Here is a 112237-nt window from a genome sequence, read left to right as displayed (position 1 = left end):
GACGGTGTCGTGGCCCCGCAGTGCCGCCATGACACGGTCGACCATCGCCTCGATCGGCACGTCCACGCTGTCCACCACGAGGTCGGCGTCGGCGTAGGTGCCGTAGCGCTCGGCGATCAGCCGCTCCAGCGTGTCGCGCGGGTTGCCCTGCTTGAGGAGTGGCCTGTGGGTGCGCCGCGCCGTCCGGCGCAGCAGAAGCTCCAGATCTGCCCGCAGCCAGATCACGAGCGCGCTGTTCCGGATCAGCCGGCGCGTCTCCGGATCCATGTAGCTGCCGCCGCCGGTCGCCAGCACATGGACCGGCTCCTCGCGCAGCAGCCGCGCGATCACCTTGCGCTCGCCCTCGCGGAAGGCCGCCTCGCCATGCTGCCGGAAGATCTCCTCGACGGTCCGGCCGGCGGCGGCCTCGACCTCCTGGTCCACGTCACGGAAGGGCAGGCCGAGACGTGCCGCCAACCGGCGGCCGATGCTGGTCTTGCCGGACCCCATCAGCCCGACGAGCACGATCGTGCGGTCGGGCTTAGGGGAGACGCCGACCGCTGCGGCCGGGCTGGGACAGGATGACATCGCGACGCGTGGCACGCTTCCTCAAAGACTTTCCGGGATCAAAGGCTCTCCGGGTTCACCCGGAAGGGAGAGGATGCGCGCATCTGGGCCAGCGACGCAAGGCGGACGGGCGCGTTCGCCGCGCCATACTGGGCGTAGTTCCGGCGCTGGACGATCTCGAAGAAGAAACGGTCCTGGAAGGGCTGGGTGTAGACGTGGAAGAACTCCCCGCCCGCGGCGTCCCGGTCGTACAGCACGTTGGCCGCCGCCATGCGGTCGGTCAGGTTCTCGGGCAGGCCGAAGCGCGCGGCGATGTCCTCATAGTAATTGTGCGGAATGGGCAGGAAACGGATGCCGCGCGGGGTGAGCTCCTCCACGGCGGCGAAGATGTCGTCGGTGTGGAAGGCGACGTGATGGACGCCGGCGCCGCTGTAGGTCTCGACCGACCGCGCCGCCGCCGTGTAGCGGCTTTCCGAGATGTTCAGCGGGATGCGGATGGCGCTGTTCGGGCTGCGCATGGCGCGGCTGCGGATCAGCCCGTAGGGGTCGGGCAGCAGCAGCGCGTCGTCCGCGTCGAAGCCGAAGACGGACCGGTAGAACAGGGTCCAGGCGTCGAGCTTGCCGGGAGGCAGCGCGAGCGTCGTGTGGTCGATGCCCAGCAGGGGACCGGTGGGCTTCCCCGTCGCCGGGCGCACCGGCTCGAAATCCACCTCGTAGATCGATGGCCCATGGCGGTCCACGAAATAGACGAGGCTGCCGTCCGGTGCGCGGACGGCCGGAATCATCATCTCGTTCGGGCCGTTGTGCCCGACATAGGGCTTGCAGTTGTAGAGCCGCGCGCGGTCCAGCGCGTCGGCGGCGCTGTCCACCCGCAGCGCCATGGCGCAGAGCGACACGCCGTGCAGCGCGTGGAAGGAGTGGGCGAAGGATTCGCGCTCGGCGTTCAGGATCAGGTGGATTCCGCCCTGCTCGTAGAGGGTCACGTTCTTCGAGCGGTGCCGGCCGGCGGGCGTGAAGCCCAGCGCGTCCAGCCAGCCGGCCAGCTCGGCCTTGTCCGCGTCGTCCACCGCGAATTCCAGGAATTCGTAGCTCTCGAACTCGGTCGCGGGCGGCGGCGAGAAGAGATTCGCGCGCCGTGCCGCCTGGGTGCGCGGGAGGGCGGGCGCCTCGGCCGTGGGTGCGGCCGCCGGTGCGGGCGCGGCGGGGTTGCGCCCCAGCCAATCGGCCGTCATCTCCTCCAGATAAAGCAGCGAGCGCAGCCCGTCCTCGGCGGTGGCGCGGGTGGGGGCGGCGCGGAACTCGTCGTTGAAGATCTCCAGCGAGATCGGGCCGGCGTAGCCGGCGGTGACGATGGGGCCGAGGAAGCCCGGAAGATCGAACTGGCCCTGGCCGGGGAAGCAGCGGAAATGGCGGCTCCAGGACAGCACGTCCATCTGGAGCCTCGGCGCGTCGGCGAGCTGCACGAAGAACAGCCGGTCCGCCGGGACCGACGCCAGCCCGGATGGGTCGTCGCCGAGCGACAGGGTGTGGAAGCTGTCCACGAGCAAACCGAGATTGGGGTGGTTGACCGCCTGCACCAGCGACCAGGCGTGACGCCAGGTCTTCACATGGCCGCCCCAGGCCAGCGCCTCGTATCCGATGCGGATGCCGCGCCGGGCCGCGCGCTCGGCGACCAGCGCCAGGTCCTCCGCCGCCGCCTCGTCGTCGCGCAGCAGGTCGGAGGCGACGTTGCTGCACAGCAGCGCCATCTCGGCGCCGAGTTCGCCCATCACGTCCATCTTGCGCTCGACGCGGTCGAGCACGAGCTGCCGCCGCTCGCGCGGCGTGCCCTCCACGTCCCGGATCGGCTGGAACAGCGTGATCTGGAGCCCGAGATCCTCCGCCATGCGGCGGACGTCGCGCGGCGTGCCGTCGTAATAGACGAGGTCGCTGTCGAAGATCTCCACCCCGTCGAACCGTGCGGCCGCGATGGCCTCAAGCTTCTCCGGCAGCGTGCCGCTCAGGGAAACGGTCGCAATCGATCGCAGCATGATGGTCTCGCGTCAGCTCTGGTTGGGCTTTCCAATAATGGACTAAACGGTTAGTTTGTCAACGACGCGGGTGGGCGGGCGCCGTTCCGCAGCCTTATCGCGCGATGTGGAAGGCCGGCGTGGCCACGGGCCGCCCCCCTGGTGGATAAGGTTCCGGCCTTGGTGGTAGAAGGACCGGAACCGTGACCGTTCGTGGCCGCCAGCGGACATAGGCCGTGGCGACCGCCGAAGGCCAAGGACGATGAAAAGGCAGGATGCCCGCCGTGACTTCTGATTCGACTTCCGACGCGACCTCGGACCGGCAGCCGGCCGACGAGCCGGAGCTTCTCTCGCCCGCGCGCAAGCGGGACGCGGAGGAGACCCGCCGGAACATCCTGGCGGTGGCGAAGGAGGAATTCGCCAAGAACGGGCTGTCCGGCGCGCGCGTGGACGCCATCGCGGCGCGGACCCGCACCACCAAGCGGATGATCTATTATTACTTCGGCAGCAAGGAGGGGCTCTATCTCGCCGTGCTGGAGAAGGCCTACGCCGACATCCGCGGCATCGAGATCAACCTGCATCTGGAGGAAGCCGATCCGGAGACGGCGATCCGGACGCTGATCGACTTCACCATCGATTACCAGGACGCCAACCCCGACTTCATCCGGCTCGTCAGCATCGAGAACATCCACGAAGGGCGCTTCATCGCCCAGTCCGAGGCGATCCGGAACCTGAACGTCGCGATCATCGACACGATCCGGCGCATCCTCGCGCGCGGCCGTGAGACGGGTGCCTTCCGCGACGACGTCGATCCCGTGGACGTCCATTTGATGATCAGCTCCTTCAGCTTCTTCCGCGTCTCGAACCGCCACACCTTCGGCACGATCTTCAAGCGCGACCTGTCCGACCCGGAGCTGAAGGAGCGCCACAAGCGGATGCTGGCCGAGGCCGTCATCCGCCTGCTCCGGCCCGCCTGACGGGCACTCGCCCGCGTCAGCCTTCGCCCAGTCAGCCTTCGCCCATTGAGGCGAAGTGGCGCTGCATGCGCGCGGCGTCCGGCGTGATGCCGGTGAACAGGCGGAAGGCCTCCACCGCCTGGAAGACCGCCATGCCGCCGCCGGACACGGTCCGGCAGCCCAGCGCCCGGGCGGCCCGGAGCAGCTCCGTCTCCAAGGGGAAATAGATCACCTCCGACACCCAGAGGTCCGGGCGCAGCAGTTCCACCGGCAGCGGCATTCCCGGGAACTTCGCCATGCCCACGGGCGTGGTGTTGATCAGCCCGTCGGCCTCGGCCATCGCGGCGGCGAGGTCCGTGCCGGCGACGGCGCGGCCGGCGCCGAAGCGGGCGCACAGGCCGGCCGCCACGGTCTCGGCGCGGGACGGCTCGACGTCGAAGACGGTCAGCCGTTCAACGCCGAGCGTCAGTGCGGCGTGCGCCACGGCAGCACCGGCCCCGCCGGCGCCCATCTGCACGACCCGGCCCATCGGTGCGTCGGGCAGGCCGCGACGGAAGCTCTCGGCATAGCCCCACCAGTCGGTGTTGTGGCCGATGCGCCGGCCGTCCTTCAGCACGACCGTGTTGACGGCGCCGAGGTCGCGCGCGTCCGGCGACAGTTCATGCAGGAAGGGGATGATGGCCTGCTTGCAGGGAAAGGTGACGTTCAGCCCGGCATAGCCCATGCGCTCGGCGGCGGTCAGAAGCTCGGGCAGGGCGTCGGGGCCGAGGCCGAGCCTGTCCAGGTCGATCAGCTTGTAGACGTATCGCAGACCCTGTTCGCTGCCTTCCCGCTCGTGCATCGCGGGCGTGCGCGAGGCCTGGATGCCCTTCCCGATGAGGCCTACGAGGAAGGAGGGCTGGGCGGTCTGTGTCATGGCTTCGCCTTGTCGGGGCCGGCGCCGGACGGCGCGGGCGCGTTTTTCTTAGGGTCGCGTCCTTGGAGCGGCGGAACCGTTTGGCCGGGTCCGGCGGCACTCCAATTCCGTGATGGTTCGCATCACCGTTTGCATGAACAATGAACTATCTGGTACGTTCATGTCAACCGGCGCTGTCGGAGCCGTGTCCTGGCGCTGCCGGAACCGGGTCCTACCCACAAAGGCGGAAGCCGCTTACGTCACCCGTTGACTTGAACGTACCAGATAGTTCATTGTCGGAACAGATCGTGGGGGTGGGAAGCAATCCGGGGCGCGGCACAACGCGTGGACGGCGGCATTCCTCGGCCTCGCGGCCAGCCGCCACTCCGGCACCGCCATTCTGAAAGGGCAGGAACCCAATGAGCCGTCCCATCTACGTCCTGAACGGTCCCAACCTGAACCTGCTCGGCAAGCGCCAGCCGGAGATCTACGGGCACGAGACGCTGGCCGACGTGGAGGCGGAGTGCCGGCGGACGGCGGAAGAGCTGGGGCTGGGGATCGAGTTCCGGCAGAGCAACGCGGAGTTCCAGCTGATCGACTGGATCCACGAGGCGCGCGAGAGCGCCGGCGGCATCATCATCAACCCCGCCGCCTTCACCCACACCTCGGTCGCGATCCTCGACGCGCTGAACACCTGCGACTTTCCGATCATCGAGGTGCACATCTCGAACATCCACAAGCGCGAGGAATTCCGCCATCACTCCTTCGTCTCGCGCGTGGCGAGCGGGGTGATCTGCGGTTTCGGCACGCAGGGCTACCCGCTGGCGCTGATGCGGATGGCTCGCCTTCTCGAGCAGCAGACCGCCGTCTGACGGCTGGCAAAGACCCGCAGGGATTCCGGGAGGACCGCATGAGCAGGCTGATCGACGGCTATTTCTTCGCACTGAAAATCCTGATCGCCGCCTTCCTGGCGGCGATGGTGGTGCTGGTGTTCGGCAACGTGGTGCTGCGCTACGGCTTCAACAGCGGCATCACCGTGTCGGAGGAGCTGTCGCGCCTGTTCTTCGTCTGGCTGACCTTCCTGGGCGCCATCGTGGCCTTGCGCCAGCACGGCCATCTCGGCATGGACAGCCTCGTCGCCGCCCTGCCCAGGGCCGGCAAGACCGCCTGCTTCGCCGTCAGCCACGCCATCATGATCTACGTCACCTGGCTGCTGCTGCAGGGAAGCTGGGACCAGACCCTCATCAACCTCGACGTCGCCGCCCCCGCCACCGGCCTCTCCATGGGCTTCTTCTACGGCTCCGGCGTCGTCTTCGGCGTCTCCGCACTCGCCATTCTCGCCGTCAATCTCGCCCGCGCGCTGGCCGGGCGGCTCAGCGACGGCGAACTCATCATGGTCAAGGACTCCGAGGAGCAGGCCGAGCTGGAGGGCGTCCAGCACGCCGCCGCCGGCCGCACCCCGCCCGGCAAGGCCGCCTGACCCGACGCTCCAGAGGTTCCCTCCCATGACCATCACCGTCTTCCTGGGCTCGCTTCTCGGCGCCATGGCCATCGGCATGCCCATCGCTTTTGCCCTGCTGCTGTGCGGCGTGGCGCTGATGTTCCACCTCGACCTCTTCGACGCGCAGATCGTCGCCCAGAACGTCATCAACGGCGCCGACAGCTTCCCGCTCATGGCCGTGCCCTTCTTCATGCTCGCCGGCGAGATCATGAACGCCGGCGGCCTGTCCAAGCGCATCGTCACCGTCGCCATGACGCTCGTCGGCCACGTCAAGGGCGGGCTCGGCTACGTTGCCATCCTGGCCGCCTGCATCATGGCCAGCCTGTCCGGCTCGGCCGTCGCCGACGCCGCCGCGCTGTCGGCGCTGCTGGTGCCGATGATGGTGCGCGCCGGCCACGACAAGGCGCGCTCGGGCGGGCTGATCGCCGCGTCCGGCATCATCGCCCCGATCATTCCGCCGTCCATCGGCTTCATCATCTTCGGCGTGGCCGCCAACGTCTCCATCACCAAGCTGTTCCTGGCCGGCATCGTGCCGGGGCTGATGCTCGGCCTGGCGCTGGTCGTGGCCTGGTGGCTGGTGGTGCGCGGCGAGAACGTGACGCCGCCGCCGCGCGCCTCGAAGGGCGACATCCTGCGCGCGGTGCTGGACGGCTTCTGGGCCTTGCTGCTGCCGCTGATCATCATCTTCGGGCTGAAGTTCGGCATCTTCACGCCGACGGAAGCAGCGGTTGTGGCGGCGGTCTACTCGCTGTTCGTGGCGACGGTGATCTACCGCGAGCTGCGGTTCGCGCAGCTGTTCGAGCTGTTCGTGACGGCGGCGACCACGACGGCGGTGGTGATGTTCCTGGTGGCCGCGGCGATGGTGTCGGCCTGGATGATCACGGTGGCCGATCTGCCGAGCCAGGTGTCGGAGCTTTTGGGTCCCTTCATGGACAGCCCGACGCTGCTGATGCTGGCGATCATGGCGCTGGTGGTGGTGGTCGGCACGGCGATGGACATGACGCCGACGATCCTGATCCTGACGCCGGTGCTGATGCCGGTGATCAAGGAGGCGGGCATCGACCCGATCTACTTCGGGGTGCTGTTCATCATCAACAACGCCATCGGGCTGATCACGCCGCCGGTGGGCACGGTTCTGAACGTGGTGGCGGGCGTGTCCAAGATCAGCATGGGCAGCCTGATCCGGGGCGTGTGGCCCTTCATGCTGGCCCAGCTCATCGTGCTCGCCCTCCTCATCCTCTTCCCGTCCCTCGTCACCGTCCCGGCGCGCTGGTTCTACGGCTGAACCGGCCCCCTGACCGCCCCTTTCCCAAACACGAAACACCGAACCGGAGGAACCCATGTTGAAGAGCTGGAAAACCCTGTGCGCGGGCCTGCTGCTGCCCGGCATGCTGATGCTGGCGGGCGGCGCCAATGCCGCCGACATCCAGGAGCGGACCGTCAAGTTCTCCTTCCTGAACGCGAAGGAGCACCCGCAGGGGCTGGGCGCCCAAAAGTTCGCCGAACTGCTGTCGCAGAAGAGCGGCGGCAAGATCAACGTCCGTCTGTTCCCTGGCGGGACGCTGGGCGGCGACCTGCAGACGCTGTCGGCGGCGCAGGGCGGCACCGTGGAAATGACGGTGATGAACGCCGGCATCCTGGTCTCGCTGATCAAGGAGTTCGGCGTCCTCGATCTTCCCTTCCTCTTCGACAGCGCCGCCGAGGCCGACGCCGTGCTGGACGGCGAGATCGGCCGGCAGCTGCTGGAAAAGCTGCCGGAGAAGGGGCTTGTCGGGCTCGGTTTCTGGGATCTCGGCTTCCGCCAGCTCACCAACAGCCGCAAGCCGGTCACGAAGGTCGAGGACATCGCCGGCCTGAAGGTCCGCGTCATCCAGACGCCGATCTACATCGACCTGTTCAAGGAGCTGGGCGCAAACCCCGTGCCGATGGCCTTCACCGAGCTGTACACCGCGCTCGAGACGGGCTCCGTGGACGGGCAGGAGAATCCCGCCGCGACCATCGAGGGCTCGAAGATCTACGAGGTGCAGAAGCACCTGACGGTCACGCGCCACATCTACAACCCGCAGCTCCTCTTCATCTCGAAGAAGTTCTGGGACCGGCTGTCGGCCGACGAGAAGGCCCTGTTCCAGGACGCCGCGAAGGAGGCCACGGCCTACCAGCGCGAGGTCTCCCGCCAGAAGGACAGCGTCGCGATGGCGAACCTGAAGGCCGCCGGCCTCCAGATCGTCGAGCAGGCCCCGGAAGAGGTCGCGAAGATGCGTGCCAAGGCCAAGCCGGTCTTCGACAAATACGCCGCCGAATACGGCGCGCCGCTGGTCCAGCAGATGGTCCAGGAAATCGAGAAGGCGCGCGCTGCTAAGAAGTAACCCGGCGCCCGGTGCGATGGGTCCTTGAGGCGCCGCCCGGAGACGGGCGGCGCCTTTTTCGCCTCGGGCCGTCAGTCCCGGAAGACGACCGTCTTGTGGCCGTTCGGGACGACGCGGTCGTCCAGGTGCCAGGCCACTGCGCGGGCCAGCACCCGGCGTTCGATGTCGCGGCCCTTGCGCACGAGATCCTCGGCCGAATCATGGTGGCTGATGCGCTCCACGTCCTGCTCGATGATCGGCCCTTCGTCGAGGTCGGAGGTCACGTAATGGGCCGTGGCGCCGATCAGCTTCACGCCGCGGGCGTGCGCCTGGTGGTAAGGCTTGGCGCCCTTGAAGCCCGGCAGGAAGGAATGGTGGATGTTGATGCAGCGGCCGGAGAGCTTCGTGGACAGCTCGTCCGACAGCACCTGCATGTAGCGCGCGAGCACCACCAGTTCCGTCCCCGTCTCCTGCACCAGGGACCAGATCCGCGCCTCCTGCTCCGCCTTGTTGTCCTTGCCGACCGGCAGATGGTGGAAGGGGATGCCGTCGAAGTCGTGGTTCCGGAAGGTCTCGCGCGGGTGGTTCGACAGGATGGCGGTGATGTCCATCGGGATCTCGCCGATGCGCCAGCGGTAGAGCAGATCGGCCAGGCAATGGTCGAACTTCGACACCAGAAGCATGACCCGGCGGCGTTCGTCGCGCCGGCGCATGGTCCAGCGCATGGCGTGGGGTTCGGCGATGCGGGCGAAGGCCTCGCGGATGGCCGGGAAGCGGCCGCCGTCGCCGGACTGGTTGAAGACCAGCCGCATGAAGAAGTTGCCGGTTTCCGTATCGTCGTACTGGTGCGCTTCCAGGATGTTGCAGCCCTGCTCGAACAGGTAGGTCGAGACCGCCGCGACGATCCCGGGGCGGCTGGGGCAGGACAGGGTCAGGACGGCGAGGCTGGCGGGCATGGGGGTTCGTCTTTCCTGGAGGAGGGCCGCATTCTCTCCGATCCCCGGCCCCGCCTCATAGAACCGGGCGGCCATTTCCGCTGAAGGAATCCGACGGGCCTGGGCTGGGCCGTCAAGGCTGGGGAAAAGCTCGCTCCCGTCATTAAAGGTATGTTCAGAGGGCAGCGGCTACTGCTATGTCCCGGAACGGTGCGGCGAACGCACCATCCGTCCTTCGAACGATGAATATCCGCCCATTGCAAGCGGAACCCTGGGGGAGTCGTAAAAGATGCGCCGCTTTCTGAAATCCCTGCTGACGGGCGTCCTGGTGCCCTGCGCCCTGCTGGCCGGTGCCGCCAGCGCCGCCGACATCCAGCAGCGCACGCTGAGGTTCCCCTACGCCAACAACAAGGGGCACCCGCAGGATCTCGGCGTGCAGAAGTTCGCGGAGATCGTCGCCGCCAAGAGCGGCGGCAAGATCACGGTGAAGTCCTACCCGGGCGGCCAGCTCGGCCCCGACCTGCCGACCGTCTCGGCCATGCAGGGCGGCACCATGGACATGACGGTGATGAACGCCAGCCTGCTGGCCGGCAACGTCAAGGAAATGGCCGTCTTCGACTTCCCGCTGCTGTTCCGCAACGGGCGGGAGGTGGACGCCGTGGCCGACGGCGCCGTCGGCCGCAAGCTGCTCGACAAGCTGCCGGAGCGCGGCTTGGTCGGGCTGACCTACTGGGAGCTGGGCTTCCGCCACTTCCACGGCAGCAAACGCCCGATCAGGACCGCCGACGACATGAAGGGCCTGAAGATGCGCGTCATCCCGACGCCGATCTACGTGGACTTCATGAACGCGACCGGCGCCAACGCCGTGCCGATGCCCTACACGGAAACCTACACGGCGCTGGAAAACCGCACCGTGGACGGCATGGGCAACCCGCTGCTGAACATCCTCTACGGCAAGTTCTACGAGGTGAACAAGTATCTCACCATCGCGAACTACATGCACAACCTCCAGGCCGTCATCGTCAGCAAGAAGCTGTGGGACAAGCTGTCCGAGGACGAGCGCACGATCATCCGCGACGCCGCCAACGAGGCCGCCGTCTACCAGCGCCGCGTCGCGCGTGAAGAGGACGCCAAGGCGCTGGAGCAGCTGAAGGCCCAGGGCATGATCGTGAACGAGCTTCCGCCGGAAGAACTCGCCAAGCTGGGCGAGATCGCCAAGCCGGTGATCGCCAAGTACAGCAAGGACATCGGCGAGGAGCTGGTCAAGGAGCTCTACGCCGAGATCGAGAAGGTCCGCGCGAAGCCGTGAGGAAGGCGCGGAGGCCGGCACCCCGTCAGGCGCCGGCCTCCGCGATCATGCGCCGGCGGAGATCGGCGTCGGGGTAGGGACCCGAGCCGGCGGCGACGTTGTCGGCCATGTGGCGGGGCCTGCCGGTGCCGGGGATGGCGCAGGTCACCGCCGGGTGGGCGAGGACGAACTTCAGGAGCGCCTGCGCCCAGCTCGCCGCCCCGATCTCCGCCGCCCAGCCGGGCAGGGGGCGGGGGCTCAGCTCGCGCAGCAGGCTGCCGCCGCCGAAGGGCTGGTTCACCAGAACGGCGATGCCGCGCTCGGCGGCGAGCGGCAGCAGGCGGCGCTCGGCGTCGCGGTCGTTCAGCGCGTAGTTGAGCTGGACGAAATCCAGCGGCTCCGCCCGCATCACCGCCTCCAGCTCGTCGTGCGCGCCGGAATGATAGTGGGTGATACCGAGGTGGCGGATCCGCCCCTCGCGCTTCCAGCCGCGCAGGGTGGCGAGATGCGTGCGCCAGTCCACGAGGTTGTGGATCTGCATCAGCTCGATGCGCTCGGCGCGGAGCAGCCGCAGGGATTCTCTCATCTGTTCGATGCCCGCCGTCTCGCCGCGGGTCCAGACCTTGGTGGCGAGGAAAGCCTTGTCCCTGGCGCCCATGCCGGCGAGCACGTCGCCCACCACCGCCTCCGACGATCCGTACATGGGCGAGGAGTCGATCACCGACCCGCCCGCCTCGAACAGCACGCGCAGCACCTCGGCCCGTTGCGCCCGCTCCTCGGCGGAATCGCCCACGTCGAAGGTGCGCCATGTGCCGCAGCCGATCACCGGCAGCAGCTCGCCGGTGGATGGGATCGGGCGTTTATCCATCGTCCTGGTGTCCATCGTGGCCGCTCCTGCTGTTGCCATGGCCGGTCCGGCGGCCAGCGCCGCCGCGGCGCCGCCGGACAGCCGCAGGAAGGCGGCGCGAGTCAGCCCGCCCGGCCCGAAGGACAACCGCCGCTCCTCGCCCCTGTTGCGGCCCAAATCACGGTCCATGTCACGGCCCATATCACGCTCCCCGCTCGCCGATGCCGTCCTAACATGGCGCGCGCCGGCTCCATCAAACAGGGGCCGGTGTGGGATCGCCCACGTAATGCGGCTCGGGGCGGTGGTGCAGCTCCTCGTAATGGACCAGCACCGGCTCGCCCAGCGGCACCGGCTCGCCGTCCCGCCAGGCCCATTCCCCGCGGTCGCAGTCGGCGGCGGCGACGTAGCCGTTCACGTAGAGGCGCCGGTCCCGGCCGGAGCGGTTGGCGGCCGACCCGTGGATCATGTGCGGGTGCCAGAGCCCGACGTCGCCCGGCTCCAGCGCGAAATCCACCAGCCGGGCGGGGTCGAGCCCGTGCCGTTCCAGCACCTCCTCCATGATGCCGGAGCCGAGAATGCTGCCGCGCGGCTCCAGGTCCAGCTCGCCCAGGAGATGGCTTCCGGGATAGACGCGCATGGCCCCGCTCTCGGCCGTGTGGGGATCCACGGCGATGCCGGATTGCAGGTAGGACTCGCCGAGATTCCGGTAGGCCTCGCGCGGGCGGCGGAAGCGGCTGTCCTGGTGGAAGGCGTAGTCGCCGCCCGCCGCCCCGCTCGGCTTCCAGTGGAGCTGGTTGATGATCTGCTTGACGTCGCGCCCGATCAGCGGCTCCAGGATGCGGAAGAGCCGCCCGTCCTGGCGGAAGGCGTTCAGGACGGGATCGCCGTAGGAGGGCCACTGCACCATGCGGACGGTGTGGCCGATGGCGGCGTCCTCGGCAACGCGGACGTGGAAGTTTCCGTGGCGGAAGCTGCGGGGGTGCGTCAGCCCGGCCTGGAACTGCCGGTCGAAGGCGGCGGCGAGGTCGGCGACCTCGGCGGCGGAGAACACGCCGCGCAGGATGAGGTAACCGTCGCGGCGGTAGGCGTCGCGGATGTCGGACGGGCACGGCAGCGGCATGATCGGCGTCTCCGGAGGGCAACCGTCCCTATTCTTTGCACGCGGGTGCCCGGTTTCAACTTTTTCGGGTGTGACAAACGCGCCGGGCCGTTTCCGGCCGTTCCATCAATAGGCGACGGTCACGATGACCATGTCGGTGTAGCTGCCCGGCGTGGCAGCCTGCCGGGCGGGCATGCGGGCGTAGACCGTCACGGCCAGCCCGTCGGTCCAGTCGGCCCCCTTGACCTTAAACCCGATGCCGCCCCCGCCGCCGACGTCGTCCCACAGGGTGGTGCGGCCGTTGTCCTTGTAGAGGTTGTAGTCCAGCCGGTGAGGCCCGGCCTGGAGCTGGCGCCGATCGACGTCGCCGCTGCCGCCGGCCCCGAGCCCGATGACGATGTCGAGCTGCGGGTCGAAGGCCGCGTTGTGGCTGCACCGCACGGTCAGGGTCCCGGTGCTGTCCTTGGCCGTGGAGGACAGCGGGTTGTATTCCCCGAAGCTGATCTGCGTCGCCGTGACGGAGCAGGAACAGGTCTCGCAATGGTCCGCCGCCGATGCCCGCCCGGCGGGGAGCAGCAGCACCAGCGCCAGGGCCGTCCCGGCGAGGTGAGGGGTCAGGGTGCGCATGTCACGGGTCCGATCAGTGGCAGCGGGCCGTCGGGCTCGAAGGGTCCGATCACGGCGGTGCAGGGGATGCCGTCGATGGCGGCGATCAGGCGGGTGCCGTGCCTGGCGCCGGACACGAAGACGGTGCCGTCCATGCCGGCGATGGCGGTTCCGGCCGGCTCCTCCACCGTCAGCCGCAGGCCGGGAGGCAGCGGGCGGCCGTCCGGCAGCCGCATCGCGACCATGGCGCCGCCGCCCGTTCGGACCTCGAAGTCCACCAGCGCCGTGCCCCGGTAGGGCGGGATGACCGTCACCGTGTCGTTTCCGATGCTGGCCTCGAAGGGCAGCTCGTTGACCGCGACCGCGATGCGGTTCTCCTCGTAGGGCAGCAGGTCGGGGACGAGCGCCCGCCCGTCGCCGCCGATCGTGCCGGCCGGGCGGTTGTGGCTGTAGACGGTGACGCCGGACTGCCCCGGCACGCGCACCAGCGCGCGCCCGGCGCGGCTCTTGCGGGTGAGGAAGAAGCTTTCGTCGGCCAGCACGAGGCTGCCCGCGGCCGAGCCCCGCGCGGCGGACCCGCCGGGCGTGCGTTCCAGCTCCAGCGCGGTGGAACCGGTGCCGCCGTCCCAGCTCAGGCCCGCCTCGCTCCGCTCCCGCCAGCCGATCTCCTGCCGGGCGCGGTAGCCGAGGCCGAGGCCGTTCACCGGGCTGTGCTGCACGGCGACGGCGCCGCCGTTCCCCTCGCGCGCCCGGCGTGCTTCGGCCGTGGCGACGGTGCCGCCGCCGAGCGGCACCGTCAGGAAGGCGGCGACGGTCGTGTCCCCGGCGCGGAAGTCGCGCACGGCGCTGGTCGTCAGGTAGAGGTTCTCGGTGATGCGAAGCCCATGGGTCAGCGCGCCGACGGCGGACTGGCCCTCGCCCGCCTCGCGCCGAAGGGCCAGAGAGCCCGAGAGCGAGCCGAAACCGCCGAGCCGGGCCGACGCCGAGGCGGCGATCTGCTCGACCGTCGGCCGCAGGGAGGAGCGGCCAAGCTCCGCGAAGTCCTTCGACGTGCGTTCGTAGTTCAGGCCGGCGGCGTAGCCTCTGGCCGCGTAGCGGTAGGAGCCGGACAGCAGCCAGCCGAAACCGCGGCCCCGGCTTGCGGCGGCGTTGACCTCCAACTCGCCCAGCCGGGGCAGCGCCACGGCGAAACCGCCGCCGAGAAGCTGGGAATCGCGCGCCGTCTCGGCCGCGACCTCCACTGTCGTGCCGCCGGGCGTGCCACGCCGGTAGAAGCCCGAGGCGAAGGCGGTGCCGTAGGCGAAGCTGCGCAGGCCCCAGTCCCGGCGCAGCGCGCCGATCTGGACGGCGTAATCGTCCACCCCCTCGGCCAGCACGCGCGGCGTGCTGTAGAAGGGTGCGCTGATCACCCGCTCGCGCCCCAGCACGTCGCGCACCACCACGCGCGCCTCCCCGCCGCCGGTCACGATGGGAAGCCGTTGCAGGCTGAAGGGGCCGGGCTGGACGTCGGCGCGGTAGCGCATGACGTTGTCCACATAGACCTCGACCGTGGAGGGCAGGTCGGCCTGCCCCTCCAGCGCCGGGCCGGCGAAGACCGGGTTCGCGGGCTGGAGCCCGAAGGCCCGCGTGATCTGGATGCCGCCGAAGCGGGCGGGGCGCCCCCAGGCGCCGCCCCGGCTGATCGCGTCGCCGACGATGAAGCGGGCCGGGGCTTCGGGAAGGTCGCGCAGGTAGGCGCTGTCGAGCCGGACCGCACCCAGGTCCGTCCGGTAGAGGCCGGAGGAGGAGAGGAGGCCCCAATCGTCCGAGACGCCGAGATCGAACAGCCCGCCGGCGCGCCGGTCCCCCCGGTAGGTCTCGGCGTAGGCGTCGTAGTCGAGGAAGGCGGAGAAGATCTGCGGGCTCAGGCTCGGCGGGGCGCCGAGCGCCAGCGCGTTCACCTCCCGCAGCTCTGGATCCAAATCCAGCAGGAGCCGCTGGCCCAGCCGGTCCAGCCGGACGCCGATGCCGGGCGCGCCGCCCAGCACCGTGTAGGCACGGCCCTCGCGCGTGACCGACGGCAGCCGGTCGGCGCGGATCTTCAGGTCGCGGAGTTCGTGGGTGAGGGCGAGCAGGCGGGGCGCCTCGCCCGACTCCTCCGGCGCCGGTTCCTCCTCGATCAGCAGGACGGCCCCGGTATCGTGCCCGTTCACGACGGCGAGCAGGAGCGATTCCGCCGCATGGGCGGGTGAGGCGTCGGTGAGGGTGGAGGAGAGCAGGCAAAGTGCAGCCAGCGCGGCGGGCAGCCGCCGGCCCGGTCCCCCCAGGCCGCCGCCCGATGACCTGACATCACCGGACGTCGAGCGTAACCCGGCTCGTGCCATCGGTCGTGCGCACCTCGAGTTCCATGGGCCTGGAGCCCCCGCCAGGCGGCGGATCGACGCGGAATCGCCGGCTCTGGCCCGCCAGCACGTAGCCGCCGGCCCGGTCGGCGTCGCGCAGGGGACCGCCCTTCCAGCCCAGAGCCAGCCCGCTGACGCGGGCGTGGACGGGACCGTCGTTGCGGGCCTCCAGCAGCAGGCCCTGGCCGTCGCGCCGCGCCGTCCAGGCGAGCGCCGGCTCGCCCGCCGCAGCCGGCGCCACGAAGATTGGCACGCTGATCCTCAACAAGGTCTGAACGGCGCCCCCGCCCGTCGGCGAGGGCTCCGGCAATTCCTGGAGGAAGACGCGGTAGGCGCCCTCGCGGGCCGGCACCGCCCGGTCCAGCAGCCCGAGCCGGACGACCTGCTCCTGTCCCGGCTGAAGCTCGAAGACGGGCGGGGAGGCGAGGACGGTCCGCGTCGGCTCGTAGGCATCTTCGCCCGCGGACTGGCTCCAGCGGACGGTCCGCACCTCCATCGTCAGGCGCCCGGCCCCGGTGTTGCGCACCCGCATGGCCGAGGTGGCGCCCGTTGCCGAGAGATCGACGCGCACGGGGTACAGCTCGACCGAACCGGCGCGTGCCGGCTGGGCCGAACCGGCCAGCGCCGCGCCGAGCAGGGCCGCCGCCAGAAAGGTCCCGGTCCAGGCGCGCGTCATCGGCTCGCCTCCTTCCCGATCAGTAGGTCACTCAATAGGTCACGAGGATCTGCACCGAGTCCGCGTAGGACCCCGCCGGGACGCTCTGGCCGGAGGGAATGCGGCCATAGACCGGGATCGACTGCGCCGATCCGATGCCGGTCCCCGTCACCTTGTTCGTGGCGTTCCAGACCAGGCTGCGGCTACTGTCCGAATAGAGTTCGTAGGTGAGATGGCTGCCCGACCCCGCCATGCGGCGCGCCTGGTCCGCCGCGTTGCCGCCGGCGCCCAGCTCGACCGTGTAGGTGGTTCCCGCCGTGCAGGTCACGGAAACGGCGCTGGTCTGGTCGGTGTTGGCGGATGGAGTGTAGGTCCCGAAATCGATGCTGCCCGACGACACATTGCAAGTCGCGGCGACCGTGGCGCTCACCGAGAGCGTTCCGCTGGCCGTGCCGGCCATCGCTGGAGCCGCCATGGAGACGAGGGCGGCGATGCTCCAACCCGCAAGCGCAGTGTTCACTCGCATTGCTAGCACCTCTACGTCCGATTGTCACCAATTCGCGTCGAATACTCCAAAGATTGGAAGGAAGCGCCAAGCCGTTAACCCTCAAGAAGGTGGTAGTTCTCGCTTCATTTGAGGGAGGAAGGTTCCGAAAGTGGCAAGTCGGCGGATTCGGCCGGTTCATTCACGCAGGGCTCAAACGCAAAGGCGGCGTCCAGCCTCAAGCCGGACGCCGCCTCCCGGTTCGGCGGACTGTTCAGCGCGGCCCGCCGGCCCTGGCCGTCTCGCGCAATGCTGTCAGGGTGGTGTTGGGCGTGATCGCCTCGGGGTCGGTGCGCAGCTCGATCAGCGCGGGCTTGCCCGCCTTGAGCGCCCGTTCCAGCGCGGGGGCGAAGCCGGCGGTCTCCTCCACCAGCTCGCCATGGGCGCCGTAGGCGCGCGCGAGTGCCGCGAAGTCCGGGTTGACCAGGTCGGTGAAGCGCGCCCGGCCGGGGTGGCGGCGTTCCTGGTGCATCTGGATCGTGCCGTAGATGCCGTTGTTGATGACCAGGATCAGCACGTTGACCCCGTACTGCACCGCCGTGCCGAGTTCCTGCACGGTCATCTGGAAGCAGCCGTCGCCGGCGAAGGCGACGACGGTGCGGTCCGGATGCTCGCGCTTGGCGGCGATGGCCGCCGGCAGGCCGTAGCCCATTGAGCCGGAAGTGGGAGCGAGCTGGGTGCCGAGCCGGCGGTGCCGGTGGAAGCGGTGCGGCCAGACCGTGTAGTTGCCGGCACCGTTGGTGAGGATGGCGTCGTCCGGCAGCCGTTCGTTCAGCTGCCGCATGACCTCGCCCATCTGCACCCTGCCGGGCGTGGCCTTGGGCTGCTGCCAGGCCTCGTAATCGGCGCGGGCCTGCCGGGTCCAGTCCGCCCAGCGGGGCTCGACCGGCGGCATGGCCGCCGCGGCATGGGCGAAGGCGCGCAACGAGGCGTTGACGGGCAGGTCGGCCTGGTAGACGCGGCCCAGCTCCTCCGGGTCGGGATGCACATGGACGAAACTCTGCGCCGGCCGGGGAATGGCGACGAGGCTATAGCCGGAGGTGACCATCTCGCTGAGGCGCGAGCCGACGGAGATCAGCAGGTCGCACTCCCTGACCCGCCGGGCGAGCGCCGGGTTCACGCCCACCCCGACGTCGCCGGCATAGTTCGGGTGCCCGTTGTCGAACAGGTCCTGGCGCCGGAAGGAGGCGGCGACGGGTAGGCCGTTGGCCTCGATGAATCGCTGGAAATCGGAACGGGCCTCCTCGGTCCAGCCGCTGCCGCCGACGATCACCAGCGGTCTTTCCGCCTCGGCCAGCATGGCGCGCAGACGGTCCATCGCGTCGGGGCCGGGATAGGCGTCGGCCCGGCGGTGGGCGTGGGCGCCGAGGTCGGCCGGCGGGGTCACCATGTCGCGCAGCATGTCCTCCGGCAGGGCGAGCACGACGGGGCCGGGGCGCCCGGCGGTCGCGACGGCGAAGGCGCGGCCGATGAATTCGGGGATGCGCTCGGCCTCGTCGATCTGTGCCGCCCACTTCACCATGGAGCCGAAGACCTGCCGGTAGTCCAGCTCCTGGAAGGCCTCGCGCTCCATCTGGCCGCGCGCCACCTGCCCGACGAAGAGGATCATCGGCGTGGAATCCTGCGAGGCGACATGGACGCCGGCCGACGCGTTGGTGGCGCCGGGGCCGCGCGTCACGAAGCAGATGCCGGGCTCTCCCGTCAGCTTGCCGTGCGCCTCGGCCATCATGGCGGCGCCGCCCTCCTGCCGGCAGACCACCACGTCGAGGTCGGGATGGTCGTGGAAGGCGTCGATCACCTCCAGGTAGCTCTCCCCCGGCACGCAGAAGGCGCGCCTGGCCCCATGGGCGCGAAGGCAGGCGACCAGCAGCGCGCCGCCCGACATCGTCCCCGGCGCCGCACCCGATACCGCCTCATCCCGCTCCGACATGCACATCTCCTGAAAATTCGCGCTGAAATTTCGGCCGGCGGAACGCGGCCTCGGGCGTCCGCCTCACAGGGGCTGGAGTTTACCACCGGCGCCGCGGCCGGTCGCCGGCGCGCATGGGCGGGGGGCCGCCCGGCGCGCCGGCGGTCACGCCCTTACTCGATCTTGGCGCCGGAGTCCTTGATGACCTTGGCCCACTTGGTCGCCTCCTTTTCCATGTGGGCGGCCAGCGCCTCCGGCGTGGTGCCGGCCGGGGTGACGCCGGCCTTCTTCAGCCGCTCCACGACCTCCGGGTCCGTCAGGATCTCGCGCACGGCGGTGGACAGCTTGTTCACGATAGCGGGCGGGGTGCCGGCCGGGGCGTAGAAGGCCTGCCAGGACACGGCCTCATAGCCCGGCAGGAACTCGCCGATGGTCGGGACGTCGGGCAGCTCCGGCATGCGCTGGGCGGTGGCGACGCCGAGCGCGCGGCCGCGGCCTGCCTGCACCTGGGGCAGGGCGCTCGGCGAATTGTCGATCATGACCTGGATGCGGCCGCCCAGGAAATCCTTCAGCGATTCCGAGGAGCCCTTGTAGGGCACATGGACCATGTCGGTGCCGGACATGGTCTTGAACAGCTCGGTCGCCAGATGCTGCGAGGTGCCGGTGCCCGACGAGGCGTAGTTCAGCTCGCCAGGGCTCTTCTTCAGCAGCTCGATCAGCTCGGGGATCGTGTTGGCCTTGACGTCCGGATGGACCATCAGGATGTTCGGCACGACCGCGACCTGCGAAATCGGCGCGAAGTCCGTGATCTTGTAGGGCGACTTGGCGCCCCAGAGGGTCGGGTTGATGGCGTGGGTGGCGACGGTGCCCATGCCCAGCGTGTAGCCGTCCGGCGCCGATTGCGCCAGGGCCGTGGTCCCGACGTTGCCGCCGGCGCCCGCGCGGTTCTCCACGACGAAGCTCTGCTTGTAGCGCTCGCTCAGCTCCTGCGCCAGGAGGCGCCCGAGCGTGTCGGTCGATCCGCCCGCGTTGTAGGGGACGATGATCTTGACGGTGGTGTTCGGGTAAGTGGCGGCGGCGTCCTGCGCGCCGGCCTGGCCCGCGCCGAACAGCCCGGCGGCCAGCACGGCCGAGGCGATCGTCAGTGCTTTCATGTCGTTTTTTCCTCCCTGGGGTTTGGACCCGGCGACGGCATGGACCGCTTATGGTGCGTCGGTTCTGTGCGGAGCCCATGTGCAAGGCCGTCGAGAAATGCCCTGCGCCGAACCGTCAGTGGGACAAGCTAATCTTGCGGCCGGTTGTAAGTCAACAGAATGTGTCTGACATCTGAGAGGCGCATTGTAGCGCGGATGCTCATGGCAGCCACCATGATCGCCCGGGAGCCGTCATCCCCGCGAAAGCGGGGATCCAGGCCGGACAAGCGCTGTTCTGCGGAGTTTCTGGATTCCCGCTTTCGCGGGAATGACGGTTCAGGAAGGTGGTTGGTCGCGTGCAAGGCGCTTGGAAGGGCTGCCCTATCTCCAGTGCCCTGTTTCCTCTCTCTTGCAATTTGTCTGACAACTTGTCATAGCTAACCCCAGACACGCCGTCTGGCCCCGCCAAGGAGAGCAAACCATGAAGACCACGCCCGTCACCAAGCAGGATCTCCAGCGCTCCGTCCTGGCGGTTCCGCCGCTGGCCCGCAACGCCGACCTGTCGCTGAACGCTGCGGAGAACGCGCGGCTCGTCCGCTACATGGAGGCAGGCGGGGTCAGCAGCTTTCTCTATGGCGGCAACGCGAACCTCTACCATGTGCCGATGGCCGAGTTCCGTTCGCTGTTCGACATGCTGTCCAGCGTGGCCTCGGCGGAGAGCTGGGTCATCCCCTCGATCGGGTCGGACTATGGCAAGCTGATCGAACAGGCGGCCATCCTGCGCGATTACGAGTTCCCGACGGCCATGGTGCTGCCGCAGAGCGGGCTCGCCACCTCGGCCGGCATCGCCACGGGCATCCGCCACGCGGCCGACCGTGCCGGCCGGCCGCTGATCGCCTACATCAAGGCGGAGAACTACATCGACCCGGCGGATCTCGCGGCGCTGGTGAATGATGGCGCCGTCGTGGCCGTGAAGTACGGCACGGTGCGCGTCAACCCGGCCGAGGACGACTATCTGCGCGGCCTGACCCGGGCCGTCGATCCGTCGCTGATCATCAGCGGCATCGGCGAGCGGCCGGTGATCACCCACATGCGCGACTTCGGGCTGGTCGGCTTCACCTCGGGCTCCGTCTGCCTCGCCCCGCGCCTGTCCATGGCGATCCTGCGCGCCCTGCTGGCCGGCGACCACGCGACGGCGGCGGGGTTGCGCGAGCGCTTCATGGCCGTAGAGGATCTGCGTGACCGCCATTCGCCCATCGTCACGCTGCACGACGCCGTCACCCTGTCGGGCATCGCCGACATGGGTCCGATCCTGCCGCTGCTGAGCAACCTGGCCGACCCGGCGGTGCGCAAGGCGGTGCAGGAGGCCGCGACCGCGCTCGTGGCCGCCGACGACGCCGAGGGCCGCCGCGCCGCGGCCTGACCTCATCCTCCTCCCGCAGGACATGGCACCGATGCTCTCCCCCGCGATTCTCGACCGCATCCTGTCCGTGGTCGGCCCCAACGGGCTGCTGACGCGGCCCGAGGACATGACCTCCTATCTGGTGGAGGAGCGCGGGCGCTTCCGGGGCAACAGCCCGGCCGTGGTCCGCCCGGCCTCGACGGAGGAAGTCGCGGCGGTCGTCGGCCTCTGCGCGGAGGCCGGCATCCCCATCGTCCCGCAGGGCGGCAACACCAGCCTCGTCGGCGGCTCGATCCCCTATGAGGAGGGGCGGGAGATCGTGCTGAGCCTGTCGCGCATGAACCGGGTGATCGACCTCGACCCCTTGAACTACGCGCTCACGCTCCAGGCGGGCGTGGTTCTGAAGGCGGCGCAGGACGCCGCGGAGGAGGCCGACCGGCTGCTGCCGATGAGCCTCGGCTCGGAGGGGAGCTGCCAGATCGGCGGGCTGATCTCCAGCAACGCCGGCGGGGTCAACGTGCTGCGCTACGGGACCATGCGCGACCTCGTTCTGGGGCTGGAGGTCGTGCTGCCCGACGGGCGCGTCTGGAACGGGCTGAAGTCCCTGCGCAAGGACAACACCGGCTACGACCTGAAGCACCTCTTCATAGGGGCGGAGGGGACGCTGGGCATCGTCACGGCCGCCGTGCTGAAGCTGTTCCCGCGCCCGCGCCAGGTCGAGACCGCCTTCGTCGCGGTGCCCGGCCCGCGCGCCGCCATCGAGCTGCTGGCCCGGCTGCGCGCGGCGTCGGGCGACGCCGTCTCCTCCTTCGAGCTGATGCCGCGCATCTGCCTGGACTTCGTGACCGCCCACATCCCCGGCACCTCCGATCCGCTGGCGGATCCGTCGCCCTGGTACGTTCTGACTGAGCTGAACTCGGGCACGGCGGACGGGACCTTGCGCGAGACGCTGGAAACCGCGCTGGCCGACGCCTTCGAGGCGGGGCTGGCGACGGACGCCGCGCTCGCCGCCTCCACGGCCCAGGCGCGCCAGTTCTGGGTTTTGCGCGAGGGCGTGTCCGACGCGCAGAAGTTCGAGGGCGTGTCGATCAAGAACGACGTGTCCGTGCCCGTGTCGCGCGTCGCCGACTTCATCGAGCGGGCGACGCGCCTCGTCACCGAGGCCTATCCGGGCCTGCGGCCGGCACCCTTCGGCCATGTCGGCGACGGCAACATCCACTTCAACTTCAGTCAGCCGCGCGGCGACGACCCGGCCCGCTGGCTCGACCGCCGGGACGATGTCTGCCATCTGGTGAGCGACGTGGTGCTGGAGTTCGGCGGTTCGATCTCCGCCGAGCACGGCATCGGCCGCATCAAGAAGGACGAGATGCCGAGGATCAAGAGTGCCGTGGAGTTCGACATGCTGCGCGGCGTGAAGGCGCTGTTCGATCCGAAGGGCATCATGAACCCCGGCAAGATGCTGCCCTGAAGAGGCGGGCGGCGGGCGGCGCAGGAAACTCTCCGCTTTGCCGAGCTCGCGAAGCCGCGTATCCCTCGGGCGGGGCCGGCGCGCCGCGCGGCGGGTCCCGGAGCTTCTCCCAGGCACGATGTGACCGACGATGACCAACCCCGTTCCGCTTCGCCCCGCTTCCCCCACGCTCACCCTGCGGCCGGGCAAGCGCGAGCGGCTGGCCGACCAGCTCTACGGCCAGATCCTGGAGCAAATCGTCTCCGGCACGCTGAACGAGGGTGACCGGCTGCCGACGGAGAAGGACCTGTCCCAGCTCTTCGGCGTCTCGCGCCCGGTCGTGCGCGAGGCGCTGATGCGGCTGCACGCGGACGGGCTGATCCTGTCGCAGCAGGGGGCGGGCACCTTCGTGCGCCGCCGTCCGCCGCGCGGGCTCGTCCAGTTCGCCGCCCCGTCGGAGATCGCCGGGCTGCTGCGCTGCTACGAGGCGCGCATCGCCATCGAATGCGAGGCGGCGGCCCTGGCCGCCCGGCGCCGCACGGACGAGCAGCTCGGCCGGCTGCGCCAGCTCTTCGAGAGCCTGCGCGCCTCGGTCGAGGCGGGGGAGATGGACGACAAGGCCGATTACGGCTTCCACCGCACCATCGCCGAGGCCAGCCACAACCACATCTTCGTCGAGCTGCTGGATGGGCTCTTCCCCATCGTCCAGGTCGCCATGCGCACCGCTCTCAGCATCACCGGCCAGGGCTCGGCCACGCGCCGCAGCACCATCGTCGAGGAGCATGAGCGCATCTACGAGGCCATCGCCGAGGGCGACCCGGAGGCCGCGCGCATGGCGATGCACCACCACATTGACCAGGTCCGCCGCCGCGTCACCGACCACCACAACCAGCCCTGAGGGGTGCGTGCGGGAGGCTCAGGCCTCCTCGGCCAGCGCCTCGGCCGCCGCGTCGCCCGCGAAGACGCGGCGCAGATCGACGGCGCCGTCGCCGAGGGTCTTGAGTTCCAGCCGCTGCTCGATCTCGTGGAGATGGTCGAGGAGCAGCCGGCGGGCGCCGTCGCCGTCGCCGCGTTCCAGCGCTTCGACGATCATGCGGTGCTCGTCGGCGGTGCAGCTCGGTGCCGCGGGCGTCTCGAAGACGGCGATGGCGAGCGAGCTTTGCCGGATCAGGGAATCCAGGATCTCGCCAAACACCGCGTGGCCGGAGACGGTGGCGAGGAGCTGGTGGAACTCGCCGGTCAGCCGGACCGTCGCCGCGCGGTCGCCCGAGGCGAGTGCCGCCGCCTCGCGGTCGAGATGGCGGCGCAGCCGCTGCGCTGCATCGGGAGCCAAGCCGCCCCCCTCGGCCGTCAGCAGCCGCACGATCTCCTCCTCGATCAGCCGGCGGGCGTGGAAGACCTCGCGCGCCTCGCGGGCCGAGGGCACCGCGACCATGGCCCCCCGGTTCCGTTCGAGCGTCACCAGCCGCGATTGCGCCAGCATCAGCAGGACCTTGCGGATGCGAGCCCGGCTGACGCCGAACAGCTCGGCAAGCTGCTCCTCCACCAGCCGCGTCCCCGGCGGCAGGCGCCGGTCGGCGATGGCGTCGGCGATGCTCCGATGGATGCGCTCCTCGGGAGCGGGCGCGCCACGCGGACGGGCGGGGGAGGGCTTCATGGGGATTCCAGAGGGAGTGGTGAAAGGGATTGTAGACAATCCGGGTGGGGAGGCGCCAGCGTTCAATGCGCGCCATGGGATTGGTGTTGCCAGCCGTCCGCTCTTCCCGAAGCGCTACGGCTCGCGTGTGCGCGTTGATCGGAAGGACAACGGCTTAGCCGTTATCTCCGCGAAAGCGGGGATCCGGGGTTCGCCCAGGCCGCACGCGGTGGGGACTTCTGGATCCCCGCTTTCGCAGGAATGACGGAAAACCGATATATTTCAATACACTGTAGAACTGCGGGTCATGAGCAGTCCACATCGCTCCCGCAAGGACAACGGGTCGCGAGGCGGTTCCTGCTGCATTTCCGCTCAAATTTCATGCAAACGGCGCTGACGCCTAAAAAACAGGCTGCACTTGCGCGAATTCGCGCCACCCACCATCCGCAGCCCCCGTGAAAAGGCCCGGAATCCCGGCTGATCCGAACTGGCATCCCCTGTGCATTGTGAACAATCGCATACCGCGCAGCACCACCGGGGAGAGGGCGATGGGCACCGGGGCCTCCGTCGAACTGATCGCAATGACCAAGAGCTACGGCCGCACCGTCGCCGTGGACCGGATCGACCTGAAGATCCCCGCCGGCGCCTATTGCTGCCTGCTTGGCCCCAGCGGCTGCGGCAAGACATCGACGCTGCGGATGATCGCCGGGCATGAGAGCATTTCCGACGGCGACCTGCTGATCGGCACCTCCCAGGTCAACGACGTGCCGCCGGCCGAGCGCGGCACGGCCATGATGTTCCAGAGCTACGCGCTGTTCCCGCATCTCGACTGTGTGGACAACGTCGCCTTCAGCCTGAAGATGCGCGGCCTTCCCAAGGCGGAGCGGCGGGAGCGAGCCCGCGCCATGCTGGCGCGCGTGCAGATGACGCCCTACGCCGACCGGTTGCCGGCGCAGCTGTCCGGCGGGCAGCAGCAGCGCGTGGCGCTGGCGCGCGCGCTGATCACCGAGCCCGGCGTGCTGCTGCTGGACGAGCCCCTGTCGGCGCTCGATCCCTTCCTGCGGGTGAAGATGCGGGCGGAGCTGAAGAAGCTCCAGACCGACCTCGGCATCACCTTCATCCATGTCACCCACGGGCAGGACGAGGCGATGGCGCTGGCCGACATCGTCGTGGTGATGAACAACGGCCGGATCGAGCAGGCCGGTTCGCCGCGGGAGGTCTTCAACCGGCCCCGCACCGCCTTCGTCGCCCGCTTCATCGGCGGGCACAACCTGCTGCCCCCGTCGCTGCTGCCGGCGGACGGGGCGGGCGGCTTCGCCGTGCGCACCGACCGCGTGGCGGTCTGGAAGGCGGAGAGCGGCATCGCCGACGGGAACGTGGCGGCGCTGGCCGACCAGACCATCGAGGCGACGGTCCAGTCGCTCGAATACCAGGGCGAGACCGTGCATCTCAGCCTCGACGTGCCGGGCACCGAGAGCTTCGTCGTGCGGGTGGACGAATCCCGCTTCTACAGCGCCCCCATCGCGGTCGGCGACCGCGTGCTGGCCGGCTGGCGCCGCCAGGACGTCCATCCGCTGACCGCATGAGTCCAGCCGCTTGGCCCGGAACACCGAACGCTTTCCAGAAATCCAGAAGAACAGGAGAGGCACAATGAGCGAGCGCACCCGCGACACCGGCCGCCACATGGGCGGAATCAGCCGCCGCGGCCTTCTGAAGGGAACGGCCGCCGTGGCCGGCGTCGCCGCCGGCAGCGGGGCCATCACCGGCTTCCCGACCATCTGGGCGCAGAACATCAAGAACGTCACGCTGCGCCAGTTCGGCACCGGCGTGTCGAACCTGAACGCCGTCGCCGACAAGGTGAAGGAAGACCTGGGCTTCACGCTCCAGATGACGGCGCTGGACTCCGACGCCGTCGCCCAGCGCGCCGTGACGCAGCCGAAGTCCTACGACATCGCGGACATCGAGTACTGGATCGGCAAGAAGATCTTCCCGGCCGGCGTGCTCCAGCCCATGGACGTGGGCAAGATCAAGTATTACGACAAGATCATCCCGATCTTCACCACCGGCAAGCTGACGCCGGATTCCGTCATCGCCCAGGGCACCGCACCCCACACCGTGACCTTCGTGGAAGGCAAGGACTCCACGAAGTTCGCCAAGGCGCCGACCCAGTGGATGACGCTGATCCCGACCATCTACAACGCCGACACGCTGGGCATCCGCCCCGACCTGGTCGGCCGCCCGATCACCAGCTGGAAGGACCTCGTCGATCCGGCCTTCAAGGGCAAGGCGTCGATCCTGAACATCCCGTCCATCGGCATCATGGACGCCGCCATGGTCTGCGAGGCGCTGGGCCTCGTGACGTACGGCGACAAGGGCAACATGACGAAGGCGGAGATCGACAAGACCATCGCCTTCCTGATCGAGCAGAAGAAGGCCGGCCAGTTCCGCGCCTTCTGGAAGACCTTCGACGAGAGCGTCAACCTGATGTCCTCGGGCGAGGTGGTGATCCAGTCCATGTGGTCGCCGGCCGTCGCCGCCGTGCGCGCCAAGGGCATCCAGTGCGTCTACCAGCCGCTCAAGGAGGGCTACCGCGCCTGGGGCGGCGGCCTCGGCATCGCCAAGCACCTGAGCGGGCTGGAACTGGAAGCGGCCTACGAATACATCAACTGGTACCTGTCCGGCTGGGTCGGCGCCTACCTGAACCGCCAGGGCTATTACAGCGCCGTGCTCGACACCGCCAAGGAGCACATGTCGGCCGAGGAATGGGGCTTCTGGATGGAGGGCAAGCCCGCCGCCAAGGACATCCTGAGCCCCGAGGGCAAGGTGATGGAAAAGGCCGGCGCCGTGCGCGACGGCGGCTCCTTCCAGGACCGCATGGGCAAGGTCGCCTGCTGGAACGCGGTCATGGACGAGGACCGCTACATGATCCGCAAGTGGAACGAGTTCATCGCCGCCTGACGACGAAGGCCGGCGCGCCCGCCCTCCGCCGGTTCGGCCATTGTGCATGTCGCAAAGCGGCAGTTGAAGGAAACACAGCCACTCAGCCGTCACCCCCGCGAAAGCGGGGGTCCAGGACCGTTCCATAAGGTCCGTTTTGCGGACTTCTGGATCCCCGCTTTCGCGGGGATGACGGTGAAGTGGTTGTGTCTCCCATCAACTTGTCGCGAAGCGACGTGGATGAACGCCGGAGTGATCCGTCGGTGGGGTGGGCGCCCGCTTTGCAGAATTCAACACCAGGAGACTCCGCCATGACGGTGTCCGCACCCCCAACCGCTTCCGGCACCGGCGCGCGCCCGGCGCGGGCCGCCTCACGCGACCGGCGGGCATGGTCCTTGCGCGGCTGGCTGCCCTACCTCCAGGCGCTGCCGCTGGCGCTGGTGCTGCTCGTGTTTCTGGTGGTGCCGATCGCCACCATCGCGGTCGTCAGCTTCTGGGATTACGACAGCATCCGGATCATCCCGGACTTCGTGCTGACCAACTACGAGTGGCTGCTGACCTCGGCCGTCACCTGGCAGATCTACCTGAACACGCTGAAGTTCGCGGCGTTGGCCTGGGTCTTCACCTTCGCCATCGGCTTCACGGTGGCCTGGTTCCTGGCCTTCCACGTGCGCAGCGTGACCTGGCAGATGGTGCTGTTCCTGGTCTGCACCATTCCCTTCTGGACCTCCAACATCATCCGCATGATCAGCTGGGTGCCCTTCCTGGGGCGCAACGGCATCCTGAACTCCGCGCTGATCGGGGCCGGCGTCATCGACCAGCCCCTGGAGTTCCTGCTCTTCTCCGACTTCGCGGTGGTGCTGGCCTACGTCCATCTCTACACGCTGTTCATGGTCGTGCCGATCTTCAATTCCATGGCGCGCATCGACCGCTCCCTGATCGAGGCGGCGCGCGACGCCGGCGCCACGGGGTGGCAGATCCTGTGGAACGTCGTGCTGCCCCTGTCCAAGCCGGGCATCGCCATCGGCTCGATCTTCGTGGTCACGCTGGTGATGGGCGACTTCATCACCGTGCGGCTGATGAGCGGCGGGCAGAGCGCTTCCATCGGCACGATGATCGCCAACGACATCGCCCTGCTGCAATACCCGGCGGCGGCGGCCAACGCGGTCGTGCTGCTGCTGGTCGTGCTGCTGATGGTGGCGACCATGCTGCGCCTGATCGACATCCGGAAGGAGCTTTGAGCCATGCGCGACACCGGCCGGCGCGGCCTGTCCTTCTATCTGCTGGCGGCCTTCTTCGGGCTGTTCGTGCTGTTCCTCTACGGCCCGACCGTGACCATCACCATCCTGTCCTTCCAGGGTCCGGAAGGCGGGCTGACCTTCCCGATGCGCGGCTGGTCCACGCACTGGTTCCACAACCTGTTCCAGCAGCAGGCGGTCGGCGACTTCGGCGGCTCCTTTCAACGGTCGCTGCTGCTCGGCCTGATCGTCATGGCGCTGACGGTGCTGATCGCGCTGACGGCGGGCTTCGCCTTCCGGCGGCGCTTCCGCGGCTCGGGCGCGCTGTTCTACCTGACGGTGGCGAGCCTGATCGTGCCGTCGGTGCTGGTCAGCCTCGGCATCGGGCTGCTGTTCCAGATCCTCGGGCTGGAGCCGAACTGGTGGAGTTCGGCGCTGGGCGCGCATCTGACCTGGACCTTGCCCTTCGGGCTTCTGATCGTCTTCGCCATCTTCAACCGCTTCAACCCGGCCTACGAGGAGGCGGCGCGCGACCTGGGCGCCACCCCCTGGCAGACGGTCTGGCACGTGGTGCTGCCGATCATTCTGCCGAGCATCATCGGCGTGGCGCTGTTCGGCTTCACCCTGTCCTACGACGAGTTCGCCCGCACGCTGATGACGGCGGGATCCTTCAACACGCTGCCGCTCGAGATCTACGGCATGACCACCAACGTCACGACGCCCGTGCTCTACGCGCTGGGCACGCTCACCACCATCTTCTCATTCCTGGTGATCGGGCTGTGCCTGGCCGGCTTCATCGCCGTGCAGCGCCGCCGCGCGCGCCGCGTCGCCTCGGGGGTGTGAGTCCATGCGGATCCTGGTCCTGAACCCCAACACCACCGCCTCCATGACCGCGAAGATCAGCGCCGCCGCGCGCTCGGTCGCCGGGGCCGGCACGGAGATCCTGGCCGCCAACCCGGCCATGGGCCCGGCCTCCATCGAGGGCTATTACGATGAGGCCCTGTGCCTGCCCGGCCTGCTGGAGGAGGTCATCCGCCACGAGCGGGAGGGCATCGACGGCACGGTGATCGCCTGCTTCGACGACACCGGCCTGGACGCCGCCCGCACGGTCGCCACCGGCCCGGTGATCGGCATCTGCGAGGCCGCCCTGCACACGGCCTCGCTGCTCGGCGCCCGCATCTCCGTCGTGACGACCCTGTCGCGCTCGGTCCCCGCCATCGAGCATCTGGCCCGGCGTTACGGCGTTGCCGACCGCTGCCGCGTGCGCGCCGCCGAGGTGCCGGTGCTGGCGCTGGAGGACGCGGGATCGAGCGCCGCCGACCGCGTCCGCTCCGAGATTGCGGACGCCGTCGCCCATGACGGGGCGGAGGTGGTGGTGCTGGGCTGCGCCGGCATGACCGACCTGACCCAGCGCTTCAGCCGCGAATTCGGCCTGCCGGTGATCGACGGCGTGGCCGCCGCCGTGAAGCTGGTGGAATCGCTGGTCACACTCGGCCTGCGCACCAGCAAGGTCGGCGGCTACGCGCCTCCGCTGCCGAAGGCCTATGCGGGGGAGTTGGCGCGGTTCGCGCCGAAGGGAGGGTGACGCGCTCTTGCTGATAAAGATTATAAGAATGCCAGATATTAAGTATATTTTGGTAATTATCCTACTGCTTGATACGTGTTTTTTTACTTCTGTTCTGGAGATGTACTGTTCAACGATAATAGCTCTATTTCTGTATCATCGGTATGCATTTCATTACGTAGAAGATGTTGCCCTTCATCTTTCTGATGGCTGGAGTGCTCCAATTCGTGAGGTGAAGAAGTAGAATTCTCTTCAATCTGGGCCACAAAGTGCTTGGATATAGTCATATCGTCTCTGCGGAACGCAGTAAGAGGATTTGATGGTAGTGATAACAAATTTATATGCTTGCGAATGCATCCTTCTAAGTCAATGTTGATGATATAGCCGTTTTCATAGGATAGTTCAATTTCATGTACGGCAATATGGCTGGATGGGTTTGCATGATCGTACCAATCAATAAATTGAACGCGAGATAATCCTACGTCTTTCAAGAAAGATACTATTTCGCCTACGTTGTTTTCCGATAAATTAACATAGCTTTTCTGGCTATGATCGATGATTTCGGCTAGGTAAATACGGCCATCCTCTTCGAAGCCGCAGGCTACGTAGCAGCCATTTGGATCCGGTTCGTCGAGCATGTCCTCTATATGTGTAAGGCTTGTGGCTTCTAGAAGCTGCGCAAATGGCAGGCTACGCGTTGCTGGTAGCGATGCGATGCCTTTAAGAAACGTTCTGCGTTGCATTGATATTTCCTGTGAAAAATACTTTTAACTGCGCTATAAAACAAAGTATCTTAAAGTACTTACGGTATGCCGGGGAACTTCATGGTGTCTCCTTATGAAAAAAAAGCAATAATTTAGAATACCTTGTTTCTCGAAATTTCCGTTAGAGCTAGGTCATTGTTTCGATTTCACCCCAACTCGAACGTCGTGATCCCGAACACTCGGTCGGCCGCCACCGGCCGCACCGGGCCTGTGTACATGCGGGCGGTCTCAAAAGCGGGGGCGAGGCCACGGCTCTCCGCAAGGCTGACGGCGCCGCCGTTCGGCTCCGGTACGTCCAGGAAGACCAGCCCGCCGCCCGCGGCGGCAAGCAGCGCGTCGAACAGCGCCTCCGCGCCCGCCCGGTCGTCGGCGAAGAGCGGGCCGACCTTGTGGCCCTCGCGGCAGAGGCGGATCACGCCGAAGCCGGCCAGGCGGCCGTCGCGGAGCAGGGCGCGGGCGTGGTGGCTGGGGGCCGAGACCCAGCCGTGCAGGAAGGTTGCGCGGTCCGCCGGGAAGCAGGCCGCGTCATAGGCGAGCACGCTTTCGAACGCCACCTCGCCGAACGCCACGATGCCCGGTGCCTCCGAAGCGGTTGGGGCGGCTACCGTCCCCGCGTAGCGGACGTTCCGGTGGGCGAGGGCGAAGCCGGAGCGGCGGTAGTTGTCCTGCTGGGCCACCACCCCGTCCAGCCCGACGGGCCGCGTCCCGGCATGGGCCAGCCCGGCGCGCCAGGTCGCCATGCCGAATCCCTTCCCGCGCCAGCCCTCCCGCACGATGTAGAGGCCGAGGAAGGACAGGGCGTCGCCGTAATTCACGACCGACACCGCCGAGACGGGCACCCCGTCTTCGACGCCGACGAAGAAGCCCTCCGGGTCCTGGGCGCGGAAGAGGGCGGCGTCGGACAGGCCGGGGTTCCAGCCTTCGGACGCCGCCCATTCGACGATGGCGCCCACCTCATCGGCGGTCGCGACGCGCACCGAGAAACCGTTTCCGCTCATCGCGCTCTCCATCCTCATCAGAGCTGAACCGCCTCACGCCGGCAGGGCGCGCTCGCCCGGCGCCGGGGCGTCCTCGCGGGGAAGGAGCCGCGCCAGGGTCCGGGAGAGTTCACTCGCACGGAAGGGCTTGTCCAGCCTTGCGTCGAAGGGACCGTTTCCGGCCTCGTCCCGGCGGTCCACGTAGCCGGTCATCAGCACGATGGGCAGGGCGGGGGCCAGGGCGCGGATGCGCCGCGCGGCCTCGGTCCCCGTCAGGCCGGGCATGGCGTGGTCGATCAGGACGAGGTCGAAGCGCCGGGGCTCCCGCTCCACCGCCTCCACGCCCGCCTGGCTGCTCGCCAACGCCGTCACCCGGCACTGCGCGTCCTGGAGCATGCCGGACACGGCGCCGAGCACGTCCGCGTCGTCGTCCACGACCAGCACCGACCGGCCGCGCAGCGCGTCGGGCGGAACGGGGGCTGCCTCGGGCGCCGCGCCTGCGATGGCGTCGGAGGCAGCGCGGGGCAGGTAGACCAGCACGCGCGTGCCTTCCGCCACCCGGCTTTCGATACGCACGCCGCCGCCGAGCTGCTTGACGATGCCCAGCACCTGCGGCAGCCCCAGCCCCGATCCCTTGCCGATCTCCTTCGTCGTGAAGAAGGGCTCGAAGACGCGGTCCAGCGTTTCCGGCGCCATGCCCGTTCCGGTATCGGACACCGCGATCACCACATGCTCGCCGGCTGGCGGCGCTTCCGGCCCGTCTGGCTCGCCCATCGTCACGTTGGCCGTCTCGATGGTCAGGGTGCCGCCCTCGGGCATGGCGTCGCGCGCGTTGAGCGCCAGGTTGAGCACGACCAGCTCGAGCTGCGTGGCGTCGGCCATGGCCGGCCACAGGGCAGCACCCGGCCTGGTTTCGATCCGGATCAGCGCCGACAAGGTGTGGCGCAGCAGGGCGACGATGCCCTCGACCGAGCCGTTGACGTCCACCGGCCGCGGATCGAGGAACTGGCGCCGGGAGAAGGCGAGGAGCTGGGCCGTCAGCTTCGCCCCGCGTTCCGCCGCCTTCGTGGCGTTCTCGATCAGCTTCGACACGCGCTCGTCGCGCCGGTCGCCGAGCCGCCGGTCGAGCATCTCCAGGCTGCCCGTCACCCCCATAAGCAGGTTGTTGAAGTCGTGCGCCAGCCCGCCGGTGAGCTGGCCGACGGCCTCCAGCCGCTGCGCGCGCGACAGGCGGGCCTCGGCCCGGCGCCGCTCCTCGATCTCGCCGAGCAGGCGGGCGTTGGCGGCGGCCAGCTCCTCCGTCCGGGCGGCGACGCGCTCTTCCAGCGTCTCGTTGAGGCGCCGCAGCGCGCCCTCGGCCCGGTCCCGTTCGGCCTCCCGCTCGGCGAGCGCGGCTGCGGCCCGGGTGATCGCCGCGCACACCACCCGGGTTTCCTGGAATCCGCCCGCCGCCCTGCTGGGAGGGCGCCCCTCGCCGAGCGCCGCCGCGTTGAGCGCTAGCGACTCCACCGGCCGCGCGATGGAGCGGGCGACGGCGGCGGCCAGCAGCGCGCCGGCCGCCAGCAGCGCCCCGCCGATGACAAGCAGCTGGAGCGCCGACAGCCGGGCGGTGTGGGTGATCTCGTCGCGTGGAACCGCGACAAGAAAATTCCAGCCGGAGGAGGGGGAAGGGCTGAGCGCCACCACCGAGGCCACCCCTTCCAGGGATGTGTCCTCGAACACGCCGTTCTGCTTGCCCTCGCGGATCCGCCGGATCACCTCCGGCGTGCCCTGCCAGCCGACGAGCCGTTCGCCGTCGCGGTTGCGCGCCACGATCGTCCCGTTCCGGTCGAGGATGGTGCCGATCCAGCGGGCCGGCAGGCCCTGCTCCGCGATCAGGCGGTTGAAGGCCGCGGGCCGGGTGATGATGCTCAGCTGATAGGTCGTTCCGCCCTTGGAGACGAGCAGGGAGCTGGCGAAGGCGGGACCCGCGACGATCCCCTTGAACAGGTTGGTGATGTCCACCCGATCCGTGCTCGACTGTTTCCAATGGCTCTGGTTCGGTACATCGGGCAGGGGCGCTCCGGCGGGAAGCAGGGTGTTCACGAGCTGTCTGCCGGGCCCTTCCAGCACGAACCAGCTGTCCGGCAGGCGCAGGGTGCGGCGGGCCTGCTCGTCGAGGGCGGCGAAATCCTTGGCATCCAGATGGGGGCTCGCCGCCAGCGCCCAAAGCGCCGTCTCGGCCTGTCCGAACTGCCGGTCCACGACCAGCGACAGTGCCCGCGCGGTCTCGGCGAGATGCATCTCTACCACGCCGCGGTCGCGCTGATAGGCCGAATAGAGCATGTAGGCCGTCCCCAGCAGGAACGGGACCAGCAGCGACACGACAAGAAACAGGAGCCTCGACCGAAGCGACGGGGCCGAAGGGCGGCCGGGCTTGGAAAAGCCGGGTAAGCTCAAGATTGCGGCCCCTGGGGCAGGATGGGCATGGTCGGGCCAAGCTTTAGCACGAAAGCCCGCCGCGGCGAGCCCTGGCGTTTCCGCGTAAGACCCCCATGGCCACCCCTCCGGACGATCGGTCGAGAGCGCGAGGGGCGATGGCGGACAAGGCCCGGTGCGGACGGCCCTGGCTCGACCCTCCGGCACCGGGCGGCTCCTGGCATGGATGAGGGCCGCCCGCACAATGGGGGTGTGAGGGCGGCCCTCGAGCGGCGGCGCTCCGATGAGCTGAGGCGGAACGTCAACCACCGGCCGGCAGGATACAGCCGCCCGCCCCGCCGGGCAGCCTGTCAGGCATCACAGGGGACCCGGTGCAGGCCGCGTGTCACCGCTCCACATGGCCTTCCAGCCCGGTTGCCAATGCGTCGAAGACGGCGCGGCAGCGCGGCGCGGTCTTCAAATTCTCGTGCATGGCGAGCCATGTCCCGAGCGGCAGGGCGACTTCGGGCAGCAGCCGTACGAGGTCCGGGTCGCGCTCCGCGAGGCGGACCTGGCAGACCCCGATGCCGAAGCCCGCGCGGATGGCGGCGAGCTGGGCGAGGTCGCTGTCGGCCCGCAGCGCGAAGCGGCTCCGCTCGAACAGCGACGGCGGCACCTTCGCGCGCAGGGCGCGGATGGCCGGAGTCTCCCGGTCGAAGCCGATCAGGCTGTGCCCGGCCAAGTCCTCGATCCGCTCCGGCCGGCCCTGCCGGTCGAGATAGCGGCGGTGGGCGTGCAGCCCGAGCGTGACGGTGCCGAGCCGCCGCACCAGCAGGGCGTCCTGCACCGGCTCCACCATGCGCACCGCGATGTCGGCGTCCCGCCGCAGCAGATCCTCCACCGCGTTGGACAGGGCGAGTTCGATGGACAGCGCCGGATGGCGTTCGCGCAAGGCCGCGAGGATCGGCGGCAGGACCTCGACGCCGATCACCTCGCTTGCGGTCACCCGCACGGTCCCCTTCACGGCGGCACCCTGGCCGGCGCCATGGCCGCCCGCCGCCCGCAACAGCGCGGCGGCGGTGGAGGACAAAGCCTCGGCATAGGGCCGCAGTTCCAGGGCCGCCTCGGTCGGGGCGAGGCCGTGCTGGGAGCGGGTGAAGAGCGGGAAGCCGACCGACTGCTCCAGCGCGTCGATGTGCCGCCCGATGGTCGGCTGCGCCACCCCCAGCGCCCGCGCGGCGCCGGACAGCGATCCCTCCTCCAGCACGGCGAGGAAGGTGCGGTACAGGTCCCAGCTCGGCTCGCGGTCGGTCATGCGTTCCAGTATAGGGGCCGTGCCGCGCTCATCAATTGCGTTCAGCCGTGGACGGGCTACTCGTCGCGCCAGTCGAAGGCCAACGGCGCCTCGCGGAAGGCGAAGCGGTCGAGATGGCGCACCACGGCGTCCTTGAGCCCCGCGAGCTGCCCCTCGGCGCTCGTCTCCAGCCGGCATTCGAGCGCGTCTTCATGCGCCCTCATGCTCAGCCTGGCGTCGCCGGGCCAGTCGGCGCCGCGCGCGTCGCGCGGGAAGGTCACGGTGCCCGCCTCCTCCGTGAAATCGACGGCGAGGTTGTGGCTCCAATGTTTGCAGAGCTGCTGCAGATAGCGGCTGCCGTTGGTCGTCGGCACGCGTGCGGTGCTGTTCAAGGCCATTCCAGTGTCCTTTCCGGTGGGTTCAGGGCAGCCGCTCGATCCGCTGCGCCGCCTCGTCGAGGATCGCGGCGGCGGCGTGCTGCGTGTCGGCGTCCACGCCCTCGCGGTCGAGGCGGTGCATCAGCACCGCGCGGAGGTTGTCCATCGCGCGGCGGATCGGCGCGCCGTCGGTGCGCTCGCGCCGGGAGGCGAGCTTGGCGAGGCGGGCGAACAGCGCCTCCACCATCTCCGCCTCGGCCGCGAGATGGGCGCGCCCGTCCTCGGTGGCGGCGTAGGCCTTGCGCGGGCCGTCGGCGCCCAGCTTCTCGATGTGGCCCATCTCTTCCAGCATCGTCAGCGTCGGGTAGATGACGCCGGGGCTCGGCACGTAGCCGCCGCCCGTCAGCTCTTCCACGGCGCGGATCAGGTCGTAGCCGTGGCGCGGCTGGTCGGCGATCAGCCGGAGCAGCACCAGCCGGAGTTCGGTCGCCTCGAAGACGCGCCGTCGTCCGCCGCGCCCCTCGCCGGGTCCGGGCTGATGCAGGCGCGGCTTGCAGCCGTGGTGGTGCGGAAAGCCTCGCATGTCCAGGGCTCCTCATTGAGATATGATTACGATATATCGTGATGCAGCGTGACGCAAGAGCCGGAGCTTCGCGGCGCCCTGCGGACGCCTCCCCCCAAGCCCGGTCGGCGCGGATGAAGACACATTGCGGTGAACCGTCCCGGTGAGGATTGCCCGCATGGCCTTCGATCCGGCATGGTCCGCATGGCGGGCGAGGGCGACGGACCCGGCCGGCCAATCGTCGGGACTCACCTCACAGGAAATGATAAGACCAATGCCGCCCACCACGACTCTCGACCGCTACACGCCCTATGCCCTGGCAGCACTCCGGATCGTTGCCGCGCTGATCTTCATGGAGCACGGAACCCAGAAGCTGTTCGGCTTCCCGGCCCCGCCCGCCAACGGCCAGCCTCCTATCCTGTCCCTGCTCGGGATCGGGGCCATCATGGAGCTGGTCGGCGGGCTGCTGATCCTGGTCGGCGCCTTCACCCGGCCCGTTGCCTTCCTGCTCGCCGGCGAGATGGCCGTGGCCTATTGGATGTTCCACGCGCCGCGCAGCTTCTACCCGGTGCTGAACGGCGGCGACGCGGCGATCCTCTACTGCTTCGTCTTCCTGCTGCTCGTCTTCACCGGGCCGGGCGCCTGGAGCGTGGACGGCAGCCGCAACCGGGCCGACCGGTCCTTCTGACCAGCCGGCGCGAGCGGCCATACGTTTCCGTATGGACACCGCACGGCTTTCGCCAATTCCGTTGATCGGACGGTCGGGCGCATTCTTCCCCTGAACAAGGAAGGGAGAATGCGTCATGACAACGCAACGAACGGCGCTCGTCCTCGGCGCCACCGGCGGGATCGGCGGTGCGGTCGCACGGCGGCTGGCGTCCGGTGGCTGGGCGGTGCGCGCCCTGCACCGCGATCCGGCGAAGGCCTCGGCGGGGCATGATGCGGCCGAACAGGATGCCGGGGCGGGTTTCACCTGGATCAAGGGCGACGCCATGCGGGCCGGCGACGTCGTCGCTGCCGCCGCCGGGGCCTCCCTCATCGTCCATGCGGTGAACCCGCCGGGATACCGGAACTGGGGCACGCTGGTGCTGCCGATGCTGGAGAGCAGCATCGCGGCGGCGAAGGCATCCGGGGCGCGCATCCTGCTGCCCGGCACGGTCTACAATTACGGTCCCGACGCCTTTCCCGCCCCGGACGAGGAGGCGCCGCAGAACCCGCTCACCCGCAAGGGCGCCATCCGGGTCGAGATGGAGCGCCGGCTGCGGGAGGCCGCCGGGGCGGGCGTCAGAACCCTCATCGTCCGCGCCGGCGATTTCTTCGGGCCGGGAGCGGCGAACAGCTGGTTCTCGCAAGGGCTGGTCAAGCCGGGCCGGCGCTTGCGCTCCGTCACCCGTCCGGGGGCTGCGGGCGTCGGGCACCAGTGGGCCTATCTGCCGGACGTGGCGGAGACGATGGTCCGCCTGCTGGAGCGGGAGGACGCGCTCGCCCCCTTCGCGCGCTTCCACATGGACGGCCATTGGGACCCCGACGGCACCCGCATGATCGAGGCCATCCGCCGCGCCGCCGGAGATCCCGACTTGGCGGTCCGGGCCTTCCCCTGGTGGCTGCTGGCGCTCGCCTCGCCGGCCGTGCCGCTGTTCCGGGAACTCCGCGAGATGCGCTACCTGTGGCGCACCCCGGTCCGCATGAGCAACGCGCGGCTTCTCGCCCTGCTCGGCGAGGAACCCCGCACGCCGCTGGACGAGGCCGTCCGGGCCACGCTGGCGGGCCTGGGCTGCCTGCCGGCGGCCCCCGCCGGCGCCTGAAGTCGGCGTTCCTTCTTTACGCCGCCTTTATGCGGCGGGGCGGAAATCCGCATCGACCCTTTACGGGCTTCCGAACACATGATGCACCGCACACACTGCGGGAGCATCCCATGCCCGACCTTCTTTTCCTCGGCGGCGTCGCCGCCTTCTTCGGCCTGGGCGCGCTGCTGGTGCGCGCCTTCGACCGGCTGTGACGGGCGGCGCGCCATGAGCTTCGATCTCGTCCTCGGCGGGCTGGTCGCCCTGGCCTTGCTGGGCTACCTGACCTACGCCCTGATCCGGCCCGAGCGGTTCTAGGAGGCATCCATGGACCATCAAGGCCTTCTCCAGATCCTCCTTTACGTCGCGGTCATCGTCGCGATCACGCCGCTGCTGGGCGGCTACATGGCGCGCGTCTTCACGGGCGAGCGGGTGGGCTTGAGCCCGCTGCTCGGCCCGGTGGAGCGCGCCGTCTACCGGCTCTGCGGCGTCCGTCCGGACCAGGAACAGCATTGGACCGCCTACGCGCTGTCGGTGCTGGCATTCAGCCTCGTGGGTGTGGTGATGCTGTATGCGCTGTTGCGCACCCAGCAGTGGCTGCCGCTGAATCCGGCGGGCATGCCGGCGATGGCGCCGGACCTCGCCTTCAACACGGCGGTCAGCTTCGTCACCAACACGAACTGGCAGGCCTATGCGGGCGAGAGCACGCTCGGGCCGCTGGCCCAGATGGCCGGGCTCTCGCTCCAGAACTTCATGTCGGCGGCGGCGGGCATCGCGGTGGCCGTGGCGCTGGTCCGCGGATTCACGCGGCGTTCGACGCGCACGCTCGGCAACTTCTACGTCGACGTCACGCGCGCCACCCTCTACCTGCTGCTGCCGCTCTGCGTCGCGGGCGCGTTGCTGCTGGTGTGGCAGGGCGTGCCGCAGACGCTGAACGCCCAGACTGCCGCAACGACGGTGGAGGGTGCCTCCCAGACCATCGCGCTCGGCCCCGTGGCCTCGCAGATGATGATCAAGCATCTGGGCACCAACGGCGGCGGCTTCTTCGGCCAGAACGCGGCACACCCCTTCGAGGGGCCGACGCCGCTCGCCAACCTGATCCACATGGTGGCGATCTTCGCCATCGGCGCCGCACTGACCAACATGTTCGGCCGCATGGCCGGCGACGTCCGGCAGGGCTGGGCGCTGCTGGCCGCCATGGCCCTCCTGTTCCTGGCGGGCTTGGCGGTGGCCCTGTGGGCGGAATCGCAGGGCAACCCGGCGCTGGCGGCGCTCGGCCTCGGGCAGCCGGTGAACCTGGAGGGCAAGGAGGTCCGCTTCGGCATCGCCGCTTCCACACTGTTCGCGGTGATCACCACGGCGGCCTCCTGCGGTGCGGTGAACGCGATGCACGACAGCCTCATGCCGCTCGCCGGCATGGTGCCGCTGGTCAACATGATGCTGGGCGAGATCATCGTCGGCGGCGTCGGGGCCGGCCTCTACGGCATCCTGCTCTATGTCGTGCTGGCGGTCTTCATCGCCGGGCTGATGGTCGGGCGGACGCCGGAATATCTCGGCAAGAAGATCGAGGCGCGGGAGGTGACGCTGGCCGTCCTCGCCATCCTGGCGCTGGCCTTCGGCATCCTCGGGCTCGGCGCGCTCGCCACCGTCCTGCCGGCCGGCACGGCCTCCGTGCAGGATGGCGGGCCGCACGGCCTGTCGGAGATCCTCTACGCCTACACATCGGCCGCCGCCAACAACGGTTCCGCCTTCGCGGGCTTCTCGGCCAACACGGCCTATCAGAACGTCATGCTGGGGATCGGCATGCTGGCCGGCCGCTTCCTGGTCATCCTGCCGGTGCTCGCCATCGCCGGGTCGCTCGCCGCAAAGAAGGCCGTGCCGGCCTCGGCCGGGACCTTCCCGACCCATGGTGGCCTGTTCGTCGGGCTTCTGGCCGGGATCATCCTGGTCGTCGGCGGCCTGACCTTCTTCCCCACGCTCGCCCTGGGCCCGATCGCGGAGCATCTGCTGCTCGGCGCCGGCGTCCGCTTCTGACCCTGACCGGTCGAGGGACTCTCATGAACACCCCTGGCATGAACACCCCTGTCATGAACAAGCCGGCGAAGGGTGCCGCCCTGTTCGACGGCGCCATCCTGCGCGCGGCGTCCGTGGATGCCCTGCGCAAGCTGGACCCCCGCGCGCTCGCCCGCAATCCGGTGATCTTCGTCACCGCGGTGGCGGCGCTGCTCTCCACGGTCCTGTTCCTCCGCGACCTCGCCCTGGGCGGGACTGTCCCCTTGGCCGTGGTGGGGCAGATCGCCGCCTGGCTCTGGTTCACCGTGCTGTTCGCCACCTTCGCCGAGGCGCTCGCGGAAGGGCGCGGCAAGGCCCAGGCGGCGAGCCTGCGCCGGACCCGTACCGAGACGCCGGCCCGGAAGCTCGCCTCCCCGGACGCCGAACGCTGGACCGAGGTGCCGGCCACCGCCTTGCGCGCCGGCGACCTCGTGCTGGTCGAGGCGGGGGAGGTCATCCCCGGCGACGGCGACGTGGTGTCGGGCATCGCGACGGTGGACGAATCCGCCATCACCGGCGAATCCGCCCCGGTCATCCGCGAGTCCGGCGGCGACCGCTCGGCCGTCACCGGCGGCACGCGGGTGGTGTCGGACCGCATCGTCCTGCGCATCGCCACGAACCCCGGCGAAAGCTTCCTCGACCGCATGATCGCGCTGGTCGAGGGCGCCAAGCGCCAGAAGACGCCGAACGAGATCGCCCTGACCATTCTGCTGGTCGGCATGACCATCATCTTCCTTCTGGTCGTCGCAACCCTGCCGGCCTTCGCGAGCTGGTCGGGCACCGGCATCCCGGCCATCTTCCTGGTGGCCCTGCTGGTGACCCTGATCCCGACGACCATCGGCGGGCTGCTGTCGGCCATCGGCATCGCCGGCATGGACCGGCTTGTGCGCTTCAACGTCATCGCCAAGTCCGGCCGGGCGGTGGAGGCGGCGGGCGACGTGGACGTGCTGCTGCTGGACAAGACCGGCACCATCACGCTCGGCAACCGGCAGGCGGCGGAGTTCATCCCCGACGCCGGGGTGCCGGAACGCGAGCTGGCCGAGGCCGCCTTCCTCGCCTCGCTGGCCGACGAGACGCCGGAGGGCAAATCCATCGTCGCGCTGGCGCGGGAGCGGTTCGGCTTCGACCCGGAGGCCATCGGGCGGTCGGGCCTGAGCTTCATCCCCTTCACCGCCCAGACGCGCATGAGCGGCGTGGACCTGCCGGGGCCGCGCGCGGCGGGCGGATCGGCGGCGGTGGCGGAGGCGCCGACGGAAATCCGCAAGGGCGCCTTCGATGCCATCGCCGCCCGCGCCGGCCGGCGGGGCATCTCCCGCGAGCTGACCCTGGCGGTAGAGCGCGTGGCGAAGGCCGGCGGCACGCCGCTGCTGGTGGCGCGGGACGCGCGCGTGCTTGGCCTCGTGCAGCTGAAGGACGTCGTCAAGCCGGGCATCCGCGAGCGGTTCCAGACCCTGCGCCGCATGGGCATCCGCACCGTGATGGTCACCGGCGACAACCCCCTTACCGCCGCCGCCATCGCCGCCGAGGCCGGGGTGGACGACGTGCTGGCGGAGGCGACGCCGGAACGCAAGCTTGAGCTGATCCGCGGCTACCAGGCGGACGGGCGGCTGGTCGCCATGTGCGGCGACGGCTCCAACGACGCGCCGGCGCTGGCGCAGGCCGACGTCGGCGTGGCGATGAACACCGGCACCCAGGCCGCGCGCGAGGCCGGCAACATGGTCGATCTGGAGAGCGATCCCACCAAGCTCATCGAGGTCGTCATGATCGGCAAGCAGCTGCTGATGAGCCGCGGGGCGCTGACCACCTTCTCCATCGCCAACGACGTGGCGAAATATTTCGCCATCATCCCGGCCCTCTTCATCGCCGGCATGCCGCAGCTCCAGGCGCTGAACCTCATGGGGCTGGCGAGCCCGCAGAGCGCCATCCTTTCGGCGATCGTCTTCAACGCGCTGGTCATCGTCGCGCTGATCCCGCTGGCCCTGCGCGGCGTCGCCTACCGTCCGGCGCCCGCCGCCGTGCTGCTGCGCCGGAACCTGCTGGTCTACGGGCTCGGCGGGCTGCTGGTGCCCTTCGCCGGCATCAAGCTGATCGACCTTGCCGTCACCGCCCTCGGCCTCGCCTGACCCGGCCCCTTCCTGATCGGAGGAATCCCATGCTGAACCAGCTACGCCCCGCCGTCCTGCTTCTGGCCGTGATGACCGTGCTGACGGGCCTGATCTATCCGCTGGCCGTCACCGGCATCGCCCAGGCGGTCTTCCCGGCCCAGGCCAACGGCAGCCTCGTCGAGCGGGACGGCCGCACCGTCGGCTCCGTCCTCATCGGCCAGGGCTTCAGCCGGCCGGAATACATCCACCCCCGGCCGTCCCTGGCCGGGGCCGGCGGGTACGACGCCTCGGCGTCCGCCGCCTCGAACCTCGGCCCGACCTCCCAGGCCTTGGCCGATGCCGTGGCCGCCCGCGTGGAGGCGTTGCGGGCTGAAAACCCGGATGCCGCCGGGCCGGTGCCGGCCGATCTCGCCACCGCCTCGGCCAGCGGCCTCGACCCGCACGTCTCGCCCGGCGCGGCACTCTTCCAGGCGGCCCGCGTCGCGCGGGCGCGCGGCGTGCCGGAGGAGGTCGTACGCGGCGTCATCGCGGACCTGACGGAAGGCCGGCAATGGGGCATCCTGGGCGAGCCGCGGGTGAACGTGCTGCGGCTCAACCTCGCCCTCGACGAGCGGTTTCCGGTGAAGTAGACGCAAGGGCGACATGGCCGACACCGACCAGAACCACCGCCCGTCGCCCGACGCGCTGCTCGAGGAGGTCATCCGCGAGCGGCGCGGCCGGCTGAAGATCTTCCTCGGCGCCGCACCCGGCGTCGGCAAGACCTACGCCATGCTGGAGGACGCCCGCGCGCGGCTGCGCGAAGGGGCGGACCTCGTCGTCGGCATCGTGGAGACGCACGGCCGGGCCGAGACCGAAGCGCTGCTGGCCAGCTTAAAGATGGAGGGGCTGGAAATCCTGCCGCGCCGGACGGTCGAATATCGGGGGCGTCCCTTTGGGGAGATGGACCTGGACGCCATCCTGGCGCGCCGGCCCGCCCTGGTGCTGGTGGACGAGCTGGCGCACGCCAACATCCCCGGCAGCCGCCACCTGAAGCGCTGGGAGGATGTGGAGGAGATCCTGGACGCGGGCATCGACGTCCACTCCACGCTGAACGTGCAGCATCTGGAAAGCCTGAACGACGTGGTCGAGCGCATCACCGGGGTGCGCGTGCGGGAGACGCTGCCCGACGGCGTCCTGCAGCGGGCGGACGAGATCGAGCTGATCGACCTGCCGCCGCAGGAACTGATCCGGCGGCTGGAGGAGGGCCGGGTCTATGTGCCGGAGCAGGCCCGGCGCGCCATCGGCCGTTTCTTCTCGCCCGGCAACCTGACCGCGCTGCGCGAGCTGGCCCTGCGCCAAGCGGCGGAGCGGGTGGACGCGCAGATGCTGCGCTACATGCGCGCCAACGCCATCCCCGGCCCCTGGCCGACGCGCGAGCGCATCGTCGTCTGCATCGGCGAGGGCGCGCAGGCCCTGCGGCTGGTGCGTACGGCCAAGCGCATGGCGGAGCGGCGCGACGCCCCCTGGGTGGCACTGCATGTCGAGACGCACCGCCAGGCCGGGCTGCCGGAGGCGGACAAGGACGGCATCACCGCCGCCCTGCGCCTCGCCGAACAGCTCGGGGCGGACAGCGCCGTGCTCCAGGGCGACCGGGTGGCCGACGAGATACTGAGCTTCGCCAAGGCGCGCAACGCCACGCAGATCGTCGTCGGGCGCGCCCGCGCCGGGCGCTGGCTGCGGCGTGCCGGCCGCTCCGTCACGGCCGAGCTGCTGGCACGGACGGAGGAGTTCGACCTGCTGGTGGTCGCGGGGGAGGAGCCCCGGCGCTCTGCCGCGCCGGACGGCCCCCGGCCGGGGCAGGGGGCGGGGCAGGGAGCGGTGGCGCGGTCGGGCTGGCGCGGCTACGCCGCCGCCACGGCCGCCGTCGCGGCGGCGACGGCTTTCGCCTTCCTCATCGACCGGTGGCTGCCGGTCGCCAACATCTCGGTCGCCTATCTGCTCGCGGTTCTGCTGGTCGCGATCCGTTTCGGCCGGGGGCCGTCGATCCACGCTTCCGTCGTCGCCTTCTTCGGATTCAACTTCTTCTTCACCGAACCGCGCCTGACCTTCGCCATCTCCGACGCGCAGAACATCGTCACCGTGTTCTTCTTCCTGGCGGCGGCGATGATCACCTCCAACCTCGCCGCCCGGCTGCGCGCGCAGGTGGAGGCGACGCGGATCGGCGCCAAGCGGACCGCGAACCTCTACGACTTCAACCGGCGCATCGCGGCGGCGGCGGGGCTGGACAATGTGCTGTGGGCGGTGGTGCACCACGTCGCCTCCACCATGAACGGCGCGTCGCTGGTGCTGATGCCGCCGGAGGACGGGCAGGGGGCGCCCTCCGCGTCGCCGCGCGAGGGCGGCGGGCTGGAGATCCGGGCCGGCTTTCCGCCGGAGGACCGGCTGGACGAGAAGGCCATGGCCGCCGCGCGCTGGGCCTGGGACAACGGCAAGCCGGCCGGGCGCGGATCGACCACCCTGCCGTCCTCCGACTGGCTGTTCCTGCCGCTCCGGACGGGGCGGGGGGAGGTCGGCGTCCTCGGCGTGCAGCTCGGCGCCGGCACCGAGCTTCTGTCGCCGGAGCAGAGCCGGCTTCTGGAGACGCTGGCCGACCAGGCGGCGGTCGCCATCGAGCGCACGGCGCTCGTCTCCGACGTCGAGACGGCGCGCGTCGCCGCCGAGACGGAGCGGCTGCGCGCCGCGCTGCTGTCCTCCCTGTCGCACGACCTGCGCACGCCGCTGGTCTCGATCCTCGGCGCCGCCTCCAGCCTGCACGACTATGGCGGGACGCTGGGGGAGGGCGAACGGGCGGAGCTGACCCAGACCATCCAGGAGGAAGCCGAGCGGCTGAACCGCTTCGTCCAGAACCTGCTGGACATGACGCGCATCGGCTCCGGCGCGCTCAAGCCGCGGGCCGACTGGGTGGATCTCGGCGACGTGGCGGGGGCCGCGCTGAAGCGCGCCGGCCGGATCCTGGGCGGCCGCGGCACCCGGCTGGATCTCGCCCCCGACCTGCCCCTTCTGCGCGCCGATCCGGTGCTGCTGGAGCAGGTCTTCTTCAACCTGATCGACAACGCGTGCAAATACGCGCCGGACGGAACGCTCGTGTCGGTCCGGGCGGAGCGGCGGGGCGGACTGGTGGAGATCGAGGTCGCCGACCAGGGGCCGGGCATTCCCGAGGCGGACCGCGAGCGGGTGTTCGACATGTTCTACCGCGTCGAGGCGCGCGACGCCCGCGCGGCCGGCACCGGGCTGGGCCTGGCGATCTGCCGTGGTATCCTGGAGGCGCACGGCGGCACCATCGCGGCGCGGCCGGGCCGCGGCGGGACCGGCACCGCCATCGTCATGACGCTGCCCGCCACCGCCGAGCCGGAGCTGCCGGAAACCGGCATGCCCGCCGGAGACTAGAAAGACGCAGGCCCTTATGTCCGCAGCCATGCCCGCAGCCCCACCCCCGGCGCCGTTCATGCCGAAGATCCTGATCGTGGACGACGAGCCGCAGATCCGCCGCTTCCTGCGCATCAGCCTCGGCGCCAACGGCTACGCGGTGGTGGAGGCGGAGGACGGGCGGAGCGGCATCGCCGCCGCGGGCGCCGAGCGGCCGGATCTCGTCATCCTCGATCTCGGCCTGCCGGACATGGACGGGCAGGAGGTGGTCAGCGCCATCCGGCAGGCCCGCCCCGTGCCGATCATCGTGCTGTCCGTCCGGGCGCAGGAGTACGACAAGGTCGAGGCGTTGGACCGGGGTGCGGCGGACTATGTGGTGAAGCCCTTCGGCACGGCCGAGCTGATGGCCCGCGTGCGCGCCGCCCTGCGCCAGCGCCCGGAGGAAGGGGAGCCGCCCGCCATCGTCGCAGCAGGCCCGGTGACCATCGACCTCGCCCGCCGCGTGGTCACGCGCGACGGGGCGGAGGTCCACCTGTCGCGCCGCGAATACGAGCTGCTGGCTGCCCTGGCGGGGCGCCCCGACCATGTGCTGACCCACGCCGACCTGCTGCGCAGCGTCTGGGGGCCGGCGCACGTCCACGACACGGCCTACCTGCGCGTCTATGTCAAGCAACTCCGCCAGAAACTCGAACCCGACCCCAACCAGCCGAGCCTGATCGTCACCGAGCCGGGGGTGGGCTACCGTTTCCGGACCGGGGGAGAGTGAGGCGGGCGGGAGTGATGGACCGGGCTACCTGCTGACCACGGCGACGTCCTTGACCACCTCGTCCACGATATCCGGATGGCGGGCGATGATGTGCAGGAGCAGCCGGGTCTGAGGATCCTGAGGGCTGCGGGACTGCTCCCAGTTCCGCAGCGAGCCGAGTTCGATGCCGAAGCGGAGCGCGAACTCATGCTGCGTCAATTCCATGCGCTCGCGCAAAGCAGTGATGTCCACCGGTGGCGGATCAATGCGGCGCAGTCCCCGGACGCCGAGGCTGCCGAGGTCGGTGATCAGCTTATCCGCGTCATCGACATCCGGCAGTTCGACAGTAACCGTTTCGCCCTTTGCCAGCCGGTTCAGGGCGTCGTGCGCCCGCCGCGTCCCAAGTCCTTGGCCAGCAAGCAGGCGGACGACATCCACCGGACGGGGCATCCCCATGTCAGGGTGCATCCGAAGAGTAAGGACGGCGGACATGGCGCCGGGGTTTCGGGGTCTTACCCCGGCGGAGCCCCGTCGTGCGAGTGCCTCCTTCAACGACAGCCGATTGGACACCGAAATCCTCCATCAGGGCTTGCGCGATGGCGTTCAGTCCCTCGATTCCGATCGCACCCTTCGCCAGACCGTGGATGTGGCATTCGCGAAGGATGAGTTCATCGCCGACGACGACCTGTGTCACCAGATCGAGTGTTCCGAGTTGCACACCGTTCTTGGAGAGTTTCAGGAACACCGTGAAACTCGGAGGCTCCTCATCCTCGAACAGAGAGTCTGGATCGACGCTGATTCCTATTTCCCAGGGTCCCCAACAGTACGCATCTTGCGTAGTATCGTCAACGGGCTCGGTTGGGTCCAGGTTCCCCTCCTGCATGGAACAAGGGATTCAGGATACGAAGGGCTGCGCACGCGAATGGGCGCGCCATCACATCCGATTGCATGTTAAAACCATGCAGCAAGGCCCATGCGGAGGCAAGCCATGGTGGCATCAGTGCAGGAGTTCTTCGCCGCCCTGATCGGGGCCGACGACGGGCTCGTCGAGCCGGACCGGGTTGCCCACCGTCTGCGGGCTACGAAGCCCCAGCTTGCCGAGGCGCTGGGGTTATCCGAAGACGCCGTCTTCCCGAAGGGCGACCAATCACCGTCGGCGGCTCAGGCCCGCCTGCGCGACTTGGTGGAGATCGTCGGCCAAGTCGAGGCCTGGGCTGGGACGGGTCCACGCGCGTTCGCCTGGTACCGTTCCCAGCCTTTGCCGTCCTTCGGCGGCCTGACGGCGGAAGCGCTTGTTAAACAGGGCCGTGCGTCGGCGGTGAAAAGCCACCTTGCCCGTATCGGCGTCGGCGGTTACGCCTGAAGGGTCCTGCCGCGGCCCCCGCCGGCTTACCGTGCCGCCTGCTGCGGCGGGTGGCGTTCCAGCCAGCGGTCGAACTGCTGGATCTCGCGGTTCTGATCCTCGATGATCTTCTCGGCGAGCTTGCGCATCTCCGGGTCCTTGCCGTAGCGGAGCTGGACCTTCGCCATGTCCACGGCGGACTGGTGGTGGGCACGCATCATGGACGCGAAGTCGTGGTCGGCGTCGCCGGTCATGGGGCTGGCCATCATGTCCCGGTTCATCTTGTCCATGGACTCCATGTAAGCCTGCGACGCCGGGGTTTCGGGCATCTTGTGCTGGATGGATCCCTGGCTGTGTTCCATGCCGCCTTGGCCATGCTGCATGGCCGGTGACTGGTGGGCTGGGGTTTGCTGCGCCAGCGCGGGAGCGGCGAGAAGGACGGTCAGCGCCGAGGCGGCGGCAAGGCGGAGCGGGATTTTCGGGGTCATGGACGCATCCTCCTGTGTGGGGGCGGGCGGAACCACCTCTGCTAACCGTGCGGGGCGCCGGCCCGTTCCCCGGCTGCGGGCGCGGCGCGGGCCGGGCGAGGCGGTTCGTCGGGGGCCTTCCCGCTGCTGAAGCGTGAGGCCAGCGACAGCGCGTCAAAGGGGGCGCGCACGCGGGCGTCGTTGTCGAAATAGACGAAGACGCGCTGTGCTCCCTCGGCCCTCCAGTCCCGGATCCGTTCGGCCCAGCCGTCGAGCGCATCCTCGCCATAGCCGCTGGCATACAGCTCCTCGGCGCCATGCAGCCGGCCATAGGCGAAATCCGCCGTCAGCCGGTCCATCCGCTCCCAGCCGGGTGCGTCGGAGCTGACCAGCGCCACCCCGCGTTCCCGCAGCAGCTCGAAGAAGGCGGGATCCTGGAAGCTGGGGTGCCGCACCTCCAACGCGTGGCGCAGGAGGCCTTGCGCGACGGGTTCCGTCCAGGACCGTCCCTCGACGATGGCGGTGCAGCCCCGTGCGATCCGCGCGGCCTCCTCCATGTCCCCGGGCAGCCGGTCGAGAAAGCGGGCGAGCCGGTCGCGGTCGAAGCGGGTGCGTTCGGGAAGCTGCCACAGGAAGGGGCCGAGCTTGCCGCCGAGCAGCAGCAGGCCGGAGGCGAGGAAATTGGCGAGCGCCTCCGCCACGTCGCCGAGCTGCTTGCGGTGGGTGATGTAGCGGCTGCCCTTGACCGCGAACAGGAAGCCTTCGGGCGTCTCGGCGTGCCAGCGCCGGAAGGTGTCCGGGCTTTGCAGGCGATAGAAGGTCGCGTTGATCTCCACCGAATTGAAGAGCCGCCCGATGTGGTCCAGCTCCAGCCGGTGCGGCAGCTTCGGCGGATAGAAGGCCCCGCGCCAGGTCGGATAGGTCCAGCCGGAGGTGCCGATGCGGATGGCGTCGGACATGCCCTTTGCTCCCTTCAAGCGCCGTTCTCCGGACCGGCCGTCACGGAACAGGCCAACACGGCACCAACGCGGATGTTTCCTCCGGCCCGTCTCCATCCGACCCTCCCGCACTCTGGCTGCGTGCGGGAGGATCGTTCTAGGACAACCAAAGAACGCAGTGAAATAATCGGCGTCACTGATCAATAGCCATAGGGGCGGCGCATAGCCGCCATGGTGGAACGTTCCGGCTTTGCCGGGGTTGGCGCGTCGTTGTCCGGCAGCAGTGGGAGCCTGGGGCGATGATCATTACACTGATACTGTTTCTCGCGATGGCGCTGTTCCTCGGGATCGGTGGGGCATGGCTCATCGCGCTCGGCGGAAGCTGGTACTATTTCATCGCGGGCGTGGCCTTCGCCGTGACGGCGTATCTCGTCCTGCGGCGCAAGCCGGGGGCGCGGCTGGTCTACGCCCTGCTGATCCTGGGCACGCTGGCCTGGGCCGTGTGGGAGGTCGGGCTCGACTGGTGGCAGCTCGGCACGCGCGGCGGTCTGGTCGTCCTGCTCGGGCTTTGGCTGCTGACGCCCTGGGCGCTGGGGCGCCCGGCGACGCCGGTACCGGTCCCCGGCGCCGCTCCCGGCAAGCGGATGTCGCAGATGGCGCTTCTGGGCGCCGTGCTCGTCTCGCTGGTGGTCGCGGGCGTGTCGATCTTCCGCGACCCGCAGGACATGGCCGGCCGCCTGAACACGGAGGCCGTCACCGCCCAGAACGCGAGCACCCAGGCCGGCACCGGCGACGTTCCGCCCGGCGAATGGCACCATTACGGGCGCACGCTGTACGGGCAGCGCTATTCGCCGCTGAACCAGATCACCACGGAGAATGTCGGAGAGCTGGAGGTCGCCTGGACCTACCGCACGGGCGACATCCGCGGCCCGGACGACGTGGCGGAGACCACCTATCAGGTGACCCCGCTGAAGGCGGGCGACATGCTCTATCTCTGCACCCCGCACCACATCGCCATCGCGCTCGATGCCACGACCGGCCAGGAGCGGTGGCGCTTCGACCCCAAGATCCAGCTCGACCCCAACCGGCAGCACCAGACCTGCCGGGGCGTGTCCTATCACGTGGACAGCGCGCGGTCCGGCCAGCCCTGCGCCGCGCGCGTCTTCCTGCCGACCGCCGACGCCCGGCTGATCGCGCTCGACGCCATGACCGGCACCGTCTGCACCGGCTTCGGCCAGGGCGGAACGGTCGATCTCTGGGCCAACATGCCGAACAAGCAGAGCGGCTTCTACTATTCGACCTCGCCGCCCGTGGTGGCACGGGGGCTGATCGTCATCGGCGGGTCGGTCAACGACAACTACGCCATGGAGTCGCCGTCGGGCGTGATCCGCGCCTTCGACATCAACACGGGTGCTCTCGTCTGGAACTGGGATTCCGGCAACCCCGACCGCACCACGCCGCTCGGCCCGGGTGAGACCTACACGGCCAACTCGCCGAACAGCTGGTCGATCTTCAGCGCCGACGAGGCGCTGGGCATGGTCTACATCCCGCTCGGCAACCGCACCCCGGACCAGCTCGGCATGGGGCGCAGCGAGGCGGTGGAGCGTTTCAGCTCCTCCATCGTGGCGCTCGACCTCGGGACCGGGCAGGTGCGCTGGGTGCGCCAGACCGTGCACCACGATCTGTGGGACATGGACGTCCCGGCCCAGCCGGTGCTGATCGACATCACCACGGCGGGCGGGCCGGTGCCGGCGCTGGTCGGCCCGACCAAGCAGGGCGACCTCTACGTGCTCGACCGGCGGAGCGGTGAGCCCATCATCCCCGTGCGCGAGGTGCCGGCGCCGGGCGGCGCCATCCCGGAGGACCGGACATCCCCAACCCAACCCGTCTCCGGCCTGACCTTCATGCCGGAGCCGCTGACCGAGGCGAACATGTGGGGCGTCAGCCTGCTCGACCAGCTGGCCTGCCGCATCCAGTTCCGCTCCCTGCGCTACGAGGGGCGCTACACCCCGCCGTCGCTGCAGGGCACGCTGGTCTATCCCGGCAATTTCGGCGTCTTCAACTGGGGCTCCGTCGCCGTTGATCCGGTGCGGCAGGTCATGTTCGGCATGCCGACATACCTGGCCTTCACCTCGCAGCTGATCCCGAGCGACCAGGTCGGCTCCGGCCAGAAGGTCAACACGGGCGAGGCGGGCCTGAACCTCAATGTCGGCGGCCCTTATGCCGTGCGGATGCAGCCCTTCCAGTCGCCGCTCGGGCTGCCCTGCCAGGCGCCGCCCTGGGGCTTCGTCGCGGGCGTGGACCTGCGCACCGGCGAGATCGCCTACAAGCACAAGAACGGCACCGTGCGGGACGCCGGCCCGGTCCCGCTGCCGCCGATCGAACTCGGCGTGCCGGGCATCGGCGGGCCGATGATCACGGCCGGCGGCGTGGCCTTCCTGGGTGCCGCCATCGACAACTACCTGCGCGCCTACGACCTGACCACGGGCGAGACGCTGTGGGAGCAGCGCCTGCCGGCGGGCGGGCAGGCCACTCCGATGAGCTACACGGCGGGCGACCGCCAGTATGTCGTCCATGTCGCGGGCGGCCATGGCTCCATCGGAACCAAGGCCGGCGACTACGTCATCGCCTACGCCCTGCCGAAACAGTAAGGCGCCTGGTTCCCATGACGCGCCCGGTCCGCAGGAACGGACCGGGCGTCCGCATGTTGCAGGGCTGCCGTTCCCGACGCGAGGGCGCCCTTGACCACGCTCCAATTCGCCGCCCTGCTGCTGGCCGTCATCGGGCCGCTGATGGTCCTGGCGCGGCTGTTGCGCCTGCCGGACACGCTGGCGCTGTTCGGCGCCGGGGCGGCGTCGGCCTTCCTGCCCGGCCTGCCGCCCGTCAAGGTCGACCCGCAGCTCATCCTGGAGCTGTTCCTGCCGCCGGTCATCTACGCCTCGACCGTGCGGGTGTCCTACCATCTGCTCCGCTTCACGCTGCTGCCCGGCGTCCTGCTGGGGGCGCTGCTGACGCTGGCGACCGCGGCGGCGGCGTCGGTCGTGGCCTGGCTGCTCCTGCCGGAGCTGCCCTGGACCAGTGCGGTGCTGCTGGGCATCCTGGTCTCCCTGTTCGACACGCGCCTGTTCCACGAGGCCAAGGGCCGCCCGAAGGTTCCCCGTGCCGTCGCCGACACGCTGAAGGCGCGGGAGATGGTGACGCGCGTCCTGCTGGTCACCGGCTTCGGGCTGGCCGTGGGGGTGCTGACGGAGGGAGAGGCCTCCATGCCGGCCTTGTTCGGCGGCTTCGCCTACGACTTGCTGGGCGGCATCATGGCGGGCTTCGCCCTCGGGCGCGCCATGGTGTGGCTGAGGGAACGCGTGCATCCGGCACCGCTGGAGATCGCCGTGTCGGTCGCCACCCCCTATCTCGGCGCGCTGCTGGCGAAGGCGGCGGGGTTGCAGGGCGTCGTTGTGATCATGACCGCCGCCCTGGTCATTTCCGCCGTGCGCATCGACCGGCGCACGGGCGCGCCGCATTCCTCGTCGGAGGCCCGCATCACCGCCATGGCCTTTTGGGAGCAGGCGAGCCTGATGCTTTCGGCCGTGCTCTTCTTCCTGGCCGGGCGGGCAATGCCGGGCGCGGTCCGGGATCTGGGCGACTGGGCCTTGCCGGCCGCGGCGCTGGCGGCCGCCGGGCTGCTCCTGCTCGTGCTCGTGATCCAATACGCGGTGGGCTACGCCACGGCGGCCCTGCCGCAGGTCGCCACGGCGCTGTCCGGCACGACGCGCGCCGCCGCCGCAGCGATCATCGCCTGGGCCTCGACCCGCTCCGTCGTCGGGCTGATGCTGGCCTTGTCGATCCCCACCGACGCCGCCGGCGGGCAGCCCTACGCCGACCGCAATCTGATCCTGGTCGTGGTGGCGCTGGTGATCGTCGGTTCGGTGGTGGTCCAGGGGCTGACCCTGCGCCCGGCCGTCCGGCGCGCCGCCCTGTCCGACCACAGGGAGGAGGATGAGGAGGAGCGGCTGGCCGAACGCACCATGGCCGAGGCCCGCGGCAGGGAAGCGGCGGGCGGGGAGGGGGAGGCCGCCAACGGCTTCGACGCCGAACGGCGCGCCCTGCTCGCCCTGCGGGAGGAGGACCGCATCGGCGACGAGCTGCTGCGGAGCCTGCTGCGCGAGGTCGATCTGCGCTCCCGCGTCGAGGAGAAGGGCAGCCTGCCCGGCGCCGGGCCACCCTCGCCGTGACGTCCGGCGCCTTGAGCCGGCGGATTAAGACCCATTCGCGGGAGCCGAACCGGCATTTGCGTTGTTGAGGACAGGTCGCGCCCCTTTTTGCCGCGATCCGAATTCGATGTTCCCCGCCGGAGACGAGCGCCCGCGATGCCCCACCGCAAGCCCCCCGCCCCTCGGACCTCCTTCCGGCTTCTCCGCTCCGGCCCCGCCGTCTTACTGGCCGCCCTGATCGCTTGCGGCCCGGTGCTCGCCCAGACCGGCGCGCCCGCCGGGCCGCCGCCGGCCGTGACCACCGTACCCGTGCAGGCGCGCGACGTGGCGCCGACGGCGGAGTTCATCGGGCGGATCGAGGCCATCCAGTCCTTCGAGGCGCGGCCCCGCGTGGAGGGCTTCCTGCGGGAGGTCGCCTTCTCCGACGGGCAGGACGTGAAGGCCGGCGACCTTCTCTACGTGATCGAGCCCGGCCCCTACGAGGCGGTGCTGGCGTCCGCCCGCGCCCAGCTGACGCGCGCCGAGGCCAGCCTGCGCCAGGCCGAGCAGTCCTATCAGCGGGTGGAGGAGCTGCGCGGGCGCGGCAACGTCAGCCAGGCGCAGCTCGACGAGGCCATCGCCGCGCGCGACATCGCCCAGGCCGACGTGCTGGCGGCCCGCGCCGCCGTGCAGACGGCGGAACTGAACCTCAGCTACACCCGGATCGCCTCGCCCATCGACGGGCGGATCGGCACCACCGCCGTCACGGTCGGCAACCTGGTGACGCCCTCCACGGGCGCGCTTGCCAACGTGGTCCAGCTCGACCCGATCCGCGTGGTCTTTTCCGTCAGCGACCGCGACCTGATGGCGGTGCAGCAGCAGCATGAGGGGCTGTCGCCTCAGGAATTGGTGAAGCGCTACGTCCCCCGACTGCGGCTCGCCAACGGGGCGGACTACGCCCAGGAGGGGCGGGTGGAGTTCGTGGACAACCGGGTGGACCCGGCGACCGGGACAATCGCCATCCGCGCCGTCTTCCCCAACCCGCAGCGCTCCCTGCTGCCGGGCCAGTTCGTCACCGTCCTGATCCGTCCGGAGCAGACCGAACGCCGCCCGGTGGTCCCGGTCGCCGCCGTGCAGCAGGACCGGGAAGGACGCTTCGTCCTGGTGCTCGACGCCGAGAACCGCGTGTCCCAGCGCCGCATCGAGCCCGGCGCGCAGATGGAGCAGATGCTCGCCGTCGAGAAGGGCCTTCAGGAGGGTGAGACGGTCATCCTCGACGGCGCGCAGAAGGTTCGGCCGGGCATGGTCGTCCAGCCGAGCCCGGCCGTGGACCAGATGGCGGCCCAGCCATGATCTCGGCGCTCTTCATCCGGCGGCCGAACCTCGCCATCGTCATCTCGCTGGTGATCGTGCTGGCGGGCCTCCTGGCGATCCGCGTCATCCCGGTCGCCCAGTTCCCGCCGATCACCCCGCCGACCGTGCAGGTCGTCGCGAACTATCCCGGTGCCAACGCCCAGGTCGTGGCCGAGACCATCGCAGCACCCATCGAGGCGCAGGTGAACGGCGTCGAGAACATGATGTACATGAGCTCGACCAGCACCGACACCGGCGCCTATACCCTGACCGTGACCTTCGAGGTCGGCACCGACCCGGACCTCGCCACGATCAACGTGCAGAACCGCCTGTCGCTGGCGACCCCGCTGCTGCCGTCGGAGGTGACGCGCCAGGGTGTCACCGTGCGCCAGCAGTCGCCGAACATGCTGATGGCGGTGAGCATCTTCTCGCCGGACGGCCGCTACGACCCGGTCTTCATCAGCAACTACGCCAGCATCAACCTGCGCGACGCGATGGCCCGCATCGAGGGCGTCGGCGAGGCGCAGGTGATGGGTGCCCTGACCTACAGCATGCGCATCTGGATGGACCCCGACCGCATGACGGCGCTGGGCGTCACGGCGACCGAAGTGGTCGACGCCATCCGGCAGCAGAACGTCCAGGCCTCCGCCGGGCAGATCGGCGCGCCGCCGACCCCGTCCGGTCAGCAGCAGCAGCTCACCGTCCTGGCGCAGGGCCGGCTGGAGGATGTGGACGCCTTCCGCGACATCATCGTCCGCACCAACCCCAACGGCGCCGTCGTGCGGGTGCGCGACGTCGCCACCGTCGAACTCGGCGCGCAGAGCTACAGCTCGACCTCCAAGCTGAACGGCAACCCGGCGGCGACGCTCGTCGTCTATCAGGCCGCCGACGCCAACGCGCTGGACGTCGCTCAGTCGGTCCAGGCCGAGCTGGCCCGCCTGTCCGAACGCTTCCCCGAAGGGCTCGACTACGCCGTGGTGTTCGACACCACCCGCTTCGTCAACGCCACCATCGAGGAGATCGTCCTCACCCTCGGCATCACCTTCGTGCTCGTGGTCGCGGTCACCTACCTGTTCCTCCAGGACTGGCGATCCACCCTGATCCCGACGCTGGCGATCCCGGTGTCGCTGATCGGCGTGTTCGCGGTGCTGCTCGCCGCCGGCTACAGCGCCAACACGGTGACGCTCTTCGCGCTGATCCTCGCCATCGGCCTCGTGGTGGACGACGCCATCGTGGTGGTGGAGAATGTCCGGCGCGTGATGGAGGAGGAGCCGGAGCTGTCGTCGGCCGAGGCGGCCCGGCGCGCCATGGGGCAGGTGACCGGCCCCATCGTCGCCTCCACCCTGGTGCTGGCCGCCGTCTTCGTGCCGGTGGCCTTCCTGCCGGGCATCACCGGCCAGCTCTACCGGCAGTTCGCCGTCACCATCTCCGTCTCCTTCCTGATTTCGGGCATCAACTCCCTGACCCTCAGCCCGGCGCTCTGCGCGCTCCTGCTGCACCGGCCGGAGATGCCGACGCGCGGGCCGCTCGCCGCCTTCAACCGGATGCTTGACCGCACGCGCGACGGCTACGGCCGGCTGGTCGGCGGCATGGGGCGGCGGCTTGCCCTGTCGATGCTGGCCTTCCTCGCCATCGCGGCCGGCGCCGGCTTCCTGATGCGTTCGCTGCCCTCGGCCTTCCTGCCGGCGGAGGACCAGGGTTATTTCTTCGTCAACGTCCAGCTCCCCAGCGCCGCCGCGCTGGAGCGCACCGAGGCGGTGCTGAACCGCGTGGAATCCATCATGCAGGACACGCCGGGCGTCGCCGACGTGATCAGCGTGTCGGGCTTCAGCCTGCTGGGCGGCGCCGGTTCCAACGGCGGCCTGCTGATCGCGGCGCTGGAGCCCTGGGAGGAGCGCGGCGACGCGGCCGAGCAGGTGGACGGGCTGCTGGCCCGCCTCCAGCCGCAATTCGCCGCCATCCCGCAGGCGACCATCGTCGCCTTCAACCCGCCGAGCATCCCCGGGCTGGGCGCCACCGGCGGCTTCAACTTCCAGCTCCAGGCGCTTGGCGGACAATCACCGCAGGAGCTGTCCCAGACGCTGCGTGGCCTGCTCTTCGCGGCCAACCAGGATCCGTCGCTGCGCGCGGTGTTCAGCACCTACAGCGCCGAGGTGCCGCATCTTTTCCTGGATCTCGACCGCACCAAGGCGGCGCTGCTCGGCATCACGCCGGGCGACGTCTTCTCCACGCTCCAGGCCCATCTGGGCTCGCTCTACGTCAACGACTTCAACCTGTACGGCCGGGTCTTCCGCGTGATGGTGCAGGACCAGGCGCGCTTCCGGGACGAGGCCAACGCCATCGACCGGCTGCACGTCCGCGCCGCCAGCGGCGAGCTGGTGCCCCTGCGCAGCATCGCCTCCATCCGCACGGTGCTGAGCCCCGACGCCGTGTCCCGCTACAACCAGTTCGCGTCCGCCGCCATGAACGGCCAGCCGGCGCCGGGGGCCAGCTCCGGCGAGGCGCTCGCCGCCATGGAGCGGGTCGCGTCCGCGACCCTGCCGCAGGGCTATGGCTTCGAATGGTCGGGCCTGTCGCTCCAGGAGAGCGAGGCCGGCAACCAGACGCTGGTGGTCTTCGGGCTGGCGCTGCTCTTCGCCTATCTGTTCCTGGTCGCGCAGTTCGAAAGCTGGCTGGTGCCCCTGTCGGTCGTGCTGTCGGTGGCGGTCGCCATCGGCGGGGCCGCCTTCGGCCTGTGGGTGACCGGGACGGCCAGCGACATCTACGCGCAGATCGGCCTCGTCCTGCTGATCGGCCTCGCCGCCAAGAACGCCATCCTCATCGTCGAGTTCGCCCGCACCCGGCGCGAGGAAGGACAGCCCATCATCGAGGCGGCGGTGGAGGGTGCCCGCACCCGCTTCCGCGCGGTGCTGATGACCGCCATCGCCTTCATCCTGGGCGTGGTGCCGCTGCTGGTCGCCCATGGAGCCGGTGCCGCGAGCCGCTGGTCCATCGGCGTCACCGTCTTCAGCGGCATGATGGCGGCGACGGTCGTCGGCATCGTCTTCGTCCCGCTGCTCTTCATCCTGTTCGAGCGGGTCAGCGAGCGGCTGACCCGCCGCCCCGCCGCCCGGGCCAAGGCCGCCCCCGCGGAGTGACGCGGGGGTTCCTGCCCAAAACATGAACGTTTTTTGATCTCGGCCTTTTTCGTGGGCGTTTCGTCACCTCCATGACGAGCGGGCGGGAGACGCTGACTGCTCGCGGAGCCGCCCGCCTGGGCCCGGCTTCGTGAAGAACTGGCGTGTGGCATGCCACATGCAAGGGTAACGGCAAGCGCATCGGCACGGCCGAACCGCGTTGCGTGCTCCCCGCCAGCCATCCACGAAGAGGCCCCGCACAATGGACCGTCGTTCCTTCGTCAAAGCCGCCGTCACGGGTTCCGCCGCCACTGCGGCCACCACCGTTGCCGGCATCGCGGCGCCCAGCATCGCCAGCGCCCAGAAGACGTTCCAGTGGAAGATGACGAACGCCTACGGGCCGGGTTCGCCCTTCTACGTGGCCGGCCCCGGCAGCCCAACGGACTTCATCGAGATGGTGAAGAAGATGTCCGGCGGGCGCCTCCAGATCCAGCATTTCGCCGCCGGCGAGCTGATCCCGGCCCTGGAGGGCTTCGACGCCGTCTCGAACGGCACGATCGAGATGAACGTCGCCAACAGCTATTTCTGGGCGGGCAAGACCTTCGCCGCCCAGTATTTCACCGCCGTGCCCTTCGGGCTGAACTTCCAGGGCATGTCGGCCTGGCTCTATCACGGCGGCGGGCAGAAGCTGTGGGAGGAGGTCTACGCCCCCTTCAACCTCGTGCCCATGCCCATCGGCAACACCGGCGTCCAAATGACGGGCTGGTTCCGCAAGCCGGTCGAAAAGATCGAGGACTTCAAGGGCCTGAAGATGCGCATCCCCGGCCTCGCCGGGAAGGTCTTCGCCCAGTTCGGCGTGGACGTGAAGCTGCTGCCCGGCGGCGAGATCTTCCCGGCGCTGGAGCGCGGCGTGATCGACGCGGCGGAGTTCGTCGGCCCCTACCAGGACCGCCGGCTCGGCCTGCACAAGGCGGCGAAGTTCTACTACACGACCGGCTGGCACGAGACCTCCAACGTGTCGGAGCTGATCGTGAACAAAGCCGCCTGGGACTCGCTGCCCGACGACCTGAAGGAGATCGTCCGCATCGCCGCGGCGGCCTGCAACACCATCAGCCACACCTGGTGCGAGGCGACCAACGCCGAGGCGCTGAACGACCTCGTGAAGAACCAGGGCGTCACCGCCCAGCCGCTGCCCGCCGCGATCGTGCCGAAGCTGAGGGAGGCGACGAGCCAGGTGCTGGCCGACGCCGCGGCCAAGGACCCGCTGGTCAAGAAGGTCCACGATTCCTTCATGGCCTTCAAGGCGACGCACGATTCCTGGGCCGGCGTGTCCGAGGCGGTCTACCAGTCGGAGATCCGCGGCCAGCTGGGCCGGACCTGACGGGGCGGTGACGGTCATCATGATCGAGCGGTTGGCCGGCGCGCTGGATGGCGTCGCCGGCTTTTGCGGGCGCGCGGCCGCTTGGAGCGGCCTTGCCCTCGTCCTCGTCATGGCTGGCAACGTGCTGATGCGCTACGCCTTCCACACGGGCTCCGTGGCGATGCAGGAGCTGGAATGGCACCTGATGTCGCCGCTGGCCCTGCTGTGCATCGCCTACGCGATCCAGCATGACGGGCATGTCCGGGTGGACATCCTCTATGGCCGCATGAGCGAACGCGCGCAGCAGGCCGTGGAGCTGGTCTCCTGTCTGCTGGCGCTGGCGCTCTGCGTCCTGATCGTGAAGCTGTCCATCCCCTACGCGATGCAGTCCTACAACATCGGGGAACAGTCGTCCGACCCCGGCGGCCTCACTCACCGCTACCTGCTGAAGGCGATGATCCCGCTGGGTTTCGCCATCCTCGGCCTTCAGAGCCTCGCCTCCGTGCTGCGCGCGCTGCGTCCGTTCATCGGCGCCCCGAAGCGGGATGCCGGCACCGACTCAAGGGATCGCCATGCCGCTCAATGAGATCCTCGCCATCGGCTGCATCCTGTCCTTCTTCGCGATGCTCGCCATCGGGATTCCGGTGGCGATCACGCTGGCGGTCAGCGGCTTCGTGTTCGGCTGGCTCGGCTTCGGCCCGCTGCTGTTCAACCTGCTGCCGGCCCGCATCTATGGGGTGACCGCGAACTACACGCTGATCGCCATCCCGCTCTTCGTCTTCATGGGCGTGATGCTGGAGAAGTCGCGCATCGCGGACGAGCTGATGGAGGTGATCGGCCATGTCTCGGGCGGGCTGCGCGGCGGCATGGGCCTGGGCATCATCCTGGTGGGCGTGCTGATGGGGGCGACCACGGGCATCGTCGGCGCCACCATCGTCACGCTGGGCCTGCTGACCCTGCCGGCGCTGCTGCGCCGCGGCTACAGCGCCAGCCTCGCCTGCGGAACGATCTGCGCGTCCGGCACGCTGGGCCAGCTCATCCCGCCCAGCACGATCCTGATCCTGCTGGCCGACATCATGGGCCAGTCGGTGGGAACGCTTTTCGCGGCGGCCGTCCTGCCGGGCTTCCTGCTCGCCGGCATCTTCTGCGCGGCGATGCTGCTGCTCGGCCTCGTCCGGCCGGAGATGGTGCCGCCGATCCCGCTCGACGAACGCCGGGCCATGCCGCGCCGGGATCTGCTCATGAAGGTACTGAAGGTCGGGCTGCCGCCCATCGCGCTGGTGCTGGCGGTGCTCGGCTCCATCATCGGCGGCGTCGCGGCGCCGACGGAGGCCGCCTCCATGGGCGCGATCGGCAGCGTGCTGGTCGCCGCCATCGTCGGGCGGCTGAACTGGACCACGCTGGTCCAGACCGTCCATTCCACCGCGCGCATCACGGCGGCGATGATGTTCGTGCTGGTCTGTTCGCAGGTCTTCGCGCTCGCCTTCAGGGGCCTCCAGGGCGAGAAGCTCGTGCACGACGCCTTCACGCTGGTGCCGGGCGGTGCCGACGGTGTGCTGATCTTCATGATCGGGCTGATCTTCGTGCTCGGCTTCTTCATCGAATGGATCGAGATCAGCTACATCGTCGTGCCGATGTTCCTGCCGGTCCTCCAGGCCGCGAACGTCGATCCGGTCTGGACGGCGACGCTCATCGCCGTGGTGCTCCAGACCTCCTTCCTGACGCCGCCCTTCGGCTGGGCGCTCTTCTACCTGCGCGGCGTGGCGCCGCCGCAGGTCTCCACGCTGGACATCTACAAGGGGGTGGTGCCCTTCATCGCCCTTCAGGTCATCACGCTCGCCATCATCTTCGCCTATCCGGGCATCGCCACATGGCTGCCTCGGGCGATCGGATGGTGAGGGGCGGGTGATGAGCGGCTAGAGAAGCCAGACCTCCACGGCGACCACGGCGAGCAGCAGGGCGGCAGGCACGAGCCCGATGGGCAGGGCCAGACGGTAGATCGGCCCTTCCGCCTTCTTCAGCCCGAGCAGGCCGGCGGCCAGCACGATCCGGCCGGGCATGAGGATGGTGCAGAGGCTGCCGGCCACGGTCTGCACGGCCGCCGTGGTGACCGGCGGCAGGCCGCTTCCGGCGGCAAGGCTGAGCTGGATGTGCATCATCAGCGCGTTGGAGGCGGTGTTGGAGCCGGTCAGCGCCCCGGCGGCGGCGGCGAAGACCGGCGCCGCCAGAACGGCCATGTCGCCGGCCATATTCTGCCACGCCTGGCCGAAGGCCGCGGCACCGCCCGAGGCGCCCATGAAGCCGGCCAGCTCCACGAAGACCAGCGTGGCCGCCATCGGCACCAGCGCCGCCCGCAGGGAGCCGCGCAGCACGCCACCAGCGCGGCCCGGCGGCAGGCCGGCCAGCAAAAGGGCGGCGACCAGCAGCAGCCAGGTCGAGGGATGGCGCAGTATGGGCAGCGGTGCCAGCCCGCCGAAGGGGTCGAGGACCAGCACATCGCCGGTCCAGCCGGAGAACGGTGGCAGGAGCCGCGTCGCCATCAGCCCGCAGACCAGCAGGATGTAGGGCCACAGCCGCGCCAGGAGCTGCCGCAGGCTGGAGGTGTCGCGCGGCAGGCGCGGCCCCTCGACCAGCAGGAGCAGGACCGCCGTTGCCAGCCCTCCGCCCAGCTCCGGCGCCACGAAGCGGTTGGTCACCCAGACCAGACCGGCCAGCACCAGGGCGAGAGCGATGTCGGCCGCGCGCTCGGCCGGGCTGGAGGTCAGCCCGGCCCCGTGGATCAGCCGCCAGAAGACCGGCATCAGGCCGGGCAGCACGACCATCATCAGGAGGGCACTCGCGGTTCCCAGCTCCGCGAAGGGAATGCCCGCCAGCTCCGCGCCGACGCGGGAGCCGACGGCGAGCGCGCCCCAGGGGGACAGCACCTGGCTGAACAGGCCGAGGGCGGCGACATGCAGGGGCGGCAGACCCAGCTGCCGCAGGATCGCGATCGCCACCACCAGCCCGACGCCGAAGCCGGTGACCGATTCCGCGAAAGGACCGGCCAGGAAGCAGGCGACGAAGACCGCCCGGCGGCGGTCTCCCCGCGGTGCCGCCGCCGCTTGGTCAGGATGGGGCGCCTGGCCTGGCCGGGCCTCGAAGGCGCGGTGGAACAGCAGGCCGGCGGCGATGATGGACATGGCGTGCCAGGCCAGCCACGCCCCCTCCGCCGCCTTCAACGCCACCACCCCGGCCGCCGCCTCCGTCGAGGGCTGGACCGCGACCAGCACGGCGAGCGACAGCGCCATGCCGATGAGCCCGGCGGTCAGAAGGCTGACGCGCCGCGACACCAGCAGGAGGATCGTCGCGGCGAGCGGAATCAGGTGAACGGAAAGAGGCATGGCGGGCGGAGCGGATCCGGGGCAGGGGATAGGCCGGTGCCGGAAAAAGTGCGTCCGGTCCCGGTCATGTTCGGAGCCGCTGATATACTAATATTGCCAAGCCCGCGCCAGATGGGCGGCGACCGCCCGTGGGCATGGCTGCCCGGCGGTGATCAGGCGCGAGGCAAGGCCGCCCTCATGGCCACTTTTACGGCACGACCTTCCAGGAGCCGTCGGCCTGGAGGCAGGCGGTGCCGAAGATGGGTTCCTGCCGGCCGCCGATCAGGGCGGTGGACTGGAACTCGCGGCAGGTAGCACCGCCGGGGCCGGTGAAGACGGGCGAGGTCGGGACCGCGTTCAGGTAGCCGCCCCGTGGGTACGGAGGCGGGGCGTAACGGGCCGGCGGAGCATAGCCGTAGCCGTGTGGTGGCGGATGGTAGCCCGGCGGCGGGTAATAGACGGGCGGAGGCGGGGGTGCCGCGAGGGCGGACGCGACGCCGAGCGTCAAGCCCAGCACGCCGAGCCCCAGGATCACGCCCCCGACGCTCGGGCCATGGTGGTGATGGTAATGGCGGCGTCCAGCCTCCGCCGGCCCGGCGGAGAGAGCCGCCAGGGAGATGGCCGACACGCACAGCAGCTTGCCCAACCGGTTCATGTGCGCCTCCCGGCTCCGCACGGGGCGGTTCCGGAATGGCCTGCCCGGCACGAAGCAACGTCCTATCCACTCCTATGTTGGTGCGGCCGTCAAGCGCCGCAACGCCCTTGCCCTGGGGATTGCCAGGGTTGCGGCGGAACCCGCCGCTATACCGCTTGTTGCAGGATCAAGACCCATTCGAGACCGGACCCCGCAACGGGGCATCGGGACAGACGGAGACCATCCATGCGGACCATCCTGATCGCGGCCCTGGCCGTCACGCTCGCCGGCCCGGCGCTGGCCCAGAACGCGGTGACCGACAAGATCAACGAACAGCCGGACATCACCACGAGCACGAACCCCGCCAACACGGCACCGCCCTATGCCGGCAGCGAAGCCGGGCGCGACCTCGACAACCTGATCGGGCGCACCGTCACCAGCCCGCAGGGCGAGGAGCTGGGCGACGTGGAGAATGTGCTGATCCGCCCGGACGGGCAGGTGGCCGGCCTCGTGGTGGAATGGGGCGGTCTCGCGACCATCGGCGCCAACCAGGTTGCCGTGCCCTGGGACGACGTCCGCGTGGATGGCGACAAGGTGACCGTCAACGCCAGCAAGGCCGAGCTGGAGAAGGCCCCGAAATATGACCCCGACGTTCCGGCCGCGGCCGGTGTCGATCCGGACGTGAAGCCGCTCCGCCGCTGAGCACGCACCGAGGGCGGGCCTTTCCGGCCCGCCCCTCGGTCCGTGGCGCGCGCCGGATCCCCGGTGTTTGTCCCCGATAATTGTCGGGTGACAGCCCAAGCCGGATCGCTTATGAGGAACGCTTTGTTCTCAAGCGGATGGTTCCTCCGGTGCGCTCCATCATTCTCGGGCTGCTCGCCGCTTCGGCCGGCGCTCTGGCCGCCTGTGCCCCCGATTACTCGCCCAACACCTACGCTTCGGGCGCCGTCCAGCAGGCGAACAAGGTCGAGCCGGCGGTCGTCGTCGGCTATCGCGAGGTCGCGATCAGCGCCAACGGCAGCATCGGCGCCGTCACCGGCGGTGCCGCCGGCGGCGTGCTCGGCACACAGAGCGGCAGCGTCGGCATCAACTCGGCCCTGGGAGCCGTCGGCGGCACCATGATCGGCACGCTGCTCGGCACCAGCATCGAGCACATGACGGGCGACACCACGGGTTGGGAATACATCGTCCGCAAGCCCAACGGCGACATGCTGTCGGTGACCCAGCGCGAGGAACGCCCGCTGGCGCTCGGCCAGAAGGTGCTGGTGATCACCGGCAGCCAGGCGCGCATCGTCCCCGATTATGCGGTCGCCACGGACCCGCCCCCCGCCCCAGCGGCCCAAGCCCCGGTCGCGGCCCCGGCCGCCGAGCCAGCTCCGCTGCCCAAGGAGGAGAAGGGCGCGGTCGAAGTCCGCGAACTCCCCGCCCCGGAAGCGGCGCCGGTGCCCGAAACACCCCCGGCCGGCAATCCCGCTCCCGCCGAGCCCGCTCCCGCCGCCGAGCCCGCTCCCGCCTCGCCGGCCGGCGGCAGCGTGACCGTACCGGTTCCGGAACCGACCTCGATCTGAGCCCCGGCGCCCCTCTCCGATTCAAATCCCCGGTACCCTTTCGCCGCGAAAGGGCCAATGATCGGGGGTGGGCATCATCGGACCGGGGCAGGGCGCGGCCATGCAGGGACATTCCAAGCGGGACGGTCACCGGATCGCGCTTCTGCTGATCGCGGGATCGGGTGTGGTCGCGCTGGCGCGCGGGATGAGCCTGACCTTCCTGGCGATCCTGCTGCAGCAGCGCTTCGGGCTGACGCCGGCCAACATCGGGGCACTGCTGGGGGCCGGCCCGCTGCTGGGCGCGGTGGCAGCACCGCTCGCCGGGTCGCTGTCCGACCGGATCGGGCGCCGGGGCGTGCTGGCGGCGGCCCTGCTGTTCGCCGGGCTGGCGCTGATGGGGATCGGCGTGGCCGAGTCCGTGCCGGCCTTCGCCTTGGCCCACATCGTCTCGGCGGTCGCCGCCGCCGTGTATGAACCGGTGTCGCGCGCCCTGATGAGCGACGCCACACCGGCCGAGGCGCGCATGCGCGTCTTCTCATGGCGCTATCTCGCGACCAACCTCGGCTGGGGCGCCGGCCCGGCGCTTGCGGTGATGCTGGGCGGCGCCTCCTCCACGCTGTTCCTCACGGCCGGGCTGGCTCATCTGGGCTTCGCCCTGGCGGTCGCGTTGATGGTTCCGGCGCGGTCCAGCGGTGGCGTGGGCGATCCGGCGGCGGGGACCGGCCTGCGCGGGCTGATGGAGGCCTTCCGGGACCCGCGGCTCGCGCTGTTCGTCGGGGGAGGGCTGCTGCTCCTGGCGGTGCACGGCCAATGGACGGTCACGCTGTCGCAGTATGTCGGCGGCGGTTTTGAGGACGGGGTGAGCCTGTTCGCGCTGCTGGTGACGGTGAATGCCGTCACGGTCCTCGTGGCGAGCGCGCCGGCACGGCGTCTGGCCGAGCGGATCGGGGCGATGCCGGGCCTGGTGATCGGCTGCCTGCTGTTCCTGGCCGGAGAGGTCGGATTCAGCCTGTCCACAGGGACTTATACGCTGGTCGCCTCGATGGTCGTCTTCACGCTGGGCGAGGTGCTGGTGGTCCCCACGGAGTTCGCGCTGGTGGACGGGATCGCCGACGACGCCAACAGGGGCAGCTATTTCGGGGCGCACGCCTTCGCCTCGGTCGGCAACTTCGCCGGGCCGTTTCTGGGCGGTCTGGCGCTGGCGGCCTGGGGCGGTGCGGGGATGTTCTTCCTGTTCGGCCTGCTGGCGGCGGCAAGCGCGCTGCTGTACATGGCCGGCAATGCGTTGCCGCCGCCGAAAGGGCATGCGGCACAGCGCAATAGTGAAACGTGGAACATCGCCGGCGACAACGACCGGCTCGGCCGGATCGCCGGATAAGTGCCGCTCGCCCGGTCCGCGACTCCCTGTCCGGGCTACTCTGATTGTTCGTCCATAAGAATGTGCGTGTAGTAAATAGATACTGCCCGCGCGGTTTTCCGCGGGTCTAGAGTTCCTTCAGCATCGCGCGGAGGAACCATGACGCCACGACCTTCCAGGGCCATCCCCTTGCCGGCCAGCGACCGGGACCGTACGCGCGCCGTGCCGCCGAACGACATTCAAGAAGACGCATGGGGGAGGAGCCGCGATGGCCAAGGCCATTCACAGCATGATCCGTGTCCTGGACGAGGAGCGGTCGAGGGATTTCTACGCCAAGGCGTTCGGGTTGGAATGCGCCGACCGCTACGCCTTCGACGGCTTCACGCTGGTCTACCTGCGCAACGCGCGCAGCGACTTCGAGCTTGAGCTGACCATCAATCATGGCCGCACCGAGCCCTACGCCCATGGCGACGGCTACGGCCATCTCGCGGTCTGCGTGGATGATCTCGATTCCGAGCACAAGCGCTTCACCGCCCTCGGCTACGCACCGAACCCGATCAAGGAGTTCATGCGCGAGGGGGCGCTGATGGCGCGCTTCTTCTTCGTGCAGGATCCCGACGGCTACAAGATCGAGGTCCTCCAGAGGCACGGCCGCTTCCGCTGACGGGCGGGGCTGCGAATGACGGCAAGACCAAGGGAATGGGAGGAGAGGATGACAGCCAAGACGACCCCGCCGCTCGGGCGGCGCGCCTTCCTCGCGGGAACCGCCTCGGCCGCCGCCACGGCGGTCATACTGGTGTCCGGCGGCGCGATCCTCAGCCCGGCGGAAGCCTGGGGCTACGAGGTCAAGGCGCTGGCGCCGGAGACCATGCGTTCGCTGGTGAGAATGGCGCGCGACGTCTACCCGCACGACCGGCTGGCCGACCGCTTCTACGCCATCGCAATGAAGGCCCATGACGAGGCGGCGGCCAAGGACCCGGCCGCGCGGGAGCTGGTCGAGGCCGGCATCGCCCGGCTCGACGAACTCGCCAGGGCCAAGCACGGCGTCGCCTACGCCGAGGTCGGCTGGGAGGCGGACCGGGTTCGGCTGCTGCGCGAGATCGAGGAGGGCGCCTTCTTCCAGAAGGTCCGCGCCGGGATGGTGACCGGCCTCTACAACCAGCCGGAGCTGTGGCCGCTGTTCGGCTACGAGGGCGAGAGCGCCGGTTACGGCGGCTATCTCGAGCGCGGCTTCAACGACATCGAGTGGCTCTGAGCAAGGAGCCCAGTGGGAGGAAAACGGCGATGGCAGCGAAATTCGACCTGAACGACGACGGCGTCGTGGTCATCGTGGGATCGGGTGCGGGCGGCGGCACGCTGGGGACACAGCTCGCGCTCAAGGGCATCCGCACCGTGATACTGGAGGCGGGCGGCCGGCACGAGATCGAGGATTTCCAGAACGACGAATGGGCCAGCTTCCAGCAGATCTCCTGGCTCGACAACCGCACGACGTCTGGAAGCTGGCGGGTCTCCAAGGACTTTCCCAACCTGCCGGCCTGGATCGTCAAGGCGGTCGGCGGCTCCACCATCCATTGGGCCGGCGCGTCGCTGCGCTTCCAGCCGCACGAGTTCAAGGCCCGCACGACCTACGGCGAGGTGGCGGGCGCCAACCTGCTGGACTGGCCGATCACGCTGGAAGAGCTGGAGCCTTACTACGCCCGGGCCGAGGACCGGATGGGCGTCACCCGCACCAACGGCATCCCCGGCCTGCCCGGCAACAACAACTTCAAGGTCATGAAGGCCGGCGCCGACAAGATGGGCTACCGGCACTGCCACACCGGCCGCATGGCGATCAATTCGGAGGCGCGGGACGGGCGCGGCCCCTGCATGCAGATCGGCTTCTGCTTCCAGGGCTGCAAGTCGGGGGCGAAATGGTCCACCCTCTACGCCGAGATCCCCAAGGGGGAGGCGACCGGCAATCTGGAGGTCCGGCCCAACGCCCACGCGCTGAGGATCGAGCATGACGCCGCCGGCAAGGTCACGGGCGTCGTCTATGCCGACAAGGACGGCATTCTCCAGCGCCAGCGGGCGCGCGTCGTGGCGGTGGCCGGCAACTCCATCGAAAGCCCGCGCCTGCTGCTGAACTCGGCCTCGAACCTGTTCCCGGACGGGCTTGCCAACTCCTCGGGCCAGGTGGGGAAAAACTACATGCGCCACATGACCGGCTCGGTCTACGGCGTGTTCGAGAAGAAGGTGCGCATGCACCGGGGCACGGTCATGGCGGGCATCGTCTCCGACGAGGTGCGCCACGACCCGTCGCGCGGCTTCGTCGGCGGCTATGAGATGGAGACCATCTCGCTGGGCCTGCCCTTCATGGCCGCCTTCCTCAACCCCGGCGCCTGGGGGCGGGAGTTCACCTCGGCGCTCGACGGCTACGACCACATGGCCGGCATGTGGCTGGTCGGCGAGGACATGCCGCAGGAGCGCAACGGCGTCACGCTCCACAAGGAGCTGAAGGACCAGTACGGGATGCCGGTCCCGAACCTCCATTACGACGACCACCCGAACGACATCGCCATGCGCAACCACGCCTACCGGCAGGGCATGGCGCTGTACGAATCCGTCGGTGCCCTGCGCACCTTCCCGACGCCGCCCTATCCCTCCACCCACAATCTCGGCACCAACCGCATGAGCGAGAAGCCCCGGGACGGGGTGGTGAACAGGTGGGGCCGGACCCACGACGTGGCGAACCTATTCATCTCCGACGGCTCGCAGTTCACCACCGGCGGGGCGGAAAACCCGACCCTGACCATCGTGGCGCTGGCCCTCCGGCAGGCCGACCACATCGCCGACCAGATGGGCCGGAAGGCGATCTGAACCCCCGGCCTAACGGGGCGCTCCGGCCCGCGAGGGCCGGGGCGCCTCGGCGCCCCGCGACCGCGGCCCCGTCAGGCCGCCTGCGCCCGCACGATCTCGCCGAAGTCGGTCCGGGCCTGCCGTTCCAGCTCTTCCAGCTGCGGGTGGCTGCCCTTGACCTGCTGCGCGTAGCTGAGGCAGGCGCAGCGCAGGAGCCCGGCGAAGTTCCGCCGCTCCACCCCCTTCGCCATCACCTCGTCGTGCAACTTGGAGAGGAAGCGGCCGAGCGACACCTCCTGGAGTGCCGCCACCTCCTCCAGCATGTCCCAGAAGGCGGCCTCCAGGCAGACGCTGGTCGAATGGCCGCTGAGGCGGACGCGGCGCGTCACCATGCGGAAGCGTGAGGGATCCTGGTCGGCGAACATGCGGCACATGCGAAGATCCTCCCGCAGCCTTGTTGATTTTGTAAAGCCAGTATGCACTGATGATTGACATGGTGCATTGTTTTCCTAAGGCAAAGCTTCATATCATTCGCCCCGGCCGGACAAGGATCGTACCAAAGTCTCGGCAACCATGCCGGGCATCCGCTCCCACGCTCGGCGCCCGCACTCGGCACCGTCCGATCCGACCGACATGACGCCACAGGAGTTCTCCTCATGAAGATGCCCGAGCCCGACGCCGGGGTGATCGAGCGCCGCCGGGAGCTGATCGACCGGCTGCGCGCCATCGTGCCGGGAGAGGGCGTCATCACCGACGAGCACGAGCGCCGCGCCTACGAGTGCGACGGGCTGACCGCCTACCGCCAGCTTCCGCTGGTCGTCGTGCTGCCGAGCACGACCGAGCAGGTCTCCCGGGTCCTGAAGACCTGCAAGGAGATGGGGGTGAAGGTCGTGCCGCGCGGGTCGGGCACCTCGCTGTCCGGCGGGGCGCTGCCGCTCGCCGACGGCGTACTGCTGGGGCTGGGCAAGTTCAACCGAATCCTGGAGGTCGATTACGCCAACCGCTGCGCCGTCGTGCAGCCGGGCGTCACCAACCTCGGCATCTCCACCGCCGTGGCGGCGGACGGCTTCTATTACGCCCCCGACCCCTCCAGCCAGATCGCCTGCTCCATCGGCGGCAACATCGCCGAGAATTCCGGCGGCGTGCACTGCCTGAAGTACGGGCTGACCACCAACAACCTGCTGGGGCTGGAGATGGTGCTGATGGACGGCACCGTCCTGCGGCTCGGCGGCAAGCATGTGGACGCGGGCGGCTACGACCTGATGGGCATCGTCACGGGCTCCGAAGGGCTGCTCGGCGTCGTCACCGAGGTGACCGTGCGCATCCTGCGCAAGCCGGCCACCGCGCGCGCCGTGCTGATCGGCTTCCCCAGCAGCGAGCAGGCCGGCGACTGCGTCGCCGCCATCATCGCGGCGGGCATCATTCCCGGCGGCATGGAGATGATGGACAAGCCGGCCATCCACGCCGCCGAGGCCTTCGTCAAGGCGGGCTACCCGCTGGACGTGGAAGCTCTGCTGATCGTGGAGCTGGACGGGCCGGCGGCCGAGGTGGACCACCTGATCGACCGGGTGGCGGAGATCGCACGCGACAAGGGCGCCTGCTATTCCCGCGTCTCCACCACCGAGGAGGAGCGGCTGGCCTTCTGGGCCGGGCGCAAGGCGGCCTTCCCGGCGGTCGGGCGCATCAGCCCCGACTACTACTGCATGGACGGCACCATCCCGCGCAAGGCGCTGCCGCTGGTGCTCCAGCGCATGGAGGAGATGCAGACCACCTACGGCCTGCGCTGCGCCAACGTCTTCCACGCCGGCGACGGCAACCTGCACCCGCTGATCCTCTACGACGCCAACAAGCCGGGCGAGCTGGGGCGGGCGGAGGAGTTCGGCGCCGCCATCCTGAAGCTGTGCGTGGAGGTCGGCGGCGTGCTGACCGGGGAGCATGGCGTCGGGGTGGAGAAGCGCGACCTGATGCTGCACCAGTTCAACGAGGTGGACCTGAACCAGCAGCAGCGCATCAAATGCGCCTTCGACCCCGACGGGCTGCTGAATCCGGGCAAGGTCTTCCCCGTCCTGCACCGCTGCGCCGAGCTGGGCCGGCTGCACGTCCATGGGGGCGAGCTGCGCTTCCCCGACATTCCCCGCTTCTGAGGCCGCGTTCCCGAGATGACCATGACCACGGAAGCCGCCGGTTCGACCCTGAAGCCGGAGACCCCCGCCCAGGCCGCCGAGGCGGTGCGATGGGCGTTGTCCGCGAACGAGCCGCTGGAGATCCTCGGCGGCGGATCCCGCCGCGGGTTCGGCCGCCCGGTGCGGGCGGCTCACCGGCTCGACCTCTCCGCACTCGCCGGCGTGACCGACTATGAGCCGGAGGAGCTGGTGCTGACCGCCGGGGCGGGCACGCCGATGGCGGTGATCCTGCCGATGCTGGCCGAGCGCCGCCAGCAGCTCTCCTTCGAGCCGCCGGATTACGGGCCGCTGCTGGGCCGGCCGGCCGGGCAGGGCACGCTCGGCGGGCTGATCGCCTGCGGGCTGGGCGGCCCGCGCCGCATCAAGGACGGCTCGGCGCGCGACCACACGCTGGGCATCCAGGGCGTGAACGGGCGGGGCGAGCTGTACCGGGGCGGCGGCAAGGTGGTGAAGAACGTCACCGGCTACGACGTGCCCAAGCTGATGACCGGAAGCTTCGGCACGCTGACGGCGCTGACCGAGCTGACCGTGAAGGTGCTGCCCGCACCCGAGGAGACGCGGACGCTGCTGCTCGCCGGCCGCGACGAGGCGGCGGCCGTGGCGGCCCTGACCCGCGCGATGCAGAGCCCCTACGAGGTCTCGGGTGCGGCCCACCTGCCGGCCGGGATCGCCGCGCGCTCCTCCGTGCCGGGCGTGGCCGGGGCGGGCGGGGCGGCGACGCTGGTGCGGCTGGAGGGCTTCGCCCCGTCGGTGACCGCCCGCGTGGCGGCGCTGCGCGAGGAGCTTGGCGCCGACGCCGTGCTGGAGCGCGAGGAGTCCCTGGCGGTCTGGCGGGAGGTCCGCGACGTCGCCTTCTTCGCCGGCGGCGGCGCCGGTGATGGGGCCATGGATGTTGCGCGCCATGTCTGGAAGCTGTCCGTTCCGCCCGCCGACGGGCCGCGCGTCGCGGAGGCGCTGCGGCGCGCCCTGGACGCGGAGGTCTATCTGGACTGGGCCGGCGGGCTGCTGTGGGCGGCCGTGGCGCCGGGCGGCGACGGAGACGAGGGCGCCGCCGTCCGCGCCGCCATGCCCGGCAGCGGCCACGCCACGCTGGTCCGCGCGCCCGAGGCGGTCCGCGCGGCGGCGGACGTCTTCCAGCCGCTCCCCGAGCCGCTCCTGGCCCTGACCCGGCGCGTGAAGGCCGGCTTCGACCCGCGCGGCCTGTTCAATCCCGGCCGCATGTATCCCGGCGTGTGAGAACCAGAGCACCATCATGCAGACCAACTTCTCCCTTGCCCAGCTCGCCGACGCCGACTACCGGGAATCGGAAAGCATCCTGCGCGCCTGCGTGCATTGCGGCTTCTGCACGGCGACCTGCCCGACCTACACGCTGCTCGGCGACGAGCTGGATTCCCCGCGCGGACGCATCTACCAGATCAAGGACATGCTGGAGACGGGCGGCGCCCCGGCCCCGCAGGTGGTCAAGCATGTGGACCGCTGCCTGTCCTGCCTGTCCTGCATGACGACCTGTCCGTCGGGGGTGCATTACATGCACCTCGTCGATCACGCGCGCGCCCACATCGAGAAGACGCATGTCCGCCCGCCCGCCGACCGGGCGGCGCGGGAGCTGCTGGCCCGCGTGCTGCCGAACCCGCGCCTGTTCCGCCTTGCCTTGATGGGCGCCGGCATCGGCCGTCCCTTCGCGAAGCTGCTGCCGGAGCGGCTGCGCGCCATGCTGACGCTGGCGCCGCGCGACGTGTCGGCGCCGAGCCGGTCGGACCTGCCGGGCAGCCACCCGGCGGCGGGGCCGCGCCGCAAGCGCGTGGCGCTGCTGATCGGCTGCGCCCAGCGGGTTCTCGCCCCGCAGATCAACGAGGCGACGATCCGCCTGCTGACCCGCCACGGCGTCGAGGTGGTGGTGAGCAGGCAGGCCGAATGCTGCGGCGCTCTGACCCACCATCTGGGCAAGGAGGACCTCGCCAAGGCCTCCGCCCGCCGCACCATCGACGCCTGGACGCGCGAGCTCGAGGGCGACGGGCTGGACGCGGTGATCGTCAACGCGTCGGGCTGCGGCACGACGGTGAAGGATTACGGCTTCCTCTTCCGCGAGGACCGGGATTACGCGGACAAGGCCAAGCGCATCGCGGGCCTCGCCCGCGACGTGACGGAGATCCTGGCGGAGATCGGCCTGATGGAGCCTGTGGTCGCCACGGGGCAGGCGGTCGCCTACCATTCCGCCTGTTCGATGCAGCACGGGCAGAAGATCAAGAATCCGCCGCGCGACCTGCTGCGCGCGGCCGGGTTCCAGGTGCGGGAGGTGCCGGAAGGGCATCTCTGCTGCGGCTCCGCCGGCACCTACAACCTGCTCCAGTCGGAGATCGCGACCCAGCTCCGCGACCGCAAGGTGCGCAACATCGAGAGCACCAGGGCCGACGCCATCGCCGCCGGAAACCTGGGCTGCATCACCCAGATCGCGTCGGGCACCGGCCTGCCGATCCTCCACACCGTGGAGCTTCTGGACTGGGCCACCGGCGGCCCCATGCCCGACGCGTTGAAGGGCGAAGAAGTCTTTGTAGAGCGAAATAAGAAAGGTACAGTTTCCGAACTCGCGCAATAGAAAGAAAATACGCATTGCAACCGCTAATAAGATTATTCAATCCCGCAATAACGGAGTAAAGGATGAGCAAATATTCTATGATGGTGCGTATTCTTGACAAGATTTGTGAAGAGGCTATTGGAACCAAATATGAGCAAAAATATAATCCGCCAAAGTCTGATAACGAAAAGGTGAATCAGGCGAGGTCCAGGGCATTTGTTCACCTTTATATGAAGGTGAGCTTTGGGGTGCTCGATTTTAAGGAAAGGGAAGAGTGTATAACGGATGGTGCTTATGACGGTGGCATAGATGGTTACTATTTAGATCATGAAGCAAAAACGGTATACTTTATACAGTCGAAGTTCAGAACAACAGAAGATAATTTTGAAAGCAAGAGTATAAAATTAGAAGAAATACTTGTTATGGACATTAACAGAATATTAGAGGGAGAAGAATGCGATGAAGCTGGGAACGAATACAATGGTAAGATAAAGGGGATGTTGAGGGCCATTGTAAAAATCGATGACCTTGCGAGATATCGTTACAAAGTAATAATTCTAGCAAATGTTAACAAAATTTCAGACTCAAAATTGAGAATGCTTTCTGGTGGTTACGCAGTGTAGGTATTCGATTACGAAAAATGCTACTCGCGCTTGGTTTTCCCAGTAGTATCTGGAACTTATTTCAATGCATCTGATCTTACTATTTATATGGATCTAAGCAATAAGAATGCAGGAAGCAAAATTAGCTATACGGTGCAAACTAAGCATCACGAGTGCAACATAACTGTATTGTTTGTTCCGACCATTGAAATAGCTCGGATAATGGACAAATTCAAAAATTCTATACTTAAGCAAAACCCTAGAAGTTACTTGGAATTTGCTGGACAGAAGGTTAATGGAGCCATTAGGAGCACTATTCTTTCCACAAAAACTAACGAGTTTGCTCTTCTGAACAATGGCATAACGCTTATATCTGATGAAACGCGTATCAATGAAAAAATAGGAGAGAAGAATAGGGCTAAGCTTCATGTTAAGAACCCGCAGATCATAAATGGAGGCCAGACTGCTTATACACTTAGCAAATTATACAGGGAGATTGGGGAAGCGAACGCTGCGGATGTATTTAGAGATAAAGAAGTTCTTCTAAAAATAATAACGCTTTCTGATGAGGCTCAGGAAAAAACTGGAGCAGCAGAGCGCTTAGAGCTGATAGAGCAAATATCAACTGCAACAAACCAGCAAACTGCTGTTACCAATGCAGATAGAATGTCCGGCGAAAGGTATCATATTGAACTACAAATGGCTTTATTTAAAAAATATGGCATTCTATACGAGCGGAAACGGGGTGAATTTGGAGACGGCATCAGCGATGGCTATATTACCGCTAATCAAGTGATAGAGCGTAACATTGCTCTAAGAATATACTTAGCAGCAAACGGAGATATTGAAAGCAGCATGAAAAAGCAGGTTTTTGCGAAATTCACTTCAACAGAAGATATCGTTTTCAATTCTGTCTCGTTAGACAGATTCTATTTTGCCTATAGATGCTTTAAGAAAATGACAAAGAAAAATGACCAAGATAAAAGAAGGTTAAGGTATCAAATGGGAAGAATATACGCAATAACAGAGTCATTGCATGAAGAGGGATATGCTGAAATTAGCCATGAATTTTTAAATGACGTAATATTGGCTTTTGAGCAAGAATGGAATTTGTTTCTTGAGCATCGTTCAAATATCAAAGGAAAATATGTAAAATTTGTTACAGAAGCTAGTACGGGAGAAAAGGTTCTCGCAGTCAATGAAGAGGCGTGGGCTGCTAGCCAAGACTTCTTGCAATCAGTCGTGTCGTATTTTTCGAATAAAAAAGGTTTAGCTTCGGTGCTTGCTTCTACAGGCGATTAGCATATTAGAAGTAGAACTTTGAGAATTCGCGCCTTTTTTAGAGTAGATATGGTTAGCGGAACGCTAACCATATCGACCCTTATCACAGCCGGTGGATCGCGTTGCCGCCGGCCGCCGTGCGGAAGGGAGCCAGCGCCATCGGTTCGGCACCCGCCCGGCCGTCCATGAAGACGAAGCCCTTGCGGAAATTCACCCGGACCGGGTCGCCCGCCCGCAGGCCGATCTCCCGGCCGTCGGACGGTATGGCGACCTCCAGCAGCGTGCCGGCGTGGTCCACCTCGGCCCGGACCAGCGGACCCACCTCGTAGAGGCGCCGGATGCGCCCGGTCGCGCTCACCGGGTCGGCGGGCAGCAGCTCCACCTCGTGCGGGCGCACATAGACGACGGCCGGGCCGGACTGGCCGGACACCCCGCCGAGCGGCGTCCCCAGCCCGGCGAGCCGCGCCTGCCCGCCGTCGATGGTGCAGGGGATGCGGTTCACGTCGCCCAGGAACTCGTATACGAAGGGGGTCTCCGGCTCGCGGTAGACCGTCTCGGGGCTGCCGGCCTGCTCGATGCCGCCGCGGTTCATGACCACCACCCGGTCGGCGAGTTCCAGCGCCTCCTCCTGGTCGTGGGTCACGAACAGGCTGGTGATGCCCATGCGGTCGTGGAAGCGGCGCAGCCAGCGGCGCAGCTCCTTGCGGACCTTGGCGTCGAGCGCGCCGAAGGGCTCGTCCAGCAGCAGCACTTTCGGATCGGTCGCCAGCGCGCGGGCCAGCGCCACGCGCTGCCGCTGCCCGCCGGAGAGCTGGCTGGGGTAGCGGTCGGCCAGCCCGTCGAGCTGGACCAGCGACAGCAGCTCGCGCACGCGCTCGGCGATCTCCGCCTTCGACGGGCGGCGCGCCCGCGGCCGGACCTGGAGCCCGAAGGCCACGTTGTCGAAGATCGTCATGTGGCGGAACAGGGCGTAGTGCTGGAAGACGAAGCCCACCTGCCGGTCGCGCGGGTGGAGGCGCAGGGCGTCCTCTCCGTCGAACAGGACGCTGCCGGAATCGGCCGTCTCCAGCCCGGCGATGATGCGCAGCAGCGTCGTCTTGCCCGAGCCGGACGGGCCGAGCAGGGCGACCAGCTCGCCCGGCTCGATCCGCAGGTCCACGGATTCCAGCGCCGCGAAGGAGCCGAAGCGCTTGGAAATGCCGCGTATGTCGATGCTCATGATCTGGGTCTCCCGGCGGCCGTTCAGTGGCGCCGCGTCGCCGCCAGCTCGTCGGCGTAGCGCCATTCGAGCAGGGTCTTGATCACCAGCGTGACCAGGGCCAGGGCGGCGAGGAGCGAGGCCACGGCGAAGGCGGCCGCCATGTTGTATTCGTTGTAGAGGATCTCGACATGCAGCGGCATCGTGTTGGTCTGGCCCCGGATGTGGCCGGACACCACCGACACCGCGCCGAACTCGCCCATCGCGCGGGCGTTGCAGAGCAGGACGCCGTACAGCAGCCCCCACTTGATCTTGGGCAGCGTCACCCGCAGGAAGAGCTGCCAGCCCGAGGCGCCGAGCACCACGGCCGCCTCCTCCTCGTCGCTGCCCTGCTCCTGCATCAGCGGGATCAGCTCGCGGGCGACGAAGGGGAAGGTGACGAAGACCGTTGCCAGCACGATGCCCGGCAGCGCGAAGATGATCTGGACGTCGTGCGAGCGCAGCCACGGCCCGAGCCAGCCGTGCAGCCCGAACAGCAGCACGTAGACCATGCCGGCGATGACCGGCGAGACCGAGAAGGGCAGGTCGATCAGCGTGATCAGCACGCTCTTGCCGCGGAACTCGAACCGGGCGATGCACCAGGCGGCGCAGAGCCCGAAGAGGAGGTTCAGCGGCACGGCGATGGCCGCCGCCGTCAGCGTCAACCGGATGGCGGCCAGCGCGTCCGGCTCCGTCAGCGCGGCGGCATAAGCCGAGACGCCGGACGCGAAGGCCCGGGTGAGCACGACGGCCAGCGGCAGCACCAGGAAGAGCCCGAGGAAGCCGAGCGCCACCGCGATCAGCGCCGCCCGCACGAGACGGGATTCGGAGCGGACCTGATAGGCGGGCGGGGGGGCGGGCGGAGCCGACGCCCCGAAGGAAGCCTCAAGCGTCATGCCGCGCCCTCATCCAGTGTTGCAGCAGGTTGATCAGCAGCAGGAGGGCGAAGGACACCGCCAGCATCAGCGTGGCGACGGCGGTGGCTCCGGCATAGTCGTACTGCTCGAGCTGGATGACGATCAGCAGCGGCATGATCTCCGACACCATCGGCAGGTTGCCGGCGATGAAAATGACCGATCCGTACTCGCCGACGCCCCGCGCGAAGGCCAGCGCGAAGCCCGTCAGCAGGGCCGGCAGGATCGCCGGCAGCACCACCCGGAAGACCGTCGCCAGCCGGCCGGCGCCCAGCATGGCGGCGGCCTCCTCCTGCTCCGCCTCCAGCTCCTGGAGCACCGGCTCCACCGTGCGGACGACGAAGGGCAGTCCGACGAAGGTCAGGGCGACGACGATGCCGAGCGGGGTGAAGGCGACTTGGATCCCGAGCGGCTCCAGCAGCCCGCCGATCCAGCCGTTGGGGGCGTAGAGTTCGGTCAGGGCGATGCCGGCCACCGCCGTCGGCAGGGCGAAGGGCAGGTCCACCGCCGCGTTCACGACGCGGCGGCCGGGGAAGTCGTAGCGCACCAGCACCCAGGCGACGGCCAGCCCGAAGACCGCGTTGATGAGCGCCGCCGCCAGGGCCGCGCCGAAGCTGACCTGGAGGGAAGCCAGCACGCGCGGCTTCAGCACGGCGGCCCAGAAGCCGTCCCAGCCCAGCCCGGCCGCGCCGAGGATCAGGGCGGCCAGCGGGATCAGGACGATCAGCGACAGGTAGGCCAGCGTGAAGCCCAGCGTGATCCCGAAGCCCGGCAGGACGCTGGGCTTGCGGAACCCGCCACCCCCTGTCCTGCCCCAGCCGGTGGGTGAAGCGGCGGCGTCGGCCATGGATCAGCGCCCCGGCGTGTAGATCTGGTCGAAGACACCGCCGTCGGCGAAGAAGGTCGCCTGCGCCTTGCTCCATCCGCCGAACTTCTCGTCGATGGTGAAGAGCGGCAGCTGCGGCAGCCGGTTGGCGTGGCGCGCCGCGACCTCGGCCAGGCGGGGGCGGTAGTAATGCTGCGCCGCCAGCTCCTGCCCCTCGGGCGTGTAGAGGTAGCGCAGGTAGGCCTCCGCCGCCTTGCGCGTGCCGCGCCGGTCCACGACCTGGTCCACGACCGCGACCGGCGGCTCGGCCAGGATGCTGACCGACGGCACCACGATCTCCAGCTTGTCGGGACCCATCTCGTTCACGGCCAGGAAGGCCTCGTTCTCCCAGGCGAGCAGCACGTCGCCGATGCCGCGCTGGGCGAAGGTGACGGTCGAGCCGCGCGCGCCGGTGTCCAGCACGGGCACGTTCCTGAAGAGCCGGCCGACGAAGTCGCGCGCCTTGGCGTCGTCGCCTCCGGCCTTGCCCAGGGCGTAGCCATAGGCCGCCAGGAAGTTCCAGCGCGCGCCGCCGGAGGTCTTCGGATTCGGGGTGACGACCTTGATCCCCGGCTTCACCAGATCCTCCCAGTCCTTGATCCCCTTGGGGTTGCCCTTGCGGACCAGGAACACGATGGTCGAGGTGTAGGGGGCGCTGTTGTTCGGGAATTCGGCCTGCCAGTCCTTGTTCATCCGGCCGGCCTCGGCGATGGCGTCGATGTCGTAGGCCAGCGCCAGGGTCACGATGTCGGCCTCGATCCCGTCGATGACCGAGCGGGCCTGCTTTCCGGAGCCGCCGTGCGACTGCTGCACGGTCAGCGTTTCTCCGGATTCCGCCTTCCAGGCCTTCGCGAAGGCCTTGTTGACGTCCGCGTACAGCTCGCGCGTCGGATCGTAGGACACGTTCAGCAGGCTCGTGTCGGCCAGGGCGGCCGGCGCGCCGAAGGCCAGTGCCGTGCCGAGCAGGAAGGCCGAAAGGGAACGGGTGCGCGGGTGCATGGGCAAACTCCTTCGGGGAGGACCGCCGTGGCGGCCGTTTCCCGATATAGTCTACAAACTTAGTCGTGATTCAAGGTGGAAAACGCGATGCGCGTGTAAAACCCTGAAAACACGGCAATATAAAACACGAAAAGTGATGTAAAATCGTCTCAGCGCCTCCGTCCCTGGCCCAATCCGAGCGCGCCCGCAAGGCGGCCGAGGCCGGCCAGGGACAAGGGTTCGGGCTGCGGCAGGCCGGCCAGATGCTCGGCGGCCCTGGCGCATTGCGACCGGAGTTCCGGGACGGCGGTCATCTCCCAGAAAGGGGCCTTGGCGATGGGACCAAGCGCGAAAAGCCGTTCCGATTCCCGTCCGTCGGTGCCGATCAGCGCCCCCTGTTCGGTCACGTCGAGGCCGAGCCGCAGCGGATCGGGCCTCGCCATGCCGCGGTCGAGCAGCGCCCGGACCAGCGGATGGCGGATGCGGCGGTAGTCGCATTCCGGCCCGCAGGCGTTGATCACCGCGCCGAAGGTCCGGCGCCACTCCCGGTCCCGCCCGCGTTCCGCCACGACCGCCTCCAGTCCGCCGGCCGTGGGCGTCAGGCTCCGCAGCCGTCCGGCGCCCACCTCGAGCTGCCCGATGGAGCGCGCGGCCTCGATCCGGCTCGCCACCTCCGGCGCCAGGCGGTGGCGGTGCACGTTCCAATAGGGGCGGAGGTGCCGCAGGAAGCGCTGACGCTCCTCCGGCGGCAGATGCCGCCAGATCCGGTGGTGGTACGGGCGCAGCGCGTCGAAGGCGGACCGCCAGTCCAGCCCCTCGGCCCGCGCCCGCCGGACGTCCGCCTTGAGCGCGATGAGGATGTCCAGCGCGGTGCTCGGCATCACGTCGGGACAGAGGAAGGAGGTGAAGGCGCGCGTCTCGCGATGCACCAGGGGCAGCAGCCCGCGCCGAGAGACGGCCATGATCGGCCCGCGATGCCCCTCGTCCAGCAGGGTCAGCACCGTGTCCACCATGGTCAGGCCGGTGCCGAGGATGAGGACCGGCGCGTCGCGGTCGGTGGCGTCGATCGCCGCCCTGTTCCAGGGATCGCCGATGAAGCGCCCCGACGCCAGCACCTCCTCCGTGGCCGCCGGGGGCAGGGACGGCGGGAAATGCCCGACGCAGAGAACGGCGGCGTCGGCGGCGAGCCGCGGCCCGTTGCCCATGCGGATCCGCACGCCGTCGCGGCCCGGCAGGATGTCGGTCGCCTCGCCCCGGACGAGGTTCAGCGCCGCGTGCGGCGGCGCCTTGGCGCGCGCCTCCTCCAGCACGTCCTGGATGTAGGCGCCGTAACGGGCGCGCGACACGAAGGCCTGGCCGCTCGGCGGGACGTCATGCCCGCCGTCGTGCGCCCAGAGCCAGCGCAGGAAATGGTGGGGATCGTCCGGGAAGGCGCTCATGTTCGCCGCGCGGACGTTCAGCAGGTGCCGGCCGTTCGGCGTGGAATAGGCGAGCCCGGCGCCGACGGCATCCGCGCGCTCGATGAGGGTGACCGTGGTCGGAACCTCGGCGCCGCGCAGCAGCTGTGCCGCCAGGACGCTTCCGGTGAAGCCGGCGCCGACGATGGCGTAATGGCGGTTCCCGGAGGTTCGGTTGGATCGGAGAGGCATCACGGCGTTGGGTCCTCCGCTGTTGCGAGACGGATCGCACGTCCTTTAACACGCTATTCCCGATAAAGGTGGTCGTGATTTCAACAGGAAAATCGGCCGGCTGTCCCGACGCGCTTCCAAGGGGCTGCGATAAGCCCTATCTATTCGGGTCAGGTCCGCTCGTCCCGCCGTCGGGGGCGGGCGCCGTCACGGGCTGCGGAAGATGCTGTCACAAAAGGCGAAATACGCGCTGCGCGCGATGCTGGTCCTGGCCGCGGCCGAGGAGGGGGAGGCGCTGCTCATCTCCGACATCGCGGAGGCCAAGAACCTGCCCAAGCGCTTCCTGGAGCAGATCCTGCTGGACCTGAAACACCATGGGCTGGTGCAGAGCAAGCGCGGGAAGAACGGCGGCTACGCCCTGCTGAAGCGGCCCCAGGACATCTCCTTCGGGGAGGTCGTGCGCATCATCGACGGCCCGCTGGCGATGCTTCCCTGCCTCAGCCGCATGGCCTACCAGCGCTGCGACGACTGCGTCGAGGAGAGTGCGTGCGAGCTGCGCCGCGTCTTCGCCCGTGTCCACGCCGCGACCATCGACATTCTGGAGGGCACGAGCCTCGCCGACGCGCTCGCCGGGAATCTCGATCCGGAAGCGCTGCCCCTGGCGCGCGCCGGCTGATTCCCTTCCGCGCGAACCCCGATTCCATGAAGGCGGCCGGGATGGCGAGACGATGAGCTTCGGACAGGCCGCCCTGCTGCTCATCCTGCCGGCGATGCTCGTAGCCTTCATGCTGGACCGCTGGCGCCACGACGTGGTGGCGGTCGGCGGGCTGCTCGCCTGCGTCCTGGCCGGCGCGGTGGCACCCGAGGCGGCCTTCGCCGGATTCGGCCACCCGGCCGTCGTGACGGTCGCGGCGGTCGTCGTGATCACGCGCGCGCTCGCCCGCACGGGGGTGGTGGACGCCCTGTTCGGCCGGCTGATCGACCGCGCGGAGGGGGACGGCGCGCAGGTCGCCCTGCTGTGCGGGGTGGGGGCGGCGGTGTCGGCCTTCATGAACAACGTCGGGGCGCTGGCGCTGACCATGCCGCTCGCCCTTTCGGCGGCGCGGCGGCGCGGCTGGCCGGCCGGGCGCCTGCTGATGCCGCTGTCCTACGCGACCTTGCTGGGCGGCATGGTGACGCTGATCGGCACGCCGCCGAACCTGCTGGTGTCGGGATTCCGGGAGCACGCGACCGGCGAGCGCTTCCTGATGTTCGACTTCCTCTACACCGGCCTGCCGCTCGCCCTGCTGGGCGTCGCCTACCTGGCGCTCGCCGGCTGGCGCCTGCTGCCGGCGGCGCGGCGCGAGGGGGGTGCGGCGGAGGACGCCTTCCAGGTCGGCGACTACGCGACCGAGCTGCGCGTCGAGGCCGCCTCCCCGCACGCGGGCCGCACCGTCGCGGCGCTGGAGGACGCCCACCCCCTGCGGGTCCACGGCATCCTGCGCGGCGGCAAGCGGGTGTTCGGGCGCCTGCGGGAGGAGGCGCTGGCGCCGGGGGACCTGCTGATCCTGGAGACGGACGGCGCCACCTTGCGGCGGCTGGACGGGGAGGGGCTGCCGCTCGCCCATCACGGGCCGGACGCCGGCCCGGACTCCGGCCCGGCCGTCGTCGAGGCGGTCGTCATGCCCAACGCCCTGATCCAGGGCAGCAGCGCCCTGTCGCTGGACCTGCGCCGCCGCTGGGGCGTCACGCTGCTGGCGGCGGCGCGGCAGGGCCGGCGCTTCGAGGGGCGGCTGAGCGACGCCCGGCTGTCCGCCGGGGACGTGCTGATGCTGGGCGGGGAGCGCCCGGTCATCATGGCGGCGCTGGCCGATCTCGGCTGCCTGCCGCTCGCCGAGCGCCGGATCGAGTTCCAGCCCCGCCGCGCCGCCGTGACCGCCCTGTTCTTCGCGGCGGCCATCGTCGCCGCCGCCTTCGACATCGTCTCGGCCGCCGTCGCCTTCGTGGCCGCCGTCTTCGGCCTCGTGATAGCCCGCGCCATCCGGCCGGCGGAGATCTACGAGGCCATCGACTGGTCGGTCTTGGTCCTTCTGGCCGCCATGATCCCGCTCGGCGACGCCCTCCAGAACACCGGCACGGCCCATCTGCTGGGCGAGGGGGTCGTGGCGCTGGCCGGCGGCGCCGGGCCACGGGTCATGCTCGTCCTGCTGCTGGTGGCGACGATGCTCGTCACGCCGGTGCTGAACAACACGGCGACGGTCGTCGTGATGTCGCCGATCGTGATCGAGGTCGCCGCCCGGCTCGGCGTCTCGCCCACCCCCTTCCTGATGGCGGTCGCCATCGGCGCCTCCTGCGACTTCCTGACCCCCTTCGGCCACCACAACAACGCCATCGTCATGTCCCCCGGCGGCTACCGCTTCGGCGACTACTGGCGCGTCGGGCTGGGGCTGGACGTGATCGTCGTCCTGCTGTCCGCCCTGCTGATCCCGTTGGTCTGGCCCTGGTAGGGGCGCCCGGCTCCCTACTCGGCCAGCTCCCGCATCACCCGGATCAGGTCCGACTTGCCCTCGAACCCGATGCCGGGCAGGTCCGGCATGACGATGTGGCCGTCCTCGACCCGGACGCCGTCGGGAAAGCCGCCGTAGGGCTGGAAGAGGTCGGGGTAGCTTTCGTTGCCGCCCAGCCCGAGGCCGGCCGCGATGTTCAGGGACATCTGATGGCCGCCGTGCGGGATGCAGCGGCTGGGCGACCAGCCGGCACCCTTCAGCACCTCCAGCGTCCGGAGATACTCGCAGAGCCCGTAGGAGAGGGCGCAGTCGAACTGGAGCCAGTCGCGGTCCGGGCGCATGCCGCCGTAGCGCAGCAGGTTGCGGGCGTCCTGATGGCTGAAGAGGTTTTCGCCGGTCGCCATCGGCCCCGGATAGAACTCGGCCAGCGCCGCCTGGAGCGCGAAGTCCAGCGGGTCGCCGGCCTCCTCGTACCAGAACAGGGGGTAGTCGCGGAGCATCTTGGCGTAGGCGATGGCCTGTTCCAGCGACAGCCGCCCGTTCGCGTCCACCGCCAGCCGGGCCTTGCCGTCCAGCTCCTTCAGCACGGCCTCGATCCGGGGGGCGTCCTCGGCGATGCCGTTGCCGATCTTCATCTTGACGACCGTGTAGCCGCGGTCGAGATAGCCGCGCATCTCGGCGCGCAGCCCGTCGAGGCCCTTGCCGGGGTAATAGTAGCCGCCGGCGGCATAGACGAAGACCCGCGGGTCCGCCTCGCGGCCGTGCCGCCGGGCGAGCAGCCGGAACAGGGGCTCGCCGGCGATCTTGGCGACGGCGTCCCAGACGGCCATGTCGATGGTCCCGACCGCGACCGAGCCTTCCCCATGGCCGCCGGGCTTCTCGTTCTTCATCATGGCCGCCCAGACGCGGTCCGGATCGAGATTGTCTCCCGTGTCGTCGAGCAGGGATTCGGGGGCCGCCGCGAGGATGCGGGGCGCGAACCGCTCGCGGATCAGGCCGCCCTGGCCGTAGCGTCCGTTGGAGTTGAAGCCGTAGCCCACGACCCGGCGGCCATCCCGGACCAGGTCGGTGACGACGGCGACGAGCGACAGCGTCATCTTCGAGAAATCGATGTAGGCGTTGGCGATCGGCGATGCGATGGGGGCCGTGACCTCCCGGATCTCGACGATTTTCATGACCTGCCCTCCTGCCCTATGTCAGTGATTGGAATGCAGGGATTCGCAGCCGCCGCCCAATGCCAAGACCGAGGATCGACATGCAGGAACGGCATCGCCCATGGACCTGAACTGGCTGGAGGATTTCCTGGCGCTCGCCGAGCACGGGACCTTCGCGCGGGCCGCGGAGACCCGGAACGTCACGCAGCCGGCCTTCAGCCGCCGCATCCAGTCCCTCGAGGAGTGGATGGGAACGCGCCTGTTCGCGCGGTCGCCGCAGGGAACCAGCCTGACGCCGGCCGGGGCCTTCCTGCGCGCCCATGCCGAGGACCTGACCCGCAGCATCCACCGGCTGCGCCAGGAGACGCTGGAGGTCGCGGGCCGGGAGGCCTCCCTGGTCTCCATCGCCGCCACGCACGCGCTCTCCTTCGTCTTCTTCCCCGGCTGGATCCGGAGCCATCCCGGCTTCGCGACGCTCGGCCCCCTCAACCTCATCTCGGACACCATGGAGGCGTGCGAGCAGATCATGTCCAGGGGCGACGCCGACTTCATGCTGTGCCACTGCCATCGCGACGCCATGCCGCGCCTGGAGGCCAGCCAGTTCACGAGTGCCGTGATCGGGCGCGACCTGCTGCTGCCGCTTTGCGCCCCCGACGGGGACGGCGCGGCGCGATGGCCGCTGCCGGCCGACCCGCTGTCTCCGCCGCGCCTGCTGTCCTATGGGCCGCAATCCGGCCTCGGCCGGATCGTTTCCGCCGTCTTGGAAAAGAATTGGCCGAGGCTTTCCTTCCAGAAGATGCTGACGGCGCAGCTGGCGGCGACGCTGCTGACCATGGCGCGCCAGGGGGACGGCATCGCGTGGCTCCCGCGGACCCTCGCGCAGGACGACGTCGCGGCCGGCCGGCTTGTCGATCCGGGCCAGGGCCGGTATTCGATCGACGTCGAGATCCGGCTGATCCGGCCGCTGCGCCGCCAAACCCCGGCGGCGGAAGCCTTCTGGGCATCCATCCCGGACAGCGATCAGCCCTCCTGAGAAGCCTTTTTCCGCCTGAAACCCTGCGCTGAACGACGCATCCGGTCCGGACCAGATGCGGCTTTTAACATAAGTTAATAGTGAAAAAGGGGGGGATCTACATTTCACGACAAAATAGGTCGTGAAAAGCGCTTGCTATACCCTATTTATGTGATAGAGATAAGGCAGGCGATCCGGAAGCGCGCTGTTCAGCGCGCACCGGGGACGCCGCATCGGTCATGGACCCCGGACACGGAGCGACCGCGCATGCCCTCGACCTTCCACACAGGACCCGTTCCGCCCATCGGCAGCCGCCGGGGCGGGACCTGTCCGCACGGGTTCTGACCCGCGCCTGACTTTTCAAGATCCGGAGTTCCGAAGGGGCGGCGCCGCGACCGGCGCCGCGCGGGGGAGGGCTTTGCCTCATCACCCCGGGCCGGACGCCGGACCCGCCAAGACTGGGATAAGGAAACCAACCGTGAAACGCGTTCTCGCATTGTTGGCCGGCGCCGCGGCGCTGCTCGGCATCGCCGTTGGGGCCGGAGCGCCGCCGGCGGCCGCCGCGGACCGGACCGTCCGCATCGGCTATCAGAAATACGGCACCCTGGTGATCCTGAAGGAAAAGGGGCTGCTGGAGGAGAAGCTGAAACCGCTTGGGTTTCGCGTGACCTGGACCGAGTTTCCCGGCGGCCCGCAGCTTCTGGAGGCGCTGAACGTCGGCGCCCTCGATTTCGGGACGACGGGCGAGGCCCCGCCGATCTTCGCCCAGGCGGCCGGCGCGCCGCTGCTCTATGTCGGCTACGAGCCGCCCTCGCCGACGAGCGAGGCGATCCTCGTGCCGAAGGACAGCCCGATCAAGAACGTGGCCGAGCTGAAGGGCAAGCGCGTCGCGCTCAACAAGGGCTCCAACGTCCATTACCTGCTGGTGAAGGCGCTGGAGGAGGCGAAGCTGTCGGTCGCCGACATCGAGCCGGTCTATCTGCCGCCCGCCGACGCGCGCGCCGCCTTCGAGCGGGGCGCCGTGGACGCCTGGGTGATCTGGGATCCCTTCCTGGCCGCCGCCTCCGCCGCGACCGGCGCCCGCACGCTGCGGGACGGCACGGGGCTGGTGAGCAACCACCAGTTCTTCCTGGCCGCCAAGCCCTTCGCCGAGGCGAACCGGGACGCGCTCGCCGCCGTCATCGCCGGCCTGCGGGACATCGACGCCTGGGCCAGGGACAATGTACGGGAGGTCGCGGCCCAGCTCAGCCCGAAGGTCGGCATTCCGCTGCCGGTCCTGGAGGTCGCCGCCGGCCGCATGTCCTACGGGGTGCGCCCCATCGACGAGGCGGTGATCGCCGAACAGCAGCGCATCGCCGACACCTTCCACAAGCTGAAGCTGATCCCGAAGCCGATCAGCATCGCCGACGCCGTCGCGAGGGCCAAGTCATGACCAGCCATGCCGCAAAAGAAGCCAACGTCTTCTGGTTCCTGCCGACGCACGGCGACGGCCGCCATCTCGGCACCACGGCCGGCGCCCGCGAGGTGAGCTTCCGCTACCTCCGGCAGATCGCGCAGGCCGCCGACGACCTCGGCTATTACGGGGTTCTCCTGCCCACCGGCCGTTCCTGCGAGGACAGCTGGGTCGTCGCCTCCTCGCTGGCGCCGCTGACCGAGCGGCTGCGCTTCCTGGTCGCCGTGCGGCCGGGCCTCCAGTCGCCCGCCGTGGCGGCGCGCATGGCGGCGACGCTCGACCGCGTCTCCGGCGGGCGGCTGCTGATCAACGTGGTGACCGGTGGCGATCCGGTGGAGAACAAGGGCGACGGCATCTTCCTGTCGCACGACGAACGTTACGAGGTCACGCGCGAGTTCCTGTCCATCTGGACGAGGCTGCTGGCCGGCGAAACGGTCCATCACCAGGGCAGGCACATCACCATTGAGGACGGGCGCCTCTTCTTCCCGCCGGTGCAGAAACCCCATCCGCCGCTCTATTTCGGCGGCTCGTCGGAGGCGGCCAACGAGCTGGCCGCCGGGACGGTGGACAAGTACCTGACCTGGGGCGAGCCCCCGGCGCAGGTCGCGGAGAAGATCGGCCAGGTCCGCCGGCTGGCCGAGGCGAAGGGCCGCCGGATCAGCTTCGGCATCCGCCTGCACGTCATCGTCCGCGAAACGGCGGCCGAGGCCTGGGCGGCGGCCGACGAGCTGATCCGCCATCTCGACGAGGACACCATCGCGGCGGCGCAGAAGGTCTTCGCCCGCATGGACTCGGTCGGGCAGCAGCGCATGGCGGCGCTGCACGGCGGCCGGCGCGACCGGCTGGAGATCAGCCCCAACCTGTGGGCCGGCGTCGGGCTGGTGCGCGGCGGGGCCGGCACGGCCCTGGTCGGCGATCCCGACACGGTCGCCGCCCGCATGCGGGAATACATGGATCTGGGCATCGACAGCTTCATCCTGTCCGGCTACCCGCACCTGGAGGAGGCCTACCGCTTCGCCGAGCTGGTCTTTCCGAAGCTGCCGCTCGCCGCCACGACGGGGCGCGCGCCGGCGGTGGCGGTCAACAACGGCCCCTTCGGCGAGAGCATCGCCAACGGGGCGCCGCCCTCCCTGCGCCAGGCGGCCCAGTGATGCGGGCGGACGAACGGGCATGGGGAAGGGCCGGCGGGCCGTGGGCGGCGCTGGCCCCCTGGCTGCTGCCCCTCGGGCTTCTCCTGGCCTGGGAGGCGGCAGCGCGGAGCGGCCTTCTCTCCTCGCGCGTGCTGCCGGCGCCGAGCGACGTCGCCGCCGCCTTCCGCGCGACGCTGGCGGACGGCAGCCTGATCCGCCACGTGGCGGTCAGCGCGGAGCGCGCGCTGACGGGGTTCGCCGTCGGCGGCGGGCTCGGCTTCCTGCTGGGGCTGCTCAACGGCGCCTTCAAGCCGGCGGAGACGCTGCTCGACTCCTCGCTGCAGATGCTGCGCAACGTGCCGCACCTCGCGGTCATCCCCATGGTGATCCTGTGGTTCGGCATCGGGGAGGAGGCGAAGATCTTCCTGGTCGCCGTCGGCGTCCTGTTCCCGATCTACCTCAACACCTTCCACGGGATCCGGTCGGTGGACCGCGGGCTGGTGGAGATGGCGCGGGTCTACGGGCTGGGTCCCGCCGCGCTCTACTGGCGGGTGATCCTGCCGGGCGCGCTGCCCTCGATCCTGCTCGGGCTGCGCTACGCGCTGGGCATCATGTGGCTGACCCTGATCGTGGCGGAGACGATCTCCGCCTCCTCGGGCATCGGCTACATGACGATGAACGCGCGCGAGTTCCTTCAGACCGATCTCGTCCTGCTGGGCATCGTCGTCTACGCACTGCTCGGCAAGCTGGCCGACCTGCTGACCCGCTGGCTGGAACGCCGGGCGCTGGCCTGGAACCCCGCCTTCCAGGCGGGCATGGAGACCGCATCATGAGCCTTCACGAACGAGCCTTTCCCCGCCTGTCGCTGGGCGGCGGGCTGTCCTCCACCGGCCGTCCGGCGGCTTCCGCCCTGATGCCGAAAGCCGGGGGCGTGCCGCTGCGGCTGGAGGGGGTGGTCAAGGAGTTCTCCGGCCGGCGCGTGCTCGACGGCATCGATCTGGCCGTTCCGGCGGGCCAGTCCGTCGCGGTGGTCGGGCGTTCCGGCGGCGGCAAATCGACGCTGATGCGGCTGATCGCCGGGCTCGACCGCCCGACCGCCGGCCGGATCCTGGCCGGCGGGGAGCCGGTCGCGGGCGCGCGGCCGGACGTGCGGCTTCTGTTCCAGGACGCCCGGCTGCTGCCCTGGCAGCGCGTCGCCGCCAACGTCGGCATCGCGCGGGGACGCGGCTGGCGCGAACGGGCGCTCGCGGCGCTGGCGGACGTCGGGCTCGCAGACCGGGCGGAGGACTGGCCGTCGGTCCTCTCCGGCGGGCAGAGGCAGCGGGTGGCGCTGGCGCGCGCGCTCGTGTCCGACCCAGGCCTGCTTCTGCTGGACGAGCCCTTCGGCGCGCTGGACGCGCTGACCCGGCAGGAGATGCACCGGCTGCTCATCCGCATCCGGGAGGAGCACGGTTTCACCAGCCTGCTGATCACCCACGACGTGGCGGAGGCGGTGGCGCTGGCCGACCGGGTGCTGGTGCTGAGGGACGGGCGGATCGCGCTCGACCTCGCCGTCGATCTTCCCTACCCGCGCCCTCCGGGCAACCGGTGCGCGGCGGAGCTGGAAAGCCTGATCCTGGGGGAGGTCTGACTCATGCCCGGGCACATTGCCGCCGATGCCGGAACCGCTCCCGAGGCCTTCGTCGGGAGCCGGCTTCCGGAGGCCGAACGCCGCCTGTTCCTGGAGGCCCGCACGCCCGACGCCTGGTCGGACCGGCCGGTGCCGCTCGCCACGCTGCACCGTCTTCACGAGCTGGTCCGGCTGGCGCCGACGGCCTTCAACGCGGGGCCGGCGCGCATCCTCTTCGTGACCACGCCCGAAGCCAGGGACCGGCTGCGCCCCTTTCTCGGCCGGGGCAACGTCGGCCCTGTGGAGGTGGCCCCGGTGACCGCCATCATCGGGCACGACCTGGACTTCTTCGAGCATCTGCCGCGCCTCAACCCGCAGTGGGACGCCGCCAAGCTGTTCCGCGGCAACCCCGCGCTCGCGGAGGAGACGGCCTTCCGCAACGGCACGCTGCAAGGGGCCTACCTGATCCTGGCGGCGCGGCTGCTCGGGCTCGACGCCGGACCGGTCTCCGGCTTCGACCGGGCGGGCCTCGATGCCGAGTTCTTCCCCGACGGCCGCGTCCGTTCCAACTTCCTCTGCCTGCTCGGCCACGCCGCCGGGCCACCAAGCCGGCCGCGCGCGCCGCGCCTCGCCTTCGAGGAGGCCTGCCGGGTGATCTGATCGGCGGCGGTGTGCCTCCGCCTCAATGAAAATTCCGCCCGCGCGGAAACACTGCCGCCTCGCCGTCCGGGAGGGCGGTCAGTTCCGACAGGCGCCAGGACAGGTTCTCCACCCGTTCGCAGCGGAGGTGGACGACCTCGCCCTCGATCTCCACGCGGCCCGTGGCGGCCAGCAGCCGTGAGCCCAGCAGGTCGCGGCGGTGGCGTTCGAAGACGTCGGGCATGACGACGAGGTTGGCGATGCCGGTTTCATCCTCCACCGTCACGAAGATGACGCCGCTGGCGCTGCCCGGCCGCTGGCGCACCAGCACCAGCCCGGCCACGGTGACACGCGCGCCGTTGCGCAAATGGCGCAGCCGCTCCGCCGGGACGATGCCCGCCAGCCCGTCGCGCAGCAGCGACAGTGGGTGGCATTTCAGGGAGAGCGACAGGCTGGCGTAATCCATCACCACCCGCTCGCCCGGCGTCATGTCCGGCAGCTCCACGGCAGGCTCCCGGCTTTCCGGCCCGTCGAGCCGGGCGAAAAGGGGCAGGGGCTGGTCGCCCAGTGCCCGCACGGCCCAGAGCGCCGCCCGTTGGTCCAGCCCCAAGGACCGGAAGGCGTCGGCCCGCGCCAGCAGCTCCAGCGGGCGGCTGTGCAGGCCGGTGCGGCGCCAGAGGTCGTGCGGGTCGCGCCAGCCGGCGCCCCGCGCGCCGACCAGCTTTTCGGCGTCTGACTCCGAAAAACCCTTGATCTGCCGGAAGCCCAGCCGCAGGGCCAGCGCGCCGCCCTCGGCCGGCTCCAGCGTGCAGTCCCAGTGGGAGGCGGACACGTCCACCCCGCGCACCTCCACCCCATGATCGCGCGCGTCGCGGACGATCTGGGCCGGGGCGTAGAAGCCCATCGGCTGGCTGTTCAGCAGGGCGCAGGCGAAGACATCCGGGTGGTGATGCTTGACCCAGGCCGAGACGTAGACGAGCAGGGCGAAGCTCGCCGCGTGGCTTTCCGGGAAGCCGTACTCGCCGAAGCCCTCGATCTGCTGGAAGCAGCGCTCGGCGAAGTCCAGTTCGTAGCCGTTCATCACCATGCCGCCGATGAACTTGTCGCGGAAGGTGTGGACGAGGCCGTCCTTGCGGAAGCTCGCCATGGAGCGGCGCAGCCGGTCGGCCTCCTCCGGGGAGAAGCCGGCGGCGACGATGGCGATCTGCATGGCCTGTTCCTGGAACAGGGGCACGCCGAGCGTCTTCTCCAGCACGGCGCGCAGCGCCTCGGACGGGTAGTCGACCAGCTCCGGGCTGGTGCGGCGGCGCAGGTAGGGATGGACCATGCCGCCCTGGATCGGGCCGGGCCGCACGATGGCGACCTGGATGACCAGATCGTAGAAGCGGCGCGGGCGCAGGCGCGGCAGCATGCTCATCTGGGCGCGGCTTTCCACCTGGAAGACGCCGATGCTGTCGGCCCGGCACAGCATGCCGTAGACGGCCGGATCCTCCTGCGGCACGGTCGCCAGGGTGAGGTCGCGGCCATGGTGCGCCGCCAGCAGGTCCAGCGCCTTGCGCAGGCAGGTCAGCATGCCGAGCGCCAGCACGTCCACCTTCAGGATGCCCAGCGCGTCGATGTCGTCCTTGTCCCACTCGATGGTCGTGCGGCCGTCCATGGCGGCGTTCATGATCGGCGACAGCTCGCCCAGCGGGCCGCGCGTGATGACGAAGCCGCCGACATGCTGGGACAGGTGGCGGGGAAAGCCGATCAGCTCCCGCGCCAGCTCCAGCGTGCGGGCCAGCCGGGGCTCCTCCGGGTCGAGGCCGCGGGCGCGCACATGCTCCTCCTCCAGCCCGTCGCCCCCGCTCCCGCCGCCCCACAGATTGCCGGTGAGCCGCGCCGTGACGTCCTCGGACAGGCCCATGGCCTTGCCGACCTCGCGCAGGGCGCCGCGCGCGCGGTAGCGGATCACGGTGGCGGCCAGCCCGGCGCGGTCGCGCCCGTAGGTCTCGTAGATGTGCTGGATCACCTCCTCGCGCCGCTCATGCTCGAAATCCACGTCGATGTCCGGCGGCTCGTTGCGGGCGGCGGAGACGAAGCGCTCGAACAGAAGGTCGAAATGGGCGGGGTCCACCTCGGTGACGCCCAGGCAGTAGCAGACCGCCGAGTTGGCCGCCGAGCCGCGCCCCTGGCAGAGGATGCCGCGCGACCGCGCGAAGCGGACGATGTGGTGGACCGTCAGAAAATAGGGCGCGTAGCCGAGCGCGCCGATCAGCTCCAGCTCGCGCTCCACCGAGGCGCGGACCTTCTCGGGGACGCCATCGGGGTAGCGTTCGGCCGCCCCCTCCCAGGCGAGGCGGGCCAGCTCCTCCTGCGGGGTGCGGTCCGGGTCGCGTCCCTCGTCCGGGTATTCGTAGCGCAGCTCGGACAGGGAGAAGCGGCAGGCTCGCGCGATCTCCACGCTGCGCGCCACCGCGTCGGGGTGGCGGCGGAACAGCCGCGCCATCTCGACCGGCGCCTTCAGGTGCCGCTCCCCGTTGGCGGCGAGGCGCCAGCCGGCCGTGTCGATGGTGCTGTGGGTGCGGATGCAGGTCAGCACGTCCTGGAGCGGGCGGCGCGCCGGGCTGTGGTAGAGCACGTCGTTTGTCGCCACCAGCGGCACCCGCGCCATCGCCGCCGCCCCGGCCAGCCAGGCCAGACGCTTGGCGTCGTCGCCCCGGTAGCGGTGGCTCACCGCCAGGTGCAGCCGGTCGCGCAGGGCGCCGCGCCACTCCCGCAGGTCGTCCAGGAAGGTCTCGTCCCGCCGTTCCGGCGCCACCAGCAGGAACAGCATGCCCTCGGCATGCTCCAGCACGTCCGCCTTGCCGAGGAAGCATTCGCCCTTCGGCGCGCGGCGCTTGCCCACCGTCAGCAGCCGCGACAGCCGGCCGTAGGCGGCGCGGTCCATGGGGTAGGCCAGCAGCCCCGGCCCGTCGGTGAGGTCGAGGCGGCAGCCGACCACCAGCGGCAGCCCGCGCTCCTTCGCCGCGACATGCGCCCGCACCACCCCGGCCAGCGTGTTGCGGTCGGTGACGGCGATGGCCCGGTGGCCCAGCGCGACGGCGGTCAGCACCAGCTCGTCGGCGTGCGACGCCCCCTCCAGGAAGGTGAAGTTGCTGGTCACCTGAAGTTCCGCGTAGGGGATCATGCGAAGAACCCGTGCAGGAACCAGCCGGCCGGCGCCTCGGGCCGGTGGAGACCCAGGCGGAAGACCCAGAAGCGCCGCCCCTCCATGTCCTCCACCCGGTAATAGTCGCGAAGCTCCCCGCCGTGGCGCCACCATTCGGCGCAGAGCCGTTCCGGCCCGTCGGCCTTGCCCACCCGGTGCGTGGCCCCGCGCCAGCGGAAGAGCTTGGGCGGGTCGTCCGGCACCGGCGCCACCACCTCGATCGGCTCCGGCGGGACCAGCAGCCGCACCGGCCGGGGCCGGTCGTCGGGCCAGAGCGGGGCGGATTCGGAATCTGCGCCGAGACCGGCGTCGAGCGGCGGCACCCCGGCGACGCTGCGTTCCGGCAGCCAGCTCTGGCGCGGCACGAGCCGCAGCAGGCTGTCCTCGCCCAGCCGGTTGGCGAGCCGGTCGAGCAGAGCGCCGAGATCCTTGCCCTTCTCCTCCGCGCCCGTCAGGCCGGCCTGGGCCGGGGCCAGCGGCTCCACCAGCGGGGCGGCCAGCACCAGCAGCTCCAGGCCGGGACCGGGGGCGATGCGCTCCAGCTTGCCCCCGAGCAGCCGCATCAGGGCCGCCGGGTCCCGCACCGGGCGGCCGGTGCCGATGGCGACGGACTGCGGCACGGAATCCGGCCCATGGTCGGTGCGGAAGACGGTCAGCTCCAGCCGGCGCAGGCCCCGGTGCTCGGCCGCCAGCCGCCGGCAGAGCCCGCCGATCAGGTGCAGCGCGGCCAGGGCGATGGAGTCGGGCGTGGAGATCGGCTCGGCCAGGGCAAGCCGCTCCTCATGGGGCGGGACGGGGAGGCGCGGCGACAGGGGCTCGTCCAGCGCGCCGAAGGCCTGGTCGAGGCGGCGGGCCAACTCCGCCCCGAAACGCCGCGCCAGGGTCGCGCGCGGGACCGGGGCGAGGTCCCGGATCCGGCGCAGCCCCACCGCCTCCAGCCCGCGCACCGTCTCCTCGGGCAGGCGCAGCGCCGCGACGGGCAGGGGGGCCAGCGCCTCGGCCTGGCCGCCGGGCGGGACGATCCCGGCCCTCGGGGCGAAGCGGGCGGCGGCCCAGGCGGCGGCCGGCGTGTCGGCGACGGCGGCCCGGACCGCGAAGCCGGCGCGGCGAAGGCGGGCAATCAAGTCGGCGCGCAAGGCCTCCTCGCCCCCGAACAGATGGGCGCAGCCCGTGACGTCGAGCAGCACCCCGTCGGGGCCGTCCGGCGTGGTCCAGGGCGTGTAGCGGATGCACCAGCCGGCGATGCGGTCGAGCCGGCGCGCGGTCTCCTCCGGCTATTCCTCCTCCGTGCGCAGGGCGGGCAGCATGGCACGGGCGTCGGCCAGCGGCATGCCCGGCCGGATGCCCTGCGCCCCGGCCGCCGCGTTCACGGCGGCGACCGTCAGCCGTCCACGCTCGTCCCGGAACAGGGCGAAGGGCTGCTCCCGCCCGTCACGCCCGCGCAACGCCGTGTCGGTCGGCAGGCGGGGCAGCCAGGCCGACAGGATCCGCCGTTCTCCGCCCATCAGGCGAACCGGACGACAGAGCGGTCCCGCGCGGCCTGTTCGATAATCCCCTCCTCCGCCGCTTCGTCGGACAGGGCCAGCGCGCCGTCCCGCCATTCCAGAACCCAGGCGCCAGAGCGGCCGTTGCGGCAGCGCAGAAGCTCCACCCGCCAGCGCGGGCGGCCGATGCCGGGCTCGCCCGCCTCGTTGGCGCTCGGCAGCGGGGTGACCGTCCAGCGCGTCATGGCGGCGGATACGCCGCGCCGCGGGGTGCCGGGAAGCAGCAGGATGGCGGTGGTGCCCGCCGACTCGGCGGCCAGATGCAGCCGGCGCGAGGCGGTGAGGTCGCCGGCCTCCACCTCTCCCGCCACGGCGGCGAGCGACGGGCAGCGCAGCGCCTCCTCCATTGCCCAGAGGGCGTCGGACGCCCGCCGCGCCCGTGCCGCGATGAGCCGGTCCGGCGTCAGCCCGAAGGCCGCCAGCCCGGCCGCGTGCAGCCCCCGGTCGCCGACGATCCATAGGACCGATTTCCCTTGACAGGCAGCAATTCCGGCCAGCAGCGCCGCCGCGAAACCGGCGGCGGCACCCCGATGGACGGGGTCCGTTCCGCCCAGCTCATGCAGGCAGCCGAGCGGCAATCCTCCATCCGGCAAGGTCCGGTCGATGTCCCGAACCCCAAGACCGAACGTCCCTTTTCCTTCCTTTCCACCGTTCTCGAGCCGCCGGACCTGCGCACGCAGCCCTTGCAGCACGATGGCCTTTTCGGCCATGCTCACGCCCGCGGCTGCGGCCTCGTTCGGTCCGGAGGGATTCGGCATGGGACGCTCCGCTCTATTGTTCTTGATTTGTTCTAGGTTTTAACTCCCATGAAGTCAAGAGGTGGTCCGGCGGGCGTGCTGCCCGAGCCCACGCTGCCTCTTGGACAAAAAGGCGAATGGTGCGGCGGCGGACACCACATGGTAGAAATGCGCATGTCCGACGGCAGGGATGCGCCGACCATGTCCGAAACGAGCCCGTCCCCGGCTCCCCCGAAAACGAGGCCCGCCGTGGACCGCGACCGGCGCTACCAGCAGCAGGTGATGGTGTGCCTGACCTATGTCGCCGCCGTGGGCATGGCGGTGGCACTGACCGGCTGGATCGTCGGGGACTCCGCGGTCCGTGACCGGCAACTGGCGGCCTTGCGCGCGGCGCTGACCGTGGACGCGCCCGCAAGCCCGTCGCCGGCCCTCGCCGGCCAGGTCGTGTACGCGCGCGGCAGGTCCGTCACGGGGCAGGTGGTGGCGGACGAGGAGTTCGGGGTCACGCTTTCGGACAAGCTGTTCGCCTACCGCCGCACCGAAGTCTGGCGTTCCGGCAGGACCGCGGGCTGGGAGGACGAGGACGTGACGACCTACGTCGCGACCGACGCCCGGCTGGGCGGCTGGGAACTCGACCCGGCCGTCCTTTCCGCCGCCGATCCCTACCGCACGCTGGACCTGCTTCTCGCCGGGAAGGACTATCCCGTGCCCGAGGGCTGGTTCCTGCGGGGCGCCGCGACGGCCGGGCACAGCCATCGCCTCGTCGATGCGGCGGAGCGGAACGACGATCCGGACGATAACAGTGACGGCGACCGGCGCCTCTCCTACCGGGCCCTGCCGGCCGGCGAGCTGAGCGTCGTCGCCAGGGTCGATCCCACGGGCATGCGGCTGGTGCCCCTTCCCGTGGAAGATGCGGCGCTGTCCCTGATCGGGACCGGCACCCAGCCCCCCGAAGCCCTGTTCGCGCAGGCGGGCGCCCTGATCGACGACGACCGGAGCTTTGCCGTGGTCGCGTCCTTCGCCCTTGCCTGGCTCGGCTACGCCTTCGCGGCGGCCTGGGTGCGCCTGGCGCATTGGGCGCTCGCCCTCACGCTGGTCCCGGCCCTTGCCTCGGCGCTCACCGTGGGGGCGGCGGCGCTGGCCGCCTCGACCGGTTCGATCCTGCTCGGGCTGCTGGCGGGCGGCGCGGTCGCCGGCGGCCTGGGAAAGCTTCTGGTGAGGCGGGCGCTCCGCCTTGGTCTTTTCGGTTAGGGAGCGGTCATCGTGCGGTATTGCCTTGCGTTCGGCCTGTCGGTCGCGGCCCTCGCCGTTTCCACGGCCCCGCTCACGGCGGCCCCCCTCACGGCGGATCAGGGGGCGGTCGCCTTTTCCGGGTCGCTGACGGACTCCGGCGGTCGCCCCGGAGACTTCGCGGTCGAGGCGACCCTTGCGAAAGGCGATTTCACGGGCCGCGGCCGCATCACGACCAGCGGCTACAGCGTGGAAGGACCGATCGTCCGCGGCTATCTGGAGAACGGGCGCTGTTCCATCCGGATCGAGAACGGCCGCAGCCGGGGCGAGATCAGCGGCACGTGCGACACGGACCGGATCGGCGGCCGGTTCGAGACCTTCCACCCCGGCGGCGGCCTGCTGACGGGGACCGTGGCGGGGACGGCCCGCGCCGCCGGGGTGGAGGACAGGCCGGCCGGCCAGGACATCCCGCTGCCCACGGCCAAGCTGACCTGCGCCTATCAGGACCGGAAGATCGGCGTGGGGCTGGGGGAGACGACCCAGTACAGCCTCGCCTACAGCAACATGGTCAGCCTGACGCTGACGGCTTCCGGCACCTACGCCGTGGGGTCCGGCGGCACGGGACAGTTCGCGCGCTCCGGCAACAAGCTCACGCTCACCAGCGGTCCCTACGAAGGAGCGGTCGGGACGGTGGAACTCGACCGTTCCGGCGAGCCGGCCGTGCTGTTCCTGCGCGAGGAGAACGAGACGCCCGCCGGCGTCCACCGGGTCGACCCCTACACGACGCGCTGCACGCGGGCGCGCTGACGGGTCCTTGTCACCGGAACCGGGGGGCCTCACCCCGCCGGCTCGGCCCGTTCGCTTTCGAGCGAGCGGACGATGTGCTCGGCCAGGAGTTCGACGGCCTTCGGCAGGGTGCCGGGCGCGCGGTAGAGCGCGATTTCCGTGTCGGCGAGATCGGGAAGGCCGTGCTCCTCCCCCACGATGTGGAAGCCGGCGGACAGCATGTCCTTCGACAGGATCGTCATGCCGAGCCCGGCCCGCACGGCGGCCTGGACCCCGGCGAGGCTCGGGCTGGTGTAGGCGATGCGCCAGGGCCGCCCGCAGGCGTCGAGCGCGCCCAGCGCGCGCTTGCGGTAGATGTCCGGCGACGGGGCCAGCACCAGCGGGATCGGCGCGCCGGGGGCGAGCAGAAGCCGGTCCGAGGCCACCCAGACCAGGGGCTCGCGCCAGACCATGGTGCCGCCGACCGGTCCCTGGGGCTCCCGCTTGCAGAGCACGAGGTCGTGTTCCCCCCTGGCGAAGCCGTCAAGCAGGTTCACGGTGAAGTCGCACTTCACCTCCAGCGCCACCTGGGGATGGGCGCGGGAGAAGCGCCAGAGCACGTCGGGCAGATGGGCGGTGGCGAAATCCTCCGGCGTGCCGAGCCGCACCAGCCCGCCGACGTCCGGCTCCATCAGCCGGGCGCAGGCCTCGTTGGCGAGCCCCAGCAGACGGCGGGCATAGGCCAGCAGGATCTCGCCCTCGGGCGTCAGCTCGATCCCCCGGCCCTCCCGCTCGATCAGCCGGGCGCCGATCCCGTCCTCCAGCCGCTTCACCTGGAGGCTGACGGTGGACTGGGTGCGTCCCAGCCGCTCCGCCGCGCGGGTGAAGCTGCCGGCCTCCACGATGGTCAGGAAGCTGCGCAGCAGGTCGAGGTCGAAGGGCGGCAGGGGCATCGGCATGGGGCCGACCCTATCACGCGAGGGCGGCGCGGGTCAGCGCGAGGTAGAGAGGGATGCCGACAAGGATGTTGAAGGGGAAGGTGATGCCGAGCGAAAGGGGCAGGGACAGGCCCGGATCGGCCGAAGGCAGGGCATGCCGCAGCGCCGCCGGCACGGCGATGTAGGAGGCGCTGCCGCAGAGCGTGACGAGAAGCGCCGCGTCGCCGAGACCCAGCCCCAGCGCCGCCGCCGCGGCGAGCCCGATCCCGGCGCCGATGAGCGGCATGAGGAGGCCGAAGGCGATCAGGCGCGGGTCGAGCCCGGCCGCCTCCCGCAGCCGCGCGGCGGCGAGCCAGCCCATCTCCAGCAGGAAGAGGCTGAGAGCGCCGTCCCAGGGGGCGACGAACAGGCCGGAGAGCGACGCCATGCCCGGCTTGCCGATGACCAGCCCGACCAGCAGCGAGCCCGTCAGCAGCAGCACCGATCCGTTGAAGGCCGCCTCCCGCAGGGCCTCCCGGCAGGACGCGCCGCCGCCATCACCGTTGCCGCCGCCGAGCGGCAGAGCCAGCGTGCCGCCGGAGATACCGCCCCGGGAGCGGGCCGGAAGCGCCAGTCCGGCGGCGCTCGCCAGCATCAGGCCGCTGACGATGGCCGGCCCCTCCATGACCGCGAGGGCGGCGACCATGTGGCCTCCGAACGGCACCCCCTGGCTTTCCAGGAGCTTGGTCGCCGTGACGAAGGTGACGAGGCTGACGGACCCGTAATGGGCCGCGATGGCCGCGGCGTTGGTCCGGTCCAGCCCGGCGGTCGAGCGCAGCAGGGCGAAGGCCAGCAGCGGCATGGCCAGGCTGATCAGGCCCGCCGTCGCCAGCAGCGGCATGACCGACGCCGCGTCCGCTCCGGACAGGGCCGCACCGCCCTTCAGCCCGATGGCGACCAGCAGATAGGCGGCGAGCGCCTTGCCGAACCCCTCGGGGAAGGGGATGCGCGAGCCGGTCAGGGCGATGAACGCGCCGAGCGCGAAGAACAGAATGGGCGCGGACATCAGCGTGTCCATGTCGGGCTCTCCATCGGTCAGGGCACCAGCGAAAAGCAGGCGTCCGGCCTGCGGGCGCGACTATGGAGAGGAGAAATGAGAAAGGGAAATTGATAGCTCCGCACGTCCGCATTGAATTTCTCAATGCCCTGGAATGGATCTGGAAGCTATTCCCGCGCCGTGATGGCCTTGCGGATCTGGGCATCCAGCTCCGCCGGTTCGTAGGGCTTGCGGAGCAGGGGGCCGGCGACGTGGGGAGCAGGCCGGCGTTCCAGGTCGGCGTAGCCGGTGGCGTAGATCACCTTGATGCCGGGATGGAGGTCGAAGACCCTCTCCGCCAGGGCGAAGCCGTCCAGCCCCGGCATGCGGATGTCGGTGAAGAGAAGCTGGATCTCCGGCTCCTCCCGGAGCCGCGCCAGCGCCTCCTCCGCCGAGGCGGCGGCGATCACCCGGTGGCCCATGTCCGCGAGGAGGTCGGCGGTCATCATGCGCACCAGCAGCTCGTCCTCGACCAGCAGGACGGTGATGGGCGGGGCGGGGGAAGGCTTGGCGGGTTCGCCCATGGGGTTTGTCCTCATTCCGCCACCGGAAGATACAGGGTGATGACGGTGCCCTCGCCGGGGCAGCTCGACAGCGTGGCGTGGCCGCCGGACTGCACGGCGAATCCGTAAACCTGGCTCAGCCCCAGGCCGGTTCCCTTGCCCGCGGGCTTGGTCGTGAAGAAGGGCTCGAAGGCCCGCTGGACCACCTCCTCCGGCATGCCGGCCCCGCTGTCGGCGATGCGGATCAGGCCGTAGCGCCTCGTGCCGCCCGCCTCCTTCGCGCGCAGGGCGTCGGGCAGGCCGTCCGGGCCGGCGCATGCGGTCTCGAAGCGCAGCGTGCCGCCGCCGGGCATGGCGTCGCGGGCGTTGACGGCGACGTTGAGCAGGGCGGCCTCCAGCTCCGCGCGGTCGGCCAGAACGGGGGCGGCCAGGACGGAGCCGGGCGGGCCGGGTTCGAAGACGATGCGGATGTCCTCGGGGAAGACGCGGCCCAGCACCTCGGTCAGCTCGGCCAGCCGTTCGTTCAGGTCGAGCGCCTGCGGCTCCAGCCGCTGCCGCCGCGAGAAGGAGAGGAGCTGGCGCGTCATCAGCGCGCCCCGGTCCACCGCCTGGTTGGCGTTCTCCAGGACGGTGCGCATGGCCGGCTCGCTGGTGCGGCGCTCCATCAGGTGGAGGGCGCCGCGCAGCACCATCAGCAGGTTGTTGAAGTCGTGCGCCACCCCGGCGGTGATCTGGCCCAGCGCCCGCATGCGCTCGGCGTCGTGGTGGGCCGCCGCTGCTTCCCGCCGCAGCCGAACCATGGCGAGGTTGGCGCGCACGCGGGCGATCAGCTCGCGCGAGGAGAAGGGCTTGACCAGATAGTCGTCGGCCCCGGCCTCCAGCCCCTCGACGCTCGCCTCCTCTCCGGCGCGGGCGGACAGCAGGACGACGGGGATGCCGCGCGTCGCCGGGCTGCCGCGCAGGGCCGCCAGCAGCCCGAAGCCGTCCAGCCGAGGCATCATCACGTCGCTGAGCACGAGGTCGGGCGGCGACCGGCGGATCCGCTCCAGCGCCTCCGCACCGTCCGTGGCGGTCTCGACTGCGAAGAGGGGAGCGAGGATCCGGGCGACATAGTCGCGCATGTCCGCGTTGTCGTCCACCACGAGGACGCGCCCTCCGGACGGGCTGCCATCCGGCGGGGACCATTCCTCGCCCGTGGTCCCGTCCTGGCTCCAACGCCGGGCCTCGGCGGCGAAGGCCTCGGCCCGCACCGGCGTCGGCGCCATCTCCTCGCCGCCGGCGCCGGACTGGGCGGATTCGGGCAAGGCGGGCGTCCAGGGCAGGGCGACCGTGAAGCGGCTGCCCTGCCCGGGCGCGCTCTCGACCCGGACCTCGCCGCCGTGCAGCCGCGCCAGCTCCCGCACCAGCGACAGGCCGATGCCGGTCCCCTCGTGGGTGCGGCCCCGCGCCGTGGAGACGCGGTGGAAGCGTTCGAAGACGCGGGCCTGCTCGGACGGGTCGATGCCGATGCCAGTGTCGCTCACCGTCATCTCCACACCCTCGGGCCGGCCCCGGAGGTCGAGCGCGATGCTCCCGGACAGGGTGAATTTCAGCGCGTTGGACAGCAGGTTGAGAACGATCTTCTCCCACATGTCCCGGTCCACCGGGACCTGCCGTGGCAGGGTCGGGCAGTCCACCGTGAAGCGCAGGCCGGCGGATTCGATGGCCGAGCGGAAGGAGCCCGCGATCTCCGCCGTGAAGCGGCAGAGGTCGGTCGGCTCCAGCCTCGCCCGCGCGCGGCCCGCCTCGATCCGGGAGAAATCGAGCAGCGCGTTGACGAGCTTCAGCAGCCGCAACCCGTTGCGCTGCAAAGTCTCCAGCAGGTTCCGGTCGGCGGGGGACAGCCCGGCGGCCCCCGCCAGCAGCGTCTCCAGCGGACCCAGCATCAGGGTCAGGGGCGTGCGGAACTCGTGGCTGACGTTGGAGAAGAACTCCGTCTTGGCGCGGTCCAGCGCCGCCAGCGCGTCCGCCCGGCGGCGTTCGGCCTCGTAGGCGACGGCGTTGTTCAGCGTCACCGACAGCTGCCCGGCGAGAAGCTGGAGGAAGGAGCGGTACTCCCCGTCGAGCGCGCGGTTGGGGCTGGTGCCGGCGACCAGCACCCCGAGCGGCGTGTCCTGGCCGGCGGCGCGGATCGGCTGGGCGAAGGCCACCCGCACCGGCTCCCCCCAGGGACCGGCCGGCCGGCTGACCAGCCGCTCGACGCCTTCGATCACGACGTCTTCGCCCGCCAGGGCGCGCAGCAGGCCCCAGGGCTCCGGCGCGCCGCCCTCCAGGCGGATCTCGGACGGCACGGAGGCATCCTCCGCCGCCAGCCCGACCGCGCCGCAGAGATGGAGCAAGCCGTCCTCCGCGCCGCGCAGGTACAGCAGCAGGAAGGGCACGTCGAGCGGATGGGCCTCCACCGTCGCGGCGATCTCCGCGCAGGCCGTCGCGACCTCGCGCGCCTCACCCGCCTTGGCGGCGAGATCGCGCAGGAGGCTCATGCGGCGCTCGCCCAGGATCTGGGCCGTGACCTCGCTGCACACCGCCAGCATGCCGACGATGCGCCCGTCCTCATCCTCGGACGGCGCGTGGGAGACGCTGAAATAGGCCTCCTCGGGATAGCCGGCGCGCTCCAGCCGCAAGCGCAGGGCCGGTATCCAGTTGGCCTGGCCGGTCCGCATCACCTCCTCGATCAGCGGACCCAGCGTGCCCCAGGCTTCCGCCATGGCGACGCGGATGTCGGTTCCGAGCGCGCCGGGATGCTTGGCGCCGATCAGCTCGGAATAGGCGTCGTTGTAGAACTGGATGAAATCGGGACCCCAGGTCAGGATCATGGGGTAGCGGGAGGTCAGCAGCGTGCGGACCGTGGCCCGCAGGCTCTGCGGCCAGCCTTCCACCGGTCCGACCGGGGTCTTCGACCAGTCGAGCGCCCGCATGAGCGCCGCCATGGCGCCCGGACGGTCGAAAAGCCCCTTCTTGCCGTCGGTTCCGCTCGTCATTCCCGCTCGTATGGCGCCGTACATCGGCGTGTTCATACACGCCCATGCCCAAGCTCTTCAATCGCCCTTCCGGGAGGGGTGCTGGTCGAGCAAACCGGGTGACGGGTGCTCCGGAACGCTGTTGAGGGCAGCGAAACAGCGTGTGGAGAGAAGCTCATGAACGACGAAACGAACCCAGGGCCAGGGCAGGACCGGGCCACGGAGAGCCCGCGGAACCCTGCCGGTGCCGGTGGGGCGGCCGACAAGCCGCAGGACAAGGGGATGACCGGCAGCCAGGGTCCGGTGGAGGACGTGCCGAACCCGTCTCCTTCATGACCTGAAGGCGCCCGCCGCCGGGACGCAAGCCGCTGTCCGCCTGTTGCCTCCGGCGTCATGGATGGAGAACGGGAATGCCGGTGGCGGTGCAGGCGGGGTTGTGGGGGCTGCTGGGCGGCGGAGCCCTGGTGCTCGGGGCCTTGATCGCCTATCTCGTGGCCCTGCCGGCCCGGCTGGTCGCCGGGGTGATGGCATTCGGGTCGGGCGTGCTGATTTCTACGGTGGCCTTCGAGCTGATGGACGAGGCCTACCGCACGGGCGGGTTCGATTCGACCGCCATCGGCTTCGTCGCCGGTTCGGTCGTCTACACGGCCGCAAACATCTATATTTCGCGCCGGGGCGGCAAACACCGCAAGCGTTCCGGGAACGCACCCGAGGCGCGGCAGCAGAACTCGTCGGAGGGCAGCGGCCTCGCCATCGCGGTCGGCGCCCTGCTCGACGGCATCCCGGAATCGGTGGTGATCGGGGTGAGCCTGCTCGGCGGTGCGGGCGTGAGCCTCGTCACGGTGGCCGCCGTGTTCCTCTCCAACGTGCCGGAGGGGCTTTCCAGCGCCGCGGGCATGCGCAAGGCGGGCCGGGGCGCCGGCTACATCTTCGGCGTCTGGGGCGGCATCGCGCTCGCCTCGGGCGTGGCGGCACTGGTCGGCAACATGGCGCTCTCCGGCACCTCCCCCGACATCATCGCGGCGACGAACGCCATCGCGGCGGGGGCCATCCTGGCGATGCTGGTGGACACCATGATCCCGGAAGCCTTCGAGGCCACGCGCGAGTATGCGGGGCTGATCACCGTGGCCGGCTTCCTGACCGCCTTCATTCTTTCCAAGCTCGGCGGATAGCGGAAGGCGGCCCTTAAAGCAGCCGCACGAGGGCGGCCACGGCGCCCACGGCGACGAACATCATGCTGCCCAGCTTGATCGTCATGCGCTGCTCGAGGAGCTTCAAGTTGCTGCTGACCTCGGAGATGTCGCTTTTCAGTTCGCTGCGGAGTTCCGTGGAGTCGCTCTTCACTTCGCCACGGAGTGCGGCGAGATCACTCCTCAACGCGTTGCGGAGTTCGGCGACATCGCCTTTCAACTCACTGCGGAGTTCCGTGGAGTCACCCTTCACTTCACTGCGGAGTGCAGCGAGATCACTCTTCAACGCACTACGGAGTTCGGCGATGTCGCCCTTCAACTCACTACGAAGTTCAGTGAGCTGGGTGCCCAGCCGGTGTTCCAGGTCGTTCAGGTCGGCCTTGCTCGCCGCCTGCGTGTCCATGAACTCGGCCAGGGCCGCCACCTGTTCCGAGGTGAAGCCGACCTGCTGAAGCTTCAGGATCGCGGATGCGCTCATGCCCGTCCTCGCGCCGTCACCGGATCGGTAAACACCGAATTCCGACATTCGGACCGTACATCGGCAATCGAAGGAGAGTCGAGAGGCGCGTTGGGGCGCCGATGGCCGAGCCGAACGGGCCGGCAGCCAATGACGGGAAGGGCTGCCGGCAAGGAGCGGAGAAAAGCGTTCCTTACTTTTCGTCGGACCAGAGCACGCCGCCCGAGGCCCAGTCGCTCTTCTTCACGTCCTGGAAGATGATGTCCACGGCCGAGGGGGAGCAGCCGAGCACCTTCACGGTCGCGTCGGTCAGCGCCTTGGCGTATTCGCGCTTCTGCTCGGTGGTGCGGCCTTCGAACATCTGGATGTTGATGGTGGGCATGTCGGGTCCTCTCTCCTGATGGGGGTCATTGCTTGTAGTCGGGGCAGAGCCGGTCGAGCCGCCGAAGCAGCGCCGGCCATTCCAACTCGCCCTCTGGCTCCGGATCGCCGGTGAGCTGCCGGAAGGTCTTTTCGCACAGCCCGGGCTCCGGCAGAACCAGTTCGGCGCCGGTCGCCTGGGCGGCGAGCTGCATGCGGCAGGCCTTGTCGAGCATGTCCATGATGCAGTAGGCCTCCGCCACCGTGCGGCCGGTGACGAGGCTGCCGTGGTTGTGCAGAAGCATGGCGCGGCGCTGCCCGAGATTCTCGACCAGCCGCGCCTTCTCGCTCTCGCTCAGCGCCAGCCCCTCGTAGCGGTGATAGCCGAGGTCGCCGTAAAAGCGCAGCGCGTGCTGGGACAGCGGCAGCAGTCCCTCCTTCAGCATGGACACGGCGACGGCCGCCTCGTTGTGCAGGTGCATGACGCAACGCGCGTCCTCCCGCGCCGCGTGGACCGCGCCGTGGATGGTGAAGCCGGTGGCGTTCACCGGATGGGGCGAGTCGCCGACGATGTTGCCCTGGATGTCGATCTTCACGAGGTTGGAGGCGGTCACCTCGTCGAACATCAGGCCGAACGGGTTGATCAGGAACCGCCCCGGCTCCCCCGGCACGGCCAGCGAGATGTGCGTGTAGATCAGGTCGCCCCAGCCGCGCTCGGCGACCAGCCGGTAGCAGGCGGCCAGATCGACCCGCGCCCGCCACTCCGCCTCGCTGATCCCGTTGCCGGCGACGCGCCCGGCGGCGTGCGCGAAGCCCGATGGTGCGGTGGTCACGGATCGTCCCCGAAGGTGATTGTTGGGACGGCGATCTTGGCATGCCGGGGCGGGGGTTTCCAAGGGGCGGGATGTCGTTTCCGTTCCAGTGTCCTCATGTTCGACGATTGAGGCTATCCAGATTTTGGACTAGATTGTCTTTCCAAAGTGCCGATGAAGGCCGGCGATGGGCAAACTGCTTCGAAGGACGAACTGGTATCTGGAAGTGCGGGGCCGCGAACACTACCCCGCGCATTTCCATGTCGTCGGACCGGATTTCGCGGCACTGGTGGATATGAAAACTCTGGCGGTCATTGAAGGCGGCATGCCCCGCGTCATTGGCAAGGAGGCTCTTGAGTGGGCTGCCGCCAATGGTGAGCGTCTTGTTGCCGAGTGGAACCGCATGAACCCCGACCTTCCTTTCCGTCCATAGGATGACTGCCATGGCCGAGACTTCGCGCATCGAAGCCGTTTCCATCGCCGGCACTGTGCTCACGGTCAGATGGCTGGGGGGCGGCACCGATGACATCGACATCGCCGGCTGGCTTGCCCGGCCGGGGCCAAGCGAGTTCGACATCCTGAAGGACCCCGCGGTGCTGGCCCGACCAAAGGTGAAGGGCTGGGGAACCGTGGTCGCCTGGGATGAGGAGGGTGATGTCGGGATCGACAACGTCCATCTGCGCCTGCTGGCCGAACAGCAGAAGCCTTTCCGGGCGGCGGAAATCTTGGACTGGCAGAACCGCATGGGCCTATCGAACCATGAGGCCGCGAAGCTGCTGAACGTTGGGCTCAGCACATTCCACACCTACAAGAACGGCTCCGCCTCGATTCCAAGCGTGGTTCAGATTGCGTGCCGGGCCATGGAACGGGATCCGGTGCTCTTCGAGGCCCATTACAAGCCCAGCCGTCCGTCCGGCCGCCCGCCGAAGGCTGCGTGAAACAGCGAGAAGGGGAACGGCGGGCCGGCACCGCTCCCCCTCCGTTTCGGCCATGAGGACCGGTCAGGGCATGAACTGGCCGCCGTTGATGTCGAGGATCTGGCCGGTGATGTAGCCGCTGCAGGCATGCGAGGCGAAGAACAGGAAGGCCGGGGCGCATTCCTCGGCCAGGCCCAGGCGGCCCATGGGGATGGTCCGCGCGATCTGCGCCTTGGCTTCGTCGTTCTTGTCGGCGTGGAAGGGCGTGTCGAAGGTGCCGGGCGAGACGATGTTGAAACGGATGCCGTCCTTCGTGTGGTAGGTCACCCAGTTCTTCTGCACATTGTGCAGCCAGGCCTTCGCGGCGGCGTAGAGCGAGGCACCCGGACCGCCGCCGTTGTAGCCGGCGATGGAGCCGAGGCAGATGACCGACGCGGTGGTGCCGCTCGCCTGGGCCGAGGCCTTGAGGTGGGGCATGGCATGCTTGGTCATCATCAGCGCCGAGCGGGCGTTCAGGTCGGTCACGGCGTCGAAGAAGCCGTCGTCGATCTCGTCGATCGGCTTGCGCCCGACAAGGCCGCCCGCGTTGTTGATCAGCACGTCGATGCCGCCGAACCGCGCGACGAAGGCCTCCACCAGCCGCTTGCACTCCTCGCTGTTCGACACGTCGGCGGGGAGGAAGGCGACCTCGCCCTCGCCGTCGTTCAGGCGGGCGAGCGTGGATTCCAGATCGGCCGGGGCCTTGCGGCCGTTCATGCCGACCTTGGCGCCGCAGCGGGCGAAGGCCTCGACGGCGGCCCGGCCGATGCCCAGGGTGGAGCCGGTGATGAGGACGCGCTTGCCCTTCAAATCGTTGTACATGGATCGTCCTTCTTGGTAAGACGCGGAAAAGATCGGGGGTGTCAGGCGGACAGGCGCGGCTCGGGCAAGCCCTGCGCGCCCGGCCGGAACATCAGGATGCGACCGCCATGCGGGTCGTCGGCGAGGTCCGCCGGCCCGCGGCTGAGCGAGGTGACGAACAGGGTGCCCAGGTCATCGCCGCCGAAGGCGCACATGGTCGGCTTCTTCATGGGCACGTCGATGCGCCAGTCGAGCCGCCCCTGCGGCGTGAAGCGCTTGATGCAGCCCTCGTCGATGCAGCAGATCCAGTAGCAGCCGTCGGTGTCCACCGCCGCGCCGTCGGGCCGGCCGGTCATGGCGCGCATGTCGATGAAGGGGCGCCGGTTGCTGGGCATGCCCTCATCGGTGTCGTAGTCGAAGGCCCAGACCATCCGCACGTCGCGGTGGCTGTCCGAGGCGTAGAAGGTGCGTCCGTCCGGGCTGAAGGCCGAGCCGTTGGGGACGATGAAGCCGCCGAGCGGCGTCTCCCGAAGCCCGTCGGCCCGCCCGTAACGGAACCAGGCGCCGGACGCGTCGCCGAGCGTGATGTCCATCACCATGGTGGAGGCCCAGAGCCGGCCCTGCCGGTCGCAGCGGCCGTCGTTGAAGCGCATGCCGGGCTTGGGATGGTCAATGGAGGCGACGCGCGTCATCACGGCGTCGGGGCCGTCCGGCAGATCGACGTCGAAGATGCCGGTCTCGCAGGCGCAGACCAGCCCGCCGTCCGGCCGCAGCGCCATGCAGCCGACCTTCTCCGCGAGGCTCCAGCTGCGGATCCGGCCCTCGGCCGGGTCGAGGCGGTGGACGCGCGCCTCGGGAATGTCGATCCAGTACCAGCAGCGGGTGGCCGCATCCCACACCGGGTTTTCGCCGGTGCCGTTGCGGAAATCCGGATCGATGACGGCCTCGAGGCCGATGGTGGTCACCTGGGTCACGCGTGGGTTCCTGTCATGGCCGTGGCACTGTTTTCAGCATCAAGCCGTGGATCGGAAATCACTCTTCCGTCATCCCCGCGGAGGCGGGGATCCAGGCTTTGCGCGGAGCGCGGTCCGCCCGGAGCTCTGGACCCCCGCTTTCGCGGGGGTGACGGCTAAGTGGTTGTATTCACTGTGCGTACACTTGCCCATGCGCTCGGAAGCGCAAGCCGGTCAGCCCGTGCGCAGCATCCGCCAGGCGGTGACGAAGCGCTCCGCGCGCTCGGCGAGCTGCGCCACCGGCAGGCCCGGCGCGTAGAGGGCGGAGCCCAGCCCGAAGCCGGCCACCCCGACGTCCAGGAAGGGGGCCATGTTGTCCGGCGTGATGCCGCCGACCGGCAGCAGACGGGTGCCGCCGGGCAGCACGGCGCGGATGGCCTTGATCACGGTGGGGGTGATCAGCTCGGCGGGGAAGAGCTTCAGCGCGTCGGCGCCGGCCGCCAGCGCCGCGAAGGCCTCGGTCGGGGTCGCCACGCCGGGCAGGCAGACCATGCCCCGCTGCTTGGCGGCCCGGATCACCGCCGTGTCGGCGTGCGGCATCACCACGAGGTCGGCGCCGATATCGGCCAGACGCGACACCTGCTCCACCGCCAGCACGGTGCCAGCCCCGACCAGCGCGTCCTGCGGAAGCAGACGGCGGATGGCCGCGATGCTGTCGAAGGGCTGCGGCGAGTTGAGCGGCACCTCGATCAGGCGGAAGCCGCGGTCGTAGAGGGTCCGCGCCGCCTCTTCCGCCTCGCCGGGCGTCAGGCCGCGCAGGATCGCCACCAAGGGCAATTCGGCGAAGGCGGCCTCGAGACGCGCCGTCAGATTGCTGTCAGCCATGCGTGTGTTTCCCGTTCAAGCGATCAGCCCGGCGGCGCGGGCGAATTGGAAAAGGCCGCGCGGTGCGGTGTTGGCGAGCCGCGCCGTGACGGCGACGCCGAGGATCCCCAGCGCCTCCTCGTAGCGGCGGCACAGGGTGGCGTCGCCGATCAGCAGCAGCGGGGTGTCGGGCGAGAGGGTGTCGCGGAGCGCCGCGAGGCCGGAGGTCAGCTCGTGCCCGATGAGCAGGCCCGAGAGATAGTCCTTCAGCGCCGCGTGCGGCAGCCGCCCCGTCAGCCCCAGCGTGCGGGTGGCGAAGATCTGGTGCGGCAGGTCGCCGGGCCGGCTGTCGCGTCCGGCCAGCACGCCGTCGGCGAAGGCGCGTTTCGCATCCTCCGCGGACGCCGCCTCGTCCGGCATCAGCCGGCCAAGGATGGAGTGCCTGGACAGCACCGCGAACAGCTCGCCCGTCATGTAGGTGGCGAAATGGGCGATGCGTCCGTCGCTGACCTGCGCCCATTTCGAATGGGTGCCGGGCAGGGCGATGCAGGCGCGGCGGCGCCAGTCCGGATGGTCGGCCAGGGCGCCGGCGATCTGGATCTCCTCCCCGCGCATCACATCGGGAGCAGCGTCCGGCGGGTCGTAGAGCACGCCCGGCGCGATCAGGATGCGCGGCCCGGCGGCGCTGTCCACGGCGACGGCCCGGCTGGCCAGCGTGTCCGTGTCGGCAGGGCAGGAGACGTAGGGTGCCTCCTTCCAGCCCTGGGCGCTGCCGACCATGCCGCCGGCCACGACCGGAAGGCCCGGCCAGCGTTCGAGCCAGCCCGCGCACAGCTCGGCGAAAGCGCGCTCGAAGCCGCCGTTGCCGGGAACGGGCAGGTTCTGGATGCCATGGGCGCTCGCCCGCTCCAGCATCACCCGGCCCTCCGCGTCCATCAGGAAAGCGCGCAAGCTGGAGGTTCCCCAGTCCAGCGCCAGCAATGCCGGCGCGTTCGGGATGCTGTCCTCGTTGGCCGCGTTCTGGTCGGCGCTCATTGCCCTGTCCATCGCAGTGAAGGTCCTATTTGGAGCCGAGGGTGGAGGCGCCGCCATGGGTCCTGGCCCTGCCCCGCCAGAGAGCGGAGAGAAGGGGCGAGAGCAGGACGAGGATGGTGAAGGCGCCGAGCGCGCCGGCGATGGGGCGCTCGAAGAAGGCCAGCAGGTTGCCGTCGGACTTGATCATGGAGGTGACGAAGTTCTCCTCCAGCATCGTGCCGAGCACCACGCCCAGGATGGCCGGCGCGATGGGGAAGCCGTTCTCCTCCAGGAAGAAGGCCAGAACCCCGAACACCAGCATCACCAGCACGCCGAACACCGTGTTGTTGATCGCGAACGACCCCACGATGCAGAAGATCAGGATCGACGGCATCAGGATGTTGCGCGGAACCCGCAGAAGGTTCGTCGCCGCACGGATCACCAGCCAGCCCAGCGGAAGCATGATGATGTTCGCCAGGATGAACACCAGGAAGATCGCATACACGTTCTCCGGATTGTTCAGGAACAGCGTCGGACCGGGGTTCAGCCCCTTCAGGTACAAGACACCGATGGCGATCGCCGTGATGGAGTCGCCGGGGATGCCGAACACCAGCGCCGGGACCCAGGCGCCCGCCAGCGAGCTGTTGTTCGCGGCCCCGCTCTCGATGATGCCCTCCACATGGCCCGTGCCGAACTTCTGCGGCTCCTTGGAGAACTTCTTGCTCATCGCGTAGGAGAGCCACGACGCCATGTCCGCACCCGCGCCCGGCTGGATGCCGATGACCGTGCCGAACAGGCTGCCGCGCAGGATACCCGTCTTGTAGCGCCGGGCGTATCCCCACATGCCCTCGAACGGGTTGCCCATGCGCGTCGCGGCGACCAGCGGCGGCGGGTTGGTGTCGGCCATGTAGCGCAGCACCTCCGACACCGCGAACATGCCGACCATGATCGGGATCAGGCTGATGCCGCCCATCAGCTCGTAGCTGCCGAAGGTGAAACGCGGGTGGCCGGCCGGGTTCTCCAGCCCGACGCAGGCGATCAGCAGCCCCAGCAGCAGCATGATGCAGGCCTTCAGCACATGGGCGTTGCCGATGAACACGGCACCCGAGAGCCCCAGCACCACGAGCCAGAAATACTCGAAGGAGGAGAAGTTCAGCGCCACCTCGGCCAGGGCGGGGGCGGAGGTCATGAGCACCAGCGTGCCGATGAGGCCGCCGACGGCGGAGAAGACCAGCCCGGCGCCGAGTGCGGTGTGTGCCTTGCCCTTCATCGT

103 protein-coding genes (1 of these 103 cut by a window edge) are annotated in these 112237 nt (G+C 69.6%); 55 read left to right on the top strand and 48 right to left on the bottom strand.

From position 1 onward, the window contains the following. Both JUB11_RS13465 and JUB11_RS13460 read right to left on the bottom strand, forming a co-directional pair. Positions 1-567, bottom strand: partial view of a shikimate kinase gene (locus tag JUB11_RS13465; protein ID WP_207459065.1) — the 5' portion only. Its footprint begins 24 nt before the window's first position; 567 of the gene's 591 nt are visible here — the first part of the coding sequence; its start codon is at positions 565-567; the stop codon falls past the left edge of the window. 38 nt (positions 568-605) lie between these two features. Beyond that, positions 606-2576 (bottom strand): sugar phosphate isomerase/epimerase and 4-hydroxyphenylpyruvate domain-containing protein, encoded by a 1971-nt coding sequence (locus JUB11_RS13460; protein ID WP_207459064.1) that lies wholly within the window; start codon positions 2574-2576, stop codon positions 606-608. A gap of 254 nt (positions 2577-2830) precedes the next feature. On the opposite strand from JUB11_RS13460, the gene JUB11_RS13455 reads away from it, so the two are divergent. Beyond that, positions 2831-3532, top strand: coding sequence for a TetR family transcriptional regulator (locus JUB11_RS13455; protein WP_207459063.1), 702 nt, complete (start codon positions 2831-2833; stop codon positions 3530-3532). 31 nt (positions 3533-3563) lie between these two features. Here the strand turns inward: JUB11_RS13455 and JUB11_RS13450 are convergent, their stop codons facing one another. Beyond that, positions 3564-4427 carry a shikimate dehydrogenase gene (locus JUB11_RS13450; protein WP_207459062.1) on the bottom strand — a complete coding sequence of 288 codons (864 nt, stop codon included), beginning with the start codon at positions 4425-4427 and terminating at the stop codon, positions 3564-3566. Positions 4428-4825: 398 nt separating this feature from the next. Between JUB11_RS13450 and aroQ the strand changes: the two genes are divergently transcribed. From aroQ to JUB11_RS13430, 4 genes are read left to right on the top strand one after another with little or no spacing between them, the layout of a single operon-like run. Further along, positions 4826-5278, top strand: a complete 453-nt coding sequence (aroQ, locus tag JUB11_RS13445; RefSeq protein WP_207459061.1) for a type II 3-dehydroquinate dehydratase — start codon at positions 4826-4828, stop codon at positions 5276-5278. Positions 5279-5316: 38 nt separating this feature from the next. Next, positions 5317-5886, top strand: coding sequence for a TRAP transporter small permease (locus JUB11_RS13440; RefSeq protein WP_207459060.1), 570 nt, complete (start codon positions 5317-5319; stop codon positions 5884-5886). A 25-nt stretch (positions 5887-5911) separates the two neighbouring features. After that, complete coding sequence (locus JUB11_RS13435) at positions 5912-7192, top strand: TRAP transporter large permease subunit (RefSeq protein ID WP_207459059.1); 1281 nt, start codon at positions 5912-5914, stop codon at positions 7190-7192. A 55-nt stretch (positions 7193-7247) separates the two neighbouring features. Further along, entirely contained in the window at positions 7248-8273 is a 1026-nt protein-coding gene (locus JUB11_RS13430) for a TRAP transporter substrate-binding protein (protein ID WP_207459058.1), read from the top strand. A 71-nt stretch (positions 8274-8344) separates the two neighbouring features. Here the strand turns inward: JUB11_RS13430 and purU are convergent, their stop codons facing one another. Further along, positions 8345-9208, bottom strand: coding sequence for a formyltetrahydrofolate deformylase (gene purU, locus JUB11_RS13425; RefSeq protein ID WP_207459057.1), 864 nt, complete (start codon positions 9206-9208; stop codon positions 8345-8347). 268 nt (positions 9209-9476) lie between these two features. Here purU and JUB11_RS13420 point away from each other — a divergent pair, with 268 nt between their 5' ends. Further along, on the top strand, positions 9477-10496 hold the full coding sequence (locus JUB11_RS13420) for a TRAP transporter substrate-binding protein (RefSeq protein ID WP_207459056.1): 1020 nt from the start codon (positions 9477-9479) through the stop codon (positions 10494-10496). A gap of 25 nt (positions 10497-10521) precedes the next feature. Here JUB11_RS13420 and JUB11_RS13415 read toward each other — a convergent pair whose 3' ends face one another. The 8 genes from JUB11_RS13415 to JUB11_RS13380 form a co-directional block, all read right to left on the bottom strand. Continuing rightward, positions 10522-11511 carry an aldo/keto reductase gene (locus tag JUB11_RS13415; protein ID WP_207459055.1) on the bottom strand — a complete coding sequence of 330 codons (990 nt, stop codon included), beginning with the start codon at positions 11509-11511 and terminating at the stop codon, positions 10522-10524. Positions 11512-11575: 64 nt separating this feature from the next. Beyond that, on the bottom strand, positions 11576-12442 hold the full coding sequence (locus JUB11_RS13410; protein ID WP_207459054.1) for a phytanoyl-CoA dioxygenase family protein: 867 nt from the start codon (positions 12440-12442) through the stop codon (positions 11576-11578). A 105-nt stretch (positions 12443-12547) separates the two neighbouring features. Beyond that, complete coding sequence (locus JUB11_RS13405; RefSeq protein WP_207459053.1) at positions 12548-13048, bottom strand: spore coat U domain-containing protein; 501 nt, start codon at positions 13046-13048, stop codon at positions 12548-12550. Further along, positions 13036-15390, bottom strand: a complete 2355-nt coding sequence (locus JUB11_RS13400; protein WP_207459052.1) for a fimbria/pilus outer membrane usher protein — start codon at positions 15388-15390, stop codon at positions 13036-13038. The genes JUB11_RS13405 and JUB11_RS13400 overlap by 13 nt, the downstream gene beginning before the upstream one ends. Further along, positions 15356-16084 (bottom strand): molecular chaperone, encoded by a 729-nt coding sequence (locus tag JUB11_RS13395; RefSeq protein ID WP_207459051.1) that lies wholly within the window; start codon positions 16082-16084, stop codon positions 15356-15358. Before JUB11_RS13395 ends, JUB11_RS13400 begins: the two co-directional genes overlap by 35 nt. Positions 16085-16115: 31 nt before the next feature. Beyond that, complete coding sequence (locus tag JUB11_RS13390; RefSeq protein ID WP_207459050.1) at positions 16116-16589, bottom strand: spore coat U domain-containing protein; 474 nt, start codon at positions 16587-16589, stop codon at positions 16116-16118. Between the two features lie 232 nt (positions 16590-16821). Beyond that, entirely contained in the window at positions 16822-18537 is a 1716-nt protein-coding gene (locus JUB11_RS13385) for a thiamine pyrophosphate-binding protein (RefSeq protein ID WP_247887025.1), read from the bottom strand. A 152-nt stretch (positions 18538-18689) separates the two neighbouring features. After that, positions 18690-19670 (bottom strand): tripartite tricarboxylate transporter substrate binding protein, encoded by a 981-nt coding sequence (locus JUB11_RS13380; protein WP_207459049.1) that lies wholly within the window; start codon positions 19668-19670, stop codon positions 18690-18692. 460 nt (positions 19671-20130) lie between these two features. Between JUB11_RS13380 and JUB11_RS13375 the strand changes: the two genes are divergently transcribed. From JUB11_RS13375 to JUB11_RS13365, 3 genes are all read left to right on the top strand, one after another. Next, entirely contained in the window at positions 20131-21072 is a 942-nt protein-coding gene (locus tag JUB11_RS13375) for a dihydrodipicolinate synthase family protein (protein WP_207459048.1), read from the top strand. 31 nt (positions 21073-21103) lie between these two features. Then, the gene (locus tag JUB11_RS13370; protein ID WP_207459047.1) at positions 21104-22519 is read left to right on the top strand and encodes an FAD-binding oxidoreductase; all 1416 of its coding nucleotides are present in this window, start codon (positions 21104-21106) and stop codon (positions 22517-22519) included. Between the two features lie 130 nt (positions 22520-22649). Beyond that, positions 22650-23396, top strand: coding sequence for a FadR/GntR family transcriptional regulator (locus JUB11_RS13365; RefSeq protein WP_207459046.1), 747 nt, complete (start codon positions 22650-22652; stop codon positions 23394-23396). A gap of 18 nt (positions 23397-23414) precedes the next feature. Here JUB11_RS13365 and JUB11_RS13360 read toward each other — a convergent pair whose 3' ends face one another. Next, positions 23415-24155, bottom strand: coding sequence for a GntR family transcriptional regulator (locus JUB11_RS13360; RefSeq protein ID WP_207459045.1), 741 nt, complete (start codon positions 24153-24155; stop codon positions 23415-23417). Between the two features lie 527 nt (positions 24156-24682). On the opposite strand from JUB11_RS13360, the gene JUB11_RS13355 reads away from it, so the two are divergent. From JUB11_RS13355 to JUB11_RS13335, 5 genes are all read left to right on the top strand, one after another. Next, a complete protein-coding gene (locus JUB11_RS13355; protein ID WP_207459044.1) occupies positions 24683-25720 on the top strand; it encodes an ABC transporter ATP-binding protein in 1038 nt (345 codons plus the stop codon). 64 nt (positions 25721-25784) lie between these two features. Further along, positions 25785-27092 carry a PotD/PotF family extracellular solute-binding protein gene (locus tag JUB11_RS13350; protein ID WP_207459043.1) on the top strand — a complete coding sequence of 436 codons (1308 nt, stop codon included), beginning with the start codon at positions 25785-25787 and terminating at the stop codon, positions 27090-27092. Between the two features lie 290 nt (positions 27093-27382). Further along, positions 27383-28312 carry an ABC transporter permease gene (locus JUB11_RS13345; protein ID WP_207459042.1) on the top strand — a complete coding sequence of 310 codons (930 nt, stop codon included), beginning with the start codon at positions 27383-27385 and terminating at the stop codon, positions 28310-28312. A 3-nt stretch (positions 28313-28315) separates the two neighbouring features. Further along, positions 28316-29152, top strand: a complete 837-nt coding sequence (locus JUB11_RS13340) for an ABC transporter permease (protein ID WP_207459041.1) — start codon at positions 28316-28318, stop codon at positions 29150-29152. Between the two features lie 4 nt (positions 29153-29156). Beyond that, positions 29157-29894, top strand: a complete 738-nt coding sequence (locus tag JUB11_RS13335) for an aspartate/glutamate racemase family protein (protein WP_207459040.1) — start codon at positions 29157-29159, stop codon at positions 29892-29894. Between the two features lie 83 nt (positions 29895-29977). On the opposite strand, the gene JUB11_RS13330 is transcribed toward JUB11_RS13335, so the two are convergent. The 6 genes from JUB11_RS13330 to JUB11_RS13305 form a co-directional block, all read right to left on the bottom strand. Continuing rightward, positions 29978-30616, bottom strand: a complete 639-nt coding sequence (locus JUB11_RS13330) for a hypothetical protein (RefSeq protein ID WP_207459039.1) — start codon at positions 30614-30616, stop codon at positions 29978-29980. 167 nt (positions 30617-30783) lie between these two features. Further along, positions 30784-31635 (bottom strand): GNAT family N-acetyltransferase, encoded by an 852-nt coding sequence (locus JUB11_RS13325; protein ID WP_207459038.1) that lies wholly within the window; start codon positions 31633-31635, stop codon positions 30784-30786. A 33-nt stretch (positions 31636-31668) separates the two neighbouring features. Further along, positions 31669-33978, bottom strand: coding sequence for an ATP-binding protein (locus JUB11_RS13320; RefSeq protein ID WP_207459037.1), 2310 nt, complete (start codon positions 33976-33978; stop codon positions 31669-31671). Between the two features lie 439 nt (positions 33979-34417). Next, positions 34418-35326: a LysR family transcriptional regulator gene (locus JUB11_RS13315; protein ID WP_207459036.1), complete on the bottom strand. Its 909-nt coding sequence runs from the start codon at positions 35324-35326 to the stop codon at positions 34418-34420. 56 nt (positions 35327-35382) lie between these two features. After that, positions 35383-35703 carry a DUF2218 domain-containing protein gene (locus JUB11_RS13310; protein WP_207459035.1) on the bottom strand — a complete coding sequence of 107 codons (321 nt, stop codon included), beginning with the start codon at positions 35701-35703 and terminating at the stop codon, positions 35383-35385. Positions 35704-35725: 22 nt separating this feature from the next. After that, on the bottom strand, positions 35726-36265 hold the full coding sequence (locus tag JUB11_RS13305; protein ID WP_207459034.1) for a PadR family transcriptional regulator: 540 nt from the start codon (positions 36263-36265) through the stop codon (positions 35726-35728). 253 nt (positions 36266-36518) lie between these two features. On the opposite strand from JUB11_RS13305, the gene JUB11_RS13300 reads away from it, so the two are divergent. The 8 genes from JUB11_RS13300 (at position 36519) to JUB11_RS13265 (ending at position 46356) form a co-directional block, all read left to right on the top strand. Continuing rightward, positions 36519-36932 (top strand): DoxX family protein, encoded by a 414-nt coding sequence (locus JUB11_RS13300; protein WP_207459033.1) that lies wholly within the window; start codon positions 36519-36521, stop codon positions 36930-36932. A gap of 115 nt (positions 36933-37047) precedes the next feature. Beyond that, positions 37048-38049, top strand: coding sequence for an SDR family NAD(P)-dependent oxidoreductase (locus tag JUB11_RS13295; RefSeq protein WP_207459032.1), 1002 nt, complete (start codon positions 37048-37050; stop codon positions 38047-38049). A 207-nt stretch (positions 38050-38256) separates the two neighbouring features. Further along, positions 38257-38346 (top strand): K(+)-transporting ATPase subunit F, encoded by a 90-nt coding sequence (gene kdpF / locus JUB11_RS13290; protein ID WP_207459031.1) that lies wholly within the window; start codon positions 38257-38259, stop codon positions 38344-38346. A 9-nt stretch (positions 38347-38355) separates the two neighbouring features. Continuing rightward, complete coding sequence (gene kdpA / locus JUB11_RS13285) at positions 38356-40062, top strand: potassium-transporting ATPase subunit KdpA (protein ID WP_207459030.1); 1707 nt, start codon at positions 38356-38358, stop codon at positions 40060-40062. 38 nt (positions 40063-40100) lie between these two features. After that, positions 40101-42203 (top strand): potassium-transporting ATPase subunit KdpB, encoded by a 2103-nt coding sequence (gene kdpB / locus JUB11_RS13280; RefSeq protein ID WP_247887024.1) that lies wholly within the window; start codon positions 40101-40103, stop codon positions 42201-42203. Positions 42204-42232: 29 nt separating this feature from the next. Then, on the top strand, positions 42233-42814 hold the full coding sequence (gene kdpC / locus JUB11_RS13275; RefSeq protein WP_207459029.1) for a potassium-transporting ATPase subunit KdpC: 582 nt from the start codon (positions 42233-42235) through the stop codon (positions 42812-42814). Between the two features lie 13 nt (positions 42815-42827). Then, complete coding sequence (locus JUB11_RS13270; RefSeq protein ID WP_207459028.1) at positions 42828-45611, top strand: sensor histidine kinase KdpD; 2784 nt, start codon at positions 42828-42830, stop codon at positions 45609-45611. Positions 45612-45669: 58 nt separating this feature from the next. Then, positions 45670-46356: a response regulator gene (locus tag JUB11_RS13265; RefSeq protein WP_207459027.1), complete on the top strand. Its 687-nt coding sequence runs from the start codon at positions 45670-45672 to the stop codon at positions 46354-46356. A gap of 24 nt (positions 46357-46380) precedes the next feature. Here the strand turns inward: JUB11_RS13265 and JUB11_RS13260 are convergent, their stop codons facing one another. Further along, the gene (locus JUB11_RS13260; protein WP_207459026.1) at positions 46381-46791 is read right to left on the bottom strand and encodes a hypothetical protein; all 411 of its coding nucleotides are present in this window, start codon (positions 46789-46791) and stop codon (positions 46381-46383) included. Position 46792: 1 nt separating this feature from the next. After that, positions 46793-47080, bottom strand: coding sequence for a hypothetical protein (locus JUB11_RS13255; RefSeq protein ID WP_207459025.1), 288 nt, complete (start codon positions 47078-47080; stop codon positions 46793-46795). Between the two features lie 243 nt (positions 47081-47323). Between JUB11_RS13255 and JUB11_RS13250 the strand changes: the two genes are divergently transcribed. Continuing rightward, on the top strand, positions 47324-47698 hold the full coding sequence (locus JUB11_RS13250; protein ID WP_207459024.1) for an XRE family transcriptional regulator: 375 nt from the start codon (positions 47324-47326) through the stop codon (positions 47696-47698). 26 nt (positions 47699-47724) lie between these two features. Here JUB11_RS13250 and JUB11_RS13245 read toward each other — a convergent pair whose 3' ends face one another. Beyond that, positions 47725-48165: a DUF305 domain-containing protein gene (locus JUB11_RS13245; protein ID WP_207459023.1), complete on the bottom strand. Its 441-nt coding sequence runs from the start codon at positions 48163-48165 to the stop codon at positions 47725-47727. Between the two features lie 41 nt (positions 48166-48206). Further along, positions 48207-49103 (bottom strand): DUF72 domain-containing protein, encoded by an 897-nt coding sequence (locus JUB11_RS13240; protein WP_207459022.1) that lies wholly within the window; start codon positions 49101-49103, stop codon positions 48207-48209. Between the two features lie 278 nt (positions 49104-49381). Here JUB11_RS13240 and JUB11_RS13235 point away from each other — a divergent pair, with 278 nt between their 5' ends. The 7 genes from JUB11_RS13235 (at position 49382) to JUB11_RS13205 (ending at position 60996) form a co-directional block, all read left to right on the top strand. Further along, positions 49382-51733: a glucose/quinate/shikimate family membrane-bound PQQ-dependent dehydrogenase gene (locus JUB11_RS13235; protein ID WP_207459021.1), complete on the top strand. Its 2352-nt coding sequence runs from the start codon at positions 49382-49384 to the stop codon at positions 51731-51733. Between the two features lie 90 nt (positions 51734-51823). Then, complete coding sequence (locus JUB11_RS13230; RefSeq protein WP_207459020.1) at positions 51824-53311, top strand: cation:proton antiporter; 1488 nt, start codon at positions 51824-51826, stop codon at positions 53309-53311. 135 nt (positions 53312-53446) lie between these two features. Further along, positions 53447-54622: an efflux RND transporter periplasmic adaptor subunit gene (locus JUB11_RS13225; protein ID WP_207459019.1), complete on the top strand. Its 1176-nt coding sequence runs from the start codon at positions 53447-53449 to the stop codon at positions 54620-54622. After that, positions 54619-57759, top strand: coding sequence for a multidrug efflux RND transporter permease subunit (locus tag JUB11_RS13220; protein WP_207459018.1), 3141 nt, complete (start codon positions 54619-54621; stop codon positions 57757-57759). Before JUB11_RS13225 ends, JUB11_RS13220 begins: the two co-directional genes overlap by 4 nt. 241 nt (positions 57760-58000) lie before the next feature. After that, on the top strand, positions 58001-59119 hold the full coding sequence (gene dctP / locus JUB11_RS13215; protein ID WP_207459017.1) for a TRAP transporter substrate-binding protein DctP: 1119 nt from the start codon (positions 58001-58003) through the stop codon (positions 59117-59119). Positions 59120-59138: 19 nt separating this feature from the next. Then, positions 59139-59684: a TRAP transporter small permease subunit gene (locus tag JUB11_RS13210; RefSeq protein ID WP_207459016.1), complete on the top strand. Its 546-nt coding sequence runs from the start codon at positions 59139-59141 to the stop codon at positions 59682-59684. Further along, positions 59671-60996 (top strand): TRAP transporter large permease subunit, encoded by a 1326-nt coding sequence (locus JUB11_RS13205; protein WP_207459015.1) that lies wholly within the window; start codon positions 59671-59673, stop codon positions 60994-60996. Before JUB11_RS13210 ends, JUB11_RS13205 begins: the two co-directional genes overlap by 14 nt. An 18-nt stretch (positions 60997-61014) precedes the next feature. On the opposite strand, the gene JUB11_RS13200 is transcribed toward JUB11_RS13205, so the two are convergent. Together JUB11_RS13200 and JUB11_RS13195 are read right to left on the bottom strand one after the other, a co-directional pair. Continuing rightward, positions 61015-62478 (bottom strand): L-lactate permease, encoded by a 1464-nt coding sequence (locus JUB11_RS13200; protein WP_207459014.1) that lies wholly within the window; start codon positions 62476-62478, stop codon positions 61015-61017. 187 nt (positions 62479-62665) lie between these two features. Beyond that, positions 62666-63112: a hypothetical protein gene (locus JUB11_RS13195; RefSeq protein ID WP_207459013.1), complete on the bottom strand. Its 447-nt coding sequence runs from the start codon at positions 63110-63112 to the stop codon at positions 62666-62668. Between the two features lie 225 nt (positions 63113-63337). On the opposite strand from JUB11_RS13195, the gene JUB11_RS13190 reads away from it, so the two are divergent. The 6 genes from JUB11_RS13190 to JUB11_RS13165 all read left to right on the top strand — a co-directional run bounded on the left by JUB11_RS13190 (position 63338) and on the right by JUB11_RS13165 (position 68851). Further along, entirely contained in the window at positions 63338-63793 is a 456-nt protein-coding gene (locus JUB11_RS13190) for a PRC-barrel domain-containing protein (protein ID WP_207459012.1), read from the top strand. A gap of 149 nt (positions 63794-63942) precedes the next feature. Then, on the top strand, positions 63943-64659 hold the full coding sequence (locus JUB11_RS13185) for a hypothetical protein (RefSeq protein WP_348771424.1): 717 nt from the start codon (positions 63943-63945) through the stop codon (positions 64657-64659). Positions 64660-64759: 100 nt separating this feature from the next. After that, the gene (locus JUB11_RS13180; RefSeq protein WP_207459010.1) at positions 64760-66016 is read left to right on the top strand and encodes an MFS transporter; all 1257 of its coding nucleotides are present in this window, start codon (positions 64760-64762) and stop codon (positions 66014-66016) included. 247 nt (positions 66017-66263) lie between these two features. After that, positions 66264-66659 (top strand): glyoxalase superfamily protein, encoded by a 396-nt coding sequence (locus JUB11_RS13175; protein ID WP_207459009.1) that lies wholly within the window; start codon positions 66264-66266, stop codon positions 66657-66659. Positions 66660-66707: 48 nt separating this feature from the next. Continuing rightward, positions 66708-67250: a gluconate 2-dehydrogenase subunit 3 family protein gene (locus JUB11_RS13170; RefSeq protein WP_207459008.1), complete on the top strand. Its 543-nt coding sequence runs from the start codon at positions 66708-66710 to the stop codon at positions 67248-67250. A 29-nt stretch (positions 67251-67279) separates the two neighbouring features. Next, positions 67280-68851, top strand: a complete 1572-nt coding sequence (locus JUB11_RS13165) for a GMC family oxidoreductase (RefSeq protein WP_207459007.1) — start codon at positions 67280-67282, stop codon at positions 68849-68851. 71 nt (positions 68852-68922) lie between these two features. On the opposite strand, the gene JUB11_RS13160 is transcribed toward JUB11_RS13165, so the two are convergent. Beyond that, positions 68923-69264, bottom strand: a complete 342-nt coding sequence (locus JUB11_RS13160) for a ribbon-helix-helix domain-containing protein (protein ID WP_207459006.1) — start codon at positions 69262-69264, stop codon at positions 68923-68925. Positions 69265-69486: 222 nt separating this feature from the next. Between JUB11_RS13160 and JUB11_RS13155 the strand changes: the two genes are divergently transcribed. The 5 genes from JUB11_RS13155 to JUB11_RS13135 all read left to right on the top strand — a co-directional run bounded on the left by JUB11_RS13155 (position 69487) and on the right by JUB11_RS13135 (position 75492). Further along, on the top strand, positions 69487-70974 hold the full coding sequence (locus JUB11_RS13155; protein ID WP_207459005.1) for an FAD-linked oxidase C-terminal domain-containing protein: 1488 nt from the start codon (positions 69487-69489) through the stop codon (positions 70972-70974). 21 nt (positions 70975-70995) lie between these two features. Further along, positions 70996-72249, top strand: a complete 1254-nt coding sequence (glcE, locus tag JUB11_RS13150) for a glycolate oxidase subunit GlcE (RefSeq protein ID WP_348771423.1) — start codon at positions 70996-70998, stop codon at positions 72247-72249. A 16-nt stretch (positions 72250-72265) separates the two neighbouring features. Next, a complete protein-coding gene (gene glcF / locus JUB11_RS13145; protein WP_207459003.1) occupies positions 72266-73609 on the top strand; it encodes a glycolate oxidase subunit GlcF in 1344 nt (447 codons plus the stop codon). 62 nt (positions 73610-73671) lie between these two features. After that, positions 73672-74211, top strand: a complete 540-nt coding sequence (locus JUB11_RS13140; protein ID WP_207459002.1) for a hypothetical protein — start codon at positions 73672-73674, stop codon at positions 74209-74211. 201 nt (positions 74212-74412) lie between these two features. Beyond that, positions 74413-75492: an AIPR family protein gene (locus tag JUB11_RS13135; RefSeq protein ID WP_207459001.1), complete on the top strand. Its 1080-nt coding sequence runs from the start codon at positions 74413-74415 to the stop codon at positions 75490-75492. Positions 75493-75574: 82 nt separating this feature from the next. Here the strand turns inward: JUB11_RS13135 and JUB11_RS13130 are convergent, their stop codons facing one another. The 5 genes from JUB11_RS13130 to JUB11_RS13110 all read right to left on the bottom strand — a co-directional run bounded on the left by JUB11_RS13130 (position 75575) and on the right by JUB11_RS13110 (position 81114). After that, positions 75575-76690 carry a TOBE-like domain-containing protein gene (locus tag JUB11_RS13130; protein WP_207459000.1) on the bottom strand — a complete coding sequence of 372 codons (1116 nt, stop codon included), beginning with the start codon at positions 76688-76690 and terminating at the stop codon, positions 75575-75577. Between the two features lie 23 nt (positions 76691-76713). Beyond that, on the bottom strand, positions 76714-77604 hold the full coding sequence (cysW, locus tag JUB11_RS13125; protein ID WP_207458999.1) for a sulfate ABC transporter permease subunit CysW: 891 nt from the start codon (positions 77602-77604) through the stop codon (positions 76714-76716). After that, positions 77594-78469 carry a sulfate ABC transporter permease subunit CysT gene (gene cysT, locus JUB11_RS13120; RefSeq protein ID WP_207458998.1) on the bottom strand — a complete coding sequence of 292 codons (876 nt, stop codon included), beginning with the start codon at positions 78467-78469 and terminating at the stop codon, positions 77594-77596. The genes cysW and cysT overlap by 11 nt, the downstream gene beginning before the upstream one ends. A gap of 3 nt (positions 78470-78472) precedes the next feature. Further along, entirely contained in the window at positions 78473-79486 is a 1014-nt protein-coding gene (locus JUB11_RS13115; protein WP_207458997.1) for a sulfate ABC transporter substrate-binding protein, read from the bottom strand. 149 nt (positions 79487-79635) lie between these two features. Further along, positions 79636-81114 carry an FAD/NAD(P)-binding protein gene (locus JUB11_RS13110; protein WP_207458996.1) on the bottom strand — a complete coding sequence of 493 codons (1479 nt, stop codon included), beginning with the start codon at positions 81112-81114 and terminating at the stop codon, positions 79636-79638. 202 nt (positions 81115-81316) lie between these two features. On the opposite strand from JUB11_RS13110, the gene JUB11_RS13105 reads away from it, so the two are divergent. Together JUB11_RS13105 and JUB11_RS13100 are read left to right on the top strand one after the other, a co-directional pair. Then, the gene (locus JUB11_RS13105) at positions 81317-81769 is read left to right on the top strand and encodes an Rrf2 family transcriptional regulator (RefSeq protein WP_207458995.1); all 453 of its coding nucleotides are present in this window, start codon (positions 81317-81319) and stop codon (positions 81767-81769) included. A 52-nt stretch (positions 81770-81821) separates the two neighbouring features. After that, the gene (locus JUB11_RS13100; protein ID WP_207458994.1) at positions 81822-83579 is read left to right on the top strand and encodes an SLC13 family permease; all 1758 of its coding nucleotides are present in this window, start codon (positions 81822-81824) and stop codon (positions 83577-83579) included. A gap of 14 nt (positions 83580-83593) precedes the next feature. Here the strand turns inward: JUB11_RS13100 and JUB11_RS13095 are convergent, their stop codons facing one another. Beyond that, positions 83594-84754, bottom strand: coding sequence for a mandelate racemase/muconate lactonizing enzyme family protein (locus JUB11_RS13095; RefSeq protein ID WP_207458993.1), 1161 nt, complete (start codon positions 84752-84754; stop codon positions 83594-83596). Positions 84755-84854: 100 nt separating this feature from the next. On the opposite strand from JUB11_RS13095, the gene JUB11_RS13090 reads away from it, so the two are divergent. From JUB11_RS13090 to JUB11_RS13065, 6 genes are all read left to right on the top strand, one after another. Beyond that, positions 84855-85766, top strand: coding sequence for a LysR family transcriptional regulator (locus JUB11_RS13090; protein ID WP_207458992.1), 912 nt, complete (start codon positions 84855-84857; stop codon positions 85764-85766). A gap of 457 nt (positions 85767-86223) precedes the next feature. Continuing rightward, positions 86224-87177, top strand: a complete 954-nt coding sequence (locus tag JUB11_RS13085) for an aliphatic sulfonate ABC transporter substrate-binding protein (RefSeq protein WP_207458991.1) — start codon at positions 86224-86226, stop codon at positions 87175-87177. After that, the gene (ssuD, locus tag JUB11_RS13080) at positions 87174-88349 is read left to right on the top strand and encodes an FMNH2-dependent alkanesulfonate monooxygenase (protein ID WP_207458990.1); all 1176 of its coding nucleotides are present in this window, start codon (positions 87174-87176) and stop codon (positions 88347-88349) included. The genes JUB11_RS13085 and ssuD overlap by 4 nt, the downstream gene beginning before the upstream one ends. Next, positions 88349-89161, top strand: a complete 813-nt coding sequence (ssuC, locus tag JUB11_RS13075) for an aliphatic sulfonate ABC transporter permease SsuC (protein WP_207458989.1) — start codon at positions 88349-88351, stop codon at positions 89159-89161. The genes ssuD and ssuC overlap by 1 nt, the downstream gene beginning before the upstream one ends. Then, a complete protein-coding gene (locus JUB11_RS13070; protein ID WP_207458988.1) occupies positions 89158-89958 on the top strand; it encodes an ATP-binding cassette domain-containing protein in 801 nt (266 codons plus the stop codon). Before ssuC ends, JUB11_RS13070 begins: the two co-directional genes overlap by 4 nt. Positions 89959-89961: 3 nt before the next feature. Then, complete coding sequence (locus JUB11_RS13065) at positions 89962-90597, top strand: malonic semialdehyde reductase (RefSeq protein WP_207458987.1); 636 nt, start codon at positions 89962-89964, stop codon at positions 90595-90597. Between the two features lie 22 nt (positions 90598-90619). Here the strand turns inward: JUB11_RS13065 and JUB11_RS13060 are convergent, their stop codons facing one another. From JUB11_RS13060 to JUB11_RS13050, 4 genes are all read right to left on the bottom strand, one after another. Continuing rightward, entirely contained in the window at positions 90620-93745 is a 3126-nt protein-coding gene (locus tag JUB11_RS13060) for an error-prone DNA polymerase (RefSeq protein ID WP_207458986.1), read from the bottom strand. Then, positions 93742-94953, bottom strand: a complete 1212-nt coding sequence (locus JUB11_RS13055; protein ID WP_247887023.1) for a DNA polymerase Y family protein — start codon at positions 94951-94953, stop codon at positions 93742-93744. Before JUB11_RS13055 ends, JUB11_RS13060 begins: the two co-directional genes overlap by 4 nt. An 87-nt stretch (positions 94954-95040) precedes the next feature. Continuing rightward, positions 95041-95271: a hypothetical protein gene (locus JUB11_RS32745; RefSeq protein ID WP_247887022.1), complete on the bottom strand. Its 231-nt coding sequence runs from the start codon at positions 95269-95271 to the stop codon at positions 95041-95043. After that, positions 95271-96068, bottom strand: a complete 798-nt coding sequence (locus tag JUB11_RS13050; RefSeq protein WP_207458985.1) for a hypothetical protein — start codon at positions 96066-96068, stop codon at positions 95271-95273. Before JUB11_RS13050 ends, JUB11_RS32745 begins: the two co-directional genes overlap by 1 nt. Positions 96069-96248: 180 nt before the next feature. Between JUB11_RS13050 and JUB11_RS13045 the strand changes: the two genes are divergently transcribed. Together JUB11_RS13045 and JUB11_RS13040 are read left to right on the top strand one after the other, a co-directional pair. Then, positions 96249-97298, top strand: coding sequence for a TMEM43 family protein (locus tag JUB11_RS13045; RefSeq protein WP_207458984.1), 1050 nt, complete (start codon positions 96249-96251; stop codon positions 97296-97298). A 12-nt stretch (positions 97299-97310) separates the two neighbouring features. Continuing rightward, complete coding sequence (locus JUB11_RS13040) at positions 97311-98084, top strand: hypothetical protein (protein WP_207458983.1); 774 nt, start codon at positions 97311-97313, stop codon at positions 98082-98084. 29 nt (positions 98085-98113) lie between these two features. On the opposite strand, the gene JUB11_RS13035 is transcribed toward JUB11_RS13040, so the two are convergent. The 4 genes from JUB11_RS13035 to JUB11_RS13020 form a co-directional block, all read right to left on the bottom strand. Further along, entirely contained in the window at positions 98114-99001 is an 888-nt protein-coding gene (locus JUB11_RS13035) for a LysR substrate-binding domain-containing protein (RefSeq protein ID WP_207458982.1), read from the bottom strand. Positions 99002-99014: 13 nt separating this feature from the next. Further along, positions 99015-100037 (bottom strand): sodium-dependent bicarbonate transport family permease, encoded by a 1023-nt coding sequence (locus tag JUB11_RS13030; RefSeq protein WP_207458981.1) that lies wholly within the window; start codon positions 100035-100037, stop codon positions 99015-99017. Between the two features lie 146 nt (positions 100038-100183). Next, positions 100184-100579: a response regulator gene (locus tag JUB11_RS13025; protein WP_207458980.1), complete on the bottom strand. Its 396-nt coding sequence runs from the start codon at positions 100577-100579 to the stop codon at positions 100184-100186. 11 nt (positions 100580-100590) lie between these two features. Further along, complete coding sequence (locus JUB11_RS13020; RefSeq protein ID WP_207458979.1) at positions 100591-103578, bottom strand: ATP-binding protein; 2988 nt, start codon at positions 103576-103578, stop codon at positions 100591-100593. A 156-nt stretch (positions 103579-103734) separates the two neighbouring features. Here JUB11_RS13020 and JUB11_RS13015 point away from each other — a divergent pair, with 156 nt between their 5' ends. Together JUB11_RS13015 and JUB11_RS13010 are read left to right on the top strand one after the other, a co-directional pair. Then, a complete protein-coding gene (locus tag JUB11_RS13015; protein WP_207458978.1) occupies positions 103735-103893 on the top strand; it encodes a hypothetical protein in 159 nt (52 codons plus the stop codon). A gap of 74 nt (positions 103894-103967) precedes the next feature. Continuing rightward, the gene (locus tag JUB11_RS13010; RefSeq protein ID WP_207458977.1) at positions 103968-104729 is read left to right on the top strand and encodes a hypothetical protein; all 762 of its coding nucleotides are present in this window, start codon (positions 103968-103970) and stop codon (positions 104727-104729) included. A 13-nt stretch (positions 104730-104742) separates the two neighbouring features. Here the strand turns inward: JUB11_RS13010 and JUB11_RS13005 are convergent, their stop codons facing one another. The 3 genes from JUB11_RS13005 to JUB11_RS12995 form a co-directional block, all read right to left on the bottom strand. After that, positions 104743-105225 carry a DUF1640 domain-containing protein gene (locus JUB11_RS13005; RefSeq protein WP_207458976.1) on the bottom strand — a complete coding sequence of 161 codons (483 nt, stop codon included), beginning with the start codon at positions 105223-105225 and terminating at the stop codon, positions 104743-104745. Between the two features lie 172 nt (positions 105226-105397). Continuing rightward, positions 105398-105691, bottom strand: coding sequence for a 4-oxalocrotonate tautomerase (locus tag JUB11_RS13000; protein ID WP_348771426.1), 294 nt, complete (start codon positions 105689-105691; stop codon positions 105398-105400). Further along, the gene (locus JUB11_RS12995; protein ID WP_348771422.1) at positions 105612-106397 is read right to left on the bottom strand and encodes a class II aldolase/adducin family protein; all 786 of its coding nucleotides are present in this window, start codon (positions 106395-106397) and stop codon (positions 105612-105614) included. The genes JUB11_RS13000 and JUB11_RS12995 overlap by 80 nt, the downstream gene beginning before the upstream one ends. A 166-nt stretch (positions 106398-106563) precedes the next feature. Between JUB11_RS12995 and JUB11_RS12990 the strand changes: the two genes are divergently transcribed. After that, a complete protein-coding gene (locus JUB11_RS12990; RefSeq protein WP_207458974.1) occupies positions 106564-106809 on the top strand; it encodes a DUF4160 domain-containing protein in 246 nt (81 codons plus the stop codon). 10 nt (positions 106810-106819) lie between these two features. Beyond that, entirely contained in the window at positions 106820-107314 is a 495-nt protein-coding gene (locus JUB11_RS12985; protein WP_207458973.1) for a hypothetical protein, read from the top strand. A gap of 63 nt (positions 107315-107377) precedes the next feature. Here JUB11_RS12985 and JUB11_RS12980 read toward each other — a convergent pair whose 3' ends face one another. The 5 genes from JUB11_RS12980 to JUB11_RS12960 all read right to left on the bottom strand — a co-directional run. Next, entirely contained in the window at positions 107378-108154 is a 777-nt protein-coding gene (locus JUB11_RS12980) for an SDR family NAD(P)-dependent oxidoreductase (RefSeq protein WP_207458972.1), read from the bottom strand. A gap of 41 nt (positions 108155-108195) precedes the next feature. Next, on the bottom strand, positions 108196-109107 hold the full coding sequence (locus JUB11_RS12975; protein WP_207458971.1) for an SMP-30/gluconolactonase/LRE family protein: 912 nt from the start codon (positions 109105-109107) through the stop codon (positions 108196-108198). Between the two features lie 213 nt (positions 109108-109320). Next, the gene (locus JUB11_RS12970) at positions 109321-109971 is read right to left on the bottom strand and encodes a 2-dehydro-3-deoxy-6-phosphogalactonate aldolase (protein ID WP_207458970.1); all 651 of its coding nucleotides are present in this window, start codon (positions 109969-109971) and stop codon (positions 109321-109323) included. Between the two features lie 15 nt (positions 109972-109986). Further along, on the bottom strand, positions 109987-110985 hold the full coding sequence (locus JUB11_RS12965; RefSeq protein WP_207458969.1) for a 2-dehydro-3-deoxygalactonokinase: 999 nt from the start codon (positions 110983-110985) through the stop codon (positions 109987-109989). A 25-nt stretch (positions 110986-111010) separates the two neighbouring features. After that, positions 111011-112237 (bottom strand): tripartite tricarboxylate transporter permease (locus JUB11_RS12960; protein WP_207458968.1); only part of this gene is annotated, 1227 nt, incomplete at its 5' end.

This window comes from Azospirillum sp. SYSU D00513 (assembly GCF_017356015.1).
GTDB lineage: Bacteria > Pseudomonadota > Alphaproteobacteria > Azospirillales > Azospirillaceae > Azospirillum.
Note: the sequence above shows the minus strand (reverse complement) of the source record. Positions and strands in the feature narration are given on the sequence as shown.

Bases quoted from the DNA above. Each gene is read 5' to 3' on its own strand.
- JUB11_RS12980 (WP_207458972.1), bottom strand. From the start codon at position 108,154: ATGTACAACGATTTGAAGGGCAAGCGCGTCCTCATCACCGGCTCCACC.
- kdpC (WP_207459029.1), top strand. From the start codon at position 42,233: ATGCTGAACCAGCTACGCCCCGCCGTCCTGCTTCTGGCCGTGATGACC.
- JUB11_RS13335 (WP_207459040.1), top strand. From the start codon at position 29,157: ATGCGGATCCTGGTCCTGAACCCCAACACCACCGCCTCCATGACCGCG.
- JUB11_RS13330 (WP_207459039.1), bottom strand. From the start codon at position 30,616: ATGCAACGCAGAACGTTTCTTAAAGGCATCGCATCGCTACCAGCAACG.
- JUB11_RS13210 (WP_207459016.1), top strand. From the start codon at position 59,139: ATGATCGAGCGGTTGGCCGGCGCGCTGGATGGCGTCGCCGGCTTTTGC.
- JUB11_RS13155 (WP_207459005.1), top strand. From the start codon at position 69,487: ATGAAGATGCCCGAGCCCGACGCCGGGGTGATCGAGCGCCGCCGGGAG.
- JUB11_RS13045 (WP_207458984.1), top strand. From the start codon at position 96,249: ATGTCCGAAACGAGCCCGTCCCCGGCTCCCCCGAAAACGAGGCCCGCC.
- JUB11_RS13160 (WP_207459006.1), bottom strand. From the start codon at position 69,264: ATGTGCCGCATGTTCGCCGACCAGGATCCCTCACGCTTCCGCATGGTG.
- JUB11_RS32745 (WP_247887022.1), bottom strand. From the start codon at position 95,271: ATGGGCGGAGAACGGCGGATCCTGTCGGCCTGGCTGCCCCGCCTGCCG.
- JUB11_RS13225 (WP_207459019.1), top strand. From the start codon at position 53,447: ATGCCCCACCGCAAGCCCCCCGCCCCTCGGACCTCCTTCCGGCTTCTC.
- JUB11_RS13295 (WP_207459032.1), top strand. From the start codon at position 37,048: ATGACAACGCAACGAACGGCGCTCGTCCTCGGCGCCACCGGCGGGATC.
- JUB11_RS13350 (WP_207459043.1), top strand. From the start codon at position 25,785: ATGAGCGAGCGCACCCGCGACACCGGCCGCCACATGGGCGGAATCAGC.
- JUB11_RS13250 (WP_207459024.1), top strand. From the start codon at position 47,324: ATGGTGGCATCAGTGCAGGAGTTCTTCGCCGCCCTGATCGGGGCCGAC.
- JUB11_RS13100 (WP_207458994.1), top strand. From the start codon at position 81,822: ATGAGCTTCGGACAGGCCGCCCTGCTGCTCATCCTGCCGGCGATGCTC.
- JUB11_RS13240 (WP_207459022.1), bottom strand. From the start codon at position 49,103: ATGTCCGACGCCATCCGCATCGGCACCTCCGGCTGGACCTATCCGACC.
- JUB11_RS13015 (WP_207458978.1), top strand. From the start codon at position 103,735: ATGAACGACGAAACGAACCCAGGGCCAGGGCAGGACCGGGCCACGGAG.
- JUB11_RS13195 (WP_207459013.1), bottom strand. From the start codon at position 63,112: ATGAACCGGTTGGGCAAGCTGCTGTGCGTGTCGGCCATCTCCCTGGCG.
- JUB11_RS13370 (WP_207459047.1), top strand. From the start codon at position 21,104: ATGCTCTCCCCCGCGATTCTCGACCGCATCCTGTCCGTGGTCGGCCCC.
- JUB11_RS13220 (WP_207459018.1), top strand. From the start codon at position 54,619: ATGATCTCGGCGCTCTTCATCCGGCGGCCGAACCTCGCCATCGTCATC.
- JUB11_RS13365 (WP_207459046.1), top strand. From the start codon at position 22,650: ATGACCAACCCCGTTCCGCTTCGCCCCGCTTCCCCCACGCTCACCCTG.
- JUB11_RS13105 (WP_207458995.1), top strand. From the start codon at position 81,317: ATGCTGTCACAAAAGGCGAAATACGCGCTGCGCGCGATGCTGGTCCTG.
- dctP (WP_207459017.1), top strand. From the start codon at position 58,001: ATGGACCGTCGTTCCTTCGTCAAAGCCGCCGTCACGGGTTCCGCCGCC.
- JUB11_RS13390 (WP_207459050.1), bottom strand. From the start codon at position 16,589: ATGCGAGTGAACACTGCGCTTGCGGGTTGGAGCATCGCCGCCCTCGTC.
- JUB11_RS13065 (WP_207458987.1), top strand. From the start codon at position 89,962: ATGCCCGGGCACATTGCCGCCGATGCCGGAACCGCTCCCGAGGCCTTC.
- JUB11_RS13190 (WP_207459012.1), top strand. From the start codon at position 63,338: ATGCGGACCATCCTGATCGCGGCCCTGGCCGTCACGCTCGCCGGCCCG.
- JUB11_RS13245 (WP_207459023.1), bottom strand. From the start codon at position 48,165: ATGACCCCGAAAATCCCGCTCCGCCTTGCCGCCGCCTCGGCGCTGACC.
- purU (WP_207459057.1), bottom strand. From the start codon at position 9,208: ATGCCCGCCAGCCTCGCCGTCCTGACCCTGTCCTGCCCCAGCCGCCCC.
- JUB11_RS13110 (WP_207458996.1), bottom strand. From the start codon at position 81,114: ATGCCTCTCCGATCCAACCGAACCTCCGGGAACCGCCATTACGCCATC.
- cysT (WP_207458998.1), bottom strand. From the start codon at position 78,469: ATGGCCGACGCCGCCGCTTCACCCACCGGCTGGGGCAGGACAGGGGGT.
- JUB11_RS13340 (WP_207459041.1), top strand. From the start codon at position 28,316: ATGCGCGACACCGGCCGGCGCGGCCTGTCCTTCTATCTGCTGGCGGCC.
- JUB11_RS13010 (WP_207458977.1), top strand. From the start codon at position 103,968: ATGCCGGTGGCGGTGCAGGCGGGGTTGTGGGGGCTGCTGGGCGGCGGA.
- JUB11_RS13435 (WP_207459059.1), top strand. From the start codon at position 5,912: ATGACCATCACCGTCTTCCTGGGCTCGCTTCTCGGCGCCATGGCCATC.
- kdpA (WP_207459030.1), top strand. From the start codon at position 38,356: ATGGACCATCAAGGCCTTCTCCAGATCCTCCTTTACGTCGCGGTCATC.
- ssuD (WP_207458990.1), top strand. From the start codon at position 87,174: ATGACCAGCCATGCCGCAAAAGAAGCCAACGTCTTCTGGTTCCTGCCG.
- JUB11_RS13170 (WP_207459008.1), top strand. From the start codon at position 66,708: ATGACAGCCAAGACGACCCCGCCGCTCGGGCGGCGCGCCTTCCTCGCG.
- cysW (WP_207458999.1), bottom strand. From the start codon at position 77,604: ATGACGCTTGAGGCTTCCTTCGGGGCGTCGGCTCCGCCCGCCCCCCCG.
- JUB11_RS13115 (WP_207458997.1), bottom strand. From the start codon at position 79,486: ATGCACCCGCGCACCCGTTCCCTTTCGGCCTTCCTGCTCGGCACGGCA.
- glcE (WP_348771423.1), top strand. From the start codon at position 70,996: ATGACCACGGAAGCCGCCGGTTCGACCCTGAAGCCGGAGACCCCCGCC.
- JUB11_RS13315 (WP_207459036.1), bottom strand. From the start codon at position 35,326: ATGACCGACCGCGAGCCGAGCTGGGACCTGTACCGCACCTTCCTCGCC.
- JUB11_RS13375 (WP_207459048.1), top strand. From the start codon at position 20,131: ATGAAGACCACGCCCGTCACCAAGCAGGATCTCCAGCGCTCCGTCCTG.
- JUB11_RS13130 (WP_207459000.1), bottom strand. From the start codon at position 76,690: ATGAGCATCGACATACGCGGCATTTCCAAGCGCTTCGGCTCCTTCGCG.
- ssuC (WP_207458989.1), top strand. From the start codon at position 88,349: ATGCGGGCGGACGAACGGGCATGGGGAAGGGCCGGCGGGCCGTGGGCG.
- JUB11_RS13025 (WP_207458980.1), bottom strand. From the start codon at position 100,579: ATGGGCGAACCCGCCAAGCCTTCCCCCGCCCCGCCCATCACCGTCCTG.
- JUB11_RS13265 (WP_207459027.1), top strand. From the start codon at position 45,670: ATGCCGAAGATCCTGATCGTGGACGACGAGCCGCAGATCCGCCGCTTC.
- JUB11_RS13420 (WP_207459056.1), top strand. From the start codon at position 9,477: ATGCGCCGCTTTCTGAAATCCCTGCTGACGGGCGTCCTGGTGCCCTGC.
- JUB11_RS13180 (WP_207459010.1), top strand. From the start codon at position 64,760: ATGCAGGGACATTCCAAGCGGGACGGTCACCGGATCGCGCTTCTGCTG.
- JUB11_RS12985 (WP_207458973.1), top strand. From the start codon at position 106,820: ATGGCCGAGACTTCGCGCATCGAAGCCGTTTCCATCGCCGGCACTGTG.
- JUB11_RS13095 (WP_207458993.1), bottom strand. From the start codon at position 84,754: ATGAAAATCGTCGAGATCCGGGAGGTCACGGCCCCCATCGCATCGCCG.
- aroQ (WP_207459061.1), top strand. From the start codon at position 4,826: ATGAGCCGTCCCATCTACGTCCTGAACGGTCCCAACCTGAACCTGCTC.
- JUB11_RS13380 (WP_207459049.1), bottom strand. From the start codon at position 19,670: ATGAAAGCACTGACGATCGCCTCGGCCGTGCTGGCCGCCGGGCTGTTC.
- JUB11_RS13140 (WP_207459002.1), top strand. From the start codon at position 73,672: ATGAGCAAATATTCTATGATGGTGCGTATTCTTGACAAGATTTGTGAA.
- JUB11_RS13135 (WP_207459001.1), top strand. From the start codon at position 74,413: ATGGACAAATTCAAAAATTCTATACTTAAGCAAAACCCTAGAAGTTAC.
- JUB11_RS13305 (WP_207459034.1), bottom strand. From the start codon at position 36,265: ATGCGAGGCTTTCCGCACCACCACGGCTGCAAGCCGCGCCTGCATCAG.
- JUB11_RS13050 (WP_207458985.1), bottom strand. From the start codon at position 96,068: ATGCCGAATCCCTCCGGACCGAACGAGGCCGCAGCCGCGGGCGTGAGC.
- JUB11_RS13020 (WP_207458979.1), bottom strand. From the start codon at position 103,578: ATGACGAGCGGAACCGACGGCAAGAAGGGGCTTTTCGACCGTCCGGGC.
- JUB11_RS12965 (WP_207458969.1), bottom strand. From the start codon at position 110,985: ATGAGCGCCGACCAGAACGCGGCCAACGAGGACAGCATCCCGAACGCG.
- JUB11_RS13030 (WP_207458981.1), bottom strand. From the start codon at position 100,037: ATGGACACGCTGATGTCCGCGCCCATTCTGTTCTTCGCGCTCGGCGCG.
- JUB11_RS13175 (WP_207459009.1), top strand. From the start codon at position 66,264: ATGGCCAAGGCCATTCACAGCATGATCCGTGTCCTGGACGAGGAGCGG.
- JUB11_RS13060 (WP_207458986.1), bottom strand. From the start codon at position 93,745: ATGATCCCCTACGCGGAACTTCAGGTGACCAGCAACTTCACCTTCCTG.
- JUB11_RS13415 (WP_207459055.1), bottom strand. From the start codon at position 11,511: ATGGACCGTGATTTGGGCCGCAACAGGGGCGAGGAGCGGCGGTTGTCC.
- JUB11_RS13205 (WP_207459015.1), top strand. From the start codon at position 59,671: ATGCCGCTCAATGAGATCCTCGCCATCGGCTGCATCCTGTCCTTCTTC.
- JUB11_RS13300 (WP_207459033.1), top strand. From the start codon at position 36,519: ATGCCGCCCACCACGACTCTCGACCGCTACACGCCCTATGCCCTGGCA.
- JUB11_RS13440 (WP_207459060.1), top strand. From the start codon at position 5,317: ATGAGCAGGCTGATCGACGGCTATTTCTTCGCACTGAAAATCCTGATC.
- JUB11_RS13310 (WP_207459035.1), bottom strand. From the start codon at position 35,703: ATGGCCTTGAACAGCACCGCACGCGTGCCGACGACCAACGGCAGCCGC.
- JUB11_RS13395 (WP_207459051.1), bottom strand. From the start codon at position 16,084: ATGACGCGCGCCTGGACCGGGACCTTTCTGGCGGCGGCCCTGCTCGGC.
- JUB11_RS13260 (WP_207459026.1), bottom strand. From the start codon at position 46,791: ATGGGGATGCCCCGTCCGGTGGATGTCGTCCGCCTGCTTGCTGGCCAA.
- kdpB (WP_247887024.1), top strand. From the start codon at position 40,101: ATGAACACCCCTGTCATGAACAAGCCGGCGAAGGGTGCCGCCCTGTTC.
- glcF (WP_207459003.1), top strand. From the start codon at position 72,266: ATGCAGACCAACTTCTCCCTTGCCCAGCTCGCCGACGCCGACTACCGG.
- JUB11_RS13070 (WP_207458988.1), top strand. From the start codon at position 89,158: ATGAGCCTTCACGAACGAGCCTTTCCCCGCCTGTCGCTGGGCGGCGGG.
- JUB11_RS13385 (WP_247887025.1), bottom strand. From the start codon at position 18,537: ATGTCGGAGCGGGATGAGGCGGTATCGGGTGCGGCGCCGGGGACGATG.
- JUB11_RS13235 (WP_207459021.1), top strand. From the start codon at position 49,382: ATGATCATTACACTGATACTGTTTCTCGCGATGGCGCTGTTCCTCGGG.
- JUB11_RS13460 (WP_207459064.1), bottom strand. From the start codon at position 2,576: ATGCTGCGATCGATTGCGACCGTTTCCCTGAGCGGCACGCTGCCGGAG.
- JUB11_RS13200 (WP_207459014.1), bottom strand. From the start codon at position 62,478: ATGCCTCTTTCCGTTCACCTGATTCCGCTCGCCGCGACGATCCTCCTG.
- JUB11_RS13005 (WP_207458976.1), bottom strand. From the start codon at position 105,225: ATGAGCGCATCCGCGATCCTGAAGCTTCAGCAGGTCGGCTTCACCTCG.
- JUB11_RS13165 (WP_207459007.1), top strand. From the start codon at position 67,280: ATGGCAGCGAAATTCGACCTGAACGACGACGGCGTCGTGGTCATCGTG.
- JUB11_RS13405 (WP_207459053.1), bottom strand. From the start codon at position 13,048: ATGCGCACCCTGACCCCTCACCTCGCCGGGACGGCCCTGGCGCTGGTG.
- JUB11_RS13345 (WP_207459042.1), top strand. From the start codon at position 27,383: ATGACGGTGTCCGCACCCCCAACCGCTTCCGGCACCGGCGCGCGCCCG.
- JUB11_RS13430 (WP_207459058.1), top strand. From the start codon at position 7,248: ATGTTGAAGAGCTGGAAAACCCTGTGCGCGGGCCTGCTGCTGCCCGGC.
- JUB11_RS12970 (WP_207458970.1), bottom strand. From the start codon at position 109,971: ATGGCTGACAGCAATCTGACGGCGCGTCTCGAGGCCGCCTTCGCCGAA.
- JUB11_RS13455 (WP_207459063.1), top strand. From the start codon at position 2,831: ATGCCCGCCGTGACTTCTGATTCGACTTCCGACGCGACCTCGGACCGG.
- JUB11_RS13400 (WP_207459052.1), bottom strand. From the start codon at position 15,390: ATGGCACGAGCCGGGTTACGCTCGACGTCCGGTGATGTCAGGTCATCG.
- JUB11_RS13410 (WP_207459054.1), bottom strand. From the start codon at position 12,442: ATGCCGCTGCCGTGCCCGTCCGACATCCGCGACGCCTACCGCCGCGAC.
- JUB11_RS13325 (WP_207459038.1), bottom strand. From the start codon at position 31,635: ATGAGCGGAAACGGTTTCTCGGTGCGCGTCGCGACCGCCGATGAGGTG.
- kdpF (WP_207459031.1), top strand. From the start codon at position 38,257: ATGAGCTTCGATCTCGTCCTCGGCGGGCTGGTCGCCCTGGCCTTGCTG.
- JUB11_RS13090 (WP_207458992.1), top strand. From the start codon at position 84,855: ATGGACCTGAACTGGCTGGAGGATTTCCTGGCGCTCGCCGAGCACGGG.
- JUB11_RS13450 (WP_207459062.1), bottom strand. From the start codon at position 4,427: ATGACACAGACCGCCCAGCCCTCCTTCCTCGTAGGCCTCATCGGGAAG.
- JUB11_RS12990 (WP_207458974.1), top strand. From the start codon at position 106,564: ATGGGCAAACTGCTTCGAAGGACGAACTGGTATCTGGAAGTGCGGGGC.
- JUB11_RS13270 (WP_207459028.1), top strand. From the start codon at position 42,828: ATGGCCGACACCGACCAGAACCACCGCCCGTCGCCCGACGCGCTGCTC.
- JUB11_RS13355 (WP_207459044.1), top strand. From the start codon at position 24,683: ATGGGCACCGGGGCCTCCGTCGAACTGATCGCAATGACCAAGAGCTAC.
- JUB11_RS13360 (WP_207459045.1), bottom strand. From the start codon at position 24,155: ATGAAGCCCTCCCCCGCCCGTCCGCGTGGCGCGCCCGCTCCCGAGGAG.
- JUB11_RS13035 (WP_207458982.1), bottom strand. From the start codon at position 99,001: ATGCCGATGCCCCTGCCGCCCTTCGACCTCGACCTGCTGCGCAGCTTC.